The sequence below is a fragment of the Paraburkholderia lycopersici genome (genome assembly GCF_900096975.1).
Taxonomy (GTDB): domain Bacteria; phylum Pseudomonadota; class Gammaproteobacteria; order Burkholderiales; family Burkholderiaceae; genus Paraburkholderia; species Paraburkholderia lycopersici.
In genome coordinates, this window is the sequence record NZ_FMYQ01000007.1 from 57,672 (window position 1) to 173,014 (window position 115,343).

Genomic DNA, 115,343 nt, shown 5'->3' on the forward strand with positions numbered 1-115,343 from the left:
GTGCGAATCTGAACGCCCGGGGCCCTATGGTGCGGGCTTTCCTTTGCACGGAAAGTCTGGTGGCGACGAGACCGAATAGGCCAATCGTTCTCGGCGCGATTGCTTACGCCGGGCGTTGCCTCGCTTCGGCGACGGAGCAGCGCTTCCGCGAATAACGGTGTGCGCGTAGATTGAATGCGACAGCGCGGCTAACCGAAGCCAAAATAAGCGGCGTCTCGTGCGGTGTATTTTGTCTCTCTTATGCTTCGTCCATCGTCGCCCCGCTTAGCGGGAGGAAGAAAATCCTTTACCGCGACAATTGCTTTCAACTGATTTTCCAGTTGTGCCGTAAAGTTTGTCCTGGTGAGAACGCATCCGTCTTCGCAATCGAAGACAATGAGCAGCGGCTCACCAACCTCAATATGTGCGTCGAGGATGGTTTCTGCATCTATTCCAATCAAGCCATCGTTCAGCATCAAGCATGGATGGTGCCCATACCACAGCGTGGCGACGCCCACACAAACGTCGTGCGAACCGTCCATCAAGTCACTCGTGCTCATATTGGGCAGGCTAACGACAATGCAATCCTGACCGTCACAATGTGGAATAGTTTTTAGAATGGTCCACGCAGATGTGACGAACATATCGACTTCCTCTTCCGTTGACTCCATATAGTCGTCTATTAAACCTAGTACGTTTAGAATGATTGCATGGTCTTTCAGCGGTGTCGCGTCATAAGTCAGAGTTGTTCGACTGCTCATATTTTGTAGACCTCGGATTGATTAAATTTCGGGGCGTGGGAGATAGCTTGCACGCGCGCGTAAGCTGACCGCAGCAAAGACTCGGTTCGGAGGAGCGATGCTTTACTGCGTTCGCGAATGGGTCGCCGTCAGGGGATTGGTCTGGTTGCAGTAATTAGAAGGGGACTAGTAGGCTTTTTCTCGCCAGGAATTGATTCGTCTTGGCGTCGTATTCGGCTTGATAGCCTTGACGAGTCAGAGTCAAATCGACACCCTCGGTATGAATCAAGCAAGTGCTCGACTTTGAGCCGGCGGAGAAATGAGCGGCGATAACCTCGTTAACCGCTCCCGAGCTAAAGGCCTCAATTGCTTGGCAAGTAAAAATATCCGACGATTGAACAGGTTTCACGGGGCGAAGTAGCGCGGCTCGGTCGATTTTTTGCGTCACGGGGATAACAAAAAGGTGCGTCTTTTCGCGGCTCAATGCTACTGAAACCGACTCGTTGGTGTTCCAGCTGTCAATGGCGTTCCGGACTGCAGAGTCCGCTGGGTCGGCCAGCCACGACAGAATTGCGTCACCAAGTTGAATTATGAATAGCAGCATTGGCGTACGAGGACCGTCAATAACCAACGTGGCAAACCTCGAACGGCGCGCGTTGGTGCAGCTCAGTGGGTCGAATTCGACGGGCTGTTCGAGAACAAACCCTCGAAATCGTGAGTTGGCGGAGCCATATTCAGCCGCAGGCAGAAGGAGCCCCAACGGGACGTGTGAGGACGGATTCAGTTGAATGATATTGGTCACTTTTAGGTAATCTCTATTGCGAGTTGAAAGGCGTGAGTTGAGATTATCTATGTGAGGCGTATAAATCAAGGTTTAAAATAGGAAATTGCCGATTTTATTATGTTGATTTAAATATTTGGGCAGTCTCGTATACATGAATAAATATTTGAATGAGATAATGATTGCTGAGGCTGCGTTGGATTTCTCATCGCATGCGTCCGCAACCTTTCGATGGCCCCGCTCGTAGTAGAAATTCAGGTCGGGGCTTTGCGGTCGACCGGCGGCTCAGAGCTGCCGTAGGTCGACGATGTCGAATTAGAACTGCTTGTATAAACATTCTTCTTTGGTCGTTCGAGTCCGAACGGTTGAGGCGCGGGCTGTGGCGCCGGGCCGTTGTGCCGGTGGCGGCAAAACGCGCACAGAGCGCGTTTCGGGGGCTCCGCCTGGTGTCCGATGTCTTCCGCCGCGAGTCACCGCAGTCGTTGAGAGAAAAGGGCAGCCGAGGCCGCCTTTTTCGCTCGTATCCCGTCAGGCTTTCGGCAAGTCCTTGGTCGGGTCCGGCGCTGGAGTGAATTGCGAACCTGCCGCTGCTGCCGCATCTCTCGCAGCGCCCGTGGCGTGCGCAAGCACCAGAGAGGCCACGCGCGCGTTGTTCAGCGCCAGCGCCTTCGCAGAATCGTCGTTGCCCTTCTGCGCATCATCGTACTTGGACATGGCGTCCTTCGCGGAAGTGTACGCCGTGTTATAGGCGTCATTGGCTGTTTTCAGGGTCGTTGTCGCCGCGACCGCAGCATCTGCGCGCGTCTGAGCGGACAGCGCGTAGCTGACCTTGTCGCCTACTGCGGTGGCAATGTCCGACTTCTTCGCGCCAAGGGCTTTCGCCATGGCATCAGCGAGCTCGTTCGGTTTACGGGTCTCTACCAGCTGTGCCCGGACATTCACCGGCGCGTAGCCACCGCTCTCGGCGGCGGTGGGTGGTTTGTCCGTTGGCACCTTCATCCACGCTAGATTCTTGCCTACGACTTGAGCGGGGAGTGTACCCTCCTGGAGGTCTGTTTTTGTGATGCTGAAAGTTGCGAACGGTTGATTGTCCTGGCCAGGATTAGAGTATTGAATCGTGAACGCAACATCGTGCGCTCGGGACTGAAACGCGTTGCTTTGAGCGATGAACGTCGGATAGTACATCTTCTTAGGAGCGAGTCGCCACGCCTCCGCCGTACTGGACATTGCAACCCTTGCCTCGAAATAGAAAACAACTGGCTCGCGAGCTCCTGTCATCGACAGGAACACTTTTCTATCGGTTACATCAAAAGGCACCAGCCGATGGAGGTCCTCGTCCGAGTACGTCAGCGCTTTTGAGCCCGAGGTTCTTCCTCCGAGCGGCTTAATCGTTGGAGGGACAAACGAAGCTGACGCGGCCACCCAGACACATTGAGCAGAGTCCGCAATAGTGATTTTGCCCTTGCCGTCGGTTTGCAGAAAGACGTCGGCAGGGTAGACGTCGTCGAGCGTCGTAGCAGGCTTCTTTTCGAGATAGGTGGTGATGTCGTCAATGAGCGAAGAGGTCAACTGCATGGCGGCGTTGCCAAGCAGCGCGACAGCGATGGCCGGGAGCGCTTCACTGGTCGCATTTGAACCGTCATAGTCGGAGGGGCATACTTTGGATAGCCCCACTCGAAGAACCGGGTCCTGCGCAAATGCGGGGTCACCTAGCAAGCTGGGGGCCACCGCAGCGCTCGCCAATAGGGTTGTTGTGAGCCGCTTCATTTATTTCCCTTTGTCGTGAATTTTGCGAGGAGACTCATGTTGGGCATGAGTCCGGCATTTACCCTCTTTGTGCCATTGCTTGTACATACGGGGTACACCGCGTCATCGGGTTTAGCGGCACCGAGATGCACGCCTAGTAGCTTCCACTTCCCGGACGGGTTTTTAGCGAAGACGGGGCCGCCACTCGTGCCTTCGTAGGTCATGCACATGTTTGTAAAGCACCGCTGTGACGCGTCATAGGCGATTACGAAACATGGAACTGTGCCAACGGCGAGGTCATTCGCGAACGCAGGATTGAGGGCTTGCGCGTTGTCAATCCAGGTGAAAACAACCGCAGAGGTTAGCGGTGTGTTGGGGGGAGGCGAACTCGACGTCGGAAATGGTTTGATTTCGTCCGCACCCATCACCTCAAGGGCGGTGACGTCCTCCGACACAGGAGCAATTCGCATGACGACCTGCTCTTCGCTCATGGATTGGAGGGACTGACTCGTTCCCTTCAGCTTTGTTTCTGCTGCACAGATTTGATGGCGCTTCGCGGTATTGCCAGACTGTTCGAAGTATGCGGTACCCTTTAGATACTCCGCGCGAGGCTTGTCGTCAGTTGTGCTGTACCAGCAATGCCTTGCGGTCAGAATATGGTCGCTAGAGAGGAGGAGGGCTTCGCAAACGCGGCGGTCATCGAGAACGATAAATCCCAGCCTCTTGGGTATTTCCAGTTGTTCATATGCAGGCGATGAGCTAGCCGGCTTGTAACACTTGGTCAACAGGCTTTTTGTTGCCGTTGTAGCCTTGTCAAAAAGAGCAGCCTTCTTTGAGTCACCGTAGGCTCGCGGGTTGGCAAGATATTTTCTCCACTCGGTGTTCTGCTCGACGACGTTCTGGTTCTCTCCGCCGTAGGCTTGCCCAAGCTCACCCAGTGCGTCATTCGTGTCGAAAAAGACGTCTTGCGTACAGTCCTGCGCGTCCGGGGCTGCCGCCAACACGCCCTGAAGATAGGCCTTCTGACCCGGCGCCAGGCTAGGAACCCCGATGTTCGAGGCAACAACGCCACCCTGGTCAGCCGGAGCGGTTGTCACCGAGTTTGGCCCGCCAGTAGGGCGACCGGGAAAACCACCCCCGTGACCGCCGCCTTCACCAGCGAAGACTCCAACGCCAGCCCCGGAATTGACCCCTCCGCCATGGCGAATCGGCGCATCGCTTGGGCCGAATTGGCCGCCACCTTCCTCGAAGCGGGAATACGCGCTGACACTAGCGCCCCCGACGAGGCTCTGTTCGTAGGCCTGCTTTTGAACTGCGGCGTAGACATGCCTTAAGTCGAATGTGCCATTCGCTATCTGCCGGCTGACGTCGTTTATCTGGTTTGTCGCGAGTTGCGTCGAGGGGTCCTCGAACGTCTGGAGGCCTTCGATAAACGAGCTCTTCGGCTTGAACCACTTCACGCCGGGCTTGCTGTCTGCCGCTGGGCTGGGTGTGTCGGGGCGGGCGACCGGTGTGCCGGCGCGGTATGTCGTCGTGAAAGCATCTGCGGCAGCGCTTGCCACGGCAGCGGCGTGAAAGCCTGCGTGTTTGCCTTTGGCCGCGAGGGCAACGCCCGCCTCATAGGCTCCTGGCTCCGTAGCGGCAAGCTTCGCATTGGCATCGGGAACGAAGACGGTTTCCTCAGCAGTGCCAAGGCTAGGGCCGCACGGAATGTCTTCGGCCCTCGCCTGGGTGGCTCCGAATAACAGCGCAACACTGACGACCAGCAGGACGTTGTTCATGGAGCCTCCGTTTTCACTTCGTGTTTCTTACGCGGGCATTGCGAATATATCCGGCAAGAAAGTCTTCAGCAATCGCGAAGACGCTGGGATGGTGCTGATTTTTTTCCGTTGTTGTACGAGATGGACTACGAAATTCATAAGTCTGTTCGGAAGCACACGTTACCAATAACAATTGTATTGATGTGCTTTCAATGTTGAGCGCGTGAGGCAGGGATAGGAGAGCAGAATTTTTGTCTGCAGTTCGCAATACGATGGGACGTACCGACTAAGCCTTGCCATACATCTACAGATGGGAATGCAGAATTGTATTTTTACGATTAAGAAGTCCGCATACTTAGAATGAAGTATTCCATCTATAGGTAAAGGCGGATACATGTAAAGAAACCGTATCACGTTCAGCGAGTGCCAAATGGCGGATTAGTGATACGAGATGAGCCGCCGGCAATCTGCGGGGACCGCAAAGTCGGTGCGGGGAGCGAGTCCGGTTCGACGCGGCGCGTTTGGTGTCATGCGGAGCCCCGTGCTCAAGCAGGAGTGCAGCAGCTCCGTAGAGCAGTTGGACGCTTACTCGTTCGATTCGCGACGGACGGCGATAGACTGCAGCATCTGCACCGGTTCTGGAGCTACGCGTGGCCGCGCGAACTTGCGAGCACATTGACCTCAGCTATGAGCGGCGCGATACAGCTATTGTGGTGGTCCGTGAGCGCCGAACCTTCGCCATGACTGCACCCCGGCGGCGCCCAGCCGAACCGGTTCGGGGCGACGGACTGCTGGAGCAGGCAGTGGGCGAAGAGATGCGTGTAAAAATCCATGACGCATATTTTTAGACCGACACCGCTGGGCTTGTACTTTACGAAGTCGCGTAGTTGGAACCTTGTTCTCGACCTCGACCAGCAGGAACTACTGCTCAGCCTAGACGGGAAGCCGTACAGGCAGGCTATTGCCGACGGTGCGGAGCCAGTCCTCGTGCGTCCAGGCATCTTGTGGGCAGCGTTGACGCTCCATATGGATGGTTTGTCGCCAATCAAGGTAGATGGCTTGCCGAGAAGCCGGGCGCGAGCGTTGCAAGCAGCTATTGCCGATGCCAAAGCGGCCGCGGAAGTGGCCAGACGGCGCGCAGCCCTACAGAAGGAATTCAATGCAGCGTATGCCGCGATTAGCGCGTGGGTGAAAGACGTCATTGATAGAGGCGACGTCATTCGCAAGAAGACGGGGTGGGTCGCACACGAAGACCAGATAGAATTGTTCGCGACGCGACCGAAGCTTGTTCTGAGCGACGAGGCGCTACTAAGCTACGTGCGTGACCCTGCCAATCTGGCGACGCTTCCCGATGCGCGGAAGAGGGTCGAGACGTTCGTCAGTTTTCGTCGTGACGAGTGGCTTTCGTTCTGCCGTGTCGGCAACGTGGGTTACATCGAAAACGAGAAGAACTGGCCGATGGAATTGTTTGAGCGCGTTGAGAGCAAGCCGCTCACCCCGGACCAGATTCGCGCAGTGATGTGCTTCGACAATCGAATGCTTGTCGTGGCATCTGCTGGGTCTGGCAAGACATCAACAATGGTGGCGAAGGCTGTGTATGCGGTCCACCGTCATATTGTGCGACCGGAGCAGATTGTGCTTCTTGCCTTCAACAAGAAGGCCGCAGAAGAGCTCGATGCTCGCGCAAAAGCCGCCTTCGAGCAAGTTGGTCTCCAAGGGAAGAAAGTCGAAGCGCGGACCTTTCACGCCCTCGGCCTGAGCATTATCGGGGCGGCCACTGGACGAAAGCCGAACGTTCCCGAATGGACGGTAGACGTGGCCGCCGGTATGCGGAAGCTAGCGGAAATCGTGGACATCCTGAAGGACAGTTCGAGCGAGTTCCGAACGAAGTGGGACCTCTTTCGCGTTGTATTTGCACGTGACCTGCCAGAGTTTGGAAGCACGTCATCATCGGCGGATGTCTGGGACAGGGACGGGGTCGGCTACATCCAGACTGTTCGTGGTGAGCGTGTGCGGAGCCATGAAGAGCGTTTGATTTGCGACTGGCTGTTTTACAACGGCGTTAATTACGAGTACGAGCGCAAGTACGAGTTCGACACGACGACTGCCGACCATCGTCAATACACCCCGGACTTCTACTACCCCGATGCCCAGCTATACCATGAGCACTTCGCTCTCAACGCCAAGGGTGAGCCGCCCGCGGAATTTGCAGGGTATCTGCAGGGTGTCGAATGGAAGCGTGCTGAGCATGCGCGGCGCGGAACGAAACTGATAGAGACGACCTCATACCAGCTGCGGACGCGCTCGCTGGATGATGTCCTCGGTAAGGAGCTAACCGCGCGCGGAATCGTATTGGACCCGAATCCGGACCGGTCGTCGCCGGGGCTTGGGTACCCGCCGATGGACAACGAGAGGCTCATTGCCCTTGTTCGTATCTTCATTACGCACATGAAGAGCAATTGCCTGAGCGTCGACTCGTTGGCGGACCGACTCGACGCTGACGGGAGCGACGCATTCATCCAGCGCCATCGTATGTTCCTTGAAATCGTGGGTCCAGTGCTGCGGGCGTGGGACGTCGCTCTAGCTGCAGAAGAGGGCATCGACTTTGAGGATATGCTCAATCAGGCGGCGGCTTACCTTGAGAGCGGGCATTACGAGTCTCCCTATCAGCTGGTTCTGGCCGATGAGTTCCAGGACGCCTCGCGTGCGCGAGCGCGTCTTTGTCGCGCTCTGGTCAATCGACGAGGGCGCTTCTTCTTCGCGGTCGGAGACGACTGGCAGTCAATCAACCGCTTCGCTGGCGCGGACGTGTCAGTCATGACTCGTTTCGATGAATGGTTTGGGCAGTACGAGCTGATGAAGCTGGAAGAGACTTTCCGTTGCCCGCAAGCACTCTGCGACATCTCGAGCCGGTTCATAAGCAAGAATCCGAATCAGCTCGCCAAGCAGGTCCACTCGAAGACTGCACCGATAGGTCCTGTTATCAGAGCGTTCCAGGTGGAGCAGCGCGGAGGGTTGCAGGCGGCCGTCGATTCGGTTCTTGCGGAGTTGCATCGAGGCCTTGAAGAGGGAGCGATACCTGCCGGTAAAGATGGCATCGTGACAGTCTTCGTTCTAGGACGATATAACAAGGAAGCGTCGTATGTGCCTGCGAACTGGAACGAGCGCTATGGTCGGCGTATCGCGCTTACGTTCATGAGCATTCACCGCTCGAAAGGAGCGCAGGCGGATTATGTCATTCTGCCGGGCATGCTTAGCCGTTCGTTCCCGAGCACTCGGGTGGATGACTCGGTTTTGGCGATGGCTATGCCGAGCGGCGATGCTTATCCGCTTAGCGAAGAGCGCCGACTTTTCTATGTCGCCCTGACCCGAGCACGGCGCTCGGTCGTCCTTTTGACCGTTAAGGGAGAGGCTTCTTCCTTTTTGGACGAGTTGGTCAAAGATGGGGCCGTCACAGTTAAATCGACTACTGGTGAGGTGATTGAGGAGGAGCGGTGTCCAGCGTGCAATATTGGTGTCATCGTATCGCGTACCGGTCCGTATGGCGCGTTTGAAGCATGTTCGGCGTATCCGCGCTGTGAGTACAAACCTCGGCGCCAGGTGGCCACCCAGAGAAGACTTCGTAGGTAGATGGCGCGTATCGACGCTCGCGTCGAATCGAAATTTGAAACCGCGGGAGCGTGCGGTTCGCCCTTAGACTGTCCGAAAACTGCACGTACATTCTAGCCTACGCACGTTCACGTTCACGTTCGCGTACCGTATTTGATGTCGAGAAATTCTTTGAAACTCAATTGACCGCTAACCAGTTCGTGCATCATCCGCTCTGCAGCTTCGGTGGTTAGTAACCCCTCGGCGGAGATTGTGCAATCAATCTTCAATCGTTTAAGCAACGAATTTATCTGCGCGATGATGTGACTTCTAAGAATGGATTGAGATTTTTCAGCAGCGGCGCTCCGATACATGTTGTAGAACTCCGTTGTGCGGTCGGTCGATAAATCACGGCAGTTCCATCCCCAAGCGTGAGCAAGCTTGAAGCGGAAAATGTTGTTTGAACGTACATATGCGGAGATGTCGAAGTTGCTAGGATTGCCCCCGCTCTGCATGTCCGTCGACAAGAAGCGCGGGCCAAGGTTGTTGAATTTCCTTAGGCCTAACAGCAGACATTTATGGCCGCGTCGTCCGCCTAGCTCTTTCGGGACATCGATGTGCCACATCGTTGAAACCGGTGCCCATCGTAGCGCAGGGCTTTGCCAAAATTGTCTGTCGTCTAGGCTTAGATATTGAACTACGACGCCAAAAATCCGGAGTGACCGCTTTGTTGTGAATTGATGAAAGAACGTGGTTCCATCGTCCCTTGGAATGAGTTCGAACTGTACCCGACCTTCCCATGCGATTCCTTTTGCGAGGCTGTCGACGGCATTGGCGAGTTTATCTTCGGCCGAGTGACCTGAGCGCTCGGATAGGTCGTCCAGGACTTGAAGCGCTCTTCTCTGCGCATCTTCGGTACCGGACAATTGGACTGAAAGTCCCATTTTCTTGGTACGGTGAAGCGGCATAGGGTTGGATATGTCCTCAACGAACATAAAGATGTTCTGATTGATGTCTTCTTCTGTTCGCCGCAGGCTAGGCAAGAATTTCGCAAGACGGGGCGTCCATTTGGGCCTCGGCTTTTCACGTGTCATTTTGTATTGTCCTCGTCGCGCGGTGCGTCTACGTCGTACCGTTCTTCCGCAAGCTTTTCCGCGAGGGCGCTTCGCTTCCAGTATTCTTTAAGCTTCACGGTGCCAGGCTTGCGCGCCAAATAAAGTCCGATGAAGATGTCAATGCCTTCGTAGTCCAGCGCGTCAGTCCGTGAAGCCATTGCGCGCACCAAGGCGCTAGGATGCACTGCCTCCGTCGCATTCGCCATGTACCAAGACCTATCTTCGACAGGCCTACGGGGGAGTTGGTTGAGCTTGTCCTCAACCCGTCGTTGCCACTGAATTCGGAGGATGTCGCGCGGCTTGGCGCCTAGTCCAGATTCAACGAAGTTGACCAAGGCAACGATTGCGTTGGGTTTTGTGCCGTCTGCGAAGTAACTGTCCCAGGTTGCGCGGACGAAGCTCCAAAGAGCGCTATTTCCGTGGAGTTCCGAAAGCAGTAGCGCATAGCCGCTAACCTCCATCAGGTCCAGTACGGGTGCAGCCGCGATTCTTAGATTCTGCGTCACAAGCCAGTCTGGACCATCATTTGACTGCAGTTTTCCAAACTCGGCGAGACATCCAACAAAATATCGGTCAAAGACTTCACTCAGAAGGCCTGTGTCTTCATCGAGCAATGCCTGTAGCACAGCCTCACCGGAGAAATGCAAGAACTGTCCGGCGTAGTCTGGATATGTTGGCGGTCGGTCCAGTGCACTAAGCTGCATTTGGAGACCCGCCATCGTCTTGAGAATCGATGATTTCAACGGGCCTAGTTTCGCTCGAGTCGAGTCGAAGTCAAAACTGGCCCAAGGAAGCTCAGTCAATTTTCGGTCGTCGCTCATCTCGGACCATGCGTGTTGCCAGACAGCAGCCTGCTCGTTGAGCTTGTGCCAGTATTCCCATTGGCGGCTGAGCGTCGCCGCCGTCATCCAGTGGAGGCCAGCCGCAGAGAACGTCTCCCTTATGGTCGTATATGCGTCAGGAAGTTTGTTCGTCAATACGGAAATATTTTGAACAAATTGCTTAGCTTCAGGCTGCAATGCCAGTTCGCTCAAGTACCATGAGGGAGAAATTTTCTTGCCTTCGACTGCGCACTCGAATGCCAACCGTGGTGCCAAATACTCGATTTGGCTCAGCACGTAGTCTTCAAACCCGCTCCGGTAGTAGCTGCTCGGATTTGACCAGTCGATGTTTTCGATGCGAGCAACGACGTCTGCACGGCGGAATTGAGCGTACCTTTTGCGCAAGGCAAGGCTTATACCAATAGGAAGCGTGGCGAGGCTCTCGGCAACGGCGATTCTTTGTACGGTCTCAACTTGAGGCGCCCCAGATGATTGCTTGATTGCGTCGGTCGTTCGATGGCAGGTCTGTTGGAAGACTGCGAAGGCGGAGTCGGCCCATCCGAGCGCGGCTAGCCGAGTGGCGTAACTCTCGATATGCTGAAGAGCAGTAAGTGCATTTTCCCACTGGGCGTTGCGAACATTGACAGCAAGACAGTCCAGTAGCACCGTTATCAGGCGTTCTTCAAGCCATTCACGATTGACCTCGGTTTTCGGGGAAACGCTTGTGCCTGTCTCGGTGGCAATAGATAGGCTCATATCATCTGTTCGATACCACTCTTTGTGGCGATAGATTTGCTGATACCACAGGCTGTCCGTCGAAATTCTGGCCTTCTGTGTCCTGTAATGACTGAGAAACTGTGTCGTGCGCAGCGACACTTCGAGCAACGGTGTCCCGTTGAGGTGGGGTTCTTGAAGCAACAGGTCTCGGAGGGTTTCCAGAACGGTGACGGATTTCTCAGCCTGTTTGTACGCATGACGCTGGAACGACTTGTCTTGCCATTTGAGTTTCCCCACTGTCACCGCACTCATCCAACGATGCAGTTGCTCGAAGATGTGTGACGAGAGCTCCGCCGGGTCGAAGAGATGAAAGACCCGTTGGCCAAGCTTCACGAACGCGAAAACGCCAACTCCTGCCGCCAGGGTAATCAGCGGAGGGGCAATGTAAATGCGGTCAAGACTCGACAACCGCAAACAGATGAGAACGAGACACAGATAGGTCAAGAACGACAGAAACTGCATGTACACGTTGCCGAATCTGTCCTGTGCAAGCAAATCGCGTAGGTTGCTCGGAACCTTCGCATACATCGCGCTTCCCACTGTCGCAATCGCAGCGTAATACAAGCCGATGAATACACCTCCGATACTGCTGATTGCAGCGAGGAAGGTGACATAGTCCGAGTCATTGGGAACCGAGTAGCCGCGTTGCGCAAAGAGGTGGCAGAACCACGGATTGCTGAGTTGGAAGATAGCCGCAACAACGATAGCTCGAAACCATGGTGCGGCCGTCACTCGACCGATGCCGACAAGCGAGAGGCTGTTCGTCCTGATGTTTTTGAGAGATTGGTTCGCCTTGTAGAGACGAGACGTGCACAGGAAGGCGACCCTGCCGATAGCCTGGCGGGCGTTCCAGAATGCTCGATATTGCGCGAATCGAAGGAACAGATATGTCTTCATTGCCCCGGGTTTACGGAGTCGAGTGTACGCAGACTCCGGTCGCTTTTGTTCGTAAAGCATCAATTGTGCTGCTGGGGGCGGACGTGTCAAGCGCAACCATATTTTCTGGTGCGGCCGCTCGGAAGTAAGGAGAGTAGACACGGGCCCTTGTGCTTAGCGTCGTGTCCTATCTACTGCTGCTTCGGCGTCACCGTCACCGTCGTTCCCACTTGATTGGCCCGATTCTCTGTAGCTCTTGCATGAGCCTCCGCCGAATGCGGCCAAGAAATTTCAGTGCGTCCTCGACGCTCGCGTATTCCTTTTGCATATGCCAATAGCTCTCGCCGGCAATTGCCTCCAGCTCCGAGATGGCGTAACGCCCGCACTGGACCTCCAGAGCGAGCCTACCCAGCTCTTCCCGCGGATGCCGGTTCCAGATGCGCCGCAGTTCGTCGTCAAGCGGTGTGACGAACGGTGGTAGCCCGTACCTGCATCGTTCAGCGCGCATCCGGCGCTCACGATGCCACGGCAAGTCGGCAGCCGGTGGGTCCACAGCCGGGCCAGCCGTGTGCATCCGGTCTCGCTTCGTGTGCTCAAGGCGGTAGACGCACATGTCGTACGCATACCAGTCCCCACGCGCCTCTTCGTCCGTTAGCCATATTGGCGTGGGCACGAACCGTAGTTTGGACTCGTCCCAGACCGCCCACTTGTACTCCCAACACGGCTCCATTTTCTGTCAGAATCACTGTATGGATATACAGTATCCTGGAATTGCCGGCAGGAGGCAAGATGACGGTTGCCCAGTGGAGGTCCCATGTGCACAAACTATGCATCAGCTAGGCGCGATAGATTGTTTAAGCATTTTGGGGTCGAGCCGCCCGACAGCCCATGGCGCGACGATGTGTACAAGGACTATCCTGCCCCGATTATCCGGAGCGTAGAAGGCATAGAGCGCGCGGACGTTGCCACGTTTGGGATGGTCCCCCGCAAGCACATCCCGCCGGGTGTTCGCGTCTTCGACACGATGAATGCACGCACGGAGACCGTTGGAGAGAAGCGCAGCTTTAGCGGCGCCTGGAAGCGGCAGCAACTCTGTCTCGTTCCATGCGAAGCCTTCTACGAGCCGAATTACGAGTCAGGTAAGGCTGTGCGTTGGCGCATCGGCATGGAGTCAGGCGAGCCCTTCGGCATCGCGGGTCTTTGGCGGGAGTGGGATGAAGGCGAGGAGGGCAAGTCATTATCGTTCACCATGCTCACCGTGAATTCAACTGAGCATCCGCTCATGAATCGGTTTCACAAGCCAGGCGATGAAAAGCGGTCCGTGGTTATAGTGCGGCCGACGGACTACGAGGGCTGGCTCGCCAGTCGTTCAATGGACGAGGCGCGGTCATTTCTGAACTTGTTCCCTGCAGAATTGATGCACGCAGAGGCTTGTCCTGCTCCGCCGAGAACGGACAAGGCTCGAGCGACTGCTTCAGAGGACGAGGGTGTCAAATGAACAGGCGGCGAGAAAGAGGGACGCGCGTGGGTTAGATGGCAGTACAAGCGCGAAGGTCGGCACGCGAGCCAGCAAGCTTGCTACTATGGAAGTCAAGTTCGCGTTCTGCATGATGCGCTCAAGGCCGGGAAGAGTCCGGCCCCGGCTTTGCATTCAACGGTGAGCACCTCGGGGGAAACTGATGATGTCAACAGCTAACGCGGCAGGAGGCGGAGACTTACAGTTTACGCCAGCGGTTTTTTCACCCGATGAGGGTGTTCTCTTCTCTGTATATGGACTGAACCTCGGGTACCACGCGTTCACTCTTTCGTACGAAGCGGCGTGTGAGCAACTGGGCGCGCGACATCAGACCCAGCAGGAAATGCTGCTCGTATTCCAGCTTAACCACCCGCGAATCGCTCGAGCCATCAAGCAGAAGACGTTGCCGCAAAACGGCTGCCGGGTCGTCCTTGAAACTGCTGATTTTGTTGCACAGCCGAAGCCTCCGAGAGCCGCCGAGGCGACTTCTCCTTCCAATGACTCGGGACCGTCGGGTCTAGATGCCGAAAATGAGTGAGCGGTGAGTAGCGACGCCGGCGGCAACTCCAGCTGCAGCGGCGAATGAAGCATTTGCCCAGGCGGTGGCGGCATCGCCTGCGGCAAAGACTCCGGGAACGCTCGTCTGCTTCAAGTCATTGACGTGAATTACTGGACCCATCGGCCCCTCATCAAAGTCGCACCCGAGTTGCTCGGCGAGGCTGCTGGCCATGTGAGTGCGCGGGCCGACGAACAGCGCGTCGATGGCAACAACTCGACCATCGGCAAGACGCAATCCCGTCAGGTCCGGTGCATCGCCCAAGACCTCGACCACGGGGCTACGCTCAATGAGCACGTTTCGACCTTTGAGCAGGGCCGCGTCGTCAGCGCTCTCTTCGATGATTCCCTGTGTGAAGAACGTCGTTGGCCCCCAATCTGGAATCAGCAACGCCTGATGGACTGACAACGCGTTCGTCGCCAGGACGCCGAGCTTCTTGTCGGCAACTTCATAGCCGTGACAATACGGGCAGTGGAGCACACTTACACCCCAACGCTCTTGGAGACCAGGCAACGCAGGTAGTTCATCCCGAACGCCCGTTGCGAGCAGTATCCTGCTCCCCTTGAAGGAGCGCGCGTCGTTCAATGTCACGACAAACTGTTCGTCGGCGCGCCGGGCCTCCTTGGCTTCAGCCGTCACGATTTCGACGGTCGGATATTTGGCCAACTGGGCCGTGGCTTCGCTAACGATATCCGCCGGGCTTTTGCCGTCCTGGCCGAAGAAACCATGCGAGTGGGCGGCAAACCGGTTGCGAGGGCTTTTCCCGTCAACCACGAGCACGCGGCGCCTCGCCCGTGCCAGTTGCATGGCTGCAGACAACCCGGCGAAACTGCCACCAACCACGATGACGTCAAATTGCGACTGCATGAGGTTCTCCCATTCTGAGGTGAAACAAGGAGCGCCGACAGGGCCGGAGCCATCGGCAAGTCAAATATGTAACATGTGAAGTTACATGATAGCTCTATGGTATCCTCTTTCGCAACTTATCGAGTTTCATGAAATGGTCGACCGGGATGAGAGTTGATAGTCGGATGTCGCGTACGTTGCACGCGTTGATTCACATGGAGCGCGCGGACGGCCCCCTGACGTCAGATGCACTGGCGGAAATGCTCGGGACGAACCCGGTCGTCGTGCGGCGCATGTTCGGGGGTTTGCGGGACAACGGATACGTGCAGTCGGAAAAGGGGCACGGCGGCGGCTGGGTCTTGGCCAAGCCGCTCGAAGAAATTACGCTCCTGGACATCTATCGCGCGGTGGGCGAGCCGCCATTGTTCTCGGACCTTGTGTCGGATGACCACCCCGAATGTCTGGTTGAGCAGGCCGTGAACGCGCACTTATCGGAAACGCTCCGTGAAGCGGAGAGCGCACTGCTGGCTAAGTTTGAGAGCGTCACTATTGCAATGCTTCTCTCTGACTTCAACGCCACATTGACGGGCAGGCGAAGAGGCCGGCAGCGTTGATGCGAAAGGAATACGGACCGCTTCCCAGGCACTCCGAAAGGATTGTTTGGTGAAGCTTGAGTGCGCGTCGCGCAAATATCTGTGTGTCCTCGTCGCTCGCGGCTACTGAACGTCTAGGCCAGTTTCAGTGCGAGCAAGTCGATGAATTGACGGACCCTTGCCGGCAAGTGACGGCCTAGACGGCGGTAAAAAGGTTTCCTTCCGTGGATGGCTTGGATGTCGAAATCCGCTTCCTGATGAAGGAAGTCAAAAGACACCTTTAGGTACCGGACTTATATCTCCGAGTAGCGGAGAAATGCTACTTGCGGCCCTTTAGTGTGAACGGCTCCAAGAGCGATTGAACGTCCACTTGTTGGCCCTGAAGTACAAGTAGGCGAGCGTGAAGCACGGTATTTTCAAGAACGAGCTTTGCGGTGCTGAGCAGGTACATCGCATGCATGTCCGACTCCGCCATCGCGGATTCCACCGCGTGGTGTCGCTCGACAAGAGAGCTCATGACGAGCCGTCGTAGCTCCTGTTCACCAAACGGCAGGTCGGCGTAGTCAATGGGGTCCTCTGCTTCGACTTCGCGCAGCAGGTCGACAAGCGCATCGATGCTCACTTCCATGTGCCAGCTCCTTGACGTGGGTCAGACTGTTCACGAAGTGCTTCCAGCCTAACGATTTCCGCGTCGAACGTCTAGCGTCCGCATGTGAAACGTGAGCAACATTTATACGTACGCCGCGCCGCCTAGGGGCCGGCGTCAACGCCCGCTTCAGCCACCCGAATCTTTGTCTTCAGAAGTTGGAGTCCGCAGCACACACGAAGCAGCAGGGGAACTTCAGGAGGCCGAAATAGAAGGTTTTCTGCGACGCTTGCCCGGACGTATCGCGAGGTCCTTTTCTACTTTCACATGTTCGCAGAAATCTTTGACAAGCGTCGGTACCAGGCGGCCGGACATCGTTTGAATCTGGAACTCATGACGGCTCAGGACATCGTCCTTTAGTGGTATAGCGACGAAGCCGTCTTCCTCATAGCGACCTGTGACTGAGAGCATCGCCGTGAACATGAGCGCTCCCGTCTGTCTGGCGAACGCGTACATCGAGTATCTGTTGTTGCTCTCGAGTATCCAGCCTCGTCTTGACAGTAGATGAGGTCAACTGTGACTCGGGATGCCGGCGTATGGGAAGCGCCAGTGCGAAACGCTTGAAGAGCTTCTGCGCCGGCCGCCTCGAGTCGGAACAGAGCCTGCGGCCGAAAATCGCGCATGCGAACCTACCCCATGCCCTGAGACGCCTCAGCAATTTAAATCACGTCGCGTCATCGAGCCCACTTTGGCTCGAGCTATCAATGCTCCTATCGTGAGCTGCTCTTGGGGTGCCGCACGTAGGTTCATCTGGGCCCTGCGATGCGCATCGACTAGCGAGGCCACGGGAGCAGTTTCCAGTTGCCTGTCGTAGAGCTCGAGTAACCGCGCCGTGGGCGATTCCGCATCGGCTCGCAAACTGAATGGTCCATCCAGTTTCGACTCCAGCGAAATTGAAACAAACTTCTCATCTGCTTCGGAGAAGATGCTCGCATCGCCTGAACCATAGCCTGCTTCGTAGAGATAGAAGGACGCAAACATCGTCCGCACAATAGTCCCCAGATGAAAAGCTCTTCCATGTGCCGTGCGCAAAGCGAAAAAGCAAAGATGAAGACGGAGAGATTCGTCGACGCGAGCACTCGGCGGCAGATGGAATGGCCGTCCCTGGCGAGTCTTTACTCGACGCTTATCCATATGGAATCCTATATAATTGAAATTGCCGAGATGAGAATCGGGTTATTGACACCGCGGCGAGTGGGATAATGTTGATTGCGGCCCTCGTATCGAGCGTCGTCGAGTGCGATAGCTCCCGCGGCTCTGTCCTGCGACGAGGATTGCGCCTATAGCGCTACCGAAAGAAGATTAACGGAGGCAAATTGTGTGATTTCTGACCCGGTTGGGAATGTGGGGCGCGTCGCCACCGGCGCGACTCACTCCGAGTCAGCTTCGCGCTTCGCCACCCATGGCTCAAGCGTGTTCGCAGGTCGAGTGCCGCCAAATCGGTCGATTATTTCGACCATATACTCACGCGCGGCTTCGGCGGCCTTGCGAGAGTCTGCGGCTTGAATCGCATCCACAAGCTTCCCGTCGTATTCAAGCGCTAAGGCGCGATTGTCCGCTTCCCGGTACTGCTTGTTTCTCATTATCAGGAACTGGTCTTCGAGCACCCGGCAGACACGGCTCAATGCCTCATTGTGTCCGGCTTCAATAAGACACAGCCGTAGAAGATGCGCGCTGTTCGAAAACCCTTTCGCGTCGCCCTCAGCGTGCGCCGCCTGCATGCCTTCAAAGTGTTCAGCAAGCTCTGTCTTCTGTCCATCTGTTGCACGTTTTGCCGCGTGTGCAGCCAACGTAGCGTCGAGTGTCAGCCTGACCGCGATACGGTCAAGGAAGTCATCGTGCGAATCCGCAGGGAGGCTATAGCCGCGGTCCGAATCCGTGATGAGACCTTCTCGGGCAAGCTGAAAGAGGGCTTCGCGAATCGGCGTTCGGGAGACGCCGTAGTGCGCAGCCAGTTCAAGCTCGACCAACCTCTGACCAGGGTAAAACAAGCCATTGCGCAGGTCTTCGCGCAACATTCGATAGACTTGGTCGCGGAGGCGGTCGCTCTGTACGACGCGTCGAGGGCTGTTCATGTGAGTGCTATGCGTTAATTGAGGCGCTGGAGAATACGCCAGTCTACGGACGAAGTATATCCAGTGAATTCACCGCTTGGGTACCTTGGATGAGGTGGTAAACGCATGATTTATCCTCATGGGTACGGGTCTGAAAAATGATTTGCGGCTCCCGCTTCCCGCGCCGTACTCTGCACCGTACTGGTTTGTGCGGAAGAGAGAAATGGGAACGCTTAACACGGAAGCACCGTACGTCATCGTTGGCGGTGGAATTGCAGGGGTATCGGCGGCCGAGGCGCTGCGCGATTGCGGATTCGACGGACGTATCGTCCTGATTAACGAGGAGTCGACGGCTCCATACGACCGTCCGCCGCTGTCGAAGGACGTGCTGCGCTCGAGTGACCTTCCCCAAAATATATGGTTGCGCAATGACGCGTTTTACGCGTCGCGCGGCATCGAGGTGCGCACCGGAGTTGGCGCTGTAGCAATAGACGCCGTTGGGAAGACGGTGAAGCTCTCGGATGGCGACGTAGTCAGCTATGCGAAGCTGTTGCTCGCGACAGGGTCGCGGGCTCGGGAGCTGGCGATGTTTCCCATCGGGAACCCGCTCGTGCACTACCTGCGTACTTTGGACGACGCGCAAGGGTTGCGTTGCGACCTCGACAAGCTCGGCGATGATGGGCATCTGCTCGTTGTCGGTGCCGGGGTCATTGGCCTCGAAGTGGCGGCGATTGCGCGCGAACTCGGTTTGCGCGTGACGGTTGTTGAAGCAGGTGCACGCCCGCTCGCGCGTTCGGCCAGCCCTTTGCTCGCGGCCTTTCTCGCCCGCGCTCATGCGGACCGTGGCGTTGATATCCGCTGTGGCGTAACACTTCAGTCGGCGGACTTTCTGGGCGATGGCTATGACGTTGCGCTTTCGGACGGTACGGAAGTCCATGCCGACGTAGTGCTTGTCGCAATCGGAATTTTGCCCAATGCTGGCCTCGCCCGCTCCGCCGGCGTCGAGGTCGTCCCTGAAGGGATTCGCACGGACGGGTTGGGGCGCACCAGTGTGCAGGACATCTACGCGGCAGGCGAGGTGGCCTATCACTACAACCAGCGACATCAGGCTTTCCGGCGCGAGGAGACCTGGCAGCACGCCGCAGACCATGGCGCCCACGTTGCTCGGTGTATGGCTGGTCAAGATGAGCAATATGCGTCGACGATGGCGTACTGGACTGACCAGTATCAGTTCAGCATCCAGGTCTTCGGCAACCCGCACGGCACAAGTGAAGTGATTCGGGGCGACAGCGGAAGCGACGCATTCTCGATTTTCCATCTCGACCACTCGGCAATCTGCGGCGTCACTGCAGTGAATGCGGCGCGTGAACTGCGCAAGAGCAAGCCGCTTGTTCTGAAGGGAGCGGTCGTCCCCGACCATGTGATTAGCGACCCCAATGCCGACCCGTATAGCTGCGCGTAACGAAGGTCGCGTCGCGTCCACCTGATATTTTGTTGAAGAGGAGTATTCATTGTGCGTTCGGCACCTTTCCATCTTGCGTTTCCGGTTACCGACCTGGATGCAGCGAGACACTTTTACGGTTCCATCCTGGGTTGCGAAGAGGGGCGCAGTAGCGACCACTGGATTGACTTCTCGCTCTTCGGCAACCAAATCGTGACGCACCTGTGCACGTCGCCGAATTCTGCCAACAAAAGCGACGTCGATGGGCATGGTGTCCCGGTGCCTCACTTCGGCGTTGTTCTGTCGATGGGAGAATTCGACGAGCTTGCTTCGCGTGTTCGCAATGCTGGCATCAAGTTCGAACTGGAACCCCAAATCCGTTTCAAGGGCCTTGTCGGCGAACAGGCGACGATGTTCTTCAAGGACCCGTCTGGCAATGCACTTGAGTTCAAGGCGTTCGCCGATATGGGCCAGTTGTTTGCGAAGTGAGCCAGAAAGACGATGGATATTCTCTTCGCAATGAACGGGGCGAACACCCGTGACTGGCTTGACGGGCTGCATTCGGCACTTCCTGAGGCCCGTATCCGTACGTGGGAACGTGGCGACAATGCGGCGGCGGACTACGTGTTGTACTGGAAGGCCGACGCCGCTGCATTGTCTCGGCGCGATGGGCTCAAGGCGATATTCAACATGGGCGCCGGGGTCGACGCACTCTTGCGCATCGTCCACGAGAACCCGGACGCGGTTGCGACCGATATCCCCATCGTTCGACTGGAAGACGCAGGCATGGCGCAGCAGATGGTTGAGTACGCTGTCTACTGCGCACTGCGGTTCGCTCGTCGCTTTGATGAATACGAGTCGCTTTCGCGTCAGCGTATCTGGAAGCCACTCGACGCCTACAGTATTGACGACTTTCCCATTGGCGTTCTCGGTGCAGGAAAGCTGGGTTTGCCGGTCGCGCAGGCGCTCGCGAATCTCGGATTTCCCGTGCGTGTCTACAGTCGCTCTGCGAAAGCAGTGGAGGGCATGATTGCGTACGCCGGTCAAGAGCGCTTGGAAGCCTTCGCGAGCGGAGCCCGGATGCTTGTCAACTTGCTTCCGAATACTCCCGAGACCGAAGGCATTCTGAATCGCCGGCTCTTCGACGCCATGGCGGATGACGGGTACGTCGTTAACCTCGCACGAGGAAGTCACATCGACGACGCAGACCTCATCGCCGCTCTTGATAGTGGGAAGCTCGCTCGGGCGGTACTCGATGTATTCCGTAACGAGCCGCTCGCAGAAGCGCATCCGTTCTGGCTGCATGACCGTATCGACGTTACGCCGCATATCTCCGCGCGAACGCTGATTCCCGAAAGTGTTGCGCAGGTTGCTGACAAGATTCGGCGCAGCGAGCAGGGCGAAAAGCTATTTGGCCTTGACCTCCAACGAGGCTACTGAGCGAGCCTCGAGGCCTCACACGTATTGTTCGAGCGTGGAGGTCACGCTCAAGCGAGGCTGAATATGTGCTTCGACGGGCGGCGGGGCGACGCTGGAGCTCTTCTCCGCCTCCTCAATAAGCCATTCCTTCATCGCCACCACGGCAGGGTCGGGTTGCGTTGTCTCACGCATCAGCATGTAGTACTCGCCTGCGCTGGGGACCCGAGACATCAGAGGGCATAGCAGACCCTCCTTATTTTCCAGACTATCAAAGATGACGCTTGGAATCAGCGCGATTCCTTTGCCCTCCCGAGCTGCCTGGAGAGTCATGAAGAAGTGGCCGTAGTCGATGGAGCCGGCGCGTGGAGCGGCCGTGACACCGTGATACTGCAGCCAGTCATGCCACGCGTTCTTGCGGGTTATGTTGTTGATGAGCTTAAAGTTCAACAGGTCTTGCGGCTCGTTAATTGGCTCCATGCGCGCCGCGAGCTCCTCTGACATCACAGGGACGAGCGCATCCTCCAGAAGCGGATACGCCTCGAGACCTCTCCAATGGTCGGTCATGACTAGGTCAATCCGCGGGCTCGCCGGGCTGTAGCGCTTACCGGGCAGCCGACCGACTCGAATCGCGATATCGATTTCCCTATTCTGTAGGTTTGCGGGTTCAATCGAAGATACCAGACGCACTTCAATGTCCGGATGCGCCTCGGTAAACCTCGCCAAACGGGGCATCAGCCAGTAGGAGGCCAGCGAAGGCAGCACGTCCAACGTGAGGACTCTATGTGTGTCCCTTAGGCACCGCCGCGTCGCGTCCTCCACGACACCGAGTGCGAGCTGGATGGACTCAAGATAGTCTTTGCCCGCCTCGGTTAGCTCGATTCGGCGGGTCAAACGAACAAACAACTTCTGTCGCAGAAAGTCTTCGAGTTGCCGTACCTGGCGCGAAATCGCGCCTTGGGTCAGGTGAAGTTCGTCGGCGGCCAACGTGAATGACAGCAGCCGTCCGGCGGCCTCGAACGCTCGCAGGGCGAGCAACGGGGGAAGACGTTGGGGCATGGTTCGGTCTCTTCTGTGCGGACAAATGTAGCAAAACTGTCGACGCACTGTGTCTACGCTTGGCCCCACTGTATACAGCACACAATCAAAACGGAAGCGGAAATTTAAGTTTGTCGTCCTGAGCCGGGAAAACCCCGATGGCGGGGGCGGACCCATGAATCTGAGGCATGCGTAGAGAACAATAAAGTGGTTTGTCGGGTCTGCATCTGCGCTCCTACCATCTCCTGACAGCCTGCCGCCTACACTGGCGCAGAGCCAAATGACCCTATATTCGATTGATGGGAAAACCCAGATGCAGAATCAGAAGCAGGACATGAAAGTTGGGATTGCGGTCCTCGGGACGGTCGGCAAAACGGTCGCGAAGGCGCTTGACGAGGGAATCCCGGGCCTGACGTTGGCAGCCGTAGCGGCGCGCAACCATGCGGCGGCGAGCGACTGGCTGGGACAGCTACGACAGGTGCCGGTCATTACAACCTTCGAGGAAATGGCCGAGTCGTGCGATATCGTCGTGGAGTGCGCCCCAGCGTCCCTGTTAGGCGACATCGCTGAGCCTGTACTCAAGGCAGGCAAGAAACTCATCGTTCTGAGCTGCGGCGGCCTGCTCAATCGCCCAGACCTCATTGACCTTGCGCGCAGCACGGGCGGCAGCATCCATGTACCGACCGGCGCTCTTCTGGGCCTCGACGCCGTTAACGCAGCGGCCGAAGCAGAAATCTCGTCGGTCCGCATGATTACCAGAAAGCCCGTCAAGGGCCTGGTCGGGGCGCCGTTCCTGGAGGAAAAGAAAATCGACATCTCGAGCATCCAGGAACCCATGCAAATTTTCTCGGGAACCGCTCGAGAGGCGGCGGTCGGCTTTCCCGCGAATCTCAACGTTGCCGTTGCGCTGTCGCTCGCAGGCAATGGACCGGATAACACGCAGCTCGAAATTTGGGCCGACCCGGCGCTGACCCGCAACACGCACACCATCGTAGTCGAGTCGGACTCCGCTCGTCTTCAAATGACTATCGAGAACATCCCGACGGAAAACCCGAAGACTGGCCGAATCACGGCCCAGAGCGTCCTGGCATTGCTGCGGAAGATGAACGCCCCGCTGCGGGTGGGAACGTAAAAATGACCGTTCAGCTCTTGAGCCCGCCGGTGGAGCTGCATCGGCTGATATCTGCCGCACTTCGGGACAACGCATTGGCTGACCTTATTCGAACGGCGCCGGACGAGGCCTATTCGGCGTATCAGGTTCCAGCTTGGCAGCAGGAACTCCTCGTGGCCGACCTTGGGGACGCAATGAACCGAATCGGCGTCCATCCGAATCTTCGCTTCAAGTTTCTGGCCCTGAGGGGCCTGCTGAAGTTGCAGTCGGCATCCGTCGCACCGTTTCTTGAATCGCTTGGGGGGAAGAATGGGTCGTATCGTTAGTGCTGCGGCGACATCTCATACCTTCGGCGCGAAAGATGGTTGTGAAGCCGCCGTTCAGCGTGTCTGCGATGGAATGGCGGAGATTGGGAGGGAAATCGCGAATAGCAACCCGACCATCGTCATTGTCGTGTCGAGTGACCACCTCAATAACTTCACACTCGACGCTCAGACGTCGCTCGCAATCGGCATTGCGGACGAATACGTCCCACTCGGCGACATGGGGGTCCCTCGGCAGAGTTTTCACGGGGACCGGATGTTCGCGATGGCATTCGCAAACTACTGTTCCGAGACCGGATTTGACCTCACACCGGTGGAGGGCATAAAGCCAGACCACGGCATCGCGTTCCCGAACGCACTGTGCAATCGCGAGGGGCGAGCGGCACTGGTGCCGCTCTATCTCAACACGGTAATGAATCCTCCTCCGTCGTGTGCACGAAGCTTTGCGCTCGGGAAGGCGCTGCGCGAGTTCGTGGAGACGCAGCGGCCGCATGACGAGCGCATTGCCGTGGTCGGCAGCGGTGGTCTCTCTCACTGGATTTGTTTGCCGCGCTCTGGCGATGTCAACGAGGAATGGGACCGCTACGTGATGGACTGCCTTGCGTCCGGTCGCGGCGAGGAACTTGCATCGCTCGCTCGCCAGGACATTCTGCACGATGGCGGCAATGGTGGACTTGAGATTGCGTCTTGGGCATTTGTCGCTGGCGCAACGTCTGGCGCCACGGGGCGCTCTGTCTACTATGAGCCGTTGAAGGCATGGTGGACGGGGATGGGCGGCGTCCTGATGAATCTCGACGCTTGACCGGCGGCGTCGCTGTGGGCGGCGCCATGTGAAACTTTAGCTCTGACAAAGAACCATGACCAATTGGAACCTGCCCGCTTGGGCTGAAGAAGCATCGAAGACCGTCGTTGCAGACGGCGTGGAAACCCACTATTTCGAACTCGGCGAGGGGCAGCCCCTGATTCTGATTCACGGCGGCGGCCCGGGGGCCGATAGCTGGGGAAACTGGCAATCCTGCCTGCGCGAATATGCGAAGAGCTTCCGCGTCATCGCAATGGACATGCCGGGCTTTGGCGGTTCCGCGAAGCCGTCTCCGGACGTTTATCCGTACGACCAGGCGAGCCGTAATCGACATCTCATCGCATTCATCGAAACGCTTGGCCTCGCGCCGGCGAATCTCATCGGAAATTCGATGGGGGGTGCGACCGCTCTCGGCGTGACGATTGCGCGACCGGACCTGGTAGGTAAGCTCGTGCTGATGGGTAGCGCCGGCCTCGCCGTGAACAATCCTGACCCATCGGTGAAGGAAAAGCTGAAGCAGTACGACTACACACTCGAGTCCATGCGCACGGTCATGCAGACGATGACTGGTTCGCGCTTTGAAATCGACGAGCAGCTTTTGCAGCATCGTCACTCGCTGATGCAGGAGCCTAGCGCTCAGGCCGCAATCGTCAGGATTGTTCGCTCGGACCTGACGTATCCGGAAGACGCGATTGCTTCGGTGAAGACACGGACGCTGGTAGTTGCAGGCAAGGAAGACAAGATTGCCGTGCCGGCGCGCAATCAGCGCTATCTGGAACTGCTCGAGAACTCGTGGGGCGTCATCATCCCCCACGCCGGGCACTGGGTGATGATGGAGGCACCCGAAGTTTTCGTGAAAATCACCACGGAGTTCCTGACGCAGAACTGGGCCTGAACTCTAGCACCGTGATGTGGACCTAGGGACCGCCTCGAATGGGGCGGTCCCAATTTGCATGTTAGAGGAGGAATGGAAGGTCAGCGGCATCCGCGGTGGCGATTACGTCGGGGCGCCAGTCGCGATTGACGTAGAGTTGCACAAGAAGGCCGTCGGCATCCGTGACGCAGACTGCGTGACGCGCCGCGTGGTCGACCTCGCGCATCACTTGGCCACCGATGCGCTTGATGCCATCAACGGCGGCTTCCAAATCAGCCTCCGACCAGACTTCGACGCCCATGTGGTGCATGCCATCGTTTGCTTCGACGTTGCGAAGCAGCGAGATGTCACCGCTGCTTGCGAAACCTGCGAGCAGCACGCATTGACTCGCGCGGTCACCGAAGAACGGACGCAGGCCGGCGACGCGAGTATAGAAGTCGTACATCGCGTCGAAGTCGCGCACGGCAAGGCCCATGTGGGTGACGCGCTTACCTTGCACGAGCACATTCGAGAGGCGTTTCAGATTCGGCACAGCTTTGAATAGCTGGCGCGTGTCCGGTACGTTTGTTTCGCCGGGAATCCATTGCGGCTTCTTTTTGATGATGATGCCCTTGCGTGCTTCTTCCCAGTCTTCGACGACGTCCGCGTAGAACTCCACCTCGTTGCCGTCGGGGTCCTTCAGGTAGATGGAGTGCGCGACGTCATGGTCGGCGGCACCGAGGAATTCAACACCAGCAGCCAGCGCAGCCTTGTAGCCCGCTACGAGCACGTCCTCGGATTCCACCTCGAACGCGAGATGGTTCAACCCTGGGCGCTGCCCTGGCTTCGCATACTTGCTCTTGACATCGACAAGCGCGAAGTCGTGGTACGTGTTGCCGTTGCTCAGGAAGCTCGCGAGATTGTCCGGCTGGCGATAGGCCTCGGCGAAACCGAAGGCGTCGTGATAGAAGTCGCACGCCTTGACGTAGTCAGAGACGAAGATATTTGAGTGCGCGAGGCGACGCGTCTTGAAGAGTGCTGCAGACTGGTCCGTGGTGGCGAGTTGCATGTTAATGATTCTCGGTTGGTTGCGATAGGGCGGCGTTACTCACAGCCACCCATCCTCATACAACCCTACCGACGCATACAAGAAGGGACAAACGATTTATCCGGCGTAGGTGCATGAGGCGAACTCAAGCATAGAAACGCAGCGCCCCATCAACGTGCAAAAAAGAAAGCTGGATGGTCCGTGTTAGGGCAAACCCCACTCATTTCGATGCATGACTAATTGTCATCCGATACCTCAATTTTCGTTCGTTGTCCGCGACCCAGATAGTGGCTACAGTCCGGTCTGTGCACAGCAGGTGTTGACATGTTGATGAAAGTGCGTGCAATCGAAATCAACGCACTATCGATGCATCGAAGCGCCCAATAGCAATGCTTGTGTGTGGTCCGCAAATAGACGGCGATTAGAAAACCAATCAGGAGACGACTAGACGTGCGCGAGAAGACGGCCATATTCATCGCATGACGGGGCACTGTTCAACAGTGCGTCCGAACTGTTTCTCAGGAGCGAACGCATGGGTCGTTCGAGCCAGAGGTTGCAGTCGGTAAAAGGGGCGCCCCAGCGTCCGCATCGAAGGCAAATCGATGCAGCCTCGAAATAAAAATTTGTATCTCCCTTACTGTCGGAGCTTAAATGTCCACTTCCCCTACCGAGCTTTCCGGAGAGTCCGGCTCTCTGAAAAAGACGTTCAGCTCAATGTCGCTCTTCACGCTGTCCTTTGGTGTCATGGTCGGCTCAGCGTGGATTGTTATCGTCGGCGATTGGTTCGGCAAAGCAGGTCCGCTTGGCGCAATACTTGGCCTGTCGGCAGCGGCACTGATGATGTGTGTGGTTTGTCTCGTGTACGCTGAACTGGGCGCGCGCATACCTGCTTCGGGCGGGGAAATCGTTTACACATTCGAGGCTTTCGGCGCCGCACCGGCCTATTGGGTGTCGTGGGTCTACACGATTCCGGCACTGGCGTTCACCGCGTTCGAAGGCATCGCGTTGACGTGGATGGTCGCGACGCTGGTACCCGGATTTGGCACGAGTACGCTCTACCATTTCCTCGGCTTCGACGTCTCGGCGGGCCAGGTTACGTTGGGACTCGTGATAACAGCGCTGATGATGCTCCAGAATTACTTTGGGGCGCAGTTCAGCGCGGGCTCCCAGAAGCTCCTGACCGTCGCCTTTCTAGTTGTCGCCCTTGTCGCCATCGCCGTTGCACTCAGCAAGGGAAATCCCGCAAACATCACGCCCCTCTTTTACTCGGCCAACCCGAACTCGCATTGGTGGGCAGGCGCGCTCGCGATTTTCTCCTCCGGGCTCGTGTGGTTCTCAGGCTTCCAGGCCATTCCGCCTGTCATCGAGGAGCGTAACGACGACGTTTCTTTCGCGCGCATCGCTCGTGTCATGGTGATTTCCATCATCTTTGCGGCCGTCTTCTATGCACTCGTGATTGTCGCGGTAGGCATGGCCCAGCCTTGGACCGGGACGCTTAAGACGCAGATGCTTACGGCGGCTGCGTTCGGCAGCCTCACACCTGGTGGTTGGCTTGCGAAGGTCGTCCTTATCGCGGGCGCAATTTCAATCGTCAAGGTGTGGAATGGCGCGTTTGTCTGGGCGACGCGAGTGATTCTGGTCCAGTCACGTGCGCAGTTCCTTCCGAGGTCTTTTGCGAAGATTCATCCCAAGTACGGCACGCCGACGCGCGCAGTGTTCCTGGTTGGTGCTATCAACTTCCTCGGTATCGCCGCAGGTCCCGGCGCGATTCTGCCTATTCTGGACGTGGCAGCCATCTGCATCGGCGTGGTCATCGCGAGTTCGCCCATTGTCCTGCTTGCCCTCAAGCTTCGTGACCGCAACGGCTCGACGCCGTCGTACGAGACGCCGGGTGGAATCCCCACGATTCTGGTTGCCCTGCTGTTCACGCTCGCACTTGCCATCGTTGCGTGTGTGCAACCGTTCTTTGAGACTTCTGCCGGCCTGCCGCTGTCCTGGCAAATTCTGGGAGCGTGGCTGATTGTTGGGCTCGTGCGCTGGGTCCTGATGCGCAATTCGTATCGTGATAGCAGCATTGCCCGCCGCGCGTTGCTTGGTGCGATAGCTGGCAACTCCTGAACGCGTCCCATTGCACATATTGCTGAAACTGCGGCACGCCACGATTCAACGAACCGTGACACCGCCGCAGCTTCAGGGAAGTCTCGATTTTCAAGCTTTGATTTTTTCTAGCTAACGAACATGCCATATCTCTCGATTGAAAAGAGTCAGATTTACTACGAGGTGCACGGAGAGGGCGCGCCTGTGGTATTGCTCCACGGCGTCGGCGGCAACCATGCAAGCTGGTTTTATCAGATTGAGGCATGGTCGCAGCGTTTCAGGATGATTGCCCTTGATGCTCGTGGGTTTGGCAACTCTACGGACGCTGAAGGCAAGGGACGCAGCGCTTTTACCAGCGACCTCGAGGCGCTCCTGAACCATCTCGGTCTCGACCGTGTTGCGATTGTTGCGCAATCGATGGGGGGAGGCACGGCTGTAGATTTCACATGCAAGCATCCTGAGCGTGTTACGGCCCTGGTTCTTGCCGACACGCTTGTATGGCTCGACCCGACTGAAGAGATGGCTGAACCCTTCAAGAAGGTGCAGGAGGCCACTGCCACGCTGAGTCAGTCAGAGCGGGTACTCGGGAGCACGTTCCGCACGGCGGAGCCCGCACTGAGCGAACTGTACCTCCGAATTGCGAGCTTCAATCAGTACACGTTCAAGACGCTGGTTGGGACACAACAACGTTACAGGCCGGTCGAAGTCGCCCAAAGCGGCGTTCCGACCTGCTTTGTCGTAGGTAACGAGGACGTACTCTTCCCGCCGGAATTAATGCGCAAAGCCTGGGAATCCGTTCCGGGTGCCGAATGGGTCCAGTTGCCTCGAGCGGGCCACTCGGCCTACTTTGAAGCGCCCGTCGTCTTCAACAATGAGGTCGGGGCGTGGCTCGATGGTCGCGTCGCGCGCGAGTGACTTGAGTCACATGCATGACAAAACATGGGGCGACGGTGCGTGATTATTCGTTTGTAAGCGAAATTTTCGCTGCATAACGTCGAGGGTGACGGTGCAAAAACCAAGAGTCGTGGACCGAGCCGTCACCACAGAGGCACAAGTACTTCCATGAAGTTGGCCGGACCGGACAACCCAAGGAATTTGTCGCAAGTGCGACTGCATGCTGAGCAAGTTGATTCGGCATGCGAATTAAAACAAAAGACCACTATCCCAAACGGAGCATTTCGTGAAAGCAAAACTTGCAGTCGCAGCAACCCTCCTGGGCGTGTCCGCCGGCGCGATGGCGCAGTCGAGCGTGACGTTGTTCGGTGCACTCGACGAGGCACTCGTATATGCGAACAACGCAGGCGGAGGCGCAACGGTCCAGATGCTCGACAGCTACCACTGGAATACGATGTGGGGACTTGAGGGGACGGAAGACCTCGGCGGCGGCCTGAAGGCGAACTTCTATCTCGCGAACTACTTCAATCTGTCGAACGGGCAGAATTTCAACTCCGGAAGCTTCTTCTATGGTGGCGCCTGGGTTGGTCTCTCGAAACAGGAATACGGTTCCGTGACGCTCGGGCGCCACTACGACTATTCCGTCTATCTGCTCTCGAATATGCCGGGCGTCAATGCTACGCTCGCGCAGACGCCGGGCAACTTGGACCATACGGGCGGCGGCTACCTGAACAATGCCATCACGTACACTTCGCCAACCTTCGGGGGCGTAACGTTCTCCGGTCTGTACGCATTCCCGGGCGGCACGAGTGACCCGTTCGCGACCGGCCGGGCATTCAGCCTGTCGCTGACTTACCGCGGCAGCAGCTTCCGCGCAGCTGCGGTCGCGACGAAAATCAATGGGGCATACGTCACACCGACTCTTGCGGGGATGAACATGTTCCTCGGCCAAGACGTCATTCCGTACGTAAAGGTACACGTCGACTCGCAGAACATTTACGGCATCGCCGCTTCATATGACCTGACCAGCAAGTTTACGCTGCAAGCTAGTTACACGGACGTCGCGTTTGCCGGCTTCAACCAGTACCAGTCGGTGCGAACCGCGACAGCCAGTGCTGTCTATTCGTTTGCGCCGGACCTGAAGCTCACCGGCGCCTACCAGCATTCGGGCCTTGGTAGCGGCGACATGAACTCGTACAGCCTGTTCCTTGACTACTTCCTGTCCAAGCGGACTGACGTGTACACAGCTGTCCACTACGCGCAATCCGGCGGGGCCACCCAAAGCGCCACACTGTTCACGCTCGCCCCGTCGACGACAAGCCATCAGGTCGCTGTGGCCGCGGGTATCCGACACTTCTTCTAATCGGTCTACGGCGCGTCATGCCATGTGCCAACGAAACCCCGCTTCGGCGGGGTTTTTCTTTGTTGATGTGATTTGCCTTCCGGAGACACCTTCACTTACATCGCTGGGCAACTGAAGACGCATGCAACCTCGTAGAGGAGTCGCCTCGGGACTGTTGCGTAGCCTCACGACATCAAACGGGTAAACCACTAGGGTACGCGGCCGTCGAGAGGCGGCGGACGGGAAGCCTTGTGGACACTGGGGCCTGCGCGACGCATGAACAAAGAGATGGCATGTGCTTCCGAATATTCAGTTGTCGGTCAAAATTTCGACACGTACCGTATCTCCTAGCTTATGCAATACGACGTTCGCACAGATTCATTGCATACAGTACACAAAGAGACTTTGACCAATACGTTGTAGGAAGAGAACATGGAACCCACGAACAGTTTTGTCGACGAAGCACTCCTCAAGCGCGTCCCGCGATGGAGCAAGTACCTGGAAGCCAAACTCGGCTTCCGGAACCACTGGTATCCCGTCTTGCTGTCGCGCGACATCGCGGAAGCGCAGGTTGTTCCGGCGACTGTCTGCGGCGAAGAGATTCTTCTCAAGCGAATCGACGGGACGGTTCGCGCAATCCGTGACCGCTGTCTTCATCGCGGCGTGAAGTTCTCCGAGAAGGTGGAGTGCTATACGGAAAACACTATCACGTGCTGGTATCACGGCTTCACCTATAAATGGGAAAGCGGCAAGCTCTGTGACATCCTCGCTGCACCCGACAGCAAGGCGATTGGCCGCCGTGGAGTCAAGTCGTATCCGGTTCAGGAGGCAAAGGGCCTCGTGTTCGTGTTCGTGGGCGATGACGACGTCGAAGTTCCGCCGCTCAGTCAGGACGTGCCGCCGACGTTCCTCGATGAGGACCTCAGCGTTCACGCGGCAATTTACGACGTCGAATCCAACTGGCGCGTCGGCGCGGAGAACGGCTTCGACGGCCTGCATGTCTACATCCATCGTTCGTCAGAACTGGTGCCGAATACGCAGCGCTCGCTGCCCATCGGCCACCTCTCGGACTCCGCGAAGGTCGAAATCTTCGAGGAAGAGGGGGCACCGAAGGGTGTCTACGACCTCTTCGCGAATCACGTGAGCGTGTGGGAAGGCAAGGTCGAAGGTAAGACTGTCATCACCGGCACGAAGCGCGTCTCGGACAAGCCGACCCGTACGACTGCGGCTTCCATCTGGCTCCCGTGCGTGCTGCGCGTGGACAATTTCCCTGACCAGGAAATCACGCAGTTCGAATGGTACGTGCCGGTCTCTGCGGACAAGCATCTGTACGTCATGACGGTCGGAAAGCGCGTTTCCAGCGAAAAGGAGCGTGCCGACTTCGAACACGAGTTCTGGTCGCGTTGGAAGCCGGTCGGCTTCGAGAACTTCAATGCACAGGACATCGGCGCCCGCGTCGCGCTGCAGAAGTACTACAAGAACGACAACTCGTGGCTCGACGAAATGCTCATCGAAGGCGACGCGCCGATTATCAAGTGGCGCGAGCTGTGCCACAAACACGCTCGCGGCGTGCAGAAGCCCGAGCACATGTAATCGGACGGGAGTAACAAAGTCATGGCTGAAAAGATTTTCCTCGTCCGCAAGAGTGACATGAACGACGGGTCGATGCGCCAGGTCTGTCTGGCCGAAAAGAACTCGGAACTGGCCGTCTACAAGGTGAAGGGGGAGTTCTACGTTACGGACGACTTGTGCACACACGGGATGGTCGCGTTGACGGGCGGCGACCTCGAAGGGACGACAGTCTACTGCCCGCTGCACGGCGGGGCGTTCGACGTATGCACCGGCAAAGCCACCGAGAAGCCGTGCACGACGCCGCTGAAGACCTACGAAGTCGTGGTCGAGGCAGACGACGTGTACTGCATGTACGGAGACTGACCGTCACTCACAGAATTATTTCTGGGAAGCAATCATGTTCAGTAAAGAAGACAACGAGAAGCTCTGTCGCGTAGGGCCCGGTACCCCGATGGGTGAAGCCTTTCGTCGCTTGTGGATTCCGTTCCTGCTCCCGGAGGAGCTGAAGGCGGATGGTTCGCCATTGCGCGTTCGCCTCCTCGGCGAAGACCTCATCGCGTTTCGCGACACCGAGGGCAAGCTGGGTCTGCTCGACCGCTACTGCCCACATCGGCGCGTCGACCTTTTCTATGGTCGAAACGAGCACTGCGGTCTGCGCTGCCCGTACCACGGCTGGAAGTTCGATACGACCGGCCGCGTGACGGAGATGCCGGCGGAGCCTGAAAATTCGCAGATGCTGCAAGACACGCGAATCAAGAGCTATCCGATTATCGAGTGGGGCGGCGCGATTTGGGCGTACATGGGTGACCCGGCTTGCAAGCCTGAGACCCCGCCTTTGATGGAATGGGCGACGGTCCCGGATTCGCATCGCTACGTTACGAAGCGTCTGCAGCGCACGAACTACGCGCAGGGTGTCGAAGGTGGCATCGACTCGAGCCACGTCGGCATTTTGCACAGTCGGCTGGACCCCGAGAAGGTGGAACTCCCGTTCAAACAACGCCAGGTCTCGCCGATTTCGACGGTGCCGTACCTCGCGTCTGACACGGCGCCGAAATTCTTCGTTCGCCCGACCCGCCACGGCATGACCATTGGGGCGCGTCGCAATGCGACGGACGACAGCTATTACTGGCGTATCACGCAGTTCCTGCTGCCGTTCTACACCATGATTGCGCCTAACAAGGAGGGCGGCGTCGTCATGGGGCATTCGTGGACGCCCATCGACGACTACAACTGCTGGGTCTTCACGATGACGTGGAACAGCGAACGCCCGCTCTCGGAAGACGAGCGCGACAACGGCGCCGTGCATGCGGACACGAAGAACGACGGCAGCTACGAGCCGTTGGTCGATGCGTCGAGCGACTACGGTCTCGACCGCGAAGTTCAGCGCCTGCACAGCATGACGGGTATCCACGGTATCGGAATGCAAGACACCGCTGTGCAGGAGAGCATGGGGCCGATTGTCGACCGCTCGCTGGAAAACCTCGGCTCGGGCGATGCCGCTATTACGCGATTCCGGCGACAACTACTGAGCATCGCGAACGAGCTTGCGGAGACCGGCCAGGTCACGGTCGCAAACAACCCCGACTGGTACAAGGTCAGGTCGGCGGGTGTCGTGCTCCCGCACGGTGTTGACTTCCAGGAAGGTGCGGCGAAGTACACCGAGGTGAAGTGATGCCCTTAGGCCGGGCGGAGCTCTGCCTGGCCTGTTTGTCGGACTAAATCCATGCAATCAGAACTGAAACACACCCTCGATGACGTCGCGGCGCTTTTGCGGGATGCGGAGCGTACGCGCGTGCCGGTCGCTCCGCTGAGCACGGTGTACGGAAACATCAGCGATTCGGAGGCGTATGCAATCCAGCGCATCAACTGTGAAGCCAGGCTTCAGTCTGGCGAGCGTGTTGTTGGCCGCAAAATCGGATTGACATCTGCCGCGGTCCAGAAACAACTCGGCGTGGGGCAGCCAGACTTCGGAACACTCTTTGCGTCGATGGCACACGGCGACGGCGAAGCGATTCGTCTAGCTTCGCTCATCCAGCCGAAAATCGAGGCAGAAGTCGCGCTGGTGCTGAAGACGGACCTGCTACACGAGCGCCATACGTATGCGGACCTGTTGCGCGCGGTTGACTACGCCCTTGCCGCAGTTGAGGTCGTCGACAGTCGTATCGAGAACTGGAAGATTAGCTTCTCCGATACGGTCTCGGACAATGGCTCCAGCGCGCGGTTCGTGTTGGGGAGCCGCCCGGTTCCCTTGAGGCACATCGACCTCGCGAATTGCTATATGGAACTGCGGCAGGGCGGGAAAGTGCTATCGGACGGAACCGGTGCAGCATGCATGGGCAATCCCCTAAATGCGGCTGTGTGGCTCGCTGACCGCATGGTTCGAGAAGGGACACCTTTGCGCGCAGGTGACATCGTTTTGACAGGAGCGCTCGGTCCGATGGTTGCCGTGAAGGAGCCCGGTGCGTACGAAGTAACTATCGATGGACTGGGCAGCGTGCGAGCGGTTTTCGAATAAACCTACTGCATTCCCCTCAACGCAGGGTTCATTGGATGTTGGGTTAGTCGACTCCACCCGCGTCAGATGCGCCCTAACTGTCGTGTAGAAGGTATGCCTTTTGCAACGGGCGGCGCCGGACGCTTTCGGCGCCCTTGATGCTGTGCCGTGAGTGCGGGCGTGTCTCGCATGTACCAGGAAAATATATGAAAGCCAAAGTAGCGATTGTTGGGTCGGGCAATATTGGCACAGACCTGATGGTCAAAGTCATGCGTAACAGCAACCACCTCGAGATGGCGGCTATGGTCGGCATTGACCCGAATTCCGACGGTCTCGCGCGTGCTGCGCACCTTGGCGTTGCGACAACGCACGAAGGTGTGCAAGGGCTCACGCGACTGCCGATTTTTAAGGACATCGATTTCGTGTTCGATGCGACCTCTGCGGGCGCACACGTGAAAAACGATGCCCTGCTGCGCGAACTGAAGCCCTCGATTCGCGTGATTGACCTGACGCCAGCTGCTATCGGACCGTACTGCGTGCCCGTCGTCAACCTCGATGCTCATATCGACGCGCTGAACGTGAACATGGTTACGTGCGGCGGCCAGGCCACGATTCCCATCGTCGCAGCGGTATCGCGCGTCGCCAAAGTTCACTATGCAGAGATTGTTGCGTCAATCAGCAGCAAGTCGGCGGGGCCGGGGACGCGAGCGAACATCGACGAATTCACGGAAACCACGTCGAAGGCCATTGAAGTGGTCGGTGGTGCGTCGAAGGGGAAGGCAATTATCGTGCTGAACCCGGCAGAGCCACCAGTAATGATGCGTGACACCGTCTACACGCTCTCCGAAGTCGCTGAGCGCGAGGAGGTGGAGGCATCCATCGAGGACACCGTCGCGAAGGTCAATGCGTACGTGCCGGGTTACCGGTTGAAGCAACGCGTGCAGTTCGACGAGATACCGGCGAACGCTCCGCTCAACGTTCCGGGTCTCGGCAAATTCAGTGGTCTCAAGACGTCGGTCTTTCTCGAGGTGGAAGGCGCCGCACATTATCTCCCGGCATACGCGGGCAACCTCGACATCATGACGTCAGCGGCTCTCGCGACCGCTGAGCGCATGGCGCAGTCGCTCTTGAGCGCATAAGGGAGTCGTCAATGAGCAAAAAACTCTATATCTCCGACGTCACGCTGCGCGATGGCAGTCATGCGATTCGTCACCAGTATTCCATCCAGAACGTGCAGGACATCGCTCGTGCTTTGGACAAGGCACGGGTCGACAGCATCGAAGTCGCGCACGGTGATGGCTTGCAGGGCTCGAGCTTCAACTACGGATTCGGCGCGCACAGCGACCTCGAATGGATTGAGGCGGTCGCGGAGGTTGTCACGCACGCAAAGATTGCAACCCTGCTTCTGCCCGGCATCGGAACGATTCACGACCTGAAGGCGGCGTATAACGCGGGCGCGCGAGTCGTGCGTGTGGCGACTCACTGCACCGAGGCTGATATCTCGAAGCAGCACATCGAGTATGCGCGTGAGCTGGGTATGGACACCGTCGGCTTCCTGATGATGAGCCATATGACGACCCCGGACAATCTCGCCGTCGAAGCGAAGAAGATGGAGAGCTACGGCGCGACATGCATCTACGTGGTCGATTCGGGCGGTGCTTTGACAATGACCGACGTGCGAGACCGCTTCCGGGCCATAAAGTCTGTGCTCAAAGCCGAAACGCAGACGGGCATGCACGCCCATCACAATCTCTCGCTCGGGGTCGCGAATTCCATCGTGGCGGTGGAGGAGGGGTGCGACCGCGTCGACGCATCACTCGCTGGGATGGGGGCAGGCGCAGGCAACGCGCCGTTGGAAGTGTTCATCGCAGCCGCCGAGCGTATGGGCTGGAATCACGGCACTGACCTCTACACGCTGATGGACGCTGCTGACGACATCGTACGTCCACTGCAAGACCGGCCTGTGCGAGTAGACCGCGAGACGCTTGCACTCGGTTACGCGGGGGTCTATTCAAGCTTCCTGCGGCATTCGGAAGTCGCCGCGAAGAAGTATGGTCTGAAGACTGTCGATATCCTCGTCGAATTGGGCAAGCGCCGGATGGTTGGCGGCCAGGAAGACATGATTGTTGACGTCGCACTCGACCTGCTCGCTGGCACGCGGTAAGCACTCGACCAACGAACCGACAAACGCCCCACCGTGCCTCACGCTGGGGCGTTATTGCTCTTGCGTGGCGTTGAGCCGTTAGGGCGAAGACCGACGCGTACAGACGGTGTTGGTCGCATCGATTTAGCAGCTCACCTATGATGAGCCTCAAGCTCACAACGCCATGACCATCGCTCGACGTCTAACTATTCTTGTCACCATTGCACTGGTCTTTCCATTTGCAGTCGGCGCTTATGCCCTGACGGTCTTCGGATTGACTGTGTGCAGCATCGAAGCTCAGGCGAATCCGTCGGCCGCCGAGCAACTTGCCACTTTGATGTCCGAGGAAGCCAATCTGCGCGCTGAGGTTTATCGGGCACTTGAAGAAGGGCAGCCAGACCGCAGTCCGATTGACGAGGCCATGAATCGGACACAGCAAAGAGCACAGACGGTAGTCAAGTCGTGGCAGGCGAACATGGCGACGAGAGACGCGCATGAACTTGGCGACGGATTTCTCCAGAACCTAAACAGGCTCAAAACTGCTGAAGACCAACTTGGAGACGCGGTGAGCCGAGGAGACTTTTCAAAGGCGCGCGAGATAGTGGCGCCCAAAGGGGCGTTCTCCGTGTCCTTCGCCGATGCACGAGCGGACGCAGAACGTTACGCTACAGAACAGCGCAACGAAGCTGATATCAAGGGAACGCTGGTACACGCATCTTGGGGCTTGGTGCTGGCTTTGGGTGTGGGCCTCGCGTTTGTGAGCGCCTTTGGCATCAAGGCATATCGCATCGTGACTCGCGCATTGAACGGGATGCGGATGACGTTCGAGGGAGTTAGCGAAACCATGGATTTGTCCGCGCCTGCTCCGGTGAGGCGCCAGGACGAGATTGGTGCTGCTGCACGAGCCTTCAATAAGCTTCTATACCGCGTATCGGAGACCGTCAGGGAGGTACGCGCAGGCGCCGAGTCTGTAAGCGCGGGGTCGCGCGAGATAGCTGCCGGCAACGCGGACTTATCGGCGCGGACGGAACTGCAGGCGACGGCGCTTGAGCAGACGACCGCAAGCATGAAGCACCTGATGAGCGCCGTGCGGCAGAACGTGGATACAGCCCACGCTGCACGCAATCTGTCCATGCGCGCGGCGGAGATATCCGAACACGGAGGACAAGTCGTTGAGCGAATGATTGCCACAATGGACGATATAACGCGGGCGTCCAGACGGATTGGCGAGATTACTTCGCTTATCGAAGGCATTGCATTCCAGACCAACATCCTGGCCTTAAATGCCGCGGTGGAGGCGGCGAGAGCAGGTGACCAGGGTAGAGGCTTTGGCGTCGTCGCGTCGGAGGTTCGAAACTTGGCGCAGCGTAGCGCCACGGCCGCAAAGGAAATCAAGGAACTGATAGCTGGCTCCGGAGAAACCATTCAAAGAGGGGCGAGTGAGGCGCGTGACGCTGGCGAGGCGACATCGTCTATGCGCGATGTCATTCAGCAGGTGGCGACGCTAATTGGCGAGATTGCGTTGGCGTCGGAAGAGCAGTCGACCGGCATCGAGCAGGTGAACATTGCAATCGTTCAGATGGACCGGGTGACCGTCCAGAATGCTGCGCTTGTTCAGCAGGCTGCGGCCGCGGCGCAGCTTCTGGAATCGGAATCGTCGAAGCTGTCGGACACGGTTTCGGTGTTCAAGATTGCAGTTGCCCCGGCCCAAGATGTGACGCAAGGCAGTGACGATTCGGCCAGAACCTACAGTGCCAATCTCGAGCCGTTACCGGCCTGAGCCGGAGACATCGTGCCCCTGGCTCACGTTCGTATCGCAGCGTTCTCGCTTGGCAGAAGCCCCAGCGAAGACTTCTCCCCAGCGCGTTACCGCCTGATGAGAGGGGGGGCGCGAGCGCCCTGCTGCGCACGCATTACTGAGACTCACGCATAGCTAATATTGAATTCGTTTGTTCGGCAATATTGCCGGACATACCTTCGTGTCAGAGCAAAGTAATCCAGAGACGTCGTACTTGAATGGCACACTCGTCGACGTCGCGCGGGTAACTCTTGACCAACTCAGCACGGAGGGTAGCGTGTGAGGTCATATATTCCGCAACCAGGTCAAATCAGCCCAGGCAAAGGTCTAGCAGCCGCCAGTCGGCTGCAGGCAAATGGGCACGCTCGCGTCAACTGCGATGACGTTAGCCTTTAGTCATCAACTCCAGCGTCTTTTCTTGGAATCGCTCCCATCTGTTAGCTCTCTCACTGGGGCTAATTGCCTGGTCCTTCAGGATGCTGCAGTAGGTCGACGAGAGTATTTGCAACGCCGTGAGGCGGTCCGCGTGGGGAAATTTGTCAAAGAGACTCTGAGCGGTCGTCTCCGTCTTGACTTCAATCTGGGCCGCACTAATCTTACCAAGAGTCCCTGCTTTCGCTGAGATAGCAGTCTGCACGTTGTGCCCAATTGAATCGGCCGGCGGCGGCATTGGTGGGCAAGTGATTTCCCCTTCTGCGTTCGCATTGGGAGCCAGCGAGTACAACACGAAAGCCGCTACGACGCGAGCAAGTCGCTCCACATTTGTACGTCCTTTCATAGCTCATCTCCAATCGGCCTAAAGGATTACGACCGTGAAAGCAAATCAGCGAACAAAAGAAAAGGAATTTTTTGGAATGCACTTCGACATCGTCGGGAAAAGGTTCGTCATATCGGCGCTCACTGCTCTGCTGGGCGTTCCTCATGGGAGTGAAGCGGCCACACCCATCGTCTGCCCTTCCATGCCAGCTTCACTGACCACCTTGGGGAATGAGGGAACGAACGAAATAAGAACTGTCTCCAACAACATCGCTCAATCGTCGGTTTCAGAAACATCCCACAAGACAACCGTTGCATCCAGCGCAGTCTTCGCTAAATTTCCCCACGCCGACCGAATGCTAGCTTTACAGATGATGGCCGCAACCTATTGCTCAATGATTCATGACTTCAATCCAGAACTAAGAAGTCAAAAATGGAAGGCCTTCTACGACAGCTACGTTGGTGCGCTGCCGACGGGCCCGACTGCGCAACCGAAACCAGTCCCTAAAACGCCACATCCTGTTCAGGAAGCAGAGAAGCCACCATCATCTTTGACATACGATGAGGCCTCTGCTGAACTCAGTCGCCATAACGCCGCGCGGGCATTTGAGGCCTTCAAGGTCCAGTCCGAGAATGGCGATGGACGCGCAGCATATCAGTTGGGACGAATGTATCAAATCGGAATCGGAATGTCCCCTAATCCAGCGTTAGCGCACGAAGCCTATCTCCGCGCAGCGAATCTCGGTATTCGTGAGGCTCAGCACAATCTCGCAGTCACGTATCAGAACGGTGATGGAACAGAAAAGAACCTACCATTGGCTCGTTTGTGGTTCGAGCAAGCCGCGCGGCAAGGTTTTGAACCATCGAAGAGAGTACTACAGGCTGCGGGCGAAAATTTTTAGTTTGGCTGCGTGGGATTTGCGCTCACATAGTTGCCATTTAGTTGTCCGGGGTCAAACGTGGTGCCAGCGTAATTTTTTTGGCACACCTCCGCCATGCCGCCGCCGAACGCGACACATTGTTCGCGTCCCCCTTCCACCTGGATTTTTTGAATGCAGGCAGCCGAACACTTCCAGAGCTCCTGATTGACTATCCCCTTTGCTCTTGTCATGCTCAGACTCATCGTTTCAACGCCGCTGCATCCAGACAGGAGCGCGACGAATAACAGATGTTTGGAGAGTTGATACGCGGGGTTCATTCGCTTGTCCCAGCTACATTTGGTTTATCTTGCGTCGGTCCGCACACGTGCTCGGCAGCGTCCGCAAACTTTACACACGTTTGATTGTCACTCGCTTTCTCGATACACGCGGCTCGGCAGTCAGTAGCGATTCCGCCAGGTCCAAGTGCAAGCGTGCCAGCCCCGCCGGCCACTGTGATTTGGCCGTCTGGATGTCTGATAACGGCGAACGGAGCGACGGTGCCAACAATGCATCCATCAAGAGACTCAAGCGCCAAAAGCGTAATCCCCAGCAAGCGAAAAACGCGCACGTGAGAGCGAATAAATGAAGGGATACGAAGTATGCTCATGGTCATTTCGCACATTCGTTCGCGCAATAGGGAAAACGGCTTTCAAAATAAGAATAGTTAAACCTTCCCTGTGCCATAACGGTTTCTTCGTGGAAATGTTCGCTCGCGCACCTTATCCGTTGATTTCGAATATCCACCCAAGTGTTATTAATTGTTTCAGTAGTAGTTGTTGCTGACGAATTCTAAGGCGTTGACGCTGAATCAAACTTGATTCAATGCCGTGCGCAGCAATTCCGGTGGCCGGGTTTGTGATGACCTAGTTGTCGCGTCGCTTTCACTCCCACGCGATGGGCCCAATTCGCTGTTGTTCCTGCTCAAGGTGCCGCCGCGTGCGACCTATGAAGTTGTCGCTTCATCGACGGTCGCATGGTCCGTCTGCAGCTGCCAGTAGGGCGGCGTAGCAATCACCCTGAACTCGGAGATTGCGTACTGTACTGGTTTGCAACTCAAGAGCGAGCGGACGTATCAAGTGAATGCCGGTTTCAGATGCGCAGCAAGTCGTCGTGCACGGGCGTAAAGAGTCGCTTTCGCGTTCCGGGCTTTAAAGCTTGAATATTCACGCTTTTGATGTGAACGGGCTTTATGTTTCGTAACGTCACCCGTGGAGCCGTTCAAGAGTGGTGCTATCTCGTCTCCGACTAATAGGGAGTAGACGCGCCCGAAGCTTCGCCGGGGCAGGTGCATGCGGCTGGCATCGATTACTTTTGTGTGGAGTGAGTGTTGGCGCACATTCAATGAAATTGAAGACGTTGTATGGCGGATATTCTTGAATACTCTGTAATTGCTTGGTGTCAGTTATCCATAACAGGGTTCTAGCCATGGTGTGAACTAATAAGACATGGAGGTTGACATGAATGGGAAAGGAGTAACTTCGATTGTCAGATTGCCTACTGGTAGATTTCATTTAATTTCAATCCTGACGGCAATATTTCTCGTCGCCTGTACGCACATTCAGGTTCCTGCGCCGGCGTCTGGTACGGATGCCGTATTGCCAACGCTGCCTCCTTCACATATTGCGGTCGAGGCCTCATATTCTGAGGCCGCCTTGTGCAGCGCGCTTAACAATGCTGTGCCTAGAACCATCTCGGAAAATCCTAGCGGGCATGACTGTCTCCAGTGGGGTGTGTATAAAAACGGCTCTGTCACTTGCGGAGGTGCCCAAAACAATCTTTCGTCGACCTTGAATATTCTTTTTAGACTAGGCCAACGTTGCGGTGTATTTGGTATTGGACAAGCTTCGTGTGGATTTGATAACGACCCGGCGAAGAGAGCCGCAATATCTGTCAATGCCCCGGTAACATGGGTGGGCTGGCATCTTGAGGCTAATCCAGCGTTTGGGCTCAACATTCAGGATGCGTGCAAGATAACGGTCGCCAACATTAACGTCACGAGCATGCTACAGAACAAAGCCCAAGGCGCGATGGATGCAATGTCGGGTCAGGTGTCTAATCAAATCAAGAGCCATACCGATATAACAGGGCTTGCATCTAATGCGTGGAAAACAGCGGGCAATCCGGTGAAACTGCGAGATGGAGTCTGGCTAAATCTTGCGCCCCAGGACATCGGCGTTACATCGCCCGATGTTGAAGGCGGGCAAATTTCGATGAGTGCGGCACTCGTAGCGGTTCCCGTTATCTACTTTTCTCCGACGGCACCTCAGTCTTCACCGGAAAAGCCCTTTCCAGCCGCCCCCAGTAAAATCGCGCCGTCGAGCAATTTCAGCGTTATTGTGGACGGCGTGGCGAGTTGGGACGAAATCAATAGCCAGCTCACAAAGACGCTGGTCGGAAAGGACTACAAGTGGGGGCCATTTTCCGCAGAGCCTACTGGTGCGCGTGCATATGGCGGTGATGGCATCGCGGTTATTGCTATTGATTTCAAAGGGAGCGTCACGGGGACCGCCTATCTTCAGGCTAAACCTGTCTTCAATCAGGCCACTAACACCATTCAGCTAAAGGACGTTGACTTTACAATGGCGACAAAGAGTGCGCTCGGCACCGTGGGTGGGTGGCTGCTAAGCGCAGGAATCCCGGCTTACTTGGAGGCGCAGACTTACAGCCTCAATGCACCGCTCAACAAGCTGGGCACTACGTTGTCCCCACTGTTGAACCAGAAACTTTCACCGAACCTTACTCTCACGGGAACTTTGGCTGATACCCCTCCAGTTCAGGTGCTAGGCCTGTTCGTACAGAGTTACGGCGTTGTGGTTCGCACCGCCGCGAGCGGGACTCTGACAATCACTGGACAATAAGGCACTCTGCTCATTCCGCGCGACGCCGGCCAACCGCTGCATCGCGCGGCACACTGTCTTCGTCGCCGTAACCGTATGGCCTGGAGGAGTGGGTGGCATATGCGGTACGGCTGCGCTTCGCGAGGTCATCCCCGCGAGGGCCAGTCATCACCTCCGCTCCCACTTGATTGGCCCAATTCTCTGCAGCTCCTGCATAAGGCGCCGTCGTATGCGACCCAAGGACTTGCGTGCATCCATGACGATTGCATGGTCTTTCTGTAGATGCCAGTAGCCCTCCGCGGCAATCGCCTCCAGCTCCGAGATTGCGTACCGTCCTGCTTGCACCTCAAGCGCGAGCCGGCCGACCTCGCCACGTGGATGGAACGGTCGGAGCACTGTGCTAAAGAAATATTGCCTTGCAACGCTGCCTACTCACTGAGGAGCGGTGCGGACCCGGACAACCGAAATGACAACAGGGGAAATAAATTCGGCGTGCACGGTATCGCCGACTTTCAGACTGCTGAGCGATAGCGTCGAGGCGACTTCGAACTCCTGGGTCTGAGTCGGGCCGCGGAGCGTCACCTCCCGATTCTTCCGGGCGATTTTGAGCACTGTCGCCACAAACTGCACACTACGCGTTGAGGTGACGTCTCCATTGGACGTCGGCTGCATGGCTTCCGTTTCGATTTGCTCGCGGATGCCATTTGAGGCAACCTTGTCCATACGCGTCAGAATTGCGTTTCTATATGCAACGTTGAGCGTGTCTCCGATTTGCAACGTCTGTACGTCGGTGATAACCGGGCTGATTTCAAACACGACCATCTCGCCGCGAGTATCGCGCAAGGTCACACTGTTGTTCGAGGGGTCCGTCCCGGCGACGCGTGCCTGCAAATGTCGCAAGGCTTCCACGCCAACAGCGTGTTGTTCTGTACGACGGGCAGATGTCTGAGCATCGACTGGTTGCAGTATCAGCATGCCAATAGTGACGACTGCCAGCCGAACCGACCTGGCGCTCGCTGGACGCATATGCACCTCCTCGAAAAAGTCGGACTCCGTTAAACCGGCCAAACCCCACATTCAGAAGCATAAAACGAAAACATCAGCGCCGCTCACCGAAGCCACCGCTCGGCGACATCCGCGCAGGGCGATTGTCACAATATAGCTGCGCCGAAAGCGGAAGCCGAGAAATGAAGGAGTTGGATGACGAAACGAAGGCCGAGATTACGTTCCTTGTGGTCGGGCAGCTCTTCGCATTTGCACGCAGCGGCGAATGGTTGCGCACCCTTCATCTCATCGAGTCTGCGCAAATCTGGCTCAGCTCCAACGGCGCTGAATGCGATTGGCTTGAGCGCGCGTAACTCGTTGAAGCGTGCCGAGTGGTCGCATTAAAGGCGCTTGATTTGCCGTTTTCGCAAGCCGAGGCCGACCTCGTTCAGCTCTTCAACCTGAATCGTGGCTGGCTTCTCGACTATCGGAAGCCGGTCGTCCAGCAGATTCACGCGATGTGCGTTTCGCATCTCTCCCATGACGCAAACCTGATTTAGGCTTAAGAAATTCGAGAGATGCACGGGCCGCAGCAAGGCAGATACCTCGGTCGATTTTCGAGAGCATTCTTGGCAAGGAGTAGTGCGCTATCCTCGCCTCAATCAACTAGCCCCTAAGGTTTGAGGGCGGAGGCGAGGACGCAACACATGGGAATCCGCAGTTCCCCTGCATCGCTCCGATACGTCTCTGCTTCGTGCGCGACGGCCCGTTCAATCAGCGCCAGCGCAGCCGGCGTCTGAGCGTGCAGAATCGCGGCAACTCGGACGCCGCCGCGCATGAGCGCGTGATACGGTGTATTGGGCGAACGCAGCACCAGGGTCTGGTCCACCTCCCGCACCTCCGGGTGGACGAACCCAGCTTCGAGCAATGCGCGCCTCGATTCCGCCCAATCACTGAACCGAAAGAAAGGCGGTCCCGGCGGAACTGGCACATCGGTCGTCCCGTGCTTCTCGATGGCCTTTAACACCATCCCGATACCGACGGCCTTATCCGGCATTGCGCCGACTGTAAAGGCAATTCTGCCGCCAGATAGCAGCACGCGAAATGCCTCCGCGAGCGCACGTTCAGGATGCTGAAAATGCTCCATCCCGAAGCTGACGCCCACTGCGCCAAAGCTTTCGTCGGGAAATGGCAAATCCTCCGCGTCGCCGATGCGGAATTCGAGTCCCGGAAAAACGCGCCTCGCCTTTTCGACCATCGCGAACGAGAAATCCACGCCGGCGACGTCTGCGCCGCGACGCTTGGCTGCAGCGGCGAGGTAGCCAGGACCGGATGCGACGTCGAGAAAGCGCGTGCCACGCCCCACGCCAAGGGCCTCGAGCATCGCGTGGTTCGACTGGGCAGTCAAATCACCGAAATACGTGTGGTAGTCCTGGGCGACACGCTCCCAACCTTCGTGCTCGAACGCACTGAAGTCGACTGGTCCCATCCTTGCCTCCACATGTTCGACACCTTGGCGCGCAGGCCTTCGTATTCTTCGTACGGGCCCCGATGACCTTACATGACAACGCGAAAGTGCAGCCCGCCATGTATCAGGCGAGCGAATCAATGCGTCCGCGGCCGGTTAAGGTGGGGAGGGCCGCTCGACGCGTATTCGGCACGGTGATAGACCGGAGTTTGCAAATATTTCAATGCATGGTCTTGCGCGCAACAGCGTTTAGCAGGGCGGTGACGTTCATGTCCTCGTCGAGCTCGGGCCAGAACAATTGCTGGCCGTCCAGTGAGATTGCGAGGTGCTCGCGCTGCTCGCTGGATGCCTCGTCGAGAATTGGGAACAGGCGCAGGGGCAGTTGGATAGCGCGGCCGTCAGACAGGTCGATGTACATCGTGGGACCATCGAAGGCGACGTCGATTGCATGGGGCTGCATGGCGAGTCTCCTGGTGGCAGGGGTGGGACTTTCAGGATAGGTCGCTGCTGGCTGTCACCCAAGCAAAGAAATGCCCCGCGTTGCGAATGCTTCTCGCGTGTTCTCGCGGCTGTCACGCCATTGAGCAAAAAGATTGTGCTGCACCTGAGCAAGGTGCCCGGTCAAGGCCTTACGGCCGTTCCTGCTGACGTCTTTGCTTGCGCAACCGGTCAGCACTACCCTCAGTGTGAGGGTGGTGCTGACCGGTTCGTCTCTCGTTATTTTTTACCCTTGAGAGTGAACGGGGCGAGGAGCGACTGGATGTCGACCTGTTGCCCTTGGAGCAAAAGCAGGCGAGCGTGGAGCACCGTGTTTTCGAGAACAAGCTTTGCGGTGCTCAGCAGGTACATTGCATGAACGTCGGAAACTGACATATCTCCTTCGACAACGTGATGCCGTTGGACGAGTGAGCCCAAGACGAGACGTCTGAGGTCCTCCTCCCCAAACGGCAAGTCGGCATAGTCTATGGGGTCATCGGCTTCGACTTCTCGCAGCATCTCAACAAGTGCTTCGGTGCTCACTTCCATGTGCCAGCTCCTTGACGTTGGTCAAACTGTTCATGAAGTGTTTCCAGATTAACGTCTTCCGTGTGGAACGTCCAACGTTCTCTGATACCCAGCAGCAGTCTTTATACCTGCGAGACCCAGAGGAGGGGGGGCTTCGTTGGCCACGTTAGTAGTGGTGGTAGTAACCACCCGCAGGTACGACGATGCAGCCGCTCAACGCGGTTCCGAGACATGCAGCAAGCAGCACCAGCGCAAAAATTCGTTTCATACGTTCCTCACTTGTCGGTAGTGAAGCCAATATATTTGGAGCGCAAATTACCGATGTGTTTGTGTGTAACGAGACGTGTAATTTGAAACACCCGACCGGTCCACGAACGCACTCGGACGTCTCGTCTCACGCGAAATAATCGGTTTCAGAACTCACAACTCGACAGTCAACATTGTGGTCGTCCGTGACGTTGAGGAGGTGAACGGCGAGAGGCCGTCCCTTCAACGGAATTGGAGACGAACATGCACAACGTTGCCTACAAAATCGCGGCGGTTGCAGCACTTGCCTTGTCATTCGCTGGCACCGCGTCGGCGCAGACCCACTGGGATGCAACGCACCCACGTCGCGCGGAAGTCAATCACCGCCTGGTGAATCAGGACCGGCGCATTCACCAGGAGGTGCGTGAAGGGGAAATGCCGCACGCCGAGGCTGCGAGACTCCATAGAGATGACCATCGGATTCGACAGGAGGAGCGCGCCATGGCAACTCAGGACGGCAGCCATATCACCCGGCGGGAGGACTACGTGCTGAACCAGCAGGAGAATCACGTGAGTCGACAAATCGGCCAGTAGCGTTTTTGCCGACGGTAGACAGGGCACGAACCGGGGGGAGTGGACACGCTCTCCCCAGCGTTGATAGTCCTCCGACTTGCCGGAGGGGAACATGAAAAGCACGAGTGGAAAGTCCCTGCGCTGGCAGGTCGAAAAATGGCTGGCTCCTGCATCCGCACTGCCGGTTCACGTGATTGAGTTCAGTCGTACGCGACGGGGCGGCAGTCGCTATGTGTACGTCGCTACCGCAGACGGGTCCCGCGCGCTGTTTTTCTTTAGGCACGACGATGGAGCCTGGAGCGTTTGCCCGCCTGCTTTGGACGGGAGAGGGCCATTGGTTCGGCCAAGGTCTCCGTGAGCAACATCATGCTCCCTGACATACCGGCATAGATGGTGGCGATGTCAACCGGTTGCATCAGGCATTCTCGTAGGATTTGAGAATTCTCAGAGCCGATGAGAAGTCCTGAGAAGCGGGCAGTCAATGCATGTTGAATAGTGTGCGTGACAGCGGCTGACAATGATGCAGCCGGCCTCGCGTGGTTTGCTTCTGCGGCGCGACCGCTGCATCGTCCCCATCAAGCCAGAGAACATCGAAGCGTGGCTCAATCCGAGCGCATCAAGCCTTGACGCGATGTACGCCGTCCTCGATAACTAGGACCGACCTTGCTACGAGCACAAGTTGGGCGCTTGAGACGACGTTCTTTTGCACTTCGTGCTGTGCGAGCCTCGCTGTCATGTCGGGTTTCGGCGCGGCCAGAGGCTACTTGCCGTCGGGATTGGCCTTGTCACTCGGCTGTTGTATAGACTTAAAAAATTCCTCGATTTTTCCAAGGATGCCATTGGCCGCCGCTCTACGCTCATTGGGGTTCGTATGGTCAAGCCCGTCGAGTCCCAGCTCCTTCATCAACAGCGTTTGTTGCTCGACCGCAGCGTCGAGGTCTTTGCCCCAGCCTTCCGCAACGCTCAACTTATGATGCGTCAGCGACAAAAATTCGGCGTTGCGCTTCCGAACCTCTTCGAGATTTTCCCGTGTGACAACATCGTGCGGCGAGACAAACTTCCCATCGAAATCTACATACAGAGACGCGTTCTTGAGCGTGTTGGATTCTTTGTGGAACTGCGACTGCATGTCTTCAAACGCTTTGGATGCGGCCTCAATGTCGTTGTTCGTACGAGCTTCGCTTTCTTGCACCGATGAGGGTAAGAAATACGCATTTGTTCGGTTTTTGCCCTCATGGCGTGAAAACGCACGTTTCAGCTGCCTCATGTCGACGACGGTCCCGTGAAGAGCCGAGAATATCGCAGTGCACAGCATTTCCGCCTTGCCGCACTCTTCGAGCGAGATTTGATGCAGAAGCACCGCGCGCGGCAGCGAACCCCGCTCAGCAAGATACGTGGCCTCGATGTACAGCTCCTCGGCATTTTGGAAAGTTTTGAGCAAACCATCCATCAGGAGCCGTACCTGTTCCTCTCTCGCGTCTTTTGTCATGCCGCTTGGATTTCCTTTCAATATCTGGTTCGCGCCCCACGTCTACCGGCGCTTTCGTAATGTGCATATGCCTTCTGCATAGACTCTCGATGACGTCGAGAACTTCCAGCGTGTTCCAGGCGCGAAAGCAACTAACCATGCATTCTTCGATGGATTTGCCGTGTGATTGCATGCACAATCTTACGGCACGCAGGCTCTGGCAACGGCATTCCTCGAGGACGAGGCCTTCGACACCCTCAATTGGTTGGGTGCGTGACTGACGTAGCTCGTAATCCGTGTCTTACCACAACATATGACCGGGGGTGCACAGTTTGGCGAGGGGCGTCACGCCTCATGGGTTTGCGATGTATCAGCTGGTTTAGAAAAAAAGACCACCTCGGCGTCATCAGAGAAATGATGCCATTGTAAAAAAGCTGCCATGTCTACCGAAGAAAAGGTCGAGAAGAAGTCGGGTAAAAAGCGGAGTACGTCCGTTCCAGGGCAAGCGTACGGCATCCTGGTCCAGGAGGTTCGAGTCCTGTGGCATCTCATGCGTGCGAGGCCTGGTGATGTAGTCGCATTCGAGCATGTTGGCGACGTTTCTACACGGACCGCAGATGGTCAAGTGATTTCCGAAGAGGATAAGAGTGGGCTCGCCCACAATCCGATTGCGGATAGAGCCGTATCGCTTTGGAAGACCCTAGCCAACTGGATTGATGCGCGCCGTGAAGGTTCCTTGCCGGCCGCGTCTGTCTATGTGTTGTACGTCGCGCAACCCTACGATGGCCCGATTGCGGATGAATTGCATCGCTGCACCAAGACCGACGACGCCATTGAACTCGTTGGCAGGCTTCGTAAGCACTTCGCTTCGGACCTCGAAACCAACGAGGTGAAAAAGGCGGTCAAGGTCGCTGCGAAGAAGTCTGGCAGTGCATCTTTGGGCGACGAATCAGAGTCTGACGATGAAACTCCTGCGGCGCTTGTGAAGCAGCTTCGTAGAGTGTTCGCCAACGACGATGAAGTTATTGCCTCCATCGTTACCTATTTCTCTATCGAGAAAGGAACTGCCTCCCCAGTGAAAGAGGTGCGGGGCGAAATTTTGGCGCATGTTCGCGACGAGCATGTCGACGAAGTGACTGAATCCCTTCTTGGTTGGACGAAGACCCAAGTGATGGCGCAGATTGAAGCGCGCCGGGTCGTCGGCATTCCCTTCGATGAGTTCAGGGAATATCGTCTCGTTGTTTACGAGCGAGTTCTGGGTAAGCTGAAGGAGTTTCCAGAGCACACCCTCACACCCCATCGAAGCGAAATCGAGGAGCACCTTGAAGGCTCGAATTTTGTCCGTCAGCTAAACGTTCTTGAGCTGGAGGACGAAATGATTGAAGCCTACGTCAAAGACTTTATGCGGGCGTCGTCTGCGCGGACGTCGTGGGCGGCCCTTGGATATCTGAACCCGCGTAGTATCGGGCCATTCGTTGAAGAGCTCCAGGACCATTGGAACCAGAGCGCACTGGAAGTAAAGACACTCCATACGGATAAGACACCAATCCAGCGAGGCGTGAAGCTTCTCCTTCTTTGCATGACGAAAGAGGCGCGAATTCAGACAGTGCGCGTTCCAACGTACTTTTCCCGGGGGAGCTTCCACGAGATTGCGAACGAGCTAAAGATTGGGTGGCATCCTGATTGGAAGACGCTCGTCTAGTCTGCCGCGAACAAGGTCTTATATGCTCAACAAAGAAATGTGGCAGGTCCAAAACCCAGGACTCGGTGCCGCACTGATATGGCAATTCGGACGTGCGTTCGCGTCTCAATCGGAGGAGGCCGTGCCTCTTCCCTATGCGTTCTTCGTTATTCCACTTTTGTACAACAAGTCGACACTTGAGGTCGTTGCCAAGACCAAGAAGGGGCTGCGCAAAATTGATGAAAAACTGAACAACGACGAGGCCATCGCGACGACCGCACAAATGAACGTCTTGAGCATGCGTGACCTGTCGAGTGAAAGTCTTGGTATCGCTTTACGGGCTGGGCTGCTCGCCGTCCAGGCTGAGGACGCTACGTTCCGTTCTCGTGTAACAGCACCTCCGACGTTGGACGGGAAGATGCCCAAGGAACTGATGAAGGCAGCTGAGAAGTTGGGACGTTGGGCCGCAGAGGCTTCGTTGCGGGAATTCTGCTTCGTTTTTCGTCTGGAGCTGTAGATTGAAGCTGCAAATTATCAAACTCATCCTGTGGCCTAGGAAGGCAGGCCTCGCTCCTCAGGTAGTTCCGTTCGAGCGAAACAAAGCTAACATCATTACAGGGGCATCGAAGACCGGAAAGTCATCGATTATCCCAATCATCGACTACTGTCTCGGGTCTGAGCGCTGCGCAATCCCTGTTGGCGTCATCCGTAAAGCGGTGGCCTGGTTCGGCATCGTGGTGGATACGGATGAAGGGCTAATGCTGCTTGCACGGCCTGAACCGGGAAGGCAGCTAACCTCGACGGATATGTGTGTCAAGGCCGTAAAGGAGGATGAAACTCCTCTTGATGTTCCCAACGCCAATACCAACGTCGACCGGCTCAAGCTGACGATGGACCGGTTAGCGAGGCTGACGCGTCTCGGTACAGACGCTCAAAACTCGACGAATGGCTTCGCGGGTCGACCCAGCTTCCGGGACCTGATGGCGTTCTGCTTCCAGCCTCAGAATTTGGTCGCCAACCCCGACGTTCTCTTCTACCGTGCGGATACAACGGAGCATCGAGAAAAACTACGGGCGATTTTTCCCTACGTCTTGGGCGTCACGACCCCAGAAATCCTCGAGAAGCAATGGGAGTATGAAAGCCTTCGCAGAGCCACGCGCGCTCTGGAAAAAGAGCTGGCTGCTTACGAGCGCGCATCCGCAACTTGGCGAGCTAACCTTGGGAACTGGGTGGCCGAGGCCTATGAGCTCGGCTTTCTGCCTGTAGATTCGCTGAAGGATGCTGAAGAACCCGCGATATTGGAAGCTCTTTCAGGGTTGACGACAGCAAACCTACCCGAGCCGACCCCAGATGCTAAAGTCATCGCGAAGGCTGTCGATGAGTATGGACAGTTGACAAAGCAAGAGGCACAACTGAATGCCGAAATAGCTGAAGTTCGACATCGCATGAGCCGGCTTTCTGACCTTCGGTCTTCGGTCAATCAGTTCGAACTTTCGCTCGGTACAAGACAGGAACGTCTTGGGCTTTCAAGGTGGTTGCGGGCTCACACTGAAGAGACAGTCGACGCAGCATGTCCCGTGTGCAGTCAGTCTCTTGATGGTCACGCCGAGAAAGTCGAGACACTTGTCGATGCGCTTGTGGTCGTCGAGTCTGAAGCACGACGTGTTGCGCGTGCGCCGTCGGTCTACGACCGCGACTGGGTCGCGTTAGAGAAAAAGTTGCGTGAGCTCGTCGATGAACTCGGCGCAGTCGCCGCAACGAGAAAAGGAATTGAAACGCGGAATCAGCGAGCGAGGCAGCAAAGGTTGCTGGTCACGCAGACTGCTCGTTTCATAGGTGCGCTTGAGCAAGCACTCGAAGTATATAAGGGCAGAGAGAGCAGCGCGTCACAAGACGAACTCAACACGATGTTGGCGCGCATTGAAACGTTGAAGGGGGAACTGTCGGGGCACTCCTATCAGGCAAGGCTTGAGCGGGTTCAGAAGCGGCTAACGGGGTGGATGGGGCGGATTGCCGAAAAACTCGATGCTGAAGACGAAAATGCCTCGGTGCAGCTCGACATGAAAGAGCTGACCGTCAAGGTGAGTAATGAAAACGGTGGCTCGGACTACCTTTGGCAGCTAGGAAGTGGTGCAAATTGGCTCACGTACCACGTCGCGGCACTTCTGACGCTCCATCTTTTGTTCTCGCGAGAAAAGCACTCGCCAGTTCCGGGACTGCTCGTATTTGACCAGCCAAGTCAGGTGTATTTCCCGCGGCGGCTCACGGACGGCAGTATCGAAGAGGATTACAAGGTGCGGGACGAGGACTCGGAGGCTGTGAAGCGATTCTTCAAAACCTTTGGCGCCGCTGCATCGACGTATAAAGGCCACCTCCAGATTATCGTACTCGACCATGCTGGGCATCAGTTCTGGGATGGACAGACGGGAATTCACTTCGTCCAGGAGTGGCGGAACGGGCACAAGCTGGTTCCGACGTTCTGGCTGGAAGACGAAGAGGGCGCTGGGCAAGGTGGCGCGTAGATTTAGGGATATCGCCTCGCTGCGCGTGCCAGCGGCACGCGCAGCGAGGCGAGCGACTTATTGTAGGCGACGTCCCTGTTTCAATTTCCCATCTTCAGCAAAGGTGAGAATTTCCGGGGGGTGATACATCCCGAGAGAGACCCAATGCTGCGCCTGCAGATGCGAGGCCACTTCGGCAAGATGGCCAAAGCCATGCCGGATGCCGTCTTCATACCGGTGGGCCCGGCAACGTCGAAAGGCGTCGAGTGGCTAACCAAGGAAGGCTTTCTAAAAAAGAACGAATGTTCCATGGCCTTTCTCACCCGGGCAAAGAAGCCAGCGACCACGCTGCATATTTGCTTGGCGAAAAGGAGCGTGCTGACCTGTCTCACCACACAAACGCCGACAAGATTGACGCGGCGCGTGATTACCTTCGGAAGGCGATGGCAGCACTGAGCTGAGGATGTTACTGGCGCAGCGGTCGGAGTCGAGCGCCGGACGCGTGAGAAGTGGTGAAATAAACTCAACCCTTGCTTCCTTTCGGTACTCAGGACATGCCCCGTTACCTTGTTCCCTCATCTGCTTTCCGGCTGGCCCTTGAGTTGGCCCGCACGGTTGTCGCTGGGAGCCTGCAATTACCGCAGGCCGAACGAGCATTGCGCGATTCCTATCCTGAAATGTCACCTCGCGCTGCGAAGGGCTACGTCGGAAGCTACGTTGCAATGCGCCGCGGCACGAGAGGCTTTGCGACGACCATCGCGGCCAACGCTTGGAAGCTCTACCTCGAGGATATTGCACAAGACGGCGCCGGTCCTCTCTCGGTCGCGCTGGACACGTTCTTGTCCCATATCGTCTATATCCAGAGCAAAACAAAGGGCCCGGAAGCCCCACTGCACCAGGTGCACGATGAGTTTGTTGAGTTGCTGAAGGGGATGGCCCTCCACGAGACAGTCGCTGAGAATCTGAACGCCGCCGTCCAGAAGTCCCTGAAGTCTTCTGCGGATGAACGTAGAGAACGTCTCGCCAGTGCAAACAGGCAACCCGAGCAAGTTGTCGTTCTGACTCGCGCATTCCGGCGGAATCCGGACGTCATTGCGGAAGTCCTGCTGCGAGCTGATGGGACGTGCGAAGGATGTGGGCAGTCGGCACCGTTTGAGCGCTCAGACGGGAGGCCATACCTCGAGGTGCACCATCGCAGGCGTTTGGCAGACGGCGGCGACGACAGCGTCGAGAACGCAATGGCTTTGTGTCCGAACTGCCATCGCGAGCGGCACTACGGTATCAACTACGTCAGTGACGCCCCGAAGTGAGAGCGCGCGGCTGCGGAGCGGCAGGTGACAGTGCTATCCGACAGCCGTGCGCGAACGATTCTCTTCAGAGCGGGAACGGGAAACGTGCTTCGTCTCGATGAGCGTCGGCGAAGGGGCGCTAACTGAAGCCCCTAGTAGTTATGGTGCTCTGCCAGGCTGCAATGGCAGAACCTCAAAGCACTCGAACGGAATGTTGCCGTTGAACCAGATGGCACGGGCTTCGGGGCGTAAATCGGGGCCTCTATCATAACTACGCAAGATGCCGTTCACCTCGAGAAACGGCTGAGCAAGCAGCGAGAAGAAACCGTCCTCTAAAGAAGGCTGTTCGCGCAACCGAAGCAGATGCCATGGCGTTTTCGTTGCGCGCTCCAATATATCCAGCGCATGAGCGGTATCGCCATCGTGAAATCGAGCTATCGATTCAAGTGCCTCGGGCGCGAACTTCCGCGAGAACTGAATCATCGCACGCAACTTCCTGTTCGGTTCGGATGTTTCGTTCAATCCGAGCAAAGCATCATCCTGCGTGAGAGACAGGAGCACACCGCTGTAATGCGGAGGTGCGATAGACAACTGCTCCCAGAGACTCAATTCGAGCGGGTAGTAATCCTCGTGCGTGCGGGCAAACCGGCAAGCCGCGTCCTTTGATGCAGGCGCTATTCGTTCCTGCAGGCGCCCGATGAGCTTGTGCACGGTGTATTCCGCGAGCGCGTTCGCACGCAGCCCTTTTTCGCGCAGCACTTCGAGCGGTGTATGCGTGAGGTGGAACAGACCATACGGAGGCTCTTCGCCGGCGATTATGCGAGTGATAGCTACCATTCGTTAGCTCGCGCAGAGTGTGTGCAATCGAGTGCGAGCCCTACGGGGAATCGCGATGCCCGTAGGATGTTGTGGACTGAAGACACATTATTCGACTTGCTGGTCACGCGACACCTGCGGTATCCGAGCCTCGCCGGGCATCAAGCTTGCGGCGGGCTGCGTCCACAACGTCAGAAGAAAAATGCTCCTGATTTCGCAGCACAACTGCCTCGAAGGTGTAGTCGCCCAATCCCAGAGAATGCAAAAGCTCAAAGCTCTCGCTTCCAGGTTGCTTCACCACGTACTCGACAGCGCCCAGTTCGCCCCGATTGGTGATGACCTTGCGAGTATTGCCGGCGCGCAGACGTCTGCCGTGCTTCACGAAAATAGCCTCTTCCTGCGCGTAGACGACGCTCCAGATGTCGCGACGCAATGCTGAGTCGAGATTCATGGCGTTCACCTGCACCTCAACTGACCGCTGACGTGCCGCAAGCACGAGATGCGGGTGTCTGTCGCCGACATTCCTCGCAAACTGTGTACAGTCATCACGAGTTTTCAGATATGACATGCGTTTGCGGTCGTCAGGACTAAGGTTCTCAAAACTGTTCATCTGACTATCTCCTCGCGGTTACCAGTTGATTGCGACCGATTCGGCGCCGCGACGCTTTAGCTCGGCGACGATTTCCTCCACAGAGGCATCCTTCAGGCGCACCTCGTCTGGCGACGTCATTGACTCCGCCGCCTCGGCGTCAGTCGGAAACAGTGCCGCGTTGAGCTTTTCCCACGTGGCGAAACTTGGCAGAGTCGCGTCCGCGCTATCCGCATTTTCATATCGGGAGGGCATCACCGCATGAATGCCAGCACGCCGTGCAAGTTCACGATACGAAAAACGCATATTTTCCCGCGCTGCTTTCAAAGCTGACCGGAAGCTCGGGTCTGTGACTGGCGGAAGCTGTTTCGTCATTGTCACTACCTCCATACATAAGGTAGCCTCAAGTGTATCTTAAAGTGAGCAAAATGTGTGCGTATAGCTACGTTTTGATGCGTTTATGCATCATCAATCGACCCTAGAAGTGGCGGGCCGCATAGTCAGAGCGCCTGAAGACGCGGCGATTGAGTGCCGCTCAAGCGCCAAGGCGATTTCCGTACAGCCCGCAGTAACCGACCGCAAGGTTCCTTTCCCGGCCTCACTCAAGGCCGCTGGGAATCTCAACTGCAAGGTCTATCAAGGCTGGCAACAGGTCCGCGCACCGCTATTCACAAGGCAATAGCCACGCGGCGGCCACGGGCAGAAGGTTGGGCGGTCGTGGAGCACGAGGCAGTGCAGCTCAATGAGTTCGCCGCAGCCGATACCGTCGAAAGGCGGTGGCAGCACTGAACCGATTAGGCGGCCGTCGCAGATGTTGCCGTCGCCGGGCGCACAGTGAGCGGCGAAATGAACACGCCCCTCACCGCGTATCCTCATCAGTGCCAGAGAGCAAGCACCAACTGGGAGCTGCCCGACTCGAGTACGGGCTTCACTTTCGCGGCCATGCTGATGTCGGTTGCGTTGGCGGCGAGCGTGTACAGCCCGACATTGTGGAGGCGGCCACACTCTGACGGTTGGCTTACCCACGACGTATTGATGCGATACCCCTCTTTGCGGAGTTCAACCACTCGTGCCCGAGGGTCAACAATGTCGAGGAACCGCATCGCTTCCAATGTCGTTACCCCTGCGCACAGCCTCATTGCATCGAGCAAGCGCGCGCGCTGATGCTCGGCGGTGTTGTCTGGCCAGTTGGCGATAATGCGGTCGAAGCGCTGGAAGTTATGCGGTTTGATGTGTTTTTGCATTCGATGCAGTGCGAGTTATGACAGGGCATATTGTTCGCCTGTCGGCTCGAAACGTTGCTACCGAAATACCAAGCCAATTAGGCCGCAAATTCTCCGGAGGAAATAGGCCGGGAAACGGGCCCAATTTCCGCAGCTTTTCATTGCTCGGCCGAATCCGGCTCTAACCCGAGTTCGGCGGCCGCAGTGCTTAGTGCGTCGTGAAGCACGATGGCCGCGGTCCCGTCGGCGCACCCGCCAACGATGTCGAGAGCTTGAGCCAGCCGTTGGGCATCGGTGCGGGTGTCGGGCACCGGCGAAGTACGGTTTCGCGGAATGCTTGCTCGGCTCATTGCCAGATGTGCTGTGTTCTCGCTGTCGGCTTCGTTCCTGCGCTTCGCTTCGACGAGCGCTCGGATACTGACGCGTTCGGTGGCAGTCAGCACTTCGTAAACTTGGCGTTCCAAGGTCTCTTCCCATGCGCGCGCGACGACCGCCGTAATGACTCGGATAGGGATTTCGTCGCAAGCCTCGCAGATGGCGTGGGCGAGCCGGATAATCAGCGTTCGGCGCTGTGTCATCGGCGGGCGGCCAGCTGTCCGGACTGGCACAACCGACGGCATGGTCTGGAGCTTCCGCAGCGGTTCCTGGAAACTGCGTGTCCGGGCATCCGGAGTAAGCCAGGAAGGGCGCGCCGCGGTCAGCTTGGTTGCCAAGTCTGTGGCGCTCTTCATGATATCGCTCACTTCAGACCCGGTGGGTGCCAAGTCCGGTTCGCCTTCCTCGATGCAGTCGACGATTGCGCGGGCAATCTGTGAAATCACCGTGACCTGCAAACTTGTGCCTTTCGCGAGCAGCTTCTTCTTCTTGAAGAAGCTGCGGAAGTCTTTGTCGTCACGAAAGCATCTGAACCAGTCCGACTGTGCGCGAGCTGCCTGGTCAAGGTTCAGGAAAGCGCCTGCCTGTTCATACATCAAGGCAAGATGCGAATTCGTGGTCAAAGTGGTCATAGGCGATACCAAGGGCGATTCACGCAGGTTGTAGGCATATTGTAGCTGCGTGCCATACGCCGACCGAGCATACGTCGAGCATTTTCGAGGTGCATAGGAGCGTTAGTGTTCTCACGCGCGCGGCGCGAAGTGTGGGCGCTCCCGCGAAACGCTTGACGAATCGGTGAAACACGGTGACATCCAGCTAGAATCGCCGGTTGTGTGTACAAGGAGGTGACGCGATGGCGAGTGGACCGGGCCGGCTACGAGAAGTCGGTGGTTGGCAGTTGCAGGAGCGCCTTGGCCGTGGCGGCAACGGCGAAGTCTATAAGGCAGTGAAGGGCGACCGTGTCGCCGCGATAAAGATTCTTCATTCCGGGCGATGGGACGACGTTCGTCGAGCCCGTTTTCGCGACGAAATCGATGCGATGCAACGCTGCCAGGAATTTGGCTGCATCCCAGTGATTGAGTTCGACGTGCCCGCTGCGGGTGTACCCGGTCAAGCATGGTTTGCCATGGACCTAGCCGAACCGCTGGTAGACGCGCTTGGTGATAATCCCAGCCTCGTCGATGTGGTCTCATGTGTTCGGGATATCGCCCGAGTCTTGGTCTCGATTCATGCGCGCGGTATCGCACACCGGGACATTAAGCCTGACAACCTGTTTCGCTATAAGGGGCGCTGGACCGTCGGCGACTTCGGGCTTGCGGATTTCGACGGAAAGTTGGCCAAGACGCGCGAGGGTGAAAAAATTGGCCCGGTGTTTTACATCGCGCCGGAGATGCTCAACGAGGCTGTCTCGGCTGACGGCGAGCCAGCTGATTGCTATTCGCTCGCGAAGACACTCTGGGTTTTGATTACCGGCCAGAAATTTCCACTTCCAGGACCGCTTCTGAGAAACATCGATGCGTTGAAGGCGAGCACCTACCATTCGGACGAGAGGGCGCCGTTGCTTGACGCAGTGTTGGAGTCGGCGACACGTCACACGGCGAGCGCGCGGCCGACCATGGAAGAGTTTGCCCAAGAGCTGGACACATGGCTGATGCCGACCGGTCCAGCGAGTAATGATGGTCTTGACCTATCAGACTTCGCTGCCGTTTTCTCGGTGGCCAAGTATCAGATGGAAGTTGAGCAGATGGAGCGTAACGCCGAGGCAGCGCGAGTGAACGAGACCGGCGAGCGCATCCGCGAAAAGTTGCGGCCGCACGTCGAGCGATTGGTGACTGCCTTGAACACCGCAAGTTTGACGGGCGTTCACGGAACTGTCGACAACTATATGTGGGGAGGTATGGTGAGGGCGGCGGTTCCTCGACAGTCGAATTCGGGAGGGTTCGTGCGCCTGGAGTTGGCCATCAACGGCAACTATCAGGACCCACAGCGTGCGACATTGGGTGTCGTCTGTTCTGTCCGGCGCGATGGCGAACAGAGTGGTACTTTCTGGGAGAAGTCCGTTGAGTTTCTGCCGGGGGGAAGCGGCGAAGACATCCAAATCGAGCGGCTTTTTTCTGAGGTTGCCGCTCAACTGAGACCAGCCGTTACGAGGGCCGCTGAACTCAACCAGGCGCTCGGCTAAGCGGCGTTGTTCCCGGTCCCGAAGTCTGCGGCCGGCGCGCTGTTCTCGTTGCCGGCCGCAACAAATCACCGTTGTACGCGCTCTATCAGCATCGACCACAGATACTGAGCGGCTCCCGTGTCAGACAGCCTCTCGGGAACGCCACTAGCGATGTTCATCATCGGCATTAGGTACAGCGTTTGGCTATCTTCGGTGAGCGCGAGCGCTTCGTTGTAGCTGTTCGTATGCTCTGAAAAAGCGTGTTTTCGTGCGACGAATGTCGAACATCAAATCCACGAACGACTGCGACGGAGTCCATCGAGCGCGCCAAATGCATCGTTGCGGCGTGCTAGGATTAACTGCACTGAGCGCGTGGAGACGTCACATGGAGACGTTCACTGACACTTATCTAGGGCTCGAGATTCATGTGCAGGTTTTCTTCATTTCGTCTGGAGAAGCTGACGTCTCCTGTCGCATCGTCGACCCGTCCGACCGGCGGCTTGCACCGCTCACTGCGGAGGTCATGCGGGTACCTGGCGGCCCTTTTCCTCATGCTGCGGCGGCCCGCATCGGGATAGCTTATTGCATGGGCGTCATCGATGCCTATCGCGACGAAGACGGCGAGTGCACTCTTCATTGACGATGCCCGAGGGGCCGAAGCGGGCAAGGAGACAAATCTCAGACAACCCCGAGGTGCTCCGTCTTGATGGTTGCCAGTCTGCTACCAGCGAACGGGTCATTGCCCCAATCAACACCGGGACGCTTGCTTGACGCGGGTTCCGATTGTGCGCTGATTGCAAAGTGTTCGAGCGACTGTCCTGCGCTGGTCGCTTGAACCACCCACTGAGGGGCGTCACCTTCGCCGTCCCAGGTATTTCCAAAGGCGTCGCGGTAACGTGCCGCTCGCATTTTAGCTTGGTCTGCCGCGATTGACGCAGCTAAATCGTCTGGTTCGATTCCAAGTTCGGCCATCCTGCGTCGAAGGTAGGCCACAATACTGTCTCTTTTTCGTTCGTCCATCTATGTGTGCTCCGTTCCCACTGCAATTCTCGAGCAGATGAGTCAAAGGCGTCTGTCTCCAGGATAACACAGTTCGATTGACCAGCTATTCATCGCTGGGCTTTGTGTCGCCAGTCCAGTTCATGCGAGACTGGTTCCCTCAGTCAACGCGGCCGCATAGCAGGCCGTCGTAAATTGACTTCCACGGAGGAATGGAATTTTGAAAGACAAGTCATACGCGAAACTCGCTGACCTGCTGTCAGACAGCGAATGGTCGCAAGTATGCAACGACCTCAAGGTTGAGGCGGTATCCAAAGAATCCTTCAGAAAGGACCCGCAGGCGCTTTTTCGGGCCGTGTCGAAGACAACGTACTGCATGGCAGTATTTGAGGCATTGACACGTCCGATGAGCATGCTGGCTGAGGTTGCCGAATTCCTCGGGCGGAACGACGTAAGGGCACGCACAACGGTATCCGTGATTTCTCTTGCAGATAGTATAAGTGTCAAGCCACAGCAACTGGAGTATGCAATCTCCTGGGCCGAAGACATGCGCCCGTCAGCCCAAGTGAAAAGGGACTTGGAGGCCGAATTTCGAGCTTTTGTGAAGCCATTCCTTCTCGGGGTTCGGTATAACGCCGAGCCGCAGCAAAGGTCGGAGACACGGCCTAGCCGACGACACGCGTATCGGGGTGAGGTGTTTGAGCATGTAGAAGTCTGTGAATACTCTCGTGAGGCGCTTGACGACTTCGAGCAGATTCTGCGCATTGCCGACAACGCCCTCTCAGTCAGCGTCCGTACTGACGAACCAGCGGACTTCCCTGTTTTGGTGGAACTCCGAAGCCTAGCAAAGCAGCTATCAAGTGACCTGCAGGAATTTGAATCGGAGGTAAATTTCGCACGAAGGCCACGAGAGATATGTTCGGCCGGAAGCAATTCGACCGAAATCGAGCGGTTTAAGATTTTTATCGAATCTCTTTCGTTCCTCCACAAACGCACACCCGCAAAGGAGATTGCCAAGCTCCTGAGACTGGATGTATTCCGCCATAGGCCTCAACTCTATGAGATGTGGGTGATGTGCGCTATCTTGAAGACCCTCGGAGACGGTGGTTGCAATGTTCAATTGTTGGAGGTTGAAAGTGGTGAGAACCTCAGCCGCGTATGGAATCTGAAGTACGCCAAAGCTACGAGTCCAGTCGCCGAAATTACAAAAGACGACGTAAAACTGTTTCTCTTTTATCAGCTGTTTCGTCGCCGCAGCAAGGGAGACATGCCAGATATCTCGTTGTGGCGGGACCGTGCGGCAGAAACAACCCCCGTGTGGATTGTCGACCCGAAATTCTCTGAGAAAGGTGGGTATTCGATGTCGAGCTACGTAAGCACGGCCCAACGATACATGGACCAATTTCGACCAAGCGACTTCTCCTGTGTTCTCGAATACTTTCCTCGCCCTGAAATCGGGTCCGACTCGCGTGTCATTCTGGATGTCGCGCCTCGTGGAGCGGGGCTTGGTACGTTGCGGAGGCTGTTGCAGCAAGCACACGGGCTCGCTTCACGGACGATGGCAATCCTCGATTTGTCTAGCAGCTATATCAATAATGTCTTGGGCGCCGCGCCTCAGTTGCGCCAGATGGTGGCTGCCGGCGAACTATCGGACGCCTGTATCGTGTTTGCGGGAAATGCCGAGGTTTGCGCCTCCCTGACCGAGGCTTCGGGAAGGAAGTTCGACAAAGAGCGCGCCGCTTTGGGCACCAATAGCAGCATCATGCCAGCGCTCGCAGAAGCTCAGCGGCTCTCCGCCGAGGATGACGTGCGGGCGTTTATCCTCTTGAGCGACGGGGACTTTGATGATGGGTCCATGCAGACAATTTCTGATTCAGGCCTGACGATTTCTCTGGCACTGCCGACCGCGAAGCCCACGGCATAGTCTTCACGTCTGTAAAGTTGCGGTTCGGTGTTGGTCGTGGTGCCCGATATCGTCTTCGTTGCCATGGCGGTTCGCAGCTAGCGTTTACTGTGAGCAATATGGCATAGTGCGCGGAGATTATTTCAATCAGGAGAGACAATGGCGACGCTCGAAAACATTCAAGCAAAGATTGCGAGGCTTCAAGCCCAAGCTGAGGCACTTGCGGCGACGAAGTCGACTGCGGCTCTTGAGCGAATTCGCGAGCTAATGGACAAGCACGGCTTGGTCCTCGCTGATATCCAGGCGCATATCGGTAAGTCGCGTGGTCGTAAGCCAGGCGGGAAAGCTGCTGTCTCAGCCCCGAAGTACCGTGACCCGAAGTCGGGTGCAACCTGGACCGGGCGCGGACGTGCTCCTGCTTGGATAGCTGACTCGAAGGACGGTTCGAAATTCCTTGCTATAAGTCCTGCAGTCACTGCGACGACGAAGAAGGAGTCGAAAGCTGGAAATTATGTGCGAGGCGTTCAACCAGCGCTGTACCGCGACCCGGAGACGGGGGCTACGTGGAGTGGTCGTGGGCGCGCTCCTGGGTGGTTGGCAGCGGCAAAGGACCGTAAGAAGTTTTTGATTGCTGGCTGAGCGTCCTATCGGCGGAGAGAAACAACGCCTCTCTGGCAGACCAACACTGCTCGAGAGGCATTGTTTTGTGTGGCGATTATTACTTGCCGCGCCAAAGGTCTAGTTTTCCAAGGTTTTCGAGGACGGTTACGACCGTTTCGACGAGCTCGCCGTCGAAGTCATCTCGGTTAGCTTCTTCATGCGTCCCTTTGTTCAGCTACGTCCAAATTGGGTTTGTTTCGGGGATTCCCAATATTTGGTCGAATCCCGCGATGATTGCGGCTTTGTTCGTATGATTGAACGTGTCAGCCTTCTTGAGTTTTTTTGCCAGCGCGTCGCAAACATTCCGTAAGCCAGGTTCCGCGCCGACTCCGGCGAGAGGGACGCTTATCTGCCCCAAGTTGGGGCTTCCGAGCCAGTCCCAGACCTTGTCTGAAAGCATCTCGAGTGCCTGCCGCGACGCACCAAGAGAGCGTCTCGGTCGTTGAGGGCGTCGCGGGCTGCACGGGCTTTGGCAATCTAATTCGCGCTCGGAACATTGCGCGTGACCCGAGGATGGTCGTCGCCGGTATGGTGGCGGAATAGGCAGACGGCTGAGTCCTTCTTTCGAGCTTCAGGAAGGTGCTGCTGCATGTCCTTGATGAACTCGTTGCTGTGACATGTAGCGATGAACTTGGTATTTGCGAAAGTGTCGCCTTCAAAGAAGGTCTTGCGTATCCCGCCTCGATGGTCGCGGTCAATCGCATTGATAGCGTCATCGAAAACAAATGGTTGGGCAGAGCGCACGCTTTGCGTTGACTAGGAGGTTTGCTAGCCTGAGGCAACGAATACGCCCCCTAAGCACGTGAAGGCCATCGACGCGACGGCCTGGGTTGCCAGTGAAAGCAATCTCAATCTTCCCGTCACCGGTTACGGGAAGGTGGAGGCATGCCAGCTTGCCCGCCTCGAGGTCCGTCCGGTTGAGCGCGAAGCGCAAAAGCAGTAGCGTTTCGGCCGGCCATCAATAGCTGCCGAGCTTCAGCGGTCGCAGGGCAGCGCCAGATGCCCTGCGCGCCACGAGCATACATCGACGTCGCCGAGAGCTAACGCAGAGTAATCAAGGGTAGCTGTCTCAGCTCAGCGCGCTCGTCTAAGAAACTGACCATCCGGAATCGAACCTAGCTAAATGAAGGTGGTGGCGCAAACGTTTGCTATGTCATCGATGGCGGCAATGACGGAAGAGGAAATGGACATCAGGGCGGACGGGCGCGGCCTCAGTGCCGCACGAGAATATATATGCATATGGCATCACGCAACTCGTCCGCATTACAGATTTGCATGCATACTTGCACTCACCGGTGGTAACTGCAACGCGGGGAATGCAAAAGAATAGCGAGAGACCCACAATGGACATCGATTTCCACTCGAACGGCTCCTGCGCTATGACGCGCCTTGAGGCGACGACTGACGTACGGACCAGACGCTCGGACGTCACGAAGGAAGCAGACCATCTAAGGGATTGGGGCGCGTCGCAAAAGGCCGCTATGATAGTGAAGTTTCCATTCGTGAATTGATGAGTCACGCAAATGTCAATTAGAGAACCAATCGTAGAGCTTAAAGAAACAGAGCTTTTTAAATACCTACAGTCTATAGACGGGGACTACGCGGAGCGGATAACCGTCTTTGTTAGCGGAATCGCTCCGTTGATGGCGACAATCAAGAATTACTTCCCGTACTACACGCGACATGATGCTCACCACGGCTATCAGGTGGTCTGCCGAATAGCGGACTGTATCCTGCCTGCTTGCTTGGAACATGCTGCACCCGAAGCATTGAGCGCGCCGGAGGTGTTTCTGTTGATTGCTGCAGCCTACGCTCACGACCTGGGTATGGCGGTTTTTCCCGGGGAGGAGCAGGCGTTAGCTGCGAAACTAAACTTCACTCTTGAGCCGGGGTGGGAAACCAGAGAGTGCCTCCAGAGCCATTTGCGCGCAAATCACTCGAGTAGAGGCGGCACGTATATCGAGATGAATGCAGAGGAACTCGGTGTGCCTCGCAATCTGATTGCGGCGCTTGACCGGTTGATGAAGGCTCATAACTACGTTATCCCGAAATTGGAAGAGGAGCTACAAGTTCCTTTTGCTGCGGGAAATAGGGAGAGTAATTTAACACAGTTGGCAGTGGTTGTATGTGTCGCAGACGCTATCGAGTTCAGCGATACGCGAGTTGTCGACGGTGTCCTTGAGTCACTCGCGCTAGATAGCAGCAGCGCTGCGCGGAAGTCCTATGCGGAGAATATGAAGCATGTCTGCACGGGTGATAGCTTGGCGGTTACGGACGATGGGCGCATTGTTGTGAGTGGAACATTTTCGGAGCCGGAAGTGTTGGCACTTGCGCATCGAACATTCGACGAAATGGAAGGGTGGCTTCAGGGATACTATGACATCGACAGGCGATGCAAGGTGCCTCGGCTCAAGATAAGAGGCGAGCCTTTCCAACGAGACTTGGTCTTCACTTCGGGAGATTTCCATCGGCTGGGAGTACGCCTTAACAAGCGGAGCGTAATCGACCTAATTGCATCGAATGCTGTATGGCGGGACCAGAAAGGAATTGCACTACGCGAACTTGTGCAGAACGCTGTCGAAGCTTGTCGATATCGAGCTCATCATTCCGCGCCGTCCGATAGGTACCAGCCGTTGGTGCACGTTGTGTTCGACAGGCAGCGTCGCGAGGTCACGGTCAAGGACAACGGATGCGGGATGTCGGAACGTGTTGTGCTAAATAATTTCCTAACCGTCGGCAGTAGTAGGTCGCGTGAGAAGTCGTATGCCGACGACGGATATGCACCGATAGCGCGATTTGGAATCGGATTCTGGTCGGTTTTTTCCATCTCTGACATGGCAACAGTTTCCACTGCTCCCTTTGAGAGCTACAGAGGAAAACGGGAGCAGGCGGAGCGCGCACTAGGGTTCGGCTTTGATGTTCAACTGACTGACTTGAGGGACTTTACTGTCTTCGCTCCGGTCGAACGACCCTGTGGAACGACCATCACGCTAAGGCTCAAGGCTGACGTTGTAATTGACGATGTATATAGGTCGCTGAAAGGTGAGCTGATTTGCTCGATGGTTCCCCTAACCATATCTTTTGATGACGCACATGAGCATATTGACGCAGTGCTTCCGGAGGTGAATGGGCAGGTACTGTTTGGAGTGCGCCAACCAGCAGCGGAAGATTTGGGTATCAAGGTTTTTCAATACAAAGATGAGACCGAGAGTACTCGGCTATCACTCGGATTGGCGTACCGAATGGAAAAGGGTCGGGCGACGTTTATGGCGGCGGCCGGCCAGTCCATACTCGGAATGATGGGGGGTATTCACGTACCTCGAACAGGCGTTTGCGGCTTTGCTGTGCCGGTCCGTGTCGGTCCGCTCTGCATCGACGTAATGAGGGTGGGCTTCTACGTAGCAAATGCGCTTACACCACAAGGATTCGAGTTTTCTATCGATAGGCGGCAACTCATCCATAATCGCGCAGCAGAGAAGTTTGTCGCAGATGCGCAGCGCATGTTCCACAAAGGGTATCGCGATTTCCTCAAGGCGAGCGGGTCGTATACTCCAGACGTTATTTACGCCTTGGCTGAAGAAGCCGCATCGCACGGAGGAAACGTCTATGACGTGTTTACAGAAAATGAGTTGGCCACGGCCATGCAGGATTTTGCAGACCTAATTTCCCTAAAATTAATTCCTGTGACACAACGGGTTTCGTTTGATGCTGCAGAATCAAATGCGAAATATCTGAGTCTAAGAGAACTTTCCAAGCAAAAGGGAACGATATTGTGTTTTCAGGCGACCCGCAGTCCAATGCGATTGGGTCAAGGACCATATATCAATGTGGAAAATCGACAGTCGCTTGAGCTCGCCTACGCTTTTGTGCAGCGAGGAATGGCACAGGCCTCAGATGTGCCGTTATATCTAGCACCTCCAAATCGCTCGTTTTCGATGTTGTTCGACAATGATTCAACCTCGACAGTGAACGTCGTCCCGGCTGCGCAAGGGCTGGACGCCTGCGTGTTGAGCGTTGACTTGGAGAGGGTGAATTTTGAGGAGCCACCCGCGGACGTCATCGCCGAAATTCGTGGACCATGGACTGGCGCTATATATTGGCGGGAGTTTTCAACTCCGGACGCAAAGCCGTATGTCTTTCTTGGTCGACATCGGGTCTTGGTGCAGCGAGGTTCTGAGCTTCAAGCACATCTTCAGGCGCTCGCGGACGCAGGTCGGTTTTCTGCTCTTGCTGACACCGTGAATCTTTTGAAGGAAGACGAAGCCGGACATCAACCTCCCACGCTGACACATCTTCTATGACTTAACAAGAATTCGTAATGCGACGATTAGCCCGTTGAACAACTAGAAGGTGCCAGAATCGTCAACATTATGATGCATTACTGTCAGCATTTAACGTATTAGGCTGGGGCCGCTTTCCGGCCCCAGTTGACCACGACTCACGAATTCAGCAATTGACCGGCGTAGTCGGGGCGGGATGAAGCGGCGAGTTCGAGTTTCGACGGGGAACACAGGGATGCAGAGGCGGGGAGAACCATGATTTCGATTCCACAAGCTGTCAGCCTCAAAGAGATAGAAGCGGCTTACCCAACTCTTTCGTCTGGGCAAACGCTGCGTCTTCCGATGTCCCTGAAGTTCGGGGGAGGCGTTGGTGTTACCGGCTCGCTCATACAGCTATCCGCAGAATGGTCGCGTAGCGTGGAGGTGCCGACTTTGCGTCTCTATGGAAAGGAAACGGCTGCTGTTGCTGAGGCCGTGGCCAAGGAACCGCATAGTATGGCCGCAGCATACTTCGCCAGCGCTATCGAATCGGCGAGTGGAGAGGCGATTACCACGCGCGACGCTCTTGGAGATGTCGTCGCACGAATTGCTGCGATGCAATCCGGCCGCTTCAGAGAAACAATGCATGGCAGAGGTGCGTTTCTTGGCAGTTTCTCCCGTGCGAAAAATGAGTTCCTGATACCGCTCTACTCGAGGCCTGAACTCGGCGCCGTTCGCTCCCGAGATGAGTTCATTACCCTAACCTCGCGAATCATCGAGGCATGTGCGCCGGGAGCGGAACGCCATATGGACGACGCGACGCGCGTCACGTTGGGCACACTCATATACGAACTCTTTCGGAACACTGACGAGCACGCAACGACAGACGAGGAAGGACGACCATATTCGAAGAACCTGCGTGCGGTAATGGCGAAGTTTATCTCGTACGACGCGAAGACTGCGGCCACACACCTCGGCGAGGATGACCCCCGGCTTTCATTCTTTCTCTTGCACAACATTGCAAACCGCCGCACGTCGAAGAAAGGCGCAGAAGAACGCTGGCAGAATAGCCAGTTTGCGTTTCTTGAACTTACGGTGCTCGACACCGGACCAGGCTTGGCCCGTCGTTGGTTTTCGCGGCGACAGCGCGGCGGCGACAAGATTGAGACCATGTCAATTGCGCAGGAAGTTTCCCTCGTTCAAGAATGCTTCGAGCTCCATGCGACTACGAAATCGACCGCCGGCAGTGGCGCCGGACTTTCGTACGTGTTGCAAACACTTCAACGGCTTAATGCATACCTGCGTTTGAGGACCGGACGAGTCTGTCTCGTTCAAGATTTTTCGTCGCCGAAGAATGAGGCGTCGTTTTCTGCGCAACATTGGCTTAAGGAGCAGCCAGAACTCCCAATGACGGCGGGCGCTTGCTACTCCATCGTCGTGCCACTTTCGAAGGTGCTGCTGTGAAAGGCTACTTCACTTTCGACTGCACGTTGCCGACAGGTGGTCCGATTCGCAACTTCCACTTCCTCTTCAAGCCGCCCGGAAAGCCGAACGAGTCACATCTTGCGGACGCCATCGACAACGGGATGAAGACTGTAGCGGCACCGGACGTGATGGCTATTGTGTGCACAGCGGAAGAAGCAGACGCAATTAAGGATGGCTTCCGGCAGCAGCCGATGCTAAAGCAGGCAGCAGAGCGAACGTCGACAAAGGTCTGTCTTTGCATCTGCACGTTCGAGCACGGTGGGACGATTCGCCTTTTCCACCAGGTTACTAACAAGATTGCTGGACTAAAAACAATTTTGAAGGGGCAGACAGCTGCGATTCGCGCCGCTGGTCTTAGCAAGCTGTTCGCTGCTCCTCATGTGCTTGTCAATGCTCCGCCTGGATTTACGTTCGTAAAGCCGTCCCAAAAGCGGTCACAGCACTTCTTGAGAGCAGAAGAGGCACTCACAGAAGTCGAGAGTGTTCAGTTCCTCGCCTTTTCTTTGCTACAGAGGCTCAAAGAGCGGGCTGACGTTTGCCACGGGCACCTCGATGTCATCTACATCGATTCGATGGGCATTGCGAGCGTTGCATACGCGTTGCGCGACATGTATTGCGCGATGTACGACGCTCCTCAACCGCGGGTAGTCAGCTTTCACTCACACGATGGCCTCAATGAAATCGATGTGCCGTTGTTTGGCACGTCGTTCTGCATCATCTCGGCATCCTCGTCGTTGAACCTTGAGCGAGATTGGCAAGCAAGGACACAGTGTCATCGAGCGGAGGTGGTCACCCTCCTTACACTTCAGGGCACCAAGGGAGCTGAGAATGCACTGTTCGCTTTGCCGCAGCCCAACGGCGAGGAAGAGGGCACTACGGCGGAGCATCTCAGAGACCTCCCCATCGTTGGCGAGCGGTTTGCACCGGCCGAAATGCAGCCTAAAAAGGTTTTGCTTCGCGGAAACCATAAGCCCACCGACGCTGAGTCATTTTGTAAGGCGTTCACAGCGACTGGGCGGCTCAGTGTCCAAGGTATGAGTGGAGGGTCCGATACAGTTCGGCCTATCTATCTCGATGGAACGAATCTGACCGCGACGGATGGGTTTGACAAATATCTTGGCGAAACACTAAATCAATACACACCTGCCTCTGTTGCGGCAATCATCCATCAACACGATGATGCGTCGTTGGCGTTGGCAAACGAGTGTGCGCAGCGTTTGCGAACGGTCATGCAACGCGCTAGTGCATTGCCCGTGATTGGCGAGCAGGACATCTCTCCAGAGGGAGGGCAGTTCGGGCGCTACAGTGGTTTGCTAATTGTGGCAGCAGTTATTGGGCGTGGGACAAAGCTCCTCTCTATCAGTCGCGACCTTAGAGACCTGCATGAGGGAGCCCGGACGTATTTTGTCGGCGCGCAAATTGCGGAGACATCGAATCAAATTTTAGTCTTGAAGCAGAACCTGGAGTACTCGGCGACGAAGGCTAGCATCCAGATTCGAAGATTCCGTCAAATCGCAGGGGGAGCACGGCTAGCGGATTCATTCGAGAGCGAATCAAGACTCATGCAGAACGTCGGGTCGGCGTTCGGGGAATCATACAAAATCAGGCTCAGTCGCATACGAGGCAGTATTGGCGGAATGACGGGGAATGCATTCCTTGGCCTGGACGCTTATCTAACTGAGCCTATGAAGCTGCGGCGCGACTTTGCTTTCTGGTCATTCAAGTACGACGAGAACAATGCCGGTAATGCCGCGAGCGTCTTTGCGATGGTTGGTGCCATTCTGCAGAACGCAAGGGAGGACAAGGCGCTAAAGGCATCTATGAGTCTGTCCACCGATGCCTTTCAGCAAGTGATATTGGACCCAGAGAATTTCACACGCTATAACGACGGTGTCATTCAGGCAGCTATGCTCCGCTGCGCGGTGCCCGGTGAACTCGACTACTCGAAGGAGACTGATTCGAGCCAGTTCATGTTGGATTTGCTTATCAGCATATTCGAGCAGCACGACCGGAGGCAAGGCGAAGCGGCAGCGGAATTCGCGCTGGCGCTTTTCACAAAGAAGCTTAGGCTGCGCACGGAGCATCACGATGTTCTCACGAAGCACATGAGTGAACGGCTGGCATCAGAAACGCCGAGGCTGAGGCTCATTCGTGTGTTACTGGGCATCGATTCAATGCCGGATAAGGATGGCTTGCCGCTGGGGTTCTGAGCCGGTTGGGCGAAGTTTTCTTGTCGTCCACAAATGGGTGCGAACTATTGAAATCGGTTATTTAAAATTGAAAATGCGCGAATCATGATGATTTGCCGTGATTTTAGTGAATCTTCATGATTGGAGTTGGAATTCACGAAGATTGTGGGCACGTCGAAAATTCATTGAATTTCCGTGAATCGTTGCCTACGCTGAAGCATTGAATTTGTGCGTCTTCGTACTTTGCGTGGTTCTCGAGCCTTCCGTCTTATGAAAGGCGAAACAACAGGTCGTTATATGGGAGGTGCTTGTGACGAATTCTGAATCCACTCTTGAGAGGAAACATCGCACAGTTATGGCGTTTCTCCGATACCTTGCCCATCATTCTGATGAGACGCGTCCCAAGGCTGTCGATTTTCAGAGGCAACTCGCGCAGTATCTTGGACATAGCCTGACGATAGACGCGACACAGTATTACGTTGACCGGGCGTTTTCTCGTTCTGCGGTCACTTCGTCGACGCCGGCTCAGCGATTGACGCGCGAGCAGCATGAACTCGGCAGGTTGGGCGCGCTGGCCGCGCACCTTCACGCGCTAGATGAACAGCTCATCCCAGATAGAGCGCCGGTGGCGAGAGCGCGTTGAAAAGGCGTTGAGGACACCCGCTCTGCCGGCTGGCCGGGGTTGCTCGCCTCGCGTCGGAATAGGTCATTGAGCCATCCTGTGGTCGCTGTGACATAACGGGGGGCAATATGAGATATCCGGATGTTCGTGACCGAGTCCCTGCATCCCCCTTTGGCTCGTTGGCGCTCTGGGAGGCGCTCGACGCAGTGGTTGTGGCGATTGTGGAATTTGTAGCAGCTGCTGGCGTTCCGCTGTGCGCTCTAGAAAATGCGACGACCGGGTACCTCGAACGGCTGCTGAAAATGGGGCACGATATGTTGCCCGTCGAAATCTACTGGAGCGGTCAGACTCGTGGGGAAGAGGGGGCTGTGGTGTGGGTGCCGCGCGACATTGGAGTTGACCCTGTAATCGCGGACACAGCCTCACACTAAGGTTGCTGAATCCATCGAGCGCCGAAACTCGCGGGGCGAGCGGTATTTCAGCGCGCTATGGGGATGCTTCTCGTTGTAATGCTCGAACGCGATGGCCAGGTTGCGTGCAGCGGTCTCTGCATCCGGCTTCGGCATGAAGGCGACGTAGTCGCGCTTCATGGTCTTTACGAAGCTCTCGGCCATCCCGTTACTTTGCGGGCTGCACACCGGCGTGGTCAATGGCTTCAGGCCTATGCCCACTGCAAACCTCCGCGTGTCGTCGGCCGTGTAGCCCGAGCCGTTGTCGCTCAACCACTCGATTTCGGATGGCGTATGCAGCGCATTGCCGAAGCGATTTTCCACCGCAGCCAGCATCACGTCGCGCACAATGTCGCCGCTATGGCCCGCTGTCGTGGCCGCCCAGCTCATCGCTTCACGGTCGCAGCAGTCCAGCGCGAACGTTACGCGCAGCGGTTCGCCGTTATCGCAGCGAAACTCGAAACCGTCCGAGCACCAACGCTGATTGCTGCGCGCTACAGCCACCTTGCCGTCGTGGCGGCGTTGCGGCCGGGGTGGAATCGGTCGGCGCTCCATCAGCAGCCCGTGCGTGCGCATGACGCGATAGACGCGCTTGGCATTGAACGGCACCAGCCCAGCCGCAATGCGTTCATTGCGCAACGCGCCCCAAACCCGTCGATAGCCATAGCTGGGCAAATCGCCGACGACCCGGCGGATTTCCTCGACCACGGCCGCATCGTCGGTCTGCTTCGATTGACGGCCATCGCGCCATGTCGCCGGACGCGACCGTCGTGCCGATACGTTCGAGCGCGACACGCCGAGAACTTCACAAACCAGCTTCACTGGTCGTCCTCCGGCAGCAAGGGCGAGTGCGCTATCCATTTTTTTGCACGGCCATACTCGACTGCTTCGCGGAGAATCTCGTTCTCCATGGTCTTCTTGCCGAGCATCCGTTGCAGCTCACGAATCTGCTTGAGCGCATCGGCCAGTTCCGACGCCGGAACCACTTCCTCGCCAGCCTTGACTGCTAACAGGCTACCGTCCTGGTACAGCTTGCGCCAGTGGAACAACTGGTTCGGATTCACGCCGTGCTGGCGCGCAACCATCGAAACCGACTTCCCCGGCTCGAGGCTCTCCCGCACCATCGCCAGCTTCTGCTCCGCCGTCCAGCGCCGCCGACGCTCCGGGCCCGTCAACACTTCCATCACTTCCTGCCTGGTGTTAGTCAAAAACACAGTCTTATGCCTACCCGTTAGTTTAAGCGGGAGACTGTGTCCGGCGATTCAGGGGGCCGCTCCAGTGCGGTCCCTCGTACTCTCTAGGTCGGGTGTGACATTCATTGCTCTTCTTATTACCGAACAGGTAATCCCCGTTTGCACCAACGGTAGGTGATGCCCAGCAGCCGGCGTCAGTTTGGGGCGTCCCCTCACGAACCGCAATCGGTTGAAATAAAAACGGCGGCTACACGAGCTTTCTCATTGAGGCTCGTGTCGTGGCTGTATGTCAGCATTTCCATACCACCGAATCGCTTTCGGACTCCCTGAATGCTTCGGCCTTGCCGGAGCGAAATGACCAAAAACTAACATGTGTTGAGCTCTTCGCCGGCTGCGGTGGCTTGGCTGCCGGACTCCAATTGGCCGGCTTCGAACACAGCTGTATGGTCGAATCGAATCCAGTGGCATGTGAAACTCTGCGGCGTAATTTCAGACAATCGCGGAGCGGCAGCCATCCACTTGTCTTGGAGCAGGATGTCAGAACGATTCAGTGGGGTGACTCGGGTGAAGTAGCTTTGCTTGCGGGCGGCCCACCATGCCAGCCGTTTTCATTTGGCGGATTGGCAGAGGGGAAACGCGATTCGCGCGACATGTGGCCGGAGGCGGTGAGGGCGGTGCGTGAATTACGGCCACGTGCATTCTTGTTTGAAAACGTAAGAGGGCTATTGCGACCATCATTCGCGGAGTATCTTGATGGCATTGTCAATCGCCTTGCGTATGCGGGAGGTCAAAGAGGCCACAAAGCTCCTCTATACAACGTCGCGGTTGTCTTGGTGGATGCCGCCGATTATGGAGTTTCTCAACGTCGACATAGAGTTTTCATCGGCGGAGTGCGAGCCGACTGTGGCACCCTGCGACCGTTCCCTGCTCCTACCCACAGTTTTAGACGGCTCGTTTGGGAGAAGTGGGTATCGGGCACATATTGGCACCGGCACGCGATATCGAGCCCCGAGTCGCACACGCCGACGCGCATCGAGCAATCAATTCTCCGCAAATTGCGAGACACAGGGTTAGAGCCTCAAGAAGGTGCTTGGGGTACGTGCCGTGATGCGTTTGCGGGACTTGGGGAGCCGATGCATGGCAGTAATCCGCTAAGGCACGAGCTCCGCAGAGGTGCCCGGCAATACCCCGGACATGCTGGAAGTCCGGTAGATTCGCCGGCCAAGGCACTCAAAGCGGGGGCGCACGGAGTCCCGGGGGGAGAAAACGTGCTTGTTGACAGCGACCACAGCGTTCGCTATTTCACGGTGCGCGAGGCTGCACGGTTGCAGGGGCTACCAGATTCATTCATTCCATCGGGTTCCTGGAGCGAAGCGATGCGGCAGCTCGGCAATGCTGTGCCGGTACAGCTAGCTGAGGTCGCCGGTCGCTGGATACGAAGCTGCATCGACTGATGCACTACCCGCCGAAAGTGAAGAAAAAAGGCGGCCTTGCCCTCACACAGTGTATAAAGTTCGTGTGATTGGGCAGCACACCGGGCGCCTCGCCTGCAGATTTTGAGAGGGATGCTGGCAGCGTGTCTGCGTAGTCGGGAGAAATGTACACTGCGGGCCGGTCGCGCAGTTTGCGGCCACCGTGTTGCGCGACAAGCCCGTTTGACTCACTATTTCCTGTGCCACCGTTCCTCATCTTGTCAACGGCGTTGGTGCCTTGCTTCGAAATCAGCTTGCGCGCTTATCTCAGTGGAGATGGGGGAGGTAGATGGTCGTCTAGTCTTCGCTGAAGCTCCGCCTTTTCTTGGAGGAGGGTGAGTACGGCACGGTGAGCACTGACGAGTCTGGACTGTGCCGCGTCACGCTCCTTCTTGTATCTGTCGGCCTTAGCTTTCGCGTCCTGTCTTTCGTGCCGACGTGCGCTGCGCTTATTTTTGAGCTCCTTGTGTTGAGCGTTGATTTCCATCCACGCTTGTATCTCTCGAATAAGCGTGGGAAACCGCGACTTCTTGAACGCGCTCGGGTCGTTGCCGGCCTCCCTCGCGACGTTATTCTGGCTAACTGGTGTACCCAATGGAACGGTGGTTGGCCTTCCGTCCCTAAGTCGCTCGAAGGCAGCTCGATACATATCTTCAGCTTTCTCATTCTGTGTCATGGAGAAAATTCCTCAGGCCTTGAGCTTCGGCTTGGAGAGCCTCTGCACGGGGGCTTCCAGCTTCAGCATTGTTGAGCTTCTTTTGAACGCTCTCGAGTTGTCGTTCTGCAGACGGCCGCTTCCTTTTGTCGTAAAGCACTTGCGTGCAAGGCTTGTGACCGTCGCCTCCGGAACAGCGTGAGATTGACTCAATACCTCCATATTCGCAGTGCTCCCTGTTCGTACAGCCGCCAAGGCGGATGGCGCGAAACGGAACATTGCCTTTGGCAGCTTCCTTGACAAGATGGTCAAAATCCTTCTCGGCCATAAGGTCGAGCGCAATTTGCTGCTTCCGCTCCTCACCGTACGGCGAGACGTAACGTTCCTCCGTGATGGTCTTCATCTGCCTAGCCATAACTTCGTAGCGGGCAGCGACTGTTATTCCTTCCCATTCTTGGTTGAATCTCAATCGACTGAAGTGCTTTCCGTAGTATCGAGTCTGAAGAACAGTTGCATGTTTCATAATGACCTGAATGGAACTGTCGCTCAAGATGCCACTAGCGAACATGTTGATTGCTCCGGTTCTTCGCAGTTGGTGATAGGCTAGAGGCCAAATTTTCCCAACAGAGAAGCTTCCGGACTTCTTCAGGTTGGGCGTGAATCGCCTTGCGATATCAAGGTCTTCTTGGGTAATCCGTATCTTTTCGTGGTCAAAAAGGAGGGGGAACTTTTCTATGACCTTCTTATAGCGTAAAAGGGTTGGCCGAACCGAATATTGGACCTTGACCACGCTCGAAGACCACGGTTCGTGAGCGCGATTGAGCAGAAAAGGATTCTCCACGTCATCGTCACTGCAATTAGACGCCGATGAGGCGAAAGCACAACGTGTTCGCATTCTTGCGACCAGCGTTAGCGCTTCAACTGCCACGCCGACGCTTCGGCTCGTCGGCCATCGGGCATCGCTATCGGGGTCGGTTTTTGTGGTTTCACCGCAAATCGTCGACATTTTTCCAAATATGGGGTCCTCCTCAACAACCAGGCAATCAGAGCGTAAGGTTGCGAACTCCGCAGAACGCTGAAGTGTGAAGTTGCCAATGTAGGCTAATCCGACGTATTGAATGAGTGAGAAATATTTCGAGAACTGATTTATGTTTATGGAGGCGCTGGTTGTGGTCCACTTGCGAAAGAGGATATCAATACCAAATCTTTTTGCGGTTTCCTCGAAAGGACCGAGAAATTTAGGTCCCGCTTCTTTTCCAAAATTTCTTGTCGGAGCTTGGAATGGACTAAAACGACTTTTCGATTCCCTCTCAGAAACAGCGATTGAGAGAGAACCGTAGTTATTTACGTAAGCGTCAACACAGAAATTAAAGCAAGCTTCCACGGCTTGGCGATGAGCAAGGAAGTCATCCAGACATTCTCGCAAGCGAGTAACCTGATACGTCCAAATGCGAGAAGGTATGTAAGCGGTCTGTTCGACGTCGTCGACGTCAGCTGCCGAATATTCCTCGGAAAGGCTGCGCATGCCTGCTTCGCCCACGACTACGAAGCCGAGCGTCTCGCGAGCGTGATAGAGGCGGTCGAGCATGATGAGCATATTTTTCTTGTGCTCCTTTCCGCGAACAACCTCTCCAATGAGCCGCGAGACCCGTGGAAACCTGAAAAGGTCGCTAGCGACAATACCATTCTGTTCGCATAGGAGTATGAGTCGGCGAATCTGGCCGAAGCATGCCCGAAGAGTTTCCCACGACGTATATCCCTGTGGACCCCAAATCAGCCACGTCATACACATTTTCAGAATATATTGGTTCTCCGGGCCCAGCTCTGAGTCGCGCGTTCGTTGTACTCTTGCAAAGTTCAACTTCAGGGAGGTGCCCGCCATGGACGAGAAATCCCATACCGGTTCGCCCCATTTTGAGCGCGGATTGCCGTCGCTATCAAGTGTGACTATCCAGTCTTGTGGCGGCGGCCAGGACGGTGGTTGGAAACAGAAGTCACTCTGGCTGATTGGGAAGCCAGTTGGCTTGAACGAAAACTCTGTAGGTTTAACCTTCATGCAACGCCCTCAGACTCGTTGATTTCGTCGCTGAACGACGGATGGAAGTCTTCCTCATCGATACGAAGCTCCGCCTCGATTACCCAGCCGCGCCGCTGCTCGTTTGATTCCGAGAATGCCCTCAATTTCTCGTCGACGCGGTCAATGACGGCTTTTGATGGTGGGTCCGCATCTCCCTTCTTAGGAATGGCCCCCTTGCCCAGTTCAATAGTTTTGAGGTGCTTGAACGTGACCAGTGCCCAAATGTAGTCGAAAGAGTCGACGTCTCTATGGTTCAAGCACCACAGGCATCCTGACGCTCTCCGGCAATCTGGTTTTGGTGCTCCAGGAGGATGCTGTTCGGATTGCTTCGGCTCTTTTCCCGCGCAATCTCCAGGACCCACGGCTTGAGGCAATGCCGAATGCGGGTCTACTGACTGCCAAAAAATAGTCGATTCTCCAAGGGCACGTTGGAGGCTGGGGCGGTGATAGGCATTCAGCAGAGTTCGCGTTGTGTGCTGACCTATCTCCGCTGTGATTTCAGGGTCCGCCGTTTGGCGTAGGAACCAGTTCACCCTGGTTCCGCGTAGCATCTGAGGTGGAACGTACGTTACCTTAGCGTGCTTGCATACAATTTGTATCAGAGTGCCGAAGAATTTTGTGTCCGCGAGAGAGCCATTCTGCCGAATGAACGGGAATAACCTGTCGGTATGAGGGAAGATTGTCCGTCTCCATTCAAGATAGCGCTCAAAATGGGGCTTATACTCCTTGAATATTTCGAATAGCACTGCTCCGCCGCGACGACCTTTATGGTCACGGACTTGATAGCTGTCAATGTGCCCAGTGTAGAAGAAGTGCCGCAGCGTTAGTTCATGGGCTTGTGAGAGATTCATGCCAGTCTGTCCGATGAACATGCACAACTCCGCCTCAATTCGGATATTTGCAAGACGGTAGCGTTTGCCAAGCCGCGTAGTTTGGTCCATCTTTGCCCATGCATTCGAACCATCACAGGGAACAAGCTCTCCGCTCCTGAGCGCAATGACGACAGGTAGTGGTGCGACCCGAATGGTCTCAATCGTAAGCGCGTCACAGACGTCCTGAAGCACATGCCCAAAAGAGAACGTGTCGCTTAGACTCTGCTTCTCTGCTTGAACACCTATGGCTGTTTTCCTTTGACGTGGGGGTTTAAGCCTTGTGAGTTCGATAACATTGGTGTGACGCTCCAAGACCACATTCAGCGGCGCAGCGACGCTTCTTCCGTACTTATACGCCGACGACTTTTTCAGTGACTGCTTGCGTTTCCCCTTGCGATGCCGCGAGTTATCGCGCGATAGCTGCGCTCGATGAACCAATGAGTTAGCCCATAGACAAAATGCGTCCACGGCCGTTTCTCGAGTCATAGACAGATTGTTTTCGTCCGCGAATTGGAAGAATTTTCTCAAGCCGACAATGCTGTCGGATGTCGAATGCGGACTTCCTCCGGCTGCAAGGCGTGCAGCGAGTTCGTCGTGAAGTTCACGTACAAGTCGCAAGCGCTCATACAGGGGAGGGCCAAGTGCTCCGGAGCTTATGAGGGTTTGGACATCTCTAGCCTTTGCGGCAGCGCCACCTCGATAAAGCAGCACATTGAGGTTCCAAGGTACGTCTCTTTCGCCGAAGTTCACTCCGTTAAAGGTAAGATTAACGCATACCCCGTGTTGCGTTCGCGTTTCCATGGGGACAGTCGACTGGGGTCCTGCGGTGAGGTTTGCAGGTGGCTGCTCATGCTTCCCGGAATTGTTCGGTGCTCCCCGAGGAAGAGGCTTCAAGTTGGTCAGGGACATCAAATTCTGGACTGGCTTGAGCGCAAGGTCGAGAACGCGCGCGACCGTTCCACAATATTGATAGGCGGCGGGGTGGGACAGAGGGCGCAAGTCGCGGTCGTATTGACCGCCGTCGTCTGTTAGTTCAGTACGTCGGATAAGTGACTGTGACCACGCGAGGAAAATATCGACGACGGTATCCATGTTTATTGGTTCGCCCGTGCGCTCGGCGAAACGGTACAGCATCCTCAAGCGAGTTATCCTGCTTTCAAGCGCCAATTCACCTTTTCGAGCGCTGTGGAGTGCTGAGAGAGTTCGGTGCAATGCTTGTAGGAGAGGCAAACGGTCTAGCAGAGGAGGCCCCATTTCGTTCTTCGAAATTGCTTGGGCGAAGCGTTCAGGGTGCATAGAGGCACCGCCTTCGTACAGGAAAACGCCTAGATTCTTAAACCACGATTTCGGGTCACAGCCTGTAGCTGGGAAGCCAAGGTCCTCAGGAGCGAATTCTTCGTTAGGCATCTTGGCCTCCCCAACTCACATGACGACGACCCGTGAAGGCTTCGTAGAATGCCAAGTTGGCCTTCTGCTTTGCTTCGCTACTTTGGCGAAATTTGATGTAAGAGAGCGTGGCTTTTTCGTCCTTGTGAAGCATGGCGTCTTTGAGAATTCCGAGTGCTTCAGAAGGAGAGAGGTGTTCGAGCAGGATGTTGAGTAGGTTCGTTCCGAACGTCGCACGCGAATCATGAAACTTGAATGTCTGCATGAACTGCATGCCTTGTCCGAGGGTTTTCTCCCTAAGGGCTCTTACCAAAGCGCCGACCGTGTTCACAGAAAATGGACGGCCCGAACGCGTGAGAAAGAGAACATTCTTGTCTCCCGGCGGAGCTTTGACCTCGCGTTTGAGACGTGCGGTCGACGTGGCATAAGTCTTTAGGTCGTCGAGCAATTCGCGTGGTACGAGGAGGCTGCCTCCTACTGAAAACTTGGTCGCTACAGCGGTCCCGGGTCCCACCGGCAAATTGAACACGCCAGGCCAATCCGGGATTTCATGTGCCGTATACAAACTCGAGACAGTTAGCGTGACGACTGTGCCCAAACGCGCACTAGTAAAGAAGCCAGTACTTAGCATCAAATGTAGCTCCAGGGTGCATCTCATTGCGGTGTAGGAAAGCAGTGAAGTCATGTCGTTAGGACGAAGCGGCACAAGACCTTCTTCCAACCTGACACCTGGAGGTCGTGCTGAGTCTCTAATGGCTAGGTCCGTGCTCATCCGAGTCACGGTTCGCTTGAAGCCGGCTCTGTCATTGATTGAAATGGAGACAGACCGGTTTTGCCACATGGGTCCGACCGCGCCAACTAGGTCATGCACATTACAGAAGCGGTAATACATAATTACGGCATTTATGCAGGCGCATGCCGTGCTATTTGCGATGATGCCGTCATCGCGCTCCTCAATGAGTCGTCCCCTGAACTGCCAAAGAACTCGCTCCTCCTTTCGCAGCGGAAAATGTCTCCAATCTAAGCCTTCAGTTTCAACATAGGTCGCATATCCGCAAAGGTGTCTCATTGTCCGTTGGACGGTATCGATACTGAGGCTTTCCGAAGCTCTTTGGATAGCCCACACATTCGCTTCGTCCCAAGGCGTCCCGTCTTCCCAATAGATTTGTGGAACGTCCTCGATTGCCGGACGTGTACCGAGCGTCTCTATTAACTCGTTATTCTGGTCAATAGAGTATTCGGTGGGTTGGTAATCGATGAACTCAAGCCACGCCACTTCGACCTCCTCGAAAAGCGACGCGCGAGGCCGCGTCAGAGAGGGGGCAAAACAGCGTCGATTCGAATGAGTGAGTCGGCGGACGAGTGTTCTCCGCCTCTTTGAGTTCCGCCCGGGTGGGCTTGAGTTGCAGTCGCTCCCAGCGCACTACCCCTCGGTAGGTAAATGCAATTTGGATACTGCTCACCGAAACTTTCAGTACACTTCGCCCGTCTCGCCCCATTTTTCGTGTCCCTCAACGTAAATCAATTGCTAGCCGTCCGCCCAGCACTAGACTTCCCCCTCAGCCCACGCGCCACGACTAATCTCCGTGCTTATCGCGTGCTCAGAAAAACCGGGTTCCTCTGAGAATTTGGAGATGGTGACGTAGCGCACGCCCACCTGAGTCACCTCGTTCGGGCATTCACTGGTGATTACTATAGCCGGAAGATTGGTGAGAAAAAGTGTGGGGACGCAGAAAGCAAGAATTCTCTTGCGCATATGTGCGTTGTTTTCATTATAAAATAGTAAAAAAAGGCACAAAGATGAAATATAATGCTATTATCAATTTTTGATAAATGCCGATTTAATGGCTGAATGGCTCGTCGAGTCGTTCTTTCATCGTGCGCGTCACAATGAGGGAATTCGACCCAATCGGTTGTCGAAATTAGAATATCCTTATCGAGTGCCTCGTTGAACGTGCCCGAACTGCTCATCGTGGTAGCTCTCCATCGGAACGAGTAGCGCGTTCTGCAGCAACTTGCCAGTTCCGGTAGACAATCGAGTCGACTGAAAAGATTTGGCATCCGAATCATTTTTCGGATAGCCCCTTAGCAATGTCGGCTTGGAGAGCCCCTTCGAATTAGTTCTCTTTGCGCTTATGTGCGAGCACTAAGTGCTGGTCATTTCACCACGGCATGTAGGATTCCCGCGGCTCCCTCATACGAGCGTCACGCTCAACGCCATCACGACTTGTTTGTTCGAGCTTCAGGCGAGTACTGTCCGTGGCCATTCTCTTTGGTGGGTCTACGTTGAGCCTATGGGTCAACTGAGTCCGACCTTCAACACTGAGTGACGTCGCCAGCGGTGGCTTAAACGGAAGACATAAAGCACTCTAACCGCAGCCCTCCCCGATTTTGGGAGGAGCGCCGCAAAGGGAAGCGTGCGACATTGAAGAACTCAGCGGCTTCGCTCATGTCCATGCATGAATAACTTCAAGGTAGTTGGTTTTACGTTGAGCCTATGGATAGACTGAATCCGACCTTCAAGACTGAGGGGCGCCGCCTGCGGCGGCTTAAACGGAAGACATAAAGCATTTCAACCCCAGCCCTCCGATTTAGGGGGAGCGTCGCAAAGGGGGGACGTGCGACATTCCAAAACCCAGCTGCTTCGCTTACGTCCATGCATGAGTGAACTTCAGGGTAGTGTGTCCATACCATCTACTTCGAGGTGCTGCCAAGCTCGACCTGTTCGCCGCCGCTCCGACCCTCATGAAGTCCTGGATGGGCACGTCGCTCGCCGTGGCCGCGAGTCTCGAACCGGAGCTCATCGCGCTCGTGGAGGTACGCGCCTCGCAAATCAACGCCTGCGCGAATTGTCTTAACATGCATACCGCTCATGCGCGCGAGCAAGGCGAGACCGAGCAGCGCCTCTATCTGCTTTCCGCCTGGAAAGAGGCGCCGTGCTACACCGAGCGCGAACGCGCGGCGCTTGCCTGGACCGACGCGCTCACGCGTCTGTCCGAAGGCCCTGCGCTGGAGCACGCGCGCGCGGCGCTCAACGACCACTTTACCGAGGAGGAGCAGGTGAAGCTCACGCTGATGATCAACGTGATCAACGGCTGGAACCGCCTCGCGGTTGGCTTTGGCCTGTGGGTCGATCCGGCGGCGGCGAAGGCCATGGCCCGGAAAATGGTCGCCGCCGCATGACGAATCCGGGCCTCGACGACGCCGCGGCGAGTTTCGACCCGCTGCGGCGCATGCTGATCCGCGTGGCGTACCGCATGCTCGGCTCGGTCGCCGACGCGGAGGACATCGTGCAGGACGCGTTCATCCGTTGGGCGGACGTGGATCGCGCCGAGGTGCGCGTGCCGGAGGCGTTCCTGCGCCGCATGGTGATGCGCATGTGCCTCGACCAGCTCAAGTCGGCGCGGCATCGGCGCGAAACGTACATCGGCCCCTGGCTGCCCGATCCGGTCATGGAAGAAGAGGATGAGCAGGAGGACGTCACGCTGCCGCTCATGCTCGCGCTCGAACGCCTTTCGCCGCTGGAGCGCGCGGCGTTTCTGCTGCACGACGTATTCGGGCTGGATTTCGACGAGGTCGCGGCCACGATCCAGCGCGAGAGCGCCGCCTGCCGCCAGCTGGCGGCGCGCGCGTACCCACGTGCGGGAAGCGCGCCCGCGGTTTCACGTAGACAAGGCGCGCGGCCTCGAGCTGGCGCAGGCGTTCTTCGCTGCGTCGCGCAGCGGCGACATGAGTGCGCTCGGCGCCATGCTTGCCGACGACGTGAGCCTGCATGCCGACGGCGGCGGCAAGCGTCCGGCGCTTGGCCGCCCGGTGTTCGGTATCGGGAGTGTGATGAAGTTGCACGCGCAACTGGCCGAGGTGTTTCGCAAGCGCGGCTCGACGCTCGTGCACGCGGGCTTCATCAACGGGCTGCCCGGTTTCGTCACGCGCGAGGCCGACGGAGAGTTGCAAACCACCGCGCTCGACATCGAGAACGGCAAGGTCGCGGCCATTTATGTCGTGCGCAACCCCGAGAAGCTGCAGCATCTGCATCGGGCGTCTCGCGGCGGTTTCTGCGCCGCCGTGCACAAACGTTCCAGACGGAGCGCCTCGTCTCGCGGATCATGAGTGCCTCGAAAAAGGAGGCAGCATGTTCGATACGAAAGTGGCCGTGATCGTGCGGGAAAATCTCGAGGTCTGGCAAAAGCTCAACGTGACGGCGTTTCTCGCGACGGGCATCGCGGCGGCGGTGCCCGAAGCGCTCGGCGAGCCCTACGAAGACGCGCGCGGCCAGCGCTACGGCAGGATGCTCGGCCAGCCGATGATGATCTATGGCGCGGACGTCGGCGGTTTGCAGGCAGCGCTGCGGCGCGGCGTTTCGCGTGAACTGACGATCGTTCCGTACGTGCACGCCATGTTCTCGACAGGGTACGACGCGGCCAATCGGGAGGCGTTTCGCGCCGAGGATCCCGAGAACCCCGACCTGGTCGGGATCGCGCTATACGGCCCGAAAAACGCGGTGGACAAGGCTGTGAAGGGGCTGGCACTGCATCGTTGATCGCGAACGTTCCGCGCTTGCGAGGCAAGCGTGTATCGCAACTAACCGCCAAGTCCGCCGGCCTACCGCGAGCGCGAGCGCGACGAGCGACGGGACGCACCAGGCGGCACGGCAGGCGGTACGACAGGCGGTACGACAGGCGAGGCAGCCTGGCGAGGGCAGGCAACGCGCCTGCGGCCTGCCGTCCGCGCGCCCAGGCGGATCACCCCGCCTTGCGCACCGGATGAAAGCGCCGCTTGCCATTGCCCATGGGAATACGCCGGAAGCGTTCCTTCTTGTGCTCTTCCTCGAAGTGCGAGAGCGAGAGCTTGACGAGATCGCTGCGCGAGACGATGCCCACGAGCCGACGCGAGTCCCGGTCGGCCACCACGGGCAGACGTTCGAGCCCGTGGATCGCGAGACGCGTGGCGATCTGGCGGCAGGTCTCCTCGGGCAGCGCCATGTCGGGGGAGCGTTGCGCGAGCAACGCGCCGAGCGGCGTATCGAGGGCCTCGTTCGCGGCGCTGGCGCGCACGGCGTCGAGCAGCGCGCGATCGACGACGCCGAGCACCGCGCCGTCACGCAGCACCGGCCACGCGCGGCGCTGCTGCGCCGGGCCGAAGTAGCGCGCGAGCGCCTCGCGCACGGTGACGCCCGCATCGATGGTGTCGACGTTGCGCGTCATCACCTCGTCGACGTAATGGCGCTCCAGCGGATCGACGCCGTACTCGCGATAGATGTGATAGCCGCGGCGCGCGATTTTCTCGGTCATGATCGAGCGCTTCATGACGACGGTCGCAAAGCCGTGCGCGACGAGCGTCGCCGTGAGCAGCGGCAGCAGCGCATTGGTGTCGTGCGTGAGGCCGAACGCGAACACGATGGCCGTGAGCGGCGCGCCGAGCGTGGCGCCGAGCGTCGCCGCCATGCACACGAGCGGCCATAGCGCCGGGTCGCTGCCGGGCAGCACGTGGCTCAGCACCGAGCCCAGCCCCGCGCCGAGCATGAGCAGCGGCGCGAGCACGCCGCCCGAGGTGCCCGAGCCGAGCGCGACCACCCAGATCACGGCCTTCACCACGAGAATCGCAATGGCGATCTGCAAGACGATGTGCTGATGAAGGAGGTCGCCGATCACGTCGTAGCCCACGCCGAGCGCGCGCGGTTCGATGAAGCCGCCGATACCCACCACGAGACCGCCGATCGCGGGCCACCACGACCAGTGCAGCGGCAGACGGCCGAACAGGTCCTCGACTTTGTAGAGCGCCGCCGAAAGTCCCGACGCGAGCGCGCCCGCAAGCAACCCGGCGACGAGGCACGAAAAGAGCGCCGCGCCCTGCGGTGGCAGCGTCTGCGTGGGGAACAGCGGCCCGGTGCCGAAAAAGACGGTGCGCGCAAAGCCCGCCACGGCGCACGCGAGCGCCACGGGCAGGAAGCTGCGCGGGCGCCATTCGAACAGCAGCAGCTCGACGGCGAGCAGCACGGCCGCGACCGGCGTGCCGAACACGGCGGTCATGCCGGCTGCTGCGCCCGCTACGAGCAGCGTCTTGCGCTCGGCGGAGGTGACGCGCACGCATTGCGCGAGCAACGAACCGAGCGCGCCGCCCGTCATGATGATCGGGCCTTCCGCGCCGAACGGTCCGCCGCTGCCTATCACGATGCCCGAGGAAAGCGGCTTGAGCATGGCCACCTTCGGCGACATCTTGCTCTTGCCGAAGAGGATCGCTTCGATGGCTTCGGGAATGCCGTGCCCGCGGATTTTCTCGGAGCCGAAGCGCGCCATCATCCCGACGATCAGACCGCCCGCGACGGGCACGACGATCACCCACGGTCCCAGCGTATTGAGCGCGGGCGAGCGGTCGGCGAACGAGAACTGGCCGAAGAAGAACAGGTTCGTGAACCAGTGGATCAGGCTCAGCAGCACGAAGGCGGCCAGCGTGGCCAGCGCGCCGATTACGGCGGCGAGCATGCTGATGCCGGGCAGGCGTGCGTTCGCCGAAAAGTCGCGCTTGTGGGAATCGTCGGGATGCATGGTGTTCAAAGATCGATTTGCGGAATGGTGAACGCGCCGTCGAGCGATCTCAGTTCGGCGCGATGCAGTTCGGCCAGACGCGCGAGCAGCTTCTCGCCGGCGGCGAGCAGATGCACTTCCACCTGCCGGCGGTCGCGCTCGCTCACGCGGCGCTCGACGAGCTCGAGCGCCTCGCAGCGCGAAACGAGTGCGACCACGCCGTGATGCTGCGCCTGCAGCCGCTCGGCCAGCTCGCCGATGGTCGCCCACTCGCGGCCGGGATAGCCCTTGATGTGCAGCAGCAGCAGATACTGCAGCGGCGTGATGCCCTCGCCCTGTGCGGCCTGCTCCGAGAAGCGCTCGAAGCGCCGCATCTGGTAGCGAAATTCGGAGAGCTGTTCGAAGTCGACCTTGTCCAGGTCGCGCGTGCTTTTTTTCATCGGGAGTCCATGGAACGATTGAGTCTCCTAATATATCATTATGTGATATTTTTTCGCGAAAACGCGCGCCAGGCGGGCATTTCGTCCAGGTGTATAGCCGTAAATCCGCTCAGGCCGGCTCGTGCTGCGGCGTCCTCGCCTGCTGGTAGAGGCCCGAGATCAAATCCGCCTGCGTGATGATGCCCGCCAGCCTGCGCTGTTCGTCGACCACCGGCACGTGATGGTGTCCGCGACCCGCGAAAATGCGCACGAGTTCGACGATCGGCGTGGTGGCCGCGACGGTCATGACGTGCGTGGTCATCAGCGCCGCGACGTGCTGGGCAGGCGCCGCACGCGGGCGGAACGCGCGCGCGACCGCGTACAACACGAGACGCAGCGGAGGGTGCTCGCGGCCCTCGTCGGCGAGGTCGGCGCGCGTGACGATGCCCTTCACGCGGCGCTGCGCATCCACCACCGGCAACGCCTTCACGTCGTAGCGCCTGAGCAGCGAGCGCGCTTCGCCCACGGTCGTGGCCGCGGCGATGCTCACCACGTTGCGCGACATGACGTCCGCGCAGGTCAGTTCGCCGAAGCTGCGTGCATACGCGCGGATTTCGGCGTCGTGCAGGATCGTTTCGAGGTCGTCGGTATCGATGTCGAGCAGTTCGTCGCGATCGCGCAGCACGGCTTCGAGATCGGCGCGCGCGTAGCCGGCTTGCGCGGGCGCGGGCCCCGCCGCCTTTGCGGGCCGACGCGCGGCGTGCGGGTAGCGATGCCCCGTCGCGGCGTGATAGACGAGTGCGCCGCCAAGCAGCAGAAACGATTGCAGCGCGACGGGGGCGAACACGAATTCATAGCCGAGCGCATGCACGGCCGGACCGCCCAGCACGGCGGTGAGCGCGACCGCGCCCGAAGGCGGATGCACGCAGCGCAGCGTGAACATCGCGCAGATCGCCACGGCGACGGCGACGGCGGCGGCCGGCACGGGGTCGGGAATCCACATCGCGGCGGTCACCCCTACCGTGGCGGAAACCAGATTGCCGCCGATGATCGACCAGGGCTGCGCGAGCGGGCTGGCGGGCACGCCGAAGAGCAGCACCGCCGATGCGCCCATGGGGGCGATCAGGTACGGCACGCTCGGGTCGCCGCCGGGCAGCCGGTGCGCCACGGCGCCGGTCAGGGCGATGCCGAACAGCGCGCCGCCGCCCGAGCGCAGGCGCTCGCGCCACGTGACGGTGACCCTGGACGGGACGAAGCGGGTGAGCCATCGGAGGACTTTGAAGCGTGACACGATGAGGAGCGCAGGATGAAAACGAAACCGGGATGCCCGGGGGCGGCGCAGGGCCGACCGAAGAAACGGAATTGTATCGCAATGTGATATATATCGCGACACGTCGTCGCGGCGTGTTGCGCCGACGGCGCCATTGCGGGCGGGAAATTGGGGGGCGCTCCGGTGCCCGCGCGAGCGGAGGCGAGCGGAGCAGGGCGGGAAGTGAAGGGGGGCGCAAACGTCGCCGCACCGGGCGGCGACGTTTGCGGAGGTTAGCCGGCGAACGCGAACAGGCGGTTCGCGGCGATGCCGGGACTAGCCGGCGTGCGGCGGCTGGCCCGCGAAGCGAGGCGCGGGGGCGGCGTTGGGATGGTCGTCGGGTCGGCGGTGATGGCCGGCGTTGGCACTGGCGGACGCATTGCGGCCCGGGGCCGGCGGCGCGCGATGCGCTTCGTGCGCTTCGTGCGGCGGCCGGTAGCCATGCGGCGGCGCGCCGTGCGGCTGCATCGCCACCCTCACGCGCGCGGGTTCGGCCATGCGCGCGCGTTGCATCGGCAGATGCCCTTCGTTGTGCGCCATGACCACGTGCAGTTCCGCGCGGCGGTGCCGGACTTCGCCGCGCAGGTCACCGCGGCCGTAGTAGTGGCGATGGCGGTGGCCATCCGGTCCCGTGATCCAGATATACGTGCTGCCGCCCGCGTAGACGACGTCGCGATCGAGCGCGACCGAAACGTACGCGTCGTACGGTTGCGGCACATAGGCCGGCTGCGCGATGACGACCGGCGGGGGAGGCGCGGCGACCACGGTTGTGGCGCGCACGGGCCCGGCGGCGACGCGCGCGTTCGTGACGCAGCCCGCGACGAGCAGGGTTCCGAGCAAGGCAAAAGCAAAGGGCAGCGCGCGTGTTTTCGCGTTCAAACGGGACTCCGGCATGGGTTGTGGCTGATCCCTTGCGTTAACGGCAGAGGCCCGGTGGGCTTGAGAGGGCGGCCTTCCATGCCAGGCGTCGCGGCCCGCTGCCGGCGCGAAGAAGAAGGCGCGCCTGGCTGGCCGGCTATCGTGCATCCGAGGCGATGCGCGCCACGGATGAGGTAGCCGGCAAGACGTCAGGCGATCAGGCGGATCAGGCGGACCCGGCAGAGATCAAGCGCCTGCCGATCAAACGCGGCAGGCGCAGCACGAAGCCGCCGACGAGCCGCAGATGCATCCACGCGAGCAGCAGGTTGTCGCGCGCGTAGTTGAAATGCGAAACGCCGCCTTCGTCGGCGCGGAAGTAGCGCACCGGCGCCTCGATGCGAATCGGCCGCACGCCCGCCCAGCACAGGCGCACGGCGGCTTCGGGATCGAAGTCGAAGCGGCGCATCCACGTCTGGCGGCGCATGATCGCCGCGAGCGGCGCGATCGGGTAGACGCGAAAGCCGTAGAGCGAATCGCCGATGCCGGCCCACAGCGTTTCGAAATCAGCGAAGAAGTTCGAGAGGCGCCGTCCCTGCACGCGCAGTCGCGGCGCGTTCGCGTCGAACTTCGGCAGGCCCAGCACCATCGCATCGGGCGCGGCCACGGATGCGGCCATGAACTCGGGAATCAGCGCGGCGGGGTGCTGGCCGTCGGAGTCCATGGTCAGTACGTGCGTGAAGCCGCGCGCGGCGGCCGCTTCGAGGCCCGCGAGCACCGCGCCGCCCTTGCCGCGATTGGCGGGCAGCACGATGACGCGCAGGCCCGGGTCGCGCTCGGCCATGGCCTGCAGGCGCTCGGCGCTGCCGTCCGTGCTGCCGTCCACCACTACCCACACGGGGTTCCATTGCGCGCGCGCGCCGCGCACGGTCTCGTCGACTTTGGCGCCGGGGTTGTAGCTCGGGATGAGGACGAGATGCGTGGATGAAGCGTTCGGCGTGGACATGGCAACCGCCGCTTGCGAAGCGGGAGACGCTGACGGAATTTTAGGCCGCGCCGCGACTTCGTAACAGGATGCTTCGCCGCCCGCATCCGGGCTTGCGCCGGGCGCGGAGCGCGGCTGCCGCCTGGCGTCGAAGGGTTGCGCGGACACTCGTATTTCCCCTATGGATACAGAAACGCGAAACGGCGCCGCGCTCAGGCCAGGCCGCCGTTGATCGAGAGCACCTGGCCCGTCACATAGGCGGCCGCGTCGGACGCCAGGTAAGCCACCATGCCCGCGACCTCCGCGGGCTGGCCGGCGCGCTGCGCGGGCACGAGCTGCTTGATGCGCTCGGCGGGAAACGCGCGCTGCGCCATCGGCGAGGCGATGATGCCGGGCGCCACGGCATTCACGGTGATCCCGCGCGAAGCCAGCTCCAGCGAGAGCGATTTCGTTGCGCCGATGAGCCCGGCCTTCGCGGCCGCATAGTTCGCCTGGCCGCGATTGCCCATCACGCCCGCGAGCGAGGCGATATTGACGATGCGCCCGTGGCGCGTGCGGATCATCGGCATCAGCAGCGGCTGGGTGACGTTGAAGAAGCCATTGAGCGAGACGTCGATCACGCGGCGCCATTGCTCGCGCGTCATGCCGACGAGCGGCGCGTCGTCGTGAATGCCCGCGTTGTTCACGAGAATCTGCACGGGCGCCTCGGCGACGAGCCGCGCGAGCGCGGCCTCGGTCGCGTCGGCGTCGGTCACGTCGAAGGCGATGGCGTGCGCGTTGCCGCCCGCCGCCGCGATACGCCGCACGACGGCCTCGGCGTGGTCGAGATTGCGGTTCGCATGCACCCACACCTCATGGCCCGCCTGCGCGAGCGCTTCGCCGATGGCCTGACCGATCGCGCCGCTGCCGCCGGTGACGAGTGCACGCATCTGTTGATTCCTCCGAACGTTCACCGGACGCGATGCGCCTCGACATAGGCGGCCAGCGCGCCCAGCGTCGCGAAGATCTTTTCGTTGTCCGGATTGTCCGAGCGCAGCTCGAAGCCGTACTTCTTCGAGATCAGCAGCGCGATTTCCAGAATGTCGATCGAGTCGAGCCCGAAGCCTTCGCCATAGAGCGGGGTCCCGGCGCTCACGTCGTCGAGCGAGACGTCTTCGAGATTCAGCTCGTCCACGATCAGCGTGGCGAGTTCTGTTTCCAGTGCGTTCATCATGCGTAGGCTCTTTCGGACATGCGCGCCGTGGCGGCGGCCGCCCGATTTTTAGGGTTCGTTTTGATGTAAAAGTTACGCGGATTCTAGTCGATGGGTATCGGTGCGTATACGGTGCGCGCCGGCGAAAGGGTTACAGAGGGTCGGTGCGCGCCGGCTTGTATTTTGCGGACCGAACGCGTGAGACGCTTGTGCGGCTTTGCGCCTGTTCGAATCAGACGAAAGCCCTGCCTCGCGCGATTCCAAACATTCAGTTACAAACCGGCAGCGGGCCGGGCGGGTGATCGCGTCCCGCCAATCTTAAAATGTGCGGGCCCGAACCAGTCCGCAAGAAACCGGCCTGGAATTTTCGTTCCATATGACGATTGGCGGCGCACGCCGCGCCCTGCGAGATCTTTAGACGTTTGCCGACATGTTGCCTTCCTTTATCCGTTGCGCTCTGTTTGGCGCTGGTTGCCCGCCGTGCCATCCTGCGCCGCGCGTGCGGCGCGCCCGGGCGCGCCCGCGCGGAGGCAGCCTGTGAGCCGCGCCGCGAACGGGGCGCGCGTGGCCCTGGCGGTGGCGGCGGTGGCCGCCTGGCAGGCCGGCGCGCACTACGCGGTGGCGACGCCGGGCGCGCATGGCTTTGGCCTCGCGATGGCGCTCGTGCCGCCGCTCGGGCTTGCGCTGGCGGCGGCCTTGCGCTCGCTGCGCCGGGCATGGCTGCTGCCGCTGTGGGGGCTCGTCGTGTTCGCGCTGTGGCTCGCGCGCATGCCGCTTGCTCTCCATTTCGAATGGGGGCTGTATCTGGAGCACGTGAGCTTCAACCTCGCGATGGCGCTGCTGTTCGGGCGCACGCTCGCGGCGGGTCGCGTGCCGCTTTGCGCCCAATTCGCGACGATGATCCACGGCGGCTCGCTCACGCCCGCCGTTGCGCGCTACACGCGCCAGATCACGCTCGCCTGGACGCTCTTTTTCCTCGCGACCGCCGACGTTTCGACGCTGCTGTTCGCCACGGCGCCGATCGTTGCGTGGGCGACGTTCGCGAACTATCTGGCGCTGCCGCTCGTGGCGGTGATGTTCGTCGCCGAGCATGCGTGCCGGCGCTTCGCGCTGCCCGGCGAACCGCGCGCCGGCATGCTCGACGCGATCCGTGCGTATCGCCAGGCCACCCAGGCGCATGCGGGCCATCGCTGAACATCGCCGCGCCAAAACAGGAATCCATATCGACTGACGTTATGCCGACTCATCCGCTCGTCTTTCACTCGTCGCCCGGCCAGGTGATCGCCTGGCGCGACGGCGCGCCCGTCACCGTGGGCGCCTTCCTCGCCGATGTCGCGCGCGTGGCCGCTGCGCTGCCGGCGGGCGGCCACGTGTTCAACGTCTGCCGCGACCGCTACCGTTTCACCGTGGGCCTGTGCGCGGCGCTCGTATCGGGCCGCATCAGCCTGCTGCCGTCGACGCACACGCCTGAAACGGTGCGCCAGCTCGCCTCGTTCGCGCCCGACGCGTTTTGCCTGCACGATGCGCCCGACTGCGCGATCGACCTGCCGCGCTTTGCCTGGCCCGAAGCCGGGCAAGCGGCGGCGGTCGCCGACGGGCCGTTCGTTGTCCCGCAGATCGACGGCTCGCGCGTCGCGGCCTATGTGTTCACCTCCGGCTCGACCGGCGCGCCGGTGCCGCACCGCAAGACGTGGGGTTTTCTCGTCGCCAACGTGCGTGCGGCGGCCGCGCGTCTCGGTCTGCTCGACGCGCGGGACTGCACGATCGTCGGCACCGTGCCGCCGCAGCATATGTACGGCTTCGAGTCGACGGTGCTGCTCGCGCTGATCGGCGGTCTCGCGTTCAGCAACCGCCTGCCGTTTTATCCCGTCGATATCCGTAGGGAGCTCGAAGCGGTGCCGCAGCCGCGCGTGCTCGTGACCTCGCCCATCCATCTGCGCGCGCTGCTCGCCGCCGACCACGCGCTGCCGCCCGCCGCACTCATGCTCTGCGCCACCGCGCCGCTCGCGGAAAAGCTCGCGGGCGAAGCCGAGGCGCGCCTGAAGGCGCCGCTCGTCGAAATCTACGGCAGCACCGAAACCGGCCAGATCGCGACGCGCCGCACGGCGCAGGGCGCCACCTGGCAGTTGTTCCCGAAAATCCGCCTCGAGGCGCGCGCGAGCGAACCGCGCGAGGAAGGCGACGAGGGGCCGACCGTGTGGGTCTCGGGCGGCCACGTGGAGCAGCCCGTGCCCATGGGCGACGCGCTCGAACTGCTCGACGCGCAGCGCTTCCTGCTGCACGGGCGCAAGGCGGATCTCATCAACATTGCGGGCAAGCGCACGTCGCTCGCTTACCTCAATCATCAGTTGAACGCGATTGCGGGCGTCGTGGACGGCGTGTTCTTCATGCCTGAGCACGACGAACGCGCGAGCCACGACGGCGTGACGCGCCTCGTCGCGCTCGTGGTCGCGCCCACGCGCACGCCCGCCGATCTGCAGCGGGCGCTGCGCGAGCGCGTCGATGCCGCGTTCCTGCCGCGCCCGCTCGTATTCGTCGATTCGCTGCCGCGCAACGACACGGGCAAGCTGCCGCACGACGTGCTCGCGGCGCTCGTCGCGCGGCATACGCGCAGCGCGCCGGCGAAGGCCGAGGGCACGACGGTCTCCACGACCGCGCTCTCGTTCACGATTCCCGCCGATCACCCGGCGCTGCCCGGCCACTTCCCGGGCCATCCTGTCGTGCCCGGCGTCGTGCTGCTCGATCACGCCATCGACGCGATCGGCTCGGCGCTCAACCGCCCGCTCGCCACGTGGAAGCTCAGTTCCGCGAAATTCCTGAGCCCGGGCGCACCTGGCGAAACGTTCGACATAGCGTGGGACGCGACGCCGGGCGGCGCGATCCGCTTCACGCTGCGCGCAGGCGAGCGCGATGTCGCGAGCGGCGTGCTGGGCAGCGTGGCTGGCGGCGAGCCGGACAGCGGCGCCGCCGCTCGAAGCGGAGCGCGAAAATGACGAAGCGCACCGCCTGGGCGAAGCAGCAGGAACGCAGCAACGCGCTGCTCCTGCGCCTCATGACATGGCTTTCGCTGCGCCTCGGGCGCCGCGCGGGGCGCGCGGTGCTGCATCTCGTCGCCGCCTATTTCGTGCTGTTTTCGCCGCGCGCGCGCGCGGCCTCTCGCGACTATCTGCGCCGCGTGCTCGGCCGTCCCGCGCGTTGGCGCGATGTGTATCGCCACGTGTTCACGTTCGCCGCGACGATACACGACCGCATCTATCTGATGAACGCTCGCTTCGACCTGTTCGACATCCGCCCGCACGGCCATACGCTCGTGGACGCGACGCTCGCGAAGGGGCGCGGCGTGTTCCTGATGGGCGCGCACCTCGGCAGCTTCGAGGTGGTGCGCGCGCTCGGCCGCACGCGGCCCGATCTGCGCGTGGTCGTGACGATGTACGAGGAGAACGCGCAGAAGATCAACGCGGCGCTCGGCGCCGTGAATCCCGCCGCGAAGCCCGAGGTGATCGGACTCGGCCAGGTCGATTCGATGCTGCGCGTGCACGAGCGTCTCGACCAGAACTGCATGGTGGGCATGCTCGCCGACCGCACGCTGCTGGCCGACGACGCGGCCACCGTGCGGCGCATGGCCTTTCTCGGCGAACCGGCGGCGTTTCCGCTCGGGCCGCTCTACATGGCCGCGATGCTCAAGCGCCCGGTGCTCTTCATGACGGGCCTCTATCGCGGCGGCAACCGCTACGACGTGCACTTCGAAACGCTCGCGGACTTCACCGACGTGCCGCGCGAGGCGCGTCAGCGCACCATCGACGCGGCGCTCGTGCGTTATGTCGCGCTGGTCGACCGCTATTGCCGCGCGGCGCCGTATAACTGGTTCAACTACTTCGACTTCTGGCAGGGTGGCAGGAAGGCCGCGGGCGTCGGCGCACCCGCGCCGGTTCGGGTTCCCGCTCCCGCTCCTGCGCGCCGGCGCGAGGCGCGCGCCCACGCCGAGCTGCCCGTGCACGAGGTGACCGACGCATGAACGCGACACGCTATTTCGCTTCCGCGCGCTGCCTGTGTGCGATGGCGAGCGCCGCTTTCGCCCTGCTGACGGCGGCGCCCGTCACGCGCGCGCATGCCGCCGAGGCGGCGCAGCCCGCCTGGACGCTGGACCGCCTGATGTCCACGCTCGCGCAGCGCAAGTCCGGCCGCGCGAGCTTCACCGAGACGAAATATCTCTCGATCGCCACGCAGCCCGTGGAGTCGTCGGGCGAACTCGTGTTCGTCGCGCCCGATCACCTGGAAAAGATCACGCAGAGCCCGAAGCCCGAACATCTCGTCGTGGACGGCGACATGCTGACCGTGCAGCGCGACAACCGCACGTACACGCTCGCGCTCGCGCGCTACCCGGAGCTCGGTGCGTTCATCGAGAGCATTCGCGCGACGCTCGCGGGCAACCGCTTCGCGCTCGAGCAGTTCTACAAGGTCGGGCTCACGGGGCAGGGCGACGACTGGACGCTCACGCTCACGCCGCTCGACGCGCGCATGCGCAGGGTGGTGAGCTCGATCGTCATGGACGGCACGCGCGACGCGTTGCGCAGCGTCGCGATCCAGCAGGCCGGCGGCGATCGTTCGCTGATGCGCCTGCAAGCACTTGCCGCAGGCGCGAACTGATGAACCCGCGCGCCCATCCGCTCATCGCGCGCGGCCTCGCGACCGTGCGGCACCGTGCCGTCGCCGTGTGGCTGCTGTGCCTCGTCGGGTGCGCGGCGGCGATCGGCCGCGCGCAGTTCAGCGCCGACCTTTCCGCGTTCCTGCCGCGCTCGCCGAGCGCCACGCAGCGCGTGCTCGTCGACCAGTTGCGCGACGGTCTCGCTTCGCGGCTCATCCTCGTCGCCATCGACGGCGGCTACGAGACCACGCGCGCCACGCTCTCGCGCCGCGTGGCGCAGACCCTGCGCGCCGATCCCGCGTTCGCGGCGGTTCACAACGGCTCGGGCGAGAACGACGCGCGCGACGAGTCGTTCATGTTTGCGCACCGCTACGCGCTGAGCCCCGCGGTCGCGCCGCAACGCTTCACGGAGCAGGGGCTGCACGACGCGCTGGGCGAGAGCCTCGACCTGCTGACGTCGTCGGCGGGACTCGTTGCGAAGGACCTGCTGCCGCGCGACCCCACGGGCGAAGTGGCGGCGCTCGTCGGCCAGCTCGACAGCGCGGCGCAGCCCGCGAGCCGCGCCGGCGTGTGGGCGTCGCGCGACGGCCGGCGCGCCGTGCTCGTCGCGCAAACGGCCGCCGCCGGCTCCGACACCGACGCGCAGGCCCGCGCGATCGACGCCGTGCGCCAGGCGTTCGATGCCGCCGCCCGCAGCCTGCCCAATGCTTCGGCCTACCAGGTATCGATGACGGGACCGGGCGTGTTCGCGGTCGCCGCGCGCGACGCCATCCGCCGCGACGTCGAACGCCTCTCGACGCTGAGCCTGCTCTTCATCGTCGCGTTGCTGTTCACGCTCTACCGTTCGCCGCGCACGCTCGCGCTCGGTTTGCTGCCGGTGCTTTCGGGCGTGGCGGGCGGCATCGCGGCGGTCTCGCTCGCGTTCGGCACGGTGCATGGCTTGACGCTCGGCTTCGGCACGACGCTGATCGGCGAAGCGGTCGATTACCCGATCTATCTGTTCGTGCAGTCGTCGCAAGGTGGGCGGCAGGGCGGGGACACGATGCGCGCATGGCTCGCCGCGTACTGGCCGACCATTCGCCTCGGCGTGCTCACCTCGGTATGCGGGTTCGCGTCGATGCTGTTTTCGGGCTTTCCCGGCCTCGTGCAACTGGGACTGTATTCGATCGCGGGCCTCGTGAGCGCCGCGCTCGTCACGCGCTTCGTGCTGCCGCAGCTTTGCGGCGGCGCGGTGGCGATTCGCGACGTCTCGCGCGTCGGCGCGGCGCTCGCTCGCGCGGCACAGGCCGCGCCGCGTTTGCGCTGGCCGCTCGCGGTGCTCGTGCTCGCCGCCGTGGCGACGCTTGCGCTGCACCGCGCCGGCCTCTGGAGCCACGAGCTTTCCGCGCTGAGCCCGGTGCCCGCCGCGAGCCAGGCGCTCGACGCGCGCCTGCGCGCCGATGTGGGCGCGCCCGACGTGCGCTATCTCGTGGTCGTCCCGGCGGCGAGCGAACAGGCCGCGCTCGAAGGCGCGGAGAAGGTGGGCGGCCAACTGCGGCCGCTCGTCGAGCGCGGCCTGCTGGGCGGCTTCGAAAGCCCGGCGCGCTACTTGCCGAGCGACGCCACGCAGCGCGCGCGGCTCGCCAGCCTGCCCGGCGCCGACGTGCTCGCCGCGCGCCTGCGCGAGGCGATCAGGAACCAGCCCGTGGACGTGAGGCCCGACGCGTTCGCGCCTTTCCTCGCCGACGCCGAAGCGGCGCGCCACGCGCCGCTCATCACGCGTGCGGACCTCGAGGGCACCTCCATGTCACTCGCCGTCGATGCGCTGCTGACCCGGCGCGACGGCCAATGGACCGCGATGCTCGCGTTGCGCGCGCCGCAAGGCGCGCAAGCCGTGCGCGCGGACTCGCCGAGCCTCGACGCCGCGCCCGTGCGCGACGCCGTTGCGCGCGCGAACGTGCCCGGTGCGCTTTTCGTCGACATGAAGGCCGAGGCCAATGCGCTCTACGTGAACTACGTGCACGAGGACATCCGCCTGTCGCTCGCGGGCTTCGCCGCGATCGCCGTGCTGCTGCTCGCCGCGCTGCGCTCGCCGTCGCGCGCGGCGCGCGCGCTCGCGCCGCTGGTCGCGGCCGTGCTGGTCGTGGCAGCGGGCTTCGCGCTGGCGGGCGTGCCGCTCACCATCCTGCATCTGGTCGGTATGCTGCTCATCGTCGCCGTGGGTTCGAACTATGCCCTGTTCTTCTGCAGGCGCGAGGCCGGCGAGCCCGTCGCGCCGCGCACGCTCGTCTCGCTGTTCGTCGCCAATCTCGCGACGGTCGCGGGCTTCGGCCTGCTCGCGCTTTCCCATGTGCCGCTGCTCGAAACGTTCGGGCTGACGGTGGGGCCTGGCGCGATGCTCGCGCTCGTGTTCGCGGCGATTCTCTCGCCGCCGCGCGCGCGACGCAGCGAGGCGGCCCATGTGCGCGCCGAAAGGAAGCGCCGGCCGCAACCCGCTCACGCGCGCGCCGAACGCGCGCACATGAGCCACACGCACGGAGGCCGCGCATGAGTTCGCCTTCGTCGCCTTCGATGCCGTTTGCGCCCGCAGCGCCCGCGTCCGCCACGTCGCGGCGCTGGAAGCCGTCGCCGCTCATCTGCACGGCGGCCGCGGTGCACGCGGGCGCGGCCGTCGCGCTCGCGGCGCGGCCGGGCGCGTGGCCGTGGGCGGCGGGCGGCGTGGCCGCGTCGCATCTCGTGCTCACCGCCGCGGGCCTCTGGCCGCGCAGCACGCTGCTCGGCCCGAACTGGACGCGCCTGCCCGAGCATGCGGGCCAGCGCATCGCGCTCACCATCGACGATGGTCCGGACCCCGAAGTGACGCCGCGCGTGCTCGACCTGCTCGATCGCCACGATGTGCGTGCGACGTTTTTCTGCATCGGCGATCTGGCGCGCCGGTATCCGCGGTGGATCGAGGCGATCGTGGCGCGCGGCCATGCCGTGGAGAACCATAGCCAGCGCCATCGCCATACGTTCTCGCTTTCGGGACCGCTCGTGATGAAGCGCGAGATCGAGACCGCGCAGCGCACGCTCACCGAAATCGCAGGCGTGGCGCCGCGCTTTTTCCGCGCGCCGGCAGGCTTGCGCAACCCGTTCCTCGAACCGGTGCTGTGCGGGCTTGGCCTGCACCTCGCGAGCTGGACGCGGCGAGGCTTCGACACGTGCGCGAAGGACTCGGGCACCGTCACGCGCCGCCTGACGACTGGCCTGGCTCCGCGCGACATCCTGCTCGTGCACGACGGCCATGCGGCGCGCGACGCGCGCGGCGAGCCGCTCGTGCTCGACGTGCTGCCGGCGCTGCTGCGCGCCGCCGCCGAAAGGCAGCTGCAGTGGACGACGCTGCGCGCGTGCCTGAACGAAGAAGCCGCCGAAATCGACCACGCCGACCTACCTTGATCCCCCGATGCGCCAACGGACACGACCGACGTGAAACCTCTCATTCTTTCCCATTTCACTGCCACCAGTTGCCTCGGGCGCGGGCTCGACGCGACGCTCGACGCGCTGCGCGGCAAGCGGGGCGGCCTCGCGCGCTGCGACTTCGAGCGCGCGGAACTCGACACGTGGATCGGCGCGGTGGAGGGCGTCGAGGACCTGCCCATGCGCGCCGACCTCGCGGACTACGCGTGCCGCAACAACCGCCTCGCGCAACTCGGCTTCACGCAGGACGGCTTCGCGGGCCATGTCGAGGCCGCCATCGCGCGTTATGGCGCAGGGCGTGTGGGCGTATTCGTCGGCACCAGCACCTCGGGCATCCTCGAAACCGAACATGCCTACCGGCGGCGCGACGCGCAAAGCGGCGCGCTCGCGCCGGGCTTCCATTACGCGCAGACGCACAACCCCTATTCGCTTGCCGCGTTCGTGCGCGCGTACTTCGGCTTGCGCGGCCCGGCGACGTCGATTTCCTCGGCGTGCTCGTCGGGCGCGAAGGTGTTCGGCTCCGCGCGCCGCATGATCGAAGCGGGTTTGATCGACGCGGCCGTGGTGGGCGGCGTCGACTCGCTGTGCCTGACGACGCTGTACGGCTTCAATTCGCTCGAACTGCTTTCGCGCGATCCTTGCCGTCCGTTCGACGTGAGCCGCAACGGCATTTCGATCGGCGAGGCTGCGGCGTTCGCGCTCGTCGAGCGGGTGCCCTCCGCACGCGATGTGCTCGACGGCGAGGCGGTCCTGCTGCTCGGCGTGGGCGAATCGAGCGACGCGCATCACATGTCGTCGCCGCATCCCGAGGGGCTCGGCGCGCGCGCCGCGATGGAGCAGGCGCTCGCGACGGCGGGCGTGAGCGCGAGCGAGATCGGCTACATCAATCTGCACGGCACGGCCACGCCGAGCAACGACGCCGCCGAAAGCCGCGCGATCGGCGGCCTTTTCGGGCGCACGCCGTGCAGCTCCACCAAGGGCGCGACGGGGCACACGCTCGGCGCGGCGGGCGCGCTCGAAGCCGTGGTCGCGGCGCTTGCGCTGCGCCACCGTTTCGTGCCCGCGGGCGTCAATACCACGCAGCCCGATCCCGCGCTCGGGCTCGACTACGTGCTCGAGAGCCGGGAGACGCGCGTGGAGACGGTGCTCAGCAATTCCTTCGGCTTCGGCGGCACGAACTGCAGCCTCGTGCTCGGCCGCGCGGACCGCGCGCACGACCGGCTTGCGGCGCATTCGGGACTTTCGTCATGAAACTTTCCGCCTACATCGAAGGCATCGGCGTGATCGGCCCCGGGCTCTCCGGCTGGCCGCATGCCGCCAACGTGCTCGCCGCGCGCACGCCTTACGCGGGCGCACGCACGGTGCTGCCGCCGGCGGCCGGTTTGCCGGCCGCGGAGCGCCGCCGCACCGGGCCCGTGGTCAAGACGGCGCTCGCGGTGGGCCATGAAGCGGTGGCGGCGAGCGGACGTGACGCCGCCACGCTCGCCGCCGTGTTCGCGGCTTCGGGCGGCGATGGCCAGAACTGCCACGCAATCTGCGAAACGCTGGCGGGCGACGACCGCCAGCTCTCGCCCACGCGCTTTCACAACTCGGTGCACAACGCGCCCGCGGGCTACTGGAGCATCGCGGCGCGCGCGCGGGCCACGTCGAACGTGCTGTGCGCGCACGACGGCAGCTTCGCGGCGGGCCTGCTCGAAAGCGTGTGCCAGGTGGCCGTGGACGGCATGCCGACCCTGCTCATCGCCTACGACACCGACTATCCCGAGCCGCTGCACGCGGCGCGGCCCATCGCCGATGCGTTCGGCGTGGCGCTCGTGCTCGCGCCGCGGGCGAGCACGGCGGCGCTCGCGCGCCTCGACGTGACGCTCACCGAGGCGCGCGCGACGACGCTCGGTTCGGCCGAACTCGAAGCGCTGCGCACGAACAATCCGGCCGCGCGCGCGTTGCCGCTGCTCGAAGCGCTCGCCTGCATGGATGCCGCCGGCCGGCCGGCGAGCGTGGTCGTCGACTATCTGCCGGAGATGCGCGTGCAGATCGAAGTGGGGCCGCCGGAAGCGGCCGGCGGGCGCGCATGACGACGCAAGCCGACCTGCCGGGCGCGCTCGCCGGGGCCGCTTCGGGCGCCGCTTTGCATGCTGCGCCGCGCGCGCCGTTGGACCGCGCGTGGATTGCGGCGCACATACCGCATAGCGGCGCGATGTGCCTGCTCGACGCGGTCGAGTCGTGGGACGACGCGCGCATCGTCTGCACGGCGACGAGCCATCGCGACCCGCGCAATCCGCTGCGCTCGCGTGGGCGGCTCGCGGCGGTGTGCGGCGTGGAATACGCGGCGCAGGCGATGGCCGTGCACGGCGCGCTGCTTGTCCCGCTGCGTGTCCCGTCGAACGGTGCGGGCGATGGCGCGACGGCCGCGCGGCCGCGCGTGGGTTACCTCGCCAGCGTGCGTAACGTGGAGGCGCGCATCGAGCGCCTCGATACGCTCGACACGGCGCTTTCGATCGAAGCCACGCGCGAGAGCGGCAGCGGCAACTCGATTCTGTACAGCTTCGCGGTGCGCGGCGGCGAACGCGTGCTGCTTACGGGGCGCGCGGCGGTGATGCTCGATGCGTCCGCCGCGATTCGATGAAAATTCAAAAAGGGAGCCTGATGATGAAAGCGAAACGGTTCATGCTCGCGGCGCTTGTGCTCGGCGTGGCCAGCACGATGGCGCGCGCCGATCTTCACGAGGTGAAGGAGAACATCAAGCACGATTCGAAGGAGGCGGCCGCGAAAACCGGGCACGCCGCGCGCGACTTCGGCCACGCCACCGCGAGCGCCGCGAAGGCGGTGGGGCATGGCATCGCCCATGCGTCGCGCGAGGGCTACGAGGCGACGAAGCGTGCGACCAAGCGCGTGTTCCACAAGGACGGCAGCAACGAAAAGGCGCAAAAAGGCGAGGCCTGAGCCCTGCCTTTGCACCGCGTCGGTGCGCGCAGGCGCGCATCGGCGTATCCCTCGCCGGTCCCGACGCGCGGGTGCGCACGTTCACGGAGCGGGGCCGAGCGCCCTTAGCCGGCTGTGCCCTCTTCCCCTTCAAGATACCGCCGCCGCTGCCGTTAAAGCAGGGGCGGCGTCATCGCTCGCCTGGCGGTGGACGGCGCGCCGCGCACCACACTTGAGATCGAGCCGGCCACGGGCGCAACGCGCGCCGGGCAACAAGAGAGGACGAGGGTATGGTCTATTCCGAAGCGGCGGGGGCGTGCGGCGCAGCGGGATCACGGGGCGGTCAGTCGGGGGTGTCGAAAGAGACGGATGGAGCAGACGAAGCGCTCGCCTCCGAGCGCAGCGTATTGCGGCTGGTGTCGCGCAGCATGCCGTTGCCGGAGTTGCTGGCGGAGGTATGCTGCCGCGCCGAACGGCTGTTCGGCGAGGGGGTGACCTGCGCGATCCTGCGGCTCGATAGCGACGGGCGGCGCCTGCGCATCGGCAGTGCGCCCTCGTTGCCGGCGCAGTATCACGCGGCGTTCGACGGCACGCCGGTCGGGGCGGGCACGAGCCCGTCGGGCACGGCGATCTTCGAGCGGCGCACGATCTGCGTCGAGGACTACGAGCGCGCGCACGAATGGGGCGAGTACCGGCGCATCGCCCTGGAGAGCGGCCTGCGCGCGGTCTGGACGACGCCGCTCGACGACGGCAACGGCGGCTTGCTGGGCGTGCTCGCCGTCTACCAGAGCCGCCCCTGGCGGCCCACCGCGGCCGAGGAGGCGCTGCTGCGCGACATCGCCCATAGCGTCGCGGCCATGCTCAACCAGCAGACCATTGCCGAGCGGCTCGCGCAAAGCGAGGAGCACCACCGCCTCGTCGTCGATCACCTCAACGAAGGCATCGTGATGCAGTCGCGCGCCGACACGGTGCTCGCCTGCAACCGCAGCGCGCGGCGTCTTCTGCGGCTGCCCGAGGACGCCATCGGCCGCAGCATCACGGGCCTGATTCCGCGCGTGCTCGACGAGAACGGCACCCCCTTGCCGACCGCGAAACGCCCCAGCATGCGGGCGCTCGAAACGGGCAAACCCGTGATCGGCGAGACGGTCGGGCTGGAGCTGGCCGATGGCGAGATCGTCTGGGTGAGAGAGAACGTGCTGCCGATCTTCCGTTCCGGCGAGCGCGAGGCGATTTCCGTGGTGGTTTCGTTCACGGACATCGGGCCGGTGCGCGAGGCGCAGCAGCAACTGCGCTATCTCGCCACGCGCGACGCGCTCACCGGGCTGTATAACCGGACCTTCCTCGCCGAGCGCATGCATGCGCTGCTCGAAACGGCGAGCTGCTCGGCGCGGCCCGCGCTGCTGTTCGTCGATCTGGACGGCTTCAAGAAGGTCAACGACACGGGCGGCCACGAGGCGGGGGACATGCTGCTGCGCGACGTGGGGCAGCGCCTTGCCGGCTGCGTGGGCGAGGCGGACACGCTCGCGCGCGTGGGCGGCGACGAATTCGTGATCGCCGTGTGCTGCTACGCGGACGTGAACGAGCTCATCGCGCTCGCGCAGCGCGTGCTCGACGCCGTCGGCGCGCCGTTCGCGGTGGCGGGCAACGAGTACTACCTCGGCGCGTCGATCGGCATCAGCCTCTATCCCGACGACGGGCGCAGCGCCGCCGCGCTCATGCGCAACGCCGACTCGGCGATGTACGCGGCCAAGCAGCGCGGCAGCAACCAGTTCCAGTTTTTCACGACCGAGCTGCGCCAGCGCCTGCAGCGCCGCTTCCAGATCGAGCGGGGGCTGCGCCGCGCGCTCGGGGCGGGCGAGCTGTACCTCGTCTATCAGCCGATCGTGGACGGCGCGAGCGGCCGCATGATCGGCGCGGAGGCGCTGCTGCGCTGGAAGAGCGAGGAGCTGGGCGAGGTGTCGCCCGTGGAGTTCATTCCCGTGGCCGAGGACACCGGCATGATCCTTCCGATCGGCCAGTGGGTGCTCGAGCACGCGTGCCGTCAGGCCGCGCAGTGGCGGCGGCTGCTCGCGCCCGCGTTCGTGATGGCCGTGAATTTTTCGCCGCGCCAGATCGCGGAAGGACTCGTCGAGCAGGTCGAGAGCTGCCTCGCGAACACGGGCCTCGCGCCCGAGGCCCTCGAAGTGGAGATTACCGAGGGCATTCTCATGAGCGACAGCCAGAGCGTGCAGCCGGTCCTGCGCGCGCTGAACGACATCGGCGTGCGCATCTCGGTGGACGACTTCGGCACCGGCTATTCGTCGCTTTCGTATTTGAAGCGCTTTCCGCTGCACCACCTGAAGGTCGATCGCACGTTCGTGGCGGGGCTGCCGGGCAACCGCGACTCCGTGGCGATCACGCAGGCCGTCGTCGCGATGGCGCACTCGCTCGGCATGCGCGTGACCGCGGAAGGCGTGGAAACGCCGGAGCAGGCGTCGTTTCTGCGCTCGCTCGCCTGTGAGCGGCAGCAGGGCTACCTGTTCGGCAGACCGGTGAGCGCCCAGGCCTGCGCGGCGCTCCTGCGCGAGCATGCCGCCGGCCGCGTGCAGGAGGGCGTCTGACGGAGCTTGATCTGACGCCGGGGTGCGGGCGCGCCGGGCTCAAGATTTCCGGCGCCGGGCCGTAGACGTTGGCAGGAAGCGAGACGCGATGCGTCTCGCACCGGACGATAACGACACGAGGGAATCATGGACAGCGGCTTCGCAATCGACGAACGAACCCGCCTGACGAGCACGAACCAGTTCGAGCTCCTGCTTTTCCGGCTCGGCGCGGCACCGGGCAGCGAGGTTGGCGAGGTCTTCGGCATCAACGTCTTCAAGGTGCGGGAAATCCTCAGCATGCCGGCGATCACGCCCATCGCGGCGGCGTCGCCCTACGTGCTCGGCGCGGCGAACATCCGGGGCCAGGTGATGCCCGTGATCGACCTGCCCAAGCTCATGGGCTGCGAGCCGGCCGGCGGCCCGAACATCCTGCTCGTGACGGAATTCGCCCGCTCCACGCAAGGTTTCGCGCTCGAAAGCGTGGACGAGATAGTGCGGCTCGAATGGAGCCAGGTGCTGACCGCCGACGTCACGATGGGCAACCGCGTGACGAGCATCGCGCGGCTCGAGAACGACCCCGAGAGCAAGAAGCTCGTGCAGGTGGTGGACGTGGAGCAGGTTCTGCGCGACGTGTTCCCGTCGCAGCACGGTTCGATCGTGCCGGAGGAAGTGGGCGAGCCCGCCGTGATTCCGCCGGGCGCGAAGGTGCTGGCCGCCGACGACTCGGGTTTCGCGCGCGAGCTGATCGGCCAGAGCCTCAAGGCGCTCGGCGTGGAATATACGATAGCGAAAACGGGCCTCGAAGCCTGGAAGCAGCTCGACGCGATCGCGACGAGCGCGGAGCGTGACGGCCTGCGCGCGAAAGACCGCATCGCGCTCGTGCTGACCGACCTCGAAATGCCCGAGATGGACGGCTTCACGCTGACGCGCAAGATCAAGGCGGACCCGCGCACCGTGGACATTCCCGTGGTGATCCACTCGTCGCTCACGGGCACGGCCAATGAGGCGCACGTCAAGAACGCGGGCGCGAGCGGCTACGTGGCGAAATTCGCCGCGGGCGATCTCGCCGGCGCCATTCGCAGCGCGCTCGCCGGCAAGCCCGTTTACACCTGATTCCGCCCGGCGGACGCGCCGCGTCGTTCGCCGCGCTTGCGCATCGACGCGGCGTCAGCGCGCAAACAGCCGGCCAAGCCGCGGCTCGCTGTCGTGAACACCCGCGAGCCGCAGCGCGTGCCATGCCATTGCGTAGTTGCTCGACAATACCGGCTTGCCGGTCCGCGCTTCGAGCTCCGGCACGAGCGCGGCCACGCGCAGGCTCGTGCACGACACGAACACGGCTTCGGCGTCGTCGTGTCGCGCGAGCGTTTCGATGGCGCTGCGAATCGACGCCGCGTCGATGCGCGAGACTTCGTTGTCGTCCGCATGCTCGAACGACGCCATGCGCGCGACGGCCACGCCCCGCGCCTCGATGTAATCGCGCATGAAGTCGTTGATGGCGCGCACGTAGGGCGTGAGAAGCGCCACGCTGCGCACGTCGAGCGCCTTCAGCGCGGCGAGCGCCGCCGTGACCGGCGTGGTGCAGGCGATGTCGGGCCGCGCCTCGCGTATGCGCGCAGCGACCCTGGCTTCGCCGATCACCATCGACGCCGAGGTGCAGCCGAACGCCACGACGTCGAGCCGCTCGCCGGGCAGCAGCAGGCTGACGGCCGGCGCGATGCGCGCCTCGATTTCGGCAAGGCGCGGCGCGGTGATGTCCGGCGAATTTTCGAGGCGGCTCTCGTAGAACGCCACGCCCTTCTGGTGCAGCAAGTCGCGCCATTCGTGCTCGATCGTATGATCGGTTGCGAGCACAACGAGACCGATCGCCGCGCGGCGGGCAATGCCGCCGTCGAGCGCGAAATCGAGCTTCGTGTAGGTGTCCTCGTCATTGTGTTGCGGTGCGGTCGTGCTCATCTCAGCGTCAATCCCGTCATGTCCAGTTCGGGCTCGCGCCCGGCCATGATGTCGGCCAGCAGTTTCGCGGTGCCGCACGACATCGTCCAGCCCATGTGCCCGTGTCCCGTGTTGAGAAACAGGTTGCGATGGCGCGTGCGGCCGATCAGCGGCGTGCCTTCGGGCGTCATCGGGCGCAGCCCGGCCCAGTAGCCCGGCTGCGTGTAATCGGCGCCGTCGGGAAAGAGCTCGCGCGCGGCCTGCAGCATCGGCGCGAAGTCGGCGGGCGTGTGGCGCGTGTCGTAGCCCGCGAAGTCCGCGGTCGCCGTGAAGCGCAGACGCGCGCCGAAGCGCGCCCATGCCACGAGGTGATTCTCGTCCACGCCGCCCATCTCGGGCGGCCGATGCCGGGGGCCGCACGGAAACGTCGCCGAGTACCCCTTCACGGGATAGACCGCGATGCGGTAGCCGAGCGGCCGCGCGAGAATGGGCGACCACGAGCCGAGCGCGAGCACGTAGTCGTCGCCGTCGATGACGCCGGCGCTCGTGCGCACGCCGGCGATGCGGTCGCCCGCGGCTTCGATCGCCTCGATCGGCGCGTCGAACACGAAGCGCACGCCCATACGTTCGCAAACCTCCTTGAGCGCGCGCGTGAAGCGATGGGCGTCGCCGCTCTCGTCGCTCGGGCAGTAGATCGCGCCCGCAATGCGTTCGCGTGCGTGGGCGAGCGCCGGTTCGCGCGCGGCGACGGCTGCGGCGTCGAGGGTTTCGAGCGGCAGCCCGTTCTCGACGAGAATCGACATGTGCGCGCGGCCGCGCTCGAACGAGGCGGCGTCGCGGTAGAGATAGAGCAGGCCGCGGCTGATGCGGTCGTATTCGAGCTGCTCGCGCGCCGTGACCTCTTGCAGCTGATGTTGCGAGTAGCGGCACAAGCGCACCTTGCGCGAGGTGTTCTCGCGCGAGCGCGCCTCGGTGCAATTGCGCAGGAACTGCGCGCACCACGCCCACATGTGCGGGTCGGCCTTCAGCCGCAAACGCAGCGCCTGGCCTTCGACGAACAGCGACTTGAGCAGGATCTTCGGCGCGCGGGGCGAGGCCCAGGTGTACGAATGGCCCGGCGCGACGAGCCCGGCATTGGCGAAACTGGTTTCGAGCGCAACGCTCTCGCGGCGCTCGATCACGGTGACGTCGCGGCCGTCGCGTGCGAGATAGTACGCGCTCGTGACGCCCGCAATGCCGCCGCCCAGCACGATGGTTTTCATTCCCGCCCTCCATGCATGGCGCGTATACAAAAGTAGCGTCCCGCTGCCGCGAACGCACGCTATTTGTATACGCGCTTACCCTATAACCGTTAAACGGTCGCGGGCATCTATCATGGAAAAGTCGTTATGCGCCGGTCCCCATGCAAGCCGCGCGCCATGAGCGCGCCAGCCTTGCAGGGCAACGCACCGGACGAATTATTTCGTTTCGCTAACTGACCGCGCGGGCTCGCCTGCGTTGCGGCATCGCCCGGTCGGGTCCACGCTCAGGAGCCGCTCAAATGAATCCTCAGAACAATGGCATGCCCGACGCTCCCCGCCCGGCGAGCACGTTGCGCGCCACGCTCGTGGCCACGATGCTCGCGCTCGCGCCTGGCTTCGCGCAGAGTCAGACCATCAAGATCGGCGTGCCTGTGCCGCTTTCGGGCAGCAGCGCCGCGGCGGGCACCGATATCCTGAACGGCGCGAAGCTCGCGGCCGCGAAGATCAACGCGGCGGGCGGGGTGCTCGGCAAGCAGATCGAACTGGTGCCCGAGGACGACGCATGCGATGCGCAAACGGCGGTTCAGGCGGCGCAAAAGCTCGTGGATGCGGGCGTGGCCGCCGTGGCGGGCGGCTACTGTTCGAGCGCGGCGCTGCCGGAGCTGAGCGCATTCCACCGGGCCGGCATTCCCTATGTGCTCGACGCCTCGACCAATCCCAAGCTCACCGAAATGGGCTACGACAACGTGTTCCGCACGATCGGCCGTGACGACGAGCAAGGGCCTTTCGCGGCCAGCTTCATGAAGAATTCGCTGCACGTGAAGCGCGCGGCGGTGATCGACGACAATACGACCTACGCCAAGGGCCTTGCGCAGAATACGGTGGAATCGCTCAAGAAGATGGGCGTGGACGTGGTCTACGCCGATTCGATCACGCCGGGCCAGATGGACTATTCGCCGACGCTCACCAAGGTTTCGTCGCTCAATCCGGACGTGATCTATTACACGGGATACTTCTCCGAAGCGGGCCTGCTCGTGAAGGAGGCGCGTCAGGTGGGCCTCAAGATGACCTTCATGGGCGGCGACGGCACCAATGACCCGACGCTCATGAAGACGGCGGGCCCCGCCGCCGACGGCATGATCATCACCACCGCGCCGCTCGCACAGTTCCTCGCGGGCGCGCACGACTATGTCGACCAGTACAACAAGACCTATGGGCAGGGGCCGGGCCCGTATTCGGTGTATGAATACGACGCCGTGGGCGTGACCGCCAGAGCCATTGCGGACGCGAAGTCGGCCAAACCCGCGGACATCACGGCCGCGCTGCACAAGGTCACGAACTACGCGGGGCTGACCGGCCAGATCGGCTTCAATCCGAAGGGAGACCGCAGCCGCGCCGTATACATCACGATCATCGTGCACGGCGACCAGTTCGCGCCGTACCAGCGGCAGGACGCCAGCGGCAAATGGGTGGCGATGAAGTAAGCGCTTCCGGCCGCATATGAGCACCTTTTTCCAGTTCGTCGTCGAGGGGCTGACGATCGGGTCGTTCTACGCGCTCGTCGCGCTCGGCTACACGATGGTCTACGGCATCATCCGGCTCATCAACTTCGCGCACGGCGATCTCTTCATGGTGGGCGCGTTCGTGGGCTGGACCGCGCTCTCCACGCTCGCGGCCGCGCGTCTGCCGCTCGCGCTCGCGCTGTTCGCGGCCTTTGCAGCGGCGATGCTCGCCACCGGCGCACTGGGCGTCGCGATCGCGCGCGTCGCCTACCAGCCGTTGCTGCGCGCGCCGCGCCTTTCCATTCTCATCACCGCGCTCGGCATTTCGCTGCTGCTGGAGAACGCCGTGCTGATCGCTTACGGCGCGGGTTTTCGCACCTATCCGCATCTGCTCGCGCATACGGGCTTCGACATTTCGCAGGTGCACATCACGTACGCGCAGATCGGCATCGTCGCGGCCAGCTTCGCGTTGATGGCCGCGCTGTATCTGTTCGTACACCATACGTTCATCGGCACGGCGATGCGCGCGCTCGCCATCGACCAGGACGCGGCGCGCCTCATGGGCATCGACGTCGAGCGGCTCATCCAGCTCACGTTCTTCATCGGTTCGGCGCTCGCGGCCGTCGCGGGCGTGATGGAGGGCCTGTTCTACACGCAGATCAACTTCTTCATGGGTTTCGTGCTCGGCCTGCGCGCGTTCACGGCGGCGGTGCTGGGCGGCATCGGCAACATTCCGGGCGCGATGGTGGGCGGCTTCCTGATCGGCTTGCTGGAGGCGTTCGGCGCGGGCTATGTGTCGTCGCAATGGACCGACGTGTTCGTGTTCGGCGTGCTGATCGCCGTGCTCGTGGTGAAGCCCACGGGGCTGTTCGGCGAGCGCGTGGTCGAGAGGATGTGAGCGATGCGCGCGCGGGCTTCGGAGACCTCGTGGGCCGTTTCCGGCGTGCTGCTGGCCGTGGCGATCGCATTGCCCGCGTTCGCGAGCGGTTATGTCGTCGATGTCGGGCTCACCATCATCACCTATGCGATCCTGGGGCTCGGGCTGAACATCGTCGTGGGTTACGCCGGGCTGCTCGACCTAGGCTACGCGGCGTTTTTCGCCATCGGCGCGTACACCACGGCGCTGCTCGAAACGCTGCTGCATTTCTCGTTCTGGGAGACGCTGCCGTTCAGTCTCGTGTTCGCGGGCGCTTCGGGTGTCGTGATCGGCTATCCCACGTTGCGCCTGCGCAGCGACTATCTCGCCATCGTCACGCTCGGCTTCGGCGAGATCACGCGCATCGTCGCCACCAACCTCGACATTACCGGCGGCCCGAACGGCATCTACGGCATCGAGCCTCCGAGGCTGTTCGGCTTCGAGTTCAGTTCGCCCCGCTCGGTGTACGCGCTCGGCATGGCGTTCTTCATCGCGGTGCTGCTGTTCGCGGTGCGGCTCGGGGACTCGCGGCTCGGACGCGCGTGGACCAGCATCCGCGAAGACGAAGCCGCCGCCGAAGCGGTGGGCGTCGCGACGCTGCGCGCGAAGATGCTCGCCTATGTGATGGGCGCGCTGATCGGCGGCCTTGCCGGCAGCCTCTTCGCCGCGCGCTTCGGCACGATCGATCCCACGGCGTTCACCTATCTGCAGTCGGTCACGATCCTCATCGTCGTCGTGATGGGCGGGCGCGGCAGCATTCCCGGCGTCATCCTCGGCGCGGTGATCGTCGCGGGCTTGCCGGAGATGCTGCGCTTTTTGAACCTGTGGCGCATTTTCGGCTTTGCCGTCGCGCTCGTCGTGCTCATGTTGTTGCGCCCGCAAGGGTTGTGGCCCGCGCGCGCGCGCCGCGCCGCGCCGCGGCCGGAGGAGGCGACGGTGGCGCACGAGGCGGAGGCGGCGGAAGCGGCCGGCAAGGCGGGCGCCGCGGCCGTCGCCCTTGCCGACAGCAGCGCCATGAACGCCGCGGCCGCGCGCGAAACGCTGCTGGAAGTGCATGGTCTCGAGCGCCGCTTCGGCGGCGTGCGCGCCATCGGCGGCATCGGCTTCCAGGTGCGCAGCGGCGAAATTCTCGCGCTGATCGGGCCGAACGGCGCGGGCAAGACCACGGTGTTCAACTGCCTGACCGGCGTGATACGGCCGAGCGGCGGGCGCCTCGTCTGGCGCGGCGAGCCGCTCGGCGGCGGCGCGCCGCATCGCAACGTGCATCGCGGCATTGCGCGCACGTTTCAGGGCATCCGGCTCTTCAACCACATGAGTGCATTCGAGAACGTGCTGATCGGCATGGATCACCGGCTACGCACGCCGCTCGTGGCGGAACTGCTGGGCACGCGCGCGGCGCGGGCCGAGGCCGCCGGTCACGGAGCGCTCGGGCAGCGCTGGCTCGATCTCGTAGGGCTGGGCGCGCGCGCGAGCGAATATGCGTCGGACCTGCCGTACGGCGATCAACGCAGGCTGGAGATCGCGCGCGCGCTCGCGAGCCAGCCGCGCCTGCTGCTGCTCGACGAACCGGCCGCCGGGATGAATCCGACCGAAAAGCATGCGTTGATGGCGCAGATCCGCCGCATACGCGACCTCGGCGTGACGGTGCTGCTGATCGAGCACGACATGGCGCTCGTCATGGGCGTGTCGGATCGCATCATCGTGATGGATCACGGCGAGATCATTGCCGAGGGCGCGCCTGCGCAAATCCAGAACGACCCTGTCGTGATCGACGCGTACCTCGGCACGGCCGAGGAAGACGACCGGCCCGACGGCGCGGACGGGGAGAAGTCGCTATGGAACTAGGCACGCCGGCGAAGCTCCTCGAAGTGCGCGACCTGCGCGTGAACTACGGCAACATCGAAGCGCTGCACGGCGTTTCGCTCGACGTCGGGCCGGGCGAGATCGTCGCGCTGCTCGGGGCGAACGGCGCGGGCAAGACCACGACGCTGCGCACCGTTTCCGGGCTGCTGCGGCCGCGCGCCGGGAGCATTGCATTCGAGGGACAGACGCTCGTCGGACTGCCGTCGCATCGCATCGTTGCGCTCGGCATCGGCCACGTGCCCGAAGGGCGGCGCATTTTCGGCGCGCTCACCGTGGAGGAGAACCTGCGTCTTGGCGGCTATCTGTTGCGGCGCGACGCTGCCGCGCTCGATCAGGGCATTGATAAGGCATACGAAATGTTTTCGCGTCTTTACGAGCGCAGGGATCAGCTCGCCGGCACGCTGAGCGGCGGCGAGCAGCAAATGCTCGCCATTGCGCGCGCGTTGATGCTCAAACCGAAGCTGGTGTTGCTCGACGAACCGTCCATGGGCCTCGCGCCCAAGCTCGTGCGCGCGATCTTCGAAGTGATCGCGCAGATCAGCCGGGCGGGCACGGCGGTGCTGCTCGTGGAGCAGAACGCGCGCCAGGCGCTGCGTATCGCGAACCGGGCCTATGTGCTGGAGGGCGGGCGCGTAGCGCTTTCGGGATCGGCCCGCGAACTCGCGGACGACAACCGCGTGCGCGCCACGTATCTCGGCGGCAGCGCGCTGCAGGCGGGGCAGGCCTAGGACGCCGCGACGGGGCTGAAGTGCGCGCGCGAGTCACATCTGCCGGAACAGGTGCGCGTACTGCCGGCTCACCGCGAGCGCGCTCGCGTGGCCGCGCAGGCGCAGCGTCATCCTGCCGAGCGCGTTGACGGAGGCGCTTTCCACCTGATCGACGTTGACCACGGTGCTTCTGTGGACCTGCCAGAAGCGCGCCGGGTCCAGTTGCGCGCACAGCTCCCGCAGGCTCGTGCGGATCAGCAGTTCGCCGCTGCGCGTCGTGACCACGACGTATTTGTCGGCGGCTTCGAAGTACAGAACATCTTCCACCGGCACCATGCGGATGTCGTTGCCGCTGGAGGCGCGCAGGTAACGCAGCGGCGCTTCGCGCGGCACGGCGTCGGCACTGCCTCGCGCGCCCGCGCGCGCTTCGCGTACGTCCTGCGTGATCGCCTCCAGTTGGCGCAGCACGCGTTGCAGGTCCGTCTGCATCTGCGGGGCCGCCGCGTCGTGTGTCGCGGCGCGTTCGAGCCGCGTGCGCAGGCGCTCCACCGTGCGCGCGAGCCGCGCGGACTCCACGGGCTTGAGCAGATAGTCGATGGCCGCGGCGTCGAACGCTTCTAGCGCGTAGGCGTCGTAGGCGGTGACGAACACGATCTGCGGCGGCCTCGCGAGATTCGCGCACGCGCGCGCGACGTCAAGGCCGGTCGCGCCCGGCATCGCGATGTCGAGGAACGCCACGTCGGGCTCGAGCGCGGCGATGCGCTCGATGGCCTCGTGACCGTTGCCGACCATCGCCGCGATGCGCAGTCCGGGCCAGGCGGCCGCGAGCTCGCGTTCGAGCGCGGCGGCGATGAGCGGTTCGTCTTCGGCGATCAGCGCGGCGGGCGTGCGCGAAGCGCGAGGCGCGGCGTCGCTGCGTTCGGCCGAATCGGCGCGGCGCTTCACGGTGCCGCTCCATTCGTGTTCGCGCCGGCGGCATCGGGCAACGGCAGCCGCACGCGCGCAACGAGCCCGTGCGGCACGTTTTCGATCAGCGTGAGCGAGGCGCGATCGCCATAAAGCGCCGTGAGCCGTTCGCGCACATTGGCGAGACCGACGCCCGCGCCCTGCGTGCCTGGCGTCGTACCGAATCCCGAGCCTGTGTCGGCCACGCTCAGCTCGAGATGCTGAGCGTCGCGGCGCGCGCTCACGTCGATCCGTCCGCCTTCGACCGCGCCCTGGATGCCGTGCTTGAGCGCGTTCTCCACGAGCGGCTGCAGCAGCATGGGCGGCACCGGGAGGTCCGCGCAATCGCGCGGCAGGTCGAGCGCGTAGGCGAGGCGCGGGCCGAGCCGCATGGCATGCACGGCGAGCATCGCGTCGAGCACCTTGAACTGCGCCGCGAGCGTCTCGCTTTGCGCGCGCGAAGCTTCCAGCGTCGCGCGCAAGAAGCGGTTGAGGCTTGCGAGCAGCGTGCGCGCACGCGGCGGATCGGACGCGATCAGGCTGTCGAGCGTCGCTAGCGTGTTGAAGAGAAAGTGCGGCTCGATCTGCGCCTGCAGCGCCTGCAGACGGGCGCCGAGCGCCGTGCGCTCGGCGGCTTCGCGCTGCCACGCCGCGCGCGCGACCTGCTCGCTCAGCTCCGCGATGCGCGTGCGCGACCAGCCATACCAGGTGACGAGCAGCGTGGCCGTGAGCGCGATCCAGCCGGTCAGCGCGAGGTCCTTCGTCGCGAACGCCTTGCGCAGGTCGAGCCCGAGCAGCAGGCTCGCGACGCCGCGTCCGAGCGCCGCGCCGAGCACGATGGCGAGCACCATCGCCACCGCGAGCCTCGGGCCCGTGAGCGCGTTGCGTCGCTGCAGATGAAAGCGGCCGAGGTCGAGCAGCAACATGATCGAGAGCCCGATCGCCTCGCTGAACACGAGGTTCCCGAAAAAGCTCTTGCCGATGCCGACGGCGGTGAGCGCCGCGGCAATCAGCGCATTGCCGATGACGACGATCACGCCCTCGCGCGCGAATCCGGCCAGCAAGACGTTCGCCGCGGGCGCGGGGAGCCGGGCGGCGGCGCTGGGAAACTCGACGTGCGTGCCAGGAATCATGCGATCCAGCGTGTGACGATGAGATTGAGGAGCCGGTGCGGCGTCGCCACGGCGGCGAGCCCGGCCACGACGAGGGCGAAGAACGACCCGCGCATGGCCCGGCGATGACCGCGGACGTTGCCGTGGCGAATCGCCCAGATGGCGCGCCCGACGCTTGCGAACGTCATCAGCGAAAGGCCGTGGACCCAGGACAGATGCCCCGGATTCAGCTCGCGGATGTCGAACGAACTGAGCGCGGTGGCGCACATCGTCAGGGCCCAGAGGCGGCCGAGCCATTTGTGCCGCGGGCTGCCTTTTTCGGCCAGCATGACGGCGATTCCGAGTATGACAGAAAGCGTCGCGGCGGCGACGTGCGCCGCA

Annotated in this window: 100 protein-coding genes and 3 pseudogenes (2 of these 103 cut by a window edge); 61 read left to right on the plus strand and 42 right to left on the minus strand. The window is 60.2% G+C overall.

What is annotated here, in order from left to right; translation table 11 throughout:
- Positions 1–79: the 3' portion of a hypothetical protein gene (locus tag BLU17_RS33080; protein ID WP_176928998.1), read on the plus strand. It extends 539 nt beyond the left edge of the window; the window shows 79 of its 618 coding nt (coding positions 540–618); its start codon lies beyond the left edge, outside the window; the stop codon is at positions 77–79.
- Positions 80–188: 109 nt separating this feature from the next.
- Here the strand turns inward: BLU17_RS33080 and BLU17_RS09990 are convergent, their stop codons facing one another.
- From BLU17_RS09990 to BLU17_RS10005, 4 genes are all read right to left on the minus strand, one after another.
- Complete coding sequence (locus tag BLU17_RS09990; protein ID WP_091996567.1) at positions 189–740, minus strand: hypothetical protein; 552 nt, start codon at positions 738–740, stop codon at positions 189–191.
- A 154-nt stretch (positions 741–894) separates the two neighbouring features.
- Positions 895–1,521 carry a hypothetical protein gene (locus tag BLU17_RS09995; RefSeq protein WP_143189208.1) on the minus strand — a complete coding sequence of 209 codons (627 nt, stop codon included), beginning with the start codon at positions 1,519–1,521 and terminating at the stop codon, positions 895–897.
- Positions 1,522–2,028: 507 nt separating this feature from the next.
- Positions 2,029–3,267: a hypothetical protein gene (locus BLU17_RS10000; RefSeq protein ID WP_091996569.1), complete on the minus strand. Its 1,239-nt coding sequence runs from the start codon at positions 3,265–3,267 to the stop codon at positions 2,029–2,031.
- Positions 3,264–5,027, minus strand: coding sequence for a trypsin-like serine protease (locus tag BLU17_RS10005; protein WP_091996570.1), 1,764 nt, complete (start codon positions 5,025–5,027; stop codon positions 3,264–3,266). Before BLU17_RS10005 ends, BLU17_RS10000 begins: the two co-directional genes overlap by 4 nt.
- Before the next feature lie 810 nt (positions 5,028–5,837).
- Between BLU17_RS10005 and BLU17_RS10015 the strand changes: the two genes are divergently transcribed.
- A complete protein-coding gene (locus BLU17_RS10015) occupies positions 5,838–8,636 on the plus strand; it encodes a UvrD-helicase domain-containing protein (RefSeq protein WP_091996572.1) in 2,799 nt (932 codons plus the stop codon).
- Between the two features lie 113 nt (positions 8,637–8,749).
- Here BLU17_RS10015 and BLU17_RS32275 read toward each other — a convergent pair whose 3' ends face one another.
- Both BLU17_RS32275 and BLU17_RS10025 read right to left on the minus strand, forming a co-directional pair.
- Positions 8,750–9,688, minus strand: a complete 939-nt coding sequence (locus tag BLU17_RS32275) for a hypothetical protein (RefSeq protein ID WP_143189209.1) — start codon at positions 9,686–9,688, stop codon at positions 8,750–8,752.
- Positions 9,685–12,204 (minus strand): hypothetical protein, encoded by a 2,520-nt coding sequence (locus BLU17_RS10025; protein WP_091996574.1) that lies wholly within the window; start codon positions 12,202–12,204, stop codon positions 9,685–9,687. The genes BLU17_RS32275 and BLU17_RS10025 overlap by 4 nt, the downstream gene beginning before the upstream one ends.
- A 793-nt stretch (positions 12,205–12,997) precedes the next feature.
- Between BLU17_RS10025 and BLU17_RS10035 the strand changes: the two genes are divergently transcribed.
- Complete coding sequence (locus BLU17_RS10035) at positions 12,998–13,681, plus strand: SOS response-associated peptidase (protein ID WP_091996576.1); 684 nt, start codon at positions 12,998–13,000, stop codon at positions 13,679–13,681.
- Between the two features lie 184 nt (positions 13,682–13,865).
- Positions 13,866–14,237, plus strand: coding sequence for a hypothetical protein (locus BLU17_RS33490; RefSeq protein WP_218136998.1), 372 nt, complete (start codon positions 13,866–13,868; stop codon positions 14,235–14,237).
- Here BLU17_RS33490 and BLU17_RS10040 read toward each other — a convergent pair.
- Positions 14,217–15,122, minus strand: coding sequence for an NAD(P)/FAD-dependent oxidoreductase (locus BLU17_RS10040; RefSeq protein WP_091996577.1), 906 nt, complete (start codon positions 15,120–15,122; stop codon positions 14,217–14,219). The two genes, BLU17_RS33490 and BLU17_RS10040, sit on opposite strands and share 21 nt — an antisense overlap.
- A gap of 146 nt (positions 15,123–15,268) precedes the next feature.
- Here BLU17_RS10040 and BLU17_RS10045 point away from each other — a divergent pair, with 146 nt between their 5' ends.
- Positions 15,269–15,715 (plus strand): Rrf2 family transcriptional regulator, encoded by a 447-nt coding sequence (locus BLU17_RS10045; RefSeq protein WP_091996725.1) that lies wholly within the window; start codon positions 15,269–15,271, stop codon positions 15,713–15,715.
- Between the two features lie 298 nt (positions 15,716–16,013).
- Here BLU17_RS10045 and BLU17_RS10050 read toward each other — a convergent pair whose 3' ends face one another.
- The 4 genes from BLU17_RS10050 to BLU17_RS10065 form a co-directional block, all read right to left on the minus strand.
- On the minus strand, positions 16,014–16,322 hold the full coding sequence (locus BLU17_RS10050) for a hypothetical protein (protein WP_091996578.1): 309 nt from the start codon (positions 16,320–16,322) through the stop codon (positions 16,014–16,016).
- Between the two features lie 213 nt (positions 16,323–16,535).
- Positions 16,536–16,763, minus strand: a complete 228-nt coding sequence (locus tag BLU17_RS10055) for a hypothetical protein (RefSeq protein WP_143189210.1) — start codon at positions 16,761–16,763, stop codon at positions 16,536–16,538.
- A 228-nt stretch (positions 16,764–16,991) separates the two neighbouring features.
- Entirely contained in the window at positions 16,992–17,474 is a 483-nt protein-coding gene (locus BLU17_RS10060; protein ID WP_143189211.1) for a hypothetical protein, read from the minus strand.
- A gap of 236 nt (positions 17,475–17,710) precedes the next feature.
- Positions 17,711–18,415 (minus strand): GntR family transcriptional regulator, encoded by a 705-nt coding sequence (locus tag BLU17_RS10065; protein ID WP_091996581.1) that lies wholly within the window; start codon positions 18,413–18,415, stop codon positions 17,711–17,713.
- A gap of 118 nt (positions 18,416–18,533) precedes the next feature.
- Between BLU17_RS10065 and BLU17_RS10070 the strand changes: the two genes are divergently transcribed.
- Genes BLU17_RS10070 through BLU17_RS10080 form a run of 3 tightly spaced genes read left to right on the plus strand, consistent with a single transcriptional unit; the run spans position 18,534 to position 21,275 of the window.
- A complete protein-coding gene (locus BLU17_RS10070) occupies positions 18,534–19,856 on the plus strand; it encodes an NAD(P)/FAD-dependent oxidoreductase (protein ID WP_091996582.1) in 1,323 nt (440 codons plus the stop codon).
- A 51-nt stretch (positions 19,857–19,907) separates the two neighbouring features.
- Positions 19,908–20,324: a VOC family protein gene (locus BLU17_RS10075; protein WP_091996583.1), complete on the plus strand. Its 417-nt coding sequence runs from the start codon at positions 19,908–19,910 to the stop codon at positions 20,322–20,324.
- Between the two features lie 12 nt (positions 20,325–20,336).
- Positions 20,337–21,275 (plus strand): 2-hydroxyacid dehydrogenase, encoded by a 939-nt coding sequence (locus tag BLU17_RS10080; RefSeq protein WP_091996584.1) that lies wholly within the window; start codon positions 20,337–20,339, stop codon positions 21,273–21,275.
- A gap of 15 nt (positions 21,276–21,290) precedes the next feature.
- Here the strand turns inward: BLU17_RS10080 and BLU17_RS10085 are convergent, their stop codons facing one another.
- Positions 21,291–22,310 (minus strand): LysR substrate-binding domain-containing protein, encoded by a 1,020-nt coding sequence (locus tag BLU17_RS10085; RefSeq protein ID WP_176929001.1) that lies wholly within the window; start codon positions 22,308–22,310, stop codon positions 21,291–21,293.
- Between the two features lie 292 nt (positions 22,311–22,602).
- Here BLU17_RS10085 and BLU17_RS10090 point away from each other — a divergent pair, with 292 nt between their 5' ends.
- From BLU17_RS10090 to BLU17_RS10105, 4 genes are read left to right on the plus strand one after another with little or no spacing between them, the layout of a single operon-like run.
- On the plus strand, positions 22,603–23,421 hold the full coding sequence (locus tag BLU17_RS10090; RefSeq protein WP_091996726.1) for an aspartate dehydrogenase: 819 nt from the start codon (positions 22,603–22,605) through the stop codon (positions 23,419–23,421).
- A 2-nt stretch (positions 23,422–23,423) separates the two neighbouring features.
- The gene (locus tag BLU17_RS10095; protein ID WP_091996586.1) at positions 23,424–23,726 is read left to right on the plus strand and encodes a hypothetical protein; all 303 of its coding nucleotides are present in this window, start codon (positions 23,424–23,426) and stop codon (positions 23,724–23,726) included.
- Positions 23,710–24,525, plus strand: coding sequence for a DODA-type extradiol aromatic ring-opening family dioxygenase (locus BLU17_RS10100; protein ID WP_091996587.1), 816 nt, complete (start codon positions 23,710–23,712; stop codon positions 24,523–24,525). Before BLU17_RS10095 ends, BLU17_RS10100 begins: the two co-directional genes overlap by 17 nt.
- A 55-nt stretch (positions 24,526–24,580) precedes the next feature.
- Positions 24,581–25,420 (plus strand): alpha/beta fold hydrolase, encoded by an 840-nt coding sequence (locus BLU17_RS10105; RefSeq protein WP_091996588.1) that lies wholly within the window; start codon positions 24,581–24,583, stop codon positions 25,418–25,420.
- A gap of 61 nt (positions 25,421–25,481) precedes the next feature.
- Here the strand turns inward: BLU17_RS10105 and BLU17_RS10110 are convergent, their stop codons facing one another.
- The gene (locus BLU17_RS10110; protein WP_091996589.1) at positions 25,482–26,447 is read right to left on the minus strand and encodes a VOC family protein; all 966 of its coding nucleotides are present in this window, start codon (positions 26,445–26,447) and stop codon (positions 25,482–25,484) included.
- A gap of 630 nt (positions 26,448–27,077) precedes the next feature.
- Here BLU17_RS10110 and BLU17_RS10115 point away from each other — a divergent pair.
- The 11 genes from BLU17_RS10115 to BLU17_RS10170 all read left to right on the plus strand — a co-directional run bounded on the left by BLU17_RS10115 (position 27,078) and on the right by BLU17_RS10170 (position 40,424).
- A complete protein-coding gene (locus BLU17_RS10115) occupies positions 27,078–28,544 on the plus strand; it encodes an APC family permease (RefSeq protein WP_091996590.1) in 1,467 nt (488 codons plus the stop codon).
- 120 nt (positions 28,545–28,664) lie between these two features.
- The gene (locus BLU17_RS10120) at positions 28,665–29,438 is read left to right on the plus strand and encodes an alpha/beta fold hydrolase (RefSeq protein WP_091996591.1); all 774 of its coding nucleotides are present in this window, start codon (positions 28,665–28,667) and stop codon (positions 29,436–29,438) included.
- 265 nt (positions 29,439–29,703) lie between these two features.
- Entirely contained in the window at positions 29,704–30,780 is a 1,077-nt protein-coding gene (locus tag BLU17_RS10125) for a porin (RefSeq protein WP_143189212.1), read from the plus strand.
- 411 nt (positions 30,781–31,191) lie between these two features.
- On the plus strand, positions 31,192–32,352 hold the full coding sequence (locus tag BLU17_RS10130) for a Rieske 2Fe-2S domain-containing protein (RefSeq protein WP_091996593.1): 1,161 nt from the start codon (positions 31,192–31,194) through the stop codon (positions 32,350–32,352).
- A 21-nt stretch (positions 32,353–32,373) separates the two neighbouring features.
- Positions 32,374–32,694: a non-heme iron oxygenase ferredoxin subunit gene (locus BLU17_RS10135; protein WP_091996594.1), complete on the plus strand. Its 321-nt coding sequence runs from the start codon at positions 32,374–32,376 to the stop codon at positions 32,692–32,694.
- Between the two features lie 34 nt (positions 32,695–32,728).
- Positions 32,729–34,003, plus strand: a complete 1,275-nt coding sequence (locus BLU17_RS10140; protein ID WP_091996595.1) for a Rieske 2Fe-2S domain-containing protein — start codon at positions 32,729–32,731, stop codon at positions 34,001–34,003.
- A 51-nt stretch (positions 34,004–34,054) separates the two neighbouring features.
- Positions 34,055–34,846 carry a 2-keto-4-pentenoate hydratase gene (locus BLU17_RS10145; RefSeq protein WP_091996596.1) on the plus strand — a complete coding sequence of 264 codons (792 nt, stop codon included), beginning with the start codon at positions 34,055–34,057 and terminating at the stop codon, positions 34,844–34,846.
- A 185-nt stretch (positions 34,847–35,031) separates the two neighbouring features.
- Positions 35,032–35,964, plus strand: a complete 933-nt coding sequence (locus tag BLU17_RS10150; protein ID WP_091996597.1) for an acetaldehyde dehydrogenase (acetylating) — start codon at positions 35,032–35,034, stop codon at positions 35,962–35,964.
- A gap of 11 nt (positions 35,965–35,975) precedes the next feature.
- Entirely contained in the window at positions 35,976–36,989 is a 1,014-nt protein-coding gene (dmpG, locus tag BLU17_RS10155; RefSeq protein WP_091996598.1) for a 4-hydroxy-2-oxovalerate aldolase, read from the plus strand.
- 163 nt (positions 36,990–37,152) lie between these two features.
- Positions 37,153–38,748: a methyl-accepting chemotaxis protein gene (locus BLU17_RS10160; protein WP_091996599.1), complete on the plus strand. Its 1,596-nt coding sequence runs from the start codon at positions 37,153–37,155 to the stop codon at positions 38,746–38,748.
- Between the two features lie 830 nt (positions 38,749–39,578).
- A complete protein-coding gene (locus BLU17_RS10170; RefSeq protein WP_143189213.1) occupies positions 39,579–40,424 on the plus strand; it encodes a tetratricopeptide repeat protein in 846 nt (281 codons plus the stop codon).
- Here BLU17_RS10170 and BLU17_RS32280 read toward each other — a convergent pair.
- Complete coding sequence (locus BLU17_RS32280; RefSeq protein WP_143189214.1) at positions 40,421–40,720, minus strand: hypothetical protein; 300 nt, start codon at positions 40,718–40,720, stop codon at positions 40,421–40,423. The two genes, BLU17_RS10170 and BLU17_RS32280, sit on opposite strands and share 4 nt — an antisense overlap.
- A 1,179-nt stretch (positions 40,721–41,899) precedes the next feature.
- Between BLU17_RS32280 and BLU17_RS10175 the strand changes: the two genes are divergently transcribed.
- Positions 41,900–43,300: a DUF4403 family protein gene (locus tag BLU17_RS10175; RefSeq protein ID WP_176929003.1), complete on the plus strand. Its 1,401-nt coding sequence runs from the start codon at positions 41,900–41,902 to the stop codon at positions 43,298–43,300.
- A 411-nt stretch (positions 43,301–43,711) separates the two neighbouring features.
- Here BLU17_RS10175 and BLU17_RS10185 read toward each other — a convergent pair whose 3' ends face one another.
- Positions 43,712–44,305: a copper-binding protein gene (locus BLU17_RS10185; protein ID WP_143189215.1), complete on the minus strand. Its 594-nt coding sequence runs from the start codon at positions 44,303–44,305 to the stop codon at positions 43,712–43,714.
- A 161-nt stretch (positions 44,306–44,466) separates the two neighbouring features.
- Here BLU17_RS10185 and BLU17_RS33085 point away from each other — a divergent pair, with 161 nt between their 5' ends.
- Together BLU17_RS33085 and BLU17_RS33090 are read left to right on the plus strand one after the other, a co-directional pair.
- On the plus strand, positions 44,467–44,637 hold the full coding sequence (locus BLU17_RS33085) for a hypothetical protein (protein ID WP_176929005.1): 171 nt from the start codon (positions 44,467–44,469) through the stop codon (positions 44,635–44,637).
- 42 nt (positions 44,638–44,679) lie between these two features.
- On the plus strand, positions 44,680–44,823 hold the full coding sequence (locus BLU17_RS33090) for a hypothetical protein (protein WP_176929007.1): 144 nt from the start codon (positions 44,680–44,682) through the stop codon (positions 44,821–44,823).
- 113 nt (positions 44,824–44,936) lie between these two features.
- Here BLU17_RS33090 and BLU17_RS10190 read toward each other — a convergent pair whose 3' ends face one another.
- The 3 genes from BLU17_RS10190 to BLU17_RS10200 form a co-directional block, all read right to left on the minus strand.
- Entirely contained in the window at positions 44,937–45,752 is an 816-nt protein-coding gene (locus BLU17_RS10190; RefSeq protein WP_091996605.1) for a class I SAM-dependent methyltransferase, read from the minus strand.
- A gap of 199 nt (positions 45,753–45,951) precedes the next feature.
- Positions 45,952–46,191: a DUF2442 domain-containing protein gene (locus BLU17_RS10195; protein WP_091996606.1), complete on the minus strand. Its 240-nt coding sequence runs from the start codon at positions 46,189–46,191 to the stop codon at positions 45,952–45,954.
- Between the two features lie 257 nt (positions 46,192–46,448).
- Positions 46,449–46,757, minus strand: a complete 309-nt coding sequence (locus BLU17_RS10200) for a hypothetical protein (protein ID WP_091996607.1) — start codon at positions 46,755–46,757, stop codon at positions 46,449–46,451.
- 489 nt (positions 46,758–47,246) lie between these two features.
- Between BLU17_RS10200 and BLU17_RS10205 the strand changes: the two genes are divergently transcribed.
- Both BLU17_RS10205 and BLU17_RS34525 read left to right on the plus strand, forming a co-directional pair.
- The gene (locus BLU17_RS10205; protein WP_091996608.1) at positions 47,247–47,576 is read left to right on the plus strand and encodes a hypothetical protein; all 330 of its coding nucleotides are present in this window, start codon (positions 47,247–47,249) and stop codon (positions 47,574–47,576) included.
- A 535-nt stretch (positions 47,577–48,111) separates the two neighbouring features.
- Positions 48,112–48,210 (plus strand): annotated as a pseudogene (locus BLU17_RS34525) (SOS response-associated peptidase family protein); the annotation flags it as partial.
- A gap of 105 nt (positions 48,211–48,315) precedes the next feature.
- Here BLU17_RS34525 and BLU17_RS10215 read toward each other — a convergent pair.
- Entirely contained in the window at positions 48,316–49,044 is a 729-nt protein-coding gene (locus tag BLU17_RS10215; RefSeq protein ID WP_091996610.1) for an AbiV family abortive infection protein, read from the minus strand.
- Between the two features lie 418 nt (positions 49,045–49,462).
- Between BLU17_RS10215 and BLU17_RS10220 the strand changes: the two genes are divergently transcribed.
- From BLU17_RS10220 to BLU17_RS10240, 5 genes are all read left to right on the plus strand, one after another.
- The gene (locus BLU17_RS10220; protein WP_091996611.1) at positions 49,463–50,725 is read left to right on the plus strand and encodes an ABC-three component system protein; all 1,263 of its coding nucleotides are present in this window, start codon (positions 49,463–49,465) and stop codon (positions 50,723–50,725) included.
- A gap of 22 nt (positions 50,726–50,747) precedes the next feature.
- A complete protein-coding gene (locus tag BLU17_RS10225; RefSeq protein WP_091996612.1) occupies positions 50,748–51,221 on the plus strand; it encodes a three component ABC system middle component in 474 nt (157 codons plus the stop codon).
- A gap of 1 nt (position 51,222) precedes the next feature.
- Positions 51,223–53,226 carry a DUF3732 domain-containing protein gene (locus BLU17_RS10230; protein WP_091996613.1) on the plus strand — a complete coding sequence of 668 codons (2,004 nt, stop codon included), beginning with the start codon at positions 51,223–51,225 and terminating at the stop codon, positions 53,224–53,226.
- Positions 53,227–53,370: 144 nt separating this feature from the next.
- Entirely contained in the window at positions 53,371–53,661 is a 291-nt protein-coding gene (locus BLU17_RS10235) for a hypothetical protein (protein WP_091996614.1), read from the plus strand.
- Between the two features lie 98 nt (positions 53,662–53,759).
- A complete protein-coding gene (locus BLU17_RS10240; protein ID WP_245746792.1) occupies positions 53,760–54,515 on the plus strand; it encodes an HNH endonuclease in 756 nt (251 codons plus the stop codon).
- A 138-nt stretch (positions 54,516–54,653) separates the two neighbouring features.
- Here BLU17_RS10240 and BLU17_RS10245 read toward each other — a convergent pair whose 3' ends face one another.
- The 5 genes from BLU17_RS10245 to BLU17_RS10265 form a co-directional block, all read right to left on the minus strand.
- On the minus strand, positions 54,654–55,331 hold the full coding sequence (locus BLU17_RS10245; RefSeq protein ID WP_091996616.1) for a hypothetical protein: 678 nt from the start codon (positions 55,329–55,331) through the stop codon (positions 54,654–54,656).
- Positions 55,332–55,434: 103 nt separating this feature from the next.
- Positions 55,435–55,920: a hypothetical protein gene (locus tag BLU17_RS10250; protein ID WP_091996617.1), complete on the minus strand. Its 486-nt coding sequence runs from the start codon at positions 55,918–55,920 to the stop codon at positions 55,435–55,437.
- Positions 55,921–55,938: 18 nt separating this feature from the next.
- Positions 55,939–56,274, minus strand: coding sequence for a helix-turn-helix domain-containing protein (locus BLU17_RS10255; RefSeq protein WP_091996618.1), 336 nt, complete (start codon positions 56,272–56,274; stop codon positions 55,939–55,941).
- Positions 56,275–56,774: 500 nt separating this feature from the next.
- On the minus strand, positions 56,775–57,143 hold the full coding sequence (locus BLU17_RS10260; RefSeq protein ID WP_091996619.1) for a helix-turn-helix domain-containing protein: 369 nt from the start codon (positions 57,141–57,143) through the stop codon (positions 56,775–56,777).
- 137 nt (positions 57,144–57,280) lie between these two features.
- Positions 57,281–58,129 carry a hypothetical protein gene (locus BLU17_RS10265; RefSeq protein WP_143189216.1) on the minus strand — a complete coding sequence of 283 codons (849 nt, stop codon included), beginning with the start codon at positions 58,127–58,129 and terminating at the stop codon, positions 57,281–57,283.
- A gap of 221 nt (positions 58,130–58,350) precedes the next feature.
- Between BLU17_RS10265 and BLU17_RS10270 the strand changes: the two genes are divergently transcribed.
- Both BLU17_RS10270 and BLU17_RS10275 read left to right on the plus strand, forming a co-directional pair.
- The gene (locus BLU17_RS10270; RefSeq protein ID WP_091996621.1) at positions 58,351–59,679 is read left to right on the plus strand and encodes a serine/threonine-protein kinase; all 1,329 of its coding nucleotides are present in this window, start codon (positions 58,351–58,353) and stop codon (positions 59,677–59,679) included.
- Between the two features lie 364 nt (positions 59,680–60,043).
- Entirely contained in the window at positions 60,044–60,298 is a 255-nt protein-coding gene (locus tag BLU17_RS10275) for a hypothetical protein (RefSeq protein ID WP_091996622.1), read from the plus strand.
- Between the two features lie 38 nt (positions 60,299–60,336).
- Here the strand turns inward: BLU17_RS10275 and BLU17_RS10280 are convergent, their stop codons facing one another.
- Positions 60,337–60,678: an H-NS histone family protein gene (locus BLU17_RS10280; RefSeq protein ID WP_091996623.1), complete on the minus strand. Its 342-nt coding sequence runs from the start codon at positions 60,676–60,678 to the stop codon at positions 60,337–60,339.
- Positions 60,679–60,877: 199 nt separating this feature from the next.
- Between BLU17_RS10280 and BLU17_RS10285 the strand changes: the two genes are divergently transcribed.
- From BLU17_RS10285 to BLU17_RS10315, 6 genes and pseudogenes are all read left to right on the plus strand, one after another.
- Positions 60,878–62,581, plus strand: a complete 1,704-nt coding sequence (locus BLU17_RS10285) for a vWA domain-containing protein (RefSeq protein ID WP_091996624.1) — start codon at positions 60,878–60,880, stop codon at positions 62,579–62,581.
- 138 nt (positions 62,582–62,719) lie between these two features.
- Positions 62,720–63,196: pseudogene (locus tag BLU17_RS10290) on the plus strand (H-NS family nucleoid-associated regulatory protein); the annotation flags it as partial.
- Between the two features lie 826 nt (positions 63,197–64,022).
- Positions 64,023–64,163, plus strand: a complete 141-nt coding sequence (locus tag BLU17_RS33095) for a hypothetical protein (protein ID WP_176929009.1) — start codon at positions 64,023–64,025, stop codon at positions 64,161–64,163.
- A gap of 580 nt (positions 64,164–64,743) precedes the next feature.
- Positions 64,744–67,521, plus strand: a complete 2,778-nt coding sequence (locus BLU17_RS10305; protein ID WP_091996628.1) for an HD domain-containing protein — start codon at positions 64,744–64,746, stop codon at positions 67,519–67,521.
- A gap of 234 nt (positions 67,522–67,755) precedes the next feature.
- Positions 67,756–68,943 carry a hypothetical protein gene (locus BLU17_RS10310; RefSeq protein WP_143189217.1) on the plus strand — a complete coding sequence of 396 codons (1,188 nt, stop codon included), beginning with the start codon at positions 67,756–67,758 and terminating at the stop codon, positions 68,941–68,943.
- Positions 68,940–71,174 (plus strand): hypothetical protein, encoded by a 2,235-nt coding sequence (locus tag BLU17_RS10315; protein ID WP_091996630.1) that lies wholly within the window; start codon positions 68,940–68,942, stop codon positions 71,172–71,174. Before BLU17_RS10310 ends, BLU17_RS10315 begins: the two co-directional genes overlap by 4 nt.
- A gap of 1,023 nt (positions 71,175–72,197) precedes the next feature.
- Here the strand turns inward: BLU17_RS10315 and BLU17_RS10330 are convergent.
- Positions 72,198–73,408, minus strand: a protein-coding gene (locus tag BLU17_RS10330; RefSeq protein WP_091996633.1) for an IS3 family transposase whose coding sequence is annotated in 2 segments (ribosomal slippage) — positions 72,198–73,093 and positions 73,093–73,408 — 1,212 coding nt in all. Because the reading frame shifts where the segments join, the coding sequence is not laid out codon by codon here.
- Between the two features lie 287 nt (positions 73,409–73,695).
- Here BLU17_RS10330 and BLU17_RS10335 point away from each other — a divergent pair.
- Positions 73,696–74,871 carry a DNA cytosine methyltransferase gene (locus BLU17_RS10335; protein ID WP_245746793.1) on the plus strand — a complete coding sequence of 392 codons (1,176 nt, stop codon included), beginning with the start codon at positions 73,696–73,698 and terminating at the stop codon, positions 74,869–74,871.
- A 680-nt stretch (positions 74,872–75,551) separates the two neighbouring features.
- Here the strand turns inward: BLU17_RS10335 and BLU17_RS32285 are convergent.
- Genes BLU17_RS32285 through BLU17_RS10365 form a run of 4 tightly spaced genes read right to left on the minus strand, consistent with a single transcriptional unit; the run spans position 75,552 to position 81,378 of the window.
- Complete coding sequence (locus BLU17_RS32285) at positions 75,552–77,600, minus strand: hypothetical protein (RefSeq protein WP_143189218.1); 2,049 nt, start codon at positions 77,598–77,600, stop codon at positions 75,552–75,554.
- Complete coding sequence (locus tag BLU17_RS32290; protein ID WP_143189219.1) at positions 77,597–79,900, minus strand: site-specific integrase; 2,304 nt, start codon at positions 79,898–79,900, stop codon at positions 77,597–77,599. The genes BLU17_RS32285 and BLU17_RS32290 overlap by 4 nt, the downstream gene beginning before the upstream one ends.
- Positions 79,893–81,155, minus strand: a complete 1,263-nt coding sequence (locus tag BLU17_RS10360; protein WP_091996639.1) for a site-specific integrase — start codon at positions 81,153–81,155, stop codon at positions 79,893–79,895. Before BLU17_RS10360 ends, BLU17_RS32290 begins: the two co-directional genes overlap by 8 nt.
- The gene (locus BLU17_RS10365; protein ID WP_091996640.1) at positions 81,142–81,378 is read right to left on the minus strand and encodes an Arm DNA-binding domain-containing protein; all 237 of its coding nucleotides are present in this window, start codon (positions 81,376–81,378) and stop codon (positions 81,142–81,144) included. The genes BLU17_RS10360 and BLU17_RS10365 overlap by 14 nt, the downstream gene beginning before the upstream one ends.
- 1,246 nt (positions 81,379–82,624) lie before the next feature.
- Between BLU17_RS10365 and BLU17_RS10375 the strand changes: the two genes are divergently transcribed.
- The 3 genes and pseudogenes from BLU17_RS10375 to BLU17_RS10385 all read left to right on the plus strand — a co-directional run bounded on the left by BLU17_RS10375 (position 82,625) and on the right by BLU17_RS10385 (position 84,419).
- On the plus strand, positions 82,625–83,062 hold the full coding sequence (locus BLU17_RS10375; protein WP_091996642.1) for a carboxymuconolactone decarboxylase family protein: 438 nt from the start codon (positions 82,625–82,627) through the stop codon (positions 83,060–83,062).
- Positions 83,059–83,914, plus strand: a pseudogene (locus BLU17_RS10380) (sigma-70 family RNA polymerase sigma factor); the annotation flags it as partial. The gene BLU17_RS10375 and the pseudogene BLU17_RS10380, both read left to right, overlap by 4 nt.
- 97 nt (positions 83,915–84,011) lie before the next feature.
- Positions 84,012–84,419, plus strand: coding sequence for a DUF2000 domain-containing protein (locus tag BLU17_RS10385; RefSeq protein ID WP_091996643.1), 408 nt, complete (start codon positions 84,012–84,014; stop codon positions 84,417–84,419).
- A 202-nt stretch (positions 84,420–84,621) separates the two neighbouring features.
- Here BLU17_RS10385 and BLU17_RS10390 read toward each other — a convergent pair whose 3' ends face one another.
- The 7 genes from BLU17_RS10390 to BLU17_RS10420 all read right to left on the minus strand — a co-directional run bounded on the left by BLU17_RS10390 (position 84,622) and on the right by BLU17_RS10420 (position 91,181).
- Positions 84,622–86,424 carry a chloride channel protein gene (locus tag BLU17_RS10390; protein WP_091996644.1) on the minus strand — a complete coding sequence of 601 codons (1,803 nt, stop codon included), beginning with the start codon at positions 86,422–86,424 and terminating at the stop codon, positions 84,622–84,624.
- Between the two features lie 5 nt (positions 86,425–86,429).
- Complete coding sequence (locus BLU17_RS10395) at positions 86,430–86,843, minus strand: MarR family winged helix-turn-helix transcriptional regulator (RefSeq protein ID WP_091996645.1); 414 nt, start codon at positions 86,841–86,843, stop codon at positions 86,430–86,432.
- A gap of 109 nt (positions 86,844–86,952) precedes the next feature.
- On the minus strand, positions 86,953–88,113 hold the full coding sequence (locus tag BLU17_RS10400) for an HPP family protein (RefSeq protein WP_091996646.1): 1,161 nt from the start codon (positions 88,111–88,113) through the stop codon (positions 86,953–86,955).
- Between the two features lie 294 nt (positions 88,114–88,407).
- The gene (locus BLU17_RS10405; RefSeq protein ID WP_091996647.1) at positions 88,408–89,010 is read right to left on the minus strand and encodes a hypothetical protein; all 603 of its coding nucleotides are present in this window, start codon (positions 89,008–89,010) and stop codon (positions 88,408–88,410) included.
- Positions 89,011–89,215: 205 nt separating this feature from the next.
- Positions 89,216–89,992: a glycosyltransferase family 2 protein gene (locus tag BLU17_RS10410; RefSeq protein ID WP_091996648.1), complete on the minus strand. Its 777-nt coding sequence runs from the start codon at positions 89,990–89,992 to the stop codon at positions 89,216–89,218.
- 191 nt (positions 89,993–90,183) lie between these two features.
- Positions 90,184–90,900 (minus strand): 3-oxoacyl-ACP reductase FabG, encoded by a 717-nt coding sequence (gene fabG, locus BLU17_RS10415; RefSeq protein ID WP_091996649.1) that lies wholly within the window; start codon positions 90,898–90,900, stop codon positions 90,184–90,186.
- A gap of 20 nt (positions 90,901–90,920) precedes the next feature.
- Positions 90,921–91,181 carry a phosphopantetheine-binding protein gene (locus BLU17_RS10420; protein ID WP_091996727.1) on the minus strand — a complete coding sequence of 87 codons (261 nt, stop codon included), beginning with the start codon at positions 91,179–91,181 and terminating at the stop codon, positions 90,921–90,923.
- A gap of 519 nt (positions 91,182–91,700) precedes the next feature.
- Here BLU17_RS10420 and BLU17_RS10425 point away from each other — a divergent pair.
- The 12 genes from BLU17_RS10425 to BLU17_RS10480 all read left to right on the plus strand — a co-directional run bounded on the left by BLU17_RS10425 (position 91,701) and on the right by BLU17_RS10480 (position 105,857).
- Positions 91,701–92,357, plus strand: a complete 657-nt coding sequence (locus tag BLU17_RS10425; protein ID WP_091996650.1) for a COG4648 family protein — start codon at positions 91,701–91,703, stop codon at positions 92,355–92,357.
- A 41-nt stretch (positions 92,358–92,398) separates the two neighbouring features.
- Complete coding sequence (locus BLU17_RS10430; RefSeq protein ID WP_091996651.1) at positions 92,399–94,156, plus strand: AMP-binding protein; 1,758 nt, start codon at positions 92,399–92,401, stop codon at positions 94,154–94,156.
- Positions 94,153–95,178 carry a lysophospholipid acyltransferase family protein gene (locus BLU17_RS10435; protein ID WP_091996652.1) on the plus strand — a complete coding sequence of 342 codons (1,026 nt, stop codon included), beginning with the start codon at positions 94,153–94,155 and terminating at the stop codon, positions 95,176–95,178. The genes BLU17_RS10430 and BLU17_RS10435 overlap by 4 nt, the downstream gene beginning before the upstream one ends.
- A complete protein-coding gene (locus BLU17_RS10440; RefSeq protein ID WP_091996653.1) occupies positions 95,175–95,810 on the plus strand; it encodes an outer membrane lipoprotein carrier protein LolA in 636 nt (211 codons plus the stop codon). Before BLU17_RS10435 ends, BLU17_RS10440 begins: the two co-directional genes overlap by 4 nt.
- Positions 95,810–98,338 carry an MMPL family transporter gene (locus tag BLU17_RS10445; RefSeq protein WP_091996654.1) on the plus strand — a complete coding sequence of 843 codons (2,529 nt, stop codon included), beginning with the start codon at positions 95,810–95,812 and terminating at the stop codon, positions 98,336–98,338. Before BLU17_RS10440 ends, BLU17_RS10445 begins: the two co-directional genes overlap by 1 nt.
- Complete coding sequence (locus tag BLU17_RS10450) at positions 98,335–99,222, plus strand: polysaccharide deacetylase family protein (protein ID WP_091996655.1); 888 nt, start codon at positions 98,335–98,337, stop codon at positions 99,220–99,222. The genes BLU17_RS10445 and BLU17_RS10450 overlap by 4 nt, the downstream gene beginning before the upstream one ends.
- Positions 99,223–99,252: 30 nt before the next feature.
- A complete protein-coding gene (locus BLU17_RS10455; RefSeq protein WP_091996656.1) occupies positions 99,253–100,494 on the plus strand; it encodes a beta-ketoacyl-[acyl-carrier-protein] synthase family protein in 1,242 nt (413 codons plus the stop codon).
- Complete coding sequence (locus tag BLU17_RS10460) at positions 100,491–101,318, plus strand: beta-ketoacyl synthase chain length factor (RefSeq protein WP_091996657.1); 828 nt, start codon at positions 100,491–100,493, stop codon at positions 101,316–101,318. Before BLU17_RS10455 ends, BLU17_RS10460 begins: the two co-directional genes overlap by 4 nt.
- Complete coding sequence (locus BLU17_RS10465; protein ID WP_245746794.1) at positions 101,315–101,869, plus strand: hotdog family protein; 555 nt, start codon at positions 101,315–101,317, stop codon at positions 101,867–101,869. The genes BLU17_RS10460 and BLU17_RS10465 overlap by 4 nt, the downstream gene beginning before the upstream one ends.
- A gap of 23 nt (positions 101,870–101,892) precedes the next feature.
- On the plus strand, positions 101,893–102,186 hold the full coding sequence (locus tag BLU17_RS10470) for a hypothetical protein (protein ID WP_091996729.1): 294 nt from the start codon (positions 101,893–101,895) through the stop codon (positions 102,184–102,186).
- 269 nt (positions 102,187–102,455) lie between these two features.
- Positions 102,456–104,765 (plus strand): putative bifunctional diguanylate cyclase/phosphodiesterase, encoded by a 2,310-nt coding sequence (locus BLU17_RS10475; protein WP_143189220.1) that lies wholly within the window; start codon positions 102,456–102,458, stop codon positions 104,763–104,765.
- 126 nt (positions 104,766–104,891) lie between these two features.
- Entirely contained in the window at positions 104,892–105,857 is a 966-nt protein-coding gene (locus BLU17_RS10480; RefSeq protein ID WP_091996658.1) for a chemotaxis protein, read from the plus strand.
- Positions 105,858–105,911: 54 nt separating this feature from the next.
- Here the strand turns inward: BLU17_RS10480 and BLU17_RS10485 are convergent, their stop codons facing one another.
- Together BLU17_RS10485 and BLU17_RS10490 are read right to left on the minus strand one after the other, a co-directional pair.
- Positions 105,912–106,697 carry a maleate cis-trans isomerase family protein gene (locus BLU17_RS10485; protein ID WP_091996659.1) on the minus strand — a complete coding sequence of 262 codons (786 nt, stop codon included), beginning with the start codon at positions 106,695–106,697 and terminating at the stop codon, positions 105,912–105,914.
- A complete protein-coding gene (locus BLU17_RS10490) occupies positions 106,694–107,938 on the minus strand; it encodes a D-amino acid dehydrogenase (protein WP_091996660.1) in 1,245 nt (414 codons plus the stop codon). The genes BLU17_RS10485 and BLU17_RS10490 overlap by 4 nt, the downstream gene beginning before the upstream one ends.
- 278 nt (positions 107,939–108,216) lie before the next feature.
- On the opposite strand from BLU17_RS10490, the gene BLU17_RS10495 reads away from it, so the two are divergent.
- From BLU17_RS10495 to BLU17_RS10510, 4 genes are read left to right on the plus strand one after another with little or no spacing between them, the layout of a single operon-like run.
- Complete coding sequence (locus BLU17_RS10495) at positions 108,217–109,401, plus strand: branched-chain amino acid ABC transporter substrate-binding protein (protein ID WP_091996661.1); 1,185 nt, start codon at positions 108,217–108,219, stop codon at positions 109,399–109,401.
- Positions 109,402–109,417: 16 nt separating this feature from the next.
- On the plus strand, positions 109,418–110,317 hold the full coding sequence (locus BLU17_RS10500; protein ID WP_091996662.1) for a branched-chain amino acid ABC transporter permease: 900 nt from the start codon (positions 109,418–109,420) through the stop codon (positions 110,315–110,317).
- 3 nt (positions 110,318–110,320) lie between these two features.
- The gene (locus BLU17_RS10505) at positions 110,321–112,180 is read left to right on the plus strand and encodes a branched-chain amino acid ABC transporter ATP-binding protein/permease (RefSeq protein WP_091996663.1); all 1,860 of its coding nucleotides are present in this window, start codon (positions 110,321–110,323) and stop codon (positions 112,178–112,180) included.
- Entirely contained in the window at positions 112,171–112,926 is a 756-nt protein-coding gene (locus tag BLU17_RS10510; protein WP_091996664.1) for an ABC transporter ATP-binding protein, read from the plus strand. Before BLU17_RS10505 ends, BLU17_RS10510 begins: the two co-directional genes overlap by 10 nt.
- Before the next feature lie 33 nt (positions 112,927–112,959).
- Here BLU17_RS10510 and BLU17_RS10515 read toward each other — a convergent pair whose 3' ends face one another.
- The 3 genes in view from BLU17_RS10515 to BLU17_RS10525 are tightly spaced (each overlapping or abutting the next) and all read right to left on the minus strand, a layout consistent with a single transcriptional unit that may run on beyond the window.
- Complete coding sequence (locus tag BLU17_RS10515) at positions 112,960–113,850, minus strand: LytR/AlgR family response regulator transcription factor (protein WP_091996665.1); 891 nt, start codon at positions 113,848–113,850, stop codon at positions 112,960–112,962.
- Entirely contained in the window at positions 113,847–114,983 is a 1,137-nt protein-coding gene (locus BLU17_RS10520) for a sensor histidine kinase (RefSeq protein WP_091996666.1), read from the minus strand. The genes BLU17_RS10515 and BLU17_RS10520 overlap by 4 nt, the downstream gene beginning before the upstream one ends.
- On the minus strand, positions 114,980–115,343 hold the 3' portion of the coding sequence (locus BLU17_RS10525; protein WP_091996667.1) for a DUF2306 domain-containing protein. It continues 14 nt past the right edge of the window; the window shows 364 of its 378 coding nt (coding positions 15–378); its start codon lies off the right edge, out of view; the stop codon is at positions 114,980–114,982. Before BLU17_RS10525 ends, BLU17_RS10520 begins: the two co-directional genes overlap by 4 nt.

Coding starts and splice junctions, on each gene's coding strand:
- BLU17_RS09990 (WP_091996567.1), bottom strand. CDS start 740: ATGAGCAGTCGAACAACTCTGACTTATGACGCGACACCGCTGAAAGAC.
- BLU17_RS10000 (WP_091996569.1), bottom strand. CDS start 3,267: ATGAAGCGGCTCACAACAACCCTATTGGCGAGCGCTGCGGTGGCCCCC.
- BLU17_RS10005 (WP_091996570.1), bottom strand. CDS start 5,027: ATGAACAACGTCCTGCTGGTCGTCAGTGTTGCGCTGTTATTCGGAGCC.
- BLU17_RS10015 (WP_091996572.1), top strand. CDS start 5,838: ATGACGCATATTTTTAGACCGACACCGCTGGGCTTGTACTTTACGAAG.
- BLU17_RS32275 (WP_143189209.1), bottom strand. CDS start 9,688: ATGACACGTGAAAAGCCGAGGCCCAAATGGACGCCCCGTCTTGCGAAA.
- BLU17_RS10025 (WP_091996574.1), bottom strand. CDS start 12,204: ATGAAGACATATCTGTTCCTTCGATTCGCGCAATATCGAGCATTCTGG.
- BLU17_RS10035 (WP_091996576.1), top strand. CDS start 12,998: ATGTGCACAAACTATGCATCAGCTAGGCGCGATAGATTGTTTAAGCAT.
- BLU17_RS33490 (WP_218136998.1), top strand. CDS start 13,866: ATGTCAACAGCTAACGCGGCAGGAGGCGGAGACTTACAGTTTACGCCA.
- BLU17_RS10040 (WP_091996577.1), bottom strand. CDS start 15,122: ATGCAGTCGCAATTTGACGTCATCGTGGTTGGTGGCAGTTTCGCCGGG.
- BLU17_RS10045 (WP_091996725.1), top strand. CDS start 15,269: ATGAGAGTTGATAGTCGGATGTCGCGTACGTTGCACGCGTTGATTCAC.
- BLU17_RS10050 (WP_091996578.1), bottom strand. CDS start 16,322: ATGGAAGTGAGCATCGATGCGCTTGTCGACCTGCTGCGCGAAGTCGAA.
- BLU17_RS10055 (WP_143189210.1), bottom strand. CDS start 16,763: ATGTTCACGGCGATGCTCTCAGTCACAGGTCGCTATGAGGAAGACGGC.
- BLU17_RS10060 (WP_143189211.1), bottom strand. CDS start 17,474: ATGGATAAGCGTCGAGTAAAGACTCGCCAGGGACGGCCATTCCATCTG.
- BLU17_RS10065 (WP_091996581.1), bottom strand. CDS start 18,415: ATGAACAGCCCTCGACGCGTCGTACAGAGCGACCGCCTCCGCGACCAA.
- BLU17_RS10070 (WP_091996582.1), top strand. CDS start 18,534: ATGGGTACGGGTCTGAAAAATGATTTGCGGCTCCCGCTTCCCGCGCCG.
- BLU17_RS10080 (WP_091996584.1), top strand. CDS start 20,337: ATGGATATTCTCTTCGCAATGAACGGGGCGAACACCCGTGACTGGCTT.
- BLU17_RS10085 (WP_176929001.1), bottom strand. CDS start 22,310: ATGCCCCAACGTCTTCCCCCGTTGCTCGCCCTGCGAGCGTTCGAGGCC.
- BLU17_RS10090 (WP_091996726.1), top strand. CDS start 22,603: ATGCAGAATCAGAAGCAGGACATGAAAGTTGGGATTGCGGTCCTCGGG.
- BLU17_RS10095 (WP_091996586.1), top strand. CDS start 23,424: ATGACCGTTCAGCTCTTGAGCCCGCCGGTGGAGCTGCATCGGCTGATA.
- BLU17_RS10100 (WP_091996587.1), top strand. CDS start 23,710: ATGGGTCGTATCGTTAGTGCTGCGGCGACATCTCATACCTTCGGCGCG.
- BLU17_RS10105 (WP_091996588.1), top strand. CDS start 24,581: ATGACCAATTGGAACCTGCCCGCTTGGGCTGAAGAAGCATCGAAGACC.
- BLU17_RS10110 (WP_091996589.1), bottom strand. CDS start 26,447: ATGCAACTCGCCACCACGGACCAGTCTGCAGCACTCTTCAAGACGCGT.
- BLU17_RS10115 (WP_091996590.1), top strand. CDS start 27,078: ATGTCCACTTCCCCTACCGAGCTTTCCGGAGAGTCCGGCTCTCTGAAA.
- BLU17_RS10120 (WP_091996591.1), top strand. CDS start 28,665: ATGCCATATCTCTCGATTGAAAAGAGTCAGATTTACTACGAGGTGCAC.
- BLU17_RS10130 (WP_091996593.1), top strand. CDS start 31,192: ATGGAACCCACGAACAGTTTTGTCGACGAAGCACTCCTCAAGCGCGTC.
- BLU17_RS10135 (WP_091996594.1), top strand. CDS start 32,374: ATGGCTGAAAAGATTTTCCTCGTCCGCAAGAGTGACATGAACGACGGG.
- BLU17_RS10140 (WP_091996595.1), top strand. CDS start 32,729: ATGTTCAGTAAAGAAGACAACGAGAAGCTCTGTCGCGTAGGGCCCGGT.
- BLU17_RS10145 (WP_091996596.1), top strand. CDS start 34,055: ATGCAATCAGAACTGAAACACACCCTCGATGACGTCGCGGCGCTTTTG.
- BLU17_RS10150 (WP_091996597.1), top strand. CDS start 35,032: ATGAAAGCCAAAGTAGCGATTGTTGGGTCGGGCAATATTGGCACAGAC.
- dmpG (WP_091996598.1), top strand. CDS start 35,976: ATGAGCAAAAAACTCTATATCTCCGACGTCACGCTGCGCGATGGCAGT.
- BLU17_RS10160 (WP_091996599.1), top strand. CDS start 37,153: ATGACCATCGCTCGACGTCTAACTATTCTTGTCACCATTGCACTGGTC.
- BLU17_RS32280 (WP_143189214.1), bottom strand. CDS start 40,720: ATGAACCCCGCGTATCAACTCTCCAAACATCTGTTATTCGTCGCGCTC.
- BLU17_RS10175 (WP_176929003.1), top strand. CDS start 41,900: ATGAATGGGAAAGGAGTAACTTCGATTGTCAGATTGCCTACTGGTAGA.
- BLU17_RS10185 (WP_143189215.1), bottom strand. CDS start 44,305: ATGCGTCCAGCGAGCGCCAGGTCGGTTCGGCTGGCAGTCGTCACTATT.
- BLU17_RS33085 (WP_176929005.1), top strand. CDS start 44,467: ATGAAGGAGTTGGATGACGAAACGAAGGCCGAGATTACGTTCCTTGTG.
- BLU17_RS10190 (WP_091996605.1), bottom strand. CDS start 45,752: ATGGGACCAGTCGACTTCAGTGCGTTCGAGCACGAAGGTTGGGAGCGT.
- BLU17_RS10195 (WP_091996606.1), bottom strand. CDS start 46,191: ATGCAGCCCCATGCAATCGACGTCGCCTTCGATGGTCCCACGATGTAC.
- BLU17_RS10200 (WP_091996607.1), bottom strand. CDS start 46,757: ATGGAAGTGAGCACCGAAGCACTTGTTGAGATGCTGCGAGAAGTCGAA.
- BLU17_RS10205 (WP_091996608.1), top strand. CDS start 47,247: ATGCACAACGTTGCCTACAAAATCGCGGCGGTTGCAGCACTTGCCTTG.
- BLU17_RS10215 (WP_091996610.1), bottom strand. CDS start 49,044: ATGACAAAAGACGCGAGAGAGGAACAGGTACGGCTCCTGATGGATGGT.
- BLU17_RS10220 (WP_091996611.1), top strand. CDS start 49,463: ATGTCTACCGAAGAAAAGGTCGAGAAGAAGTCGGGTAAAAAGCGGAGT.
- BLU17_RS10225 (WP_091996612.1), top strand. CDS start 50,748: ATGCTCAACAAAGAAATGTGGCAGGTCCAAAACCCAGGACTCGGTGCC.
- BLU17_RS10235 (WP_091996614.1), top strand. CDS start 53,371: ATGCTGCGCCTGCAGATGCGAGGCCACTTCGGCAAGATGGCCAAAGCC.
- BLU17_RS10240 (WP_245746792.1), top strand. CDS start 53,760: ATGCCCCGTTACCTTGTTCCCTCATCTGCTTTCCGGCTGGCCCTTGAG.
- BLU17_RS10245 (WP_091996616.1), bottom strand. CDS start 55,331: ATGGTAGCTATCACTCGCATAATCGCCGGCGAAGAGCCTCCGTATGGT.
- BLU17_RS10250 (WP_091996617.1), bottom strand. CDS start 55,920: ATGAACAGTTTTGAGAACCTTAGTCCTGACGACCGCAAACGCATGTCA.
- BLU17_RS10255 (WP_091996618.1), bottom strand. CDS start 56,274: ATGACGAAACAGCTTCCGCCAGTCACAGACCCGAGCTTCCGGTCAGCT.
- BLU17_RS10260 (WP_091996619.1), bottom strand. CDS start 57,143: ATGCAAAAACACATCAAACCGCATAACTTCCAGCGCTTCGACCGCATT.
- BLU17_RS10265 (WP_143189216.1), bottom strand. CDS start 58,129: ATGACCACTTTGACCACGAATTCGCATCTTGCCTTGATGTATGAACAG.
- BLU17_RS10270 (WP_091996621.1), top strand. CDS start 58,351: ATGGCGAGTGGACCGGGCCGGCTACGAGAAGTCGGTGGTTGGCAGTTG.
- BLU17_RS10275 (WP_091996622.1), top strand. CDS start 60,044: ATGGAGACGTTCACTGACACTTATCTAGGGCTCGAGATTCATGTGCAG.
- BLU17_RS10280 (WP_091996623.1), bottom strand. CDS start 60,678: ATGGACGAACGAAAAAGAGACAGTATTGTGGCCTACCTTCGACGCAGG.
- BLU17_RS10305 (WP_091996628.1), top strand. CDS start 64,744: ATGTCAATTAGAGAACCAATCGTAGAGCTTAAAGAAACAGAGCTTTTT.
- BLU17_RS10310 (WP_143189217.1), top strand. CDS start 67,756: ATGATTTCGATTCCACAAGCTGTCAGCCTCAAAGAGATAGAAGCGGCT.
- BLU17_RS32285 (WP_143189218.1), bottom strand. CDS start 77,600: ATGAAGGTTAAACCTACAGAGTTTTCGTTCAAGCCAACTGGCTTCCCA.
- BLU17_RS32290 (WP_143189219.1), bottom strand. CDS start 79,900: ATGCCTAACGAAGAATTCGCTCCTGAGGACCTTGGCTTCCCAGCTACA.
- BLU17_RS10365 (WP_091996640.1), bottom strand. CDS start 81,378: ATGGGGCGAGACGGGCGAAGTGTACTGAAAGTTTCGGTGAGCAGTATC.
- BLU17_RS10375 (WP_091996642.1), top strand. CDS start 82,625: ATGAAGTCCTGGATGGGCACGTCGCTCGCCGTGGCCGCGAGTCTCGAA.
- BLU17_RS10385 (WP_091996643.1), top strand. CDS start 84,012: ATGTTCGATACGAAAGTGGCCGTGATCGTGCGGGAAAATCTCGAGGTC.
- BLU17_RS10390 (WP_091996644.1), bottom strand. CDS start 86,424: ATGCATCCCGACGATTCCCACAAGCGCGACTTTTCGGCGAACGCACGC.
- BLU17_RS10395 (WP_091996645.1), bottom strand. CDS start 86,843: ATGAAAAAAAGCACGCGCGACCTGGACAAGGTCGACTTCGAACAGCTC.
- BLU17_RS10410 (WP_091996648.1), bottom strand. CDS start 89,992: ATGTCCACGCCGAACGCTTCATCCACGCATCTCGTCCTCATCCCGAGC.
- fabG (WP_091996649.1), bottom strand. CDS start 90,900: ATGCGTGCACTCGTCACCGGCGGCAGCGGCGCGATCGGTCAGGCCATC.
- BLU17_RS10420 (WP_091996727.1), bottom strand. CDS start 91,181: ATGAACGCACTGGAAACAGAACTCGCCACGCTGATCGTGGACGAGCTG.
- BLU17_RS10430 (WP_091996651.1), top strand. CDS start 92,399: ATGCCGACTCATCCGCTCGTCTTTCACTCGTCGCCCGGCCAGGTGATC.
- BLU17_RS10435 (WP_091996652.1), top strand. CDS start 94,153: ATGACGAAGCGCACCGCCTGGGCGAAGCAGCAGGAACGCAGCAACGCG.
- BLU17_RS10440 (WP_091996653.1), top strand. CDS start 95,175: ATGAACGCGACACGCTATTTCGCTTCCGCGCGCTGCCTGTGTGCGATG.
- BLU17_RS10445 (WP_091996654.1), top strand. CDS start 95,810: ATGAACCCGCGCGCCCATCCGCTCATCGCGCGCGGCCTCGCGACCGTG.
- BLU17_RS10450 (WP_091996655.1), top strand. CDS start 98,335: ATGAGTTCGCCTTCGTCGCCTTCGATGCCGTTTGCGCCCGCAGCGCCC.
- BLU17_RS10460 (WP_091996657.1), top strand. CDS start 100,491: ATGAAACTTTCCGCCTACATCGAAGGCATCGGCGTGATCGGCCCCGGG.
- BLU17_RS10465 (WP_245746794.1), top strand. CDS start 101,315: ATGACGACGCAAGCCGACCTGCCGGGCGCGCTCGCCGGGGCCGCTTCG.
- BLU17_RS10470 (WP_091996729.1), top strand. CDS start 101,893: ATGAAAGCGAAACGGTTCATGCTCGCGGCGCTTGTGCTCGGCGTGGCC.
- BLU17_RS10475 (WP_143189220.1), top strand. CDS start 102,456: ATGGTCTATTCCGAAGCGGCGGGGGCGTGCGGCGCAGCGGGATCACGG.
- BLU17_RS10480 (WP_091996658.1), top strand. CDS start 104,892: ATGGACAGCGGCTTCGCAATCGACGAACGAACCCGCCTGACGAGCACG.
- BLU17_RS10485 (WP_091996659.1), bottom strand. CDS start 106,697: ATGAGCACGACCGCACCGCAACACAATGACGAGGACACCTACACGAAG.
- BLU17_RS10490 (WP_091996660.1), bottom strand. CDS start 107,938: ATGAAAACCATCGTGCTGGGCGGCGGCATTGCGGGCGTCACGAGCGCG.
- BLU17_RS10495 (WP_091996661.1), top strand. CDS start 108,217: ATGAATCCTCAGAACAATGGCATGCCCGACGCTCCCCGCCCGGCGAGC.
- BLU17_RS10500 (WP_091996662.1), top strand. CDS start 109,418: ATGAGCACCTTTTTCCAGTTCGTCGTCGAGGGGCTGACGATCGGGTCG.
- BLU17_RS10505 (WP_091996663.1), top strand. CDS start 110,321: ATGCGCGCGCGGGCTTCGGAGACCTCGTGGGCCGTTTCCGGCGTGCTG.
- BLU17_RS10510 (WP_091996664.1), top strand. CDS start 112,171: ATGGAACTAGGCACGCCGGCGAAGCTCCTCGAAGTGCGCGACCTGCGC.
- BLU17_RS10520 (WP_091996666.1), bottom strand. CDS start 114,983: ATGATTCCTGGCACGCACGTCGAGTTTCCCAGCGCCGCCGCCCGGCTC.